This is a genomic window from Paenibacillus physcomitrellae, from assembly GCF_002240225.1.
GTDB classification, from domain to species: Bacteria; Bacillota; Bacilli; order Paenibacillales; family Paenibacillaceae; genus Fontibacillus; species Fontibacillus physcomitrellae.
The window spans coordinates 2,372,155-2,487,497 of the sequence record NZ_CP022584.1 but is presented as its reverse complement, the minus strand read 5'-3'; the positions used below and the strand labels follow the sequence as shown (position 1 = coordinate 2,487,497).

Genomic DNA, 115,343 nt, shown 5'->3' with positions numbered 1-115,343 from the left:
GCGGGAAGGAACTTATTCTGCACAATAGGTTCATTCGTTTAAACTAATAATTATAAGAGAGAGTGATTTGAAATGAAGGCCATGGTCATTGAGAAATACGGAAAAAATGTTCCGTTAAAGATGTCTGAACAGCCAATGCCTGATATCCGAGAACATGATGTTCTAGTGGAAATTCATGCGGCCAGTTTAAATCCCATTGATTTTAAGATTAAGGAAGGGAAAATGAAATTCCTGTTGAGTTACAAGTTTCCTCTAATCTTAGGAAATGATTTCTCCGGTGTTGTCGTCAAAGTTGGTGGTCGGGTGAATGCTTTTAAACCCGGAGATGAAGTGTACGGAAGACCCCGCAAAAACCGAATCGGAACATTAGCTGAATTTATTGCGGTTCATGAGGAAGACATTTGGCTGAAGCCGCAAAATCTAACCTTTGAAGAAGCAGCATCGATCCCGTTGATTGGACTTACGACTTACCAGGCTTTTGGTGAAATATTAAACCTTCAAAAAGGCCAAAAAATTTTGATTCACGCTGGTTCGGGGGGCGTAGGTACCTTCGCCATCCAGTTGGCCAAGCTGATGGGCGCTTTTGTCGCCACAACGGCAAGCGAAAAAGGCTATGAATTGGTCAAAGCGTTGGGGGCCGATCTAATTATTAATTATAAAAAAGAGAATTTTGAAGAAATCCTTACCGGATATGACGCTGTTTTTGATACTTTAGGTGGAGAAGCCTTGGAGAAATCATTCCACATCCTGAAACCGGGCGGAAAAATCGTCTCTATCTCTGGCATGCCAAACGGCAGATTTGGAAAAGAAGCGAAATTGGGTTGGATGAAAACAACAATTTTGTCCATCGCAAGCCGTAAGATCAAAGCTCAGGAGAAGAGGAGTCAAACGGAGTATCACTTTCTATTCATGAAACCAAGCGGGGAACAATTGAAGGTTTTAAAGGAATTTATTGAAGGGGGTCTCATCAAACCAATTATTGATAAGGTGTATCATTTGGAAGATGCAGGTCAAGCCTTTCATTACTTGGAAAGTGGAAGGGCTAAAGGAAAGGTAATCGTCAAAATAAAGTAATTTTAGATCGGTATCTGTGAATGATATCAGCGTAAGTCTACAACTTTATTTTTTTTAAATTTGGATCCGCCGCTGCCCTGTCAGGGCAGCGGAATTTTTTTATGAAGAAAGGAAAATGGCTAGTGTTAGGCAAATGTAATAATAGAAGACCTGAAAACCATAGGTAAACCGATAATTAATTAGATGCAAGTCGAATACTAGCCTATTAAAGAGGAGACGTTCATATGGGAGATCAGCTGAACTGGGCCGGGAATTATCGCTATAGCTCGATGGAACTGCTTGAGCCTGCAAATCTGGAGGAGGTCAAGGACCTGGTCGTTAGCCGCCCAAGCATACGCGTGCTTGGCTCACGTCATTCTTTTAACGGGATTGCCGACACCGGGGGCAGCCAGCTCTCGCTTCGAAAGATGAATCAGGTCATCGAGCTTGATCAAGCACAGAGAACCGTAACTGTTGAAGGTGGTATTCGTTATGGCGATCTGTGCAGCTACTTAAATGATCATGGTTTCGCGCTGCATAATTTGGCATCACTGCCGCACATAAGCGTAGCTGGCGCCGTTGCAACAGCCACACATGGTTCGGGCGATCTGAACGCCAGCCTGGCGTCTTCTGTTCGTGCTATTGAGTTAGTGAAATCGGATGGAGAAGTGACGGTACTCGCGCGCGGAGTAGACTCCGAGTTCGAAGGGGCAGTTGTCGGACTGGGCGGACTAGGGGTCGTTACAAAGCTTACCCTGGATTTGGTACCTTCGTTTCAGGTAAGTCAGACCGTCTATGAACGTCTTCCTTTTTCGGCGTTGGATAGCGAAGGCCTGGACGGAATTTTTTCTGCTGCTTACAGTGTCAGCTTGTTTACGGACTGGGCGGAGCCCGTATTCAATCAAGTGTGGGTAAAACGCAAGGTGGAAATCGACGGGGAGGATGAGGGATCGGCTGATTTCTTCGGGGCTTTGCCAGCTTCGGAAAAGCGGCATATGGTAGTTGGCCAACCTGTGGTGAACTGCAGCGAGCAGTTAGGAATTCCTGGACCCTGGTATGAACGGCTGCCTCATTTTCGCATGGAATTCACTCCTAGTGCGGGCAACGAGCTGCAAAGTGAATATTTTGTGCCAAGGCAGTATGCGGCCCAGGCGCTTCGCGCGTTAGGTAAACTGAGCGATCAAATTGCGCCTCTGCTCTTCATCTCCGAGATTCGAACCATTGCCGCGGAACCTCTCTGGATGAGTCCTTGCTACCGGCAGGACAGTGTAGCTTTGCATTTTACATGGAAGCCGGATTGGGAGCGTGTGCGCCAGTTACTTCCGCTTATGGAACGTGAACTGGAGCCGTTCGGAGCACGCCCGCATTGGGCGAAGCTGTTTACGATGGAGCCGGAACGGATACAAGCTCAGTATGAGCGGTTAACGGATTTCCGGGAGCTGCTGCTTCGATACGATCCAATAGGGAAGTTTCGGAATGCGTTCCTGGATAAATACATTATGAAATGATTCGGGGTGTTAATTACTTTTCGGAAAAATCAATCTTCAATTGAAGAACACAATAAGATTTTGTTTCTTAGAACCTCCACCTCTTGCAATAAGGGGTGGAGGTCTTTTGGTTGCACTACAGGCAGTACAACTCATGAAACCAGCAGCGGCCGCGGATAGCAATTTTTCATCCGCGGCCGCTGCTGTTTAGATCCATGCCTCACATGGCGTCGAAGGCCGGCTTTAGAACAGCTGTCGCCCACTGGCGGAAGCTGGTGGGAGAGGTGTTTTCCGGTGTACGCTGAAGTCCGTTATTAATCCCGGCCGCTCCGGCGATGTCCATGTCCACCATACTCTGGGCCATGGCTTCCGAATATCCGATATGAAGAAATAATTGTTTGTAGCTGTCGAGCGTCATCTGCTCAAAGCGGACTGGCGTGCCGAGCACCTCAGTCAGAATCTCTGCCATATCCTCGTAAGAGAGGTCTTCCGGTCCGAGCACAGCCAGATTCTCTTGCCCGCTCCACTCCCGGTCGAGTAGAAGCCGGGAGGCAGCAGCGGCAATATCAGAAGTGGCTACCGTAGGGCTCTTCTGGTTGCCCGGGAGCGTGAAGCGAATCAAGCCCTCATTCTTAATGAAGGGCAGCTGTCTTAGCATGTTATCCATGAAGGAAGGCATCGTTAACGCCCGGAAGTTGACGGCTGTGCTTCTAAACAGGTCCTCCATCGCCAGTGATGCCGAGATATTACCGGCGTAGCGATGCTGACCACGTCCAAGCGCGGAAATGGCCACGACTCGGCCAACACGATGACGGACAATCGCATCGGCAGCCGGGATACTGAACCGAACGTAAGCGTCATAGACGCTCTCCGCCTGCTTGTCGGCCGGCACGAGCCAGAACACGGCATCGGCTCCCTCGAACGCCCGGTTAACGACATCACGGTCGGCATGCGAGCCCTGAATGACTTCCACCCGCTGACGAATCGACTCCGGAATCCGCTGTGGGTCGCGGGCAATCACGCGAATGTCCTCGCCGCTGACAAGTATGCGTTCAAGTACCTGACGCCCAATTTTACTAGTGGGTGCAGTAATTACTATCATCTTCAATCATCCTCCCCTACTCCTAATTAACAGTGTTGCTTACACATCAGTATTGCGTATGCTACACTATATGGGGAATTTTATTGTAAACCTATGGTTTCAACAACCAATAAAAGGGTTTTATCGTTGCGTAGGCAACATTCCAGCTCATTTGTTGTTTAAGGGAGGGGGCGATCGATCATGCCGGTCAATCCGAATGATCCGCGCGTCAGCCGGACGCGTCAATTCATCATGCAGGCTTTCACGGAATTGGTGGAAGAGCAGAAGAATGTATACTCGATTTCGGTGCAGGATATAACGACCCGCGCTAACATTAACCGTGCTACCTTTTATGCTCATTTTGAGGACAAATATGCCTTTCTGGAGTGCTGGATAAGCAGGAAGTTCCAGATCATCTTGAAGGAAGCCTTACCAGAGGGAGGGATTACGGGAACGGGGAGCCTGCGCACCGTAGTCCAGACCGTATTCGATGTGCTGGCGCGATTCCGCGAGTACATGACGCATCCCGGCAACAGCCGGTTCGAGCCGTTGTTCGAAGTCGCGATGCAGAAGGAGCTCTATAACCTTCTGCTCGAATGGCTGAACAGAGAGACGACGAGTTCACCGGATAAGGTGGAGACGACAGCGCTCGTTGCCAGCTGGGGCATCTTCGGTGCCGCCGTGCAGTGGAGCAGAGATCCGCAGAACCTTACATCGGAGACGATGGTGAATCGTGTATTGGAGGTTGCAGCGGCGGCCTTGGCGCCCGTCTTGGGGGAATGACCCAATCCTTTCAACGCTTGGCACATGGATTTTTTTGTGAAAGTCCATAGCTCTCTAATCGACTCCGAATAAAACGTGCATTTTGCACGCAAATCGTGGTATAGTTAGTTACGTGCAAAACGCACATAACTCAAAAGCGAAGGATAGGTGTATGATTATGAGAGCAGCAATCGTGAAGCAAAAGGGAGAAATTCCGGTAATGGGTCATTTCGATTCCCCCGTTGCGACAGAGGGGCAAGTCATCATTAACGTTTCGGCAGCAGCCTTGAGCCGAGTCAGCAAGTTCCGGTCAATGGGTTTGCATTACTCTTCTGAAGCTCATTTTCCACTTGTAGCTGGTCTTGACGGTGTTGGAACTTTGGAGGATGGGACTCGGGTTTACTTCGCGCTGCCGACTTCACCGTTTGGCAGTTTGGCCGAGCAAACCATGGTGAGCGACAAGCTGATTGTCCGTTTGCCAGATGGTATTGATGATCTCACTGCTGCCGCTATCGCTAACCCGGCTATGTCGTCATGGGCTGCCTTGGCATTTCGGGCGGGCTTCAAAGCCGGCCAAACGGTGTTGATTAATGGTGCTACTGGCGCATCCGGCAGTTTAGCCGTTCAGATTGCCAAGGGACTTGGAGCCGGGAAGGTCATTGTAACGGGACGGAGTGAATCGAAACTGCGTGCACTTGAAGCGGACCTGGCGATTGCATTTGATATGACAGCGGGGGACGGACAAAGTACGTTTGAGAATGCCCTGCTGCCGGTTTTTGCTGAAGGGGTCGATGTGGTATTGGATTACCTCTGGGGAGATAGCGCACTAGCGATCATGTCAGCTCTTGCCAAGACGCATACGGATCGTGCAACCCGCTTTGTAAGCATTGGAACTTCTTCCGGACAAGAAAGCATTCAACTGCCTTCGTCTATTTTACGCTCATCAACCATTGAACTGGTAGGCAGTGGTGATAAAAGTGTTTCTAAAGCGGATATGTTATCGGCTGTAAAAGATATTTTTGAAATGGCCGCCGAGGGTAAGTTAACAATCGCCATTAAAGAGTACGCTCTAGAAGATATTGAGGAGGCTTGGAATGCGCCGCTGACGCCCCGGCCAGTTGTTAAGGTGCATTAAATATACATGGAAAATGAGATTTTCAGAGCACTAATTGATTTAGTTTCGATTATTAACCGGCCAGACCGTGATAAGAAAATGATCGCTAACGCCGGCGTAAATTTGGAGGAAGCAGCCTTTCGCGTCTTCGTAGGTATTGCTCATCTCCAACCGACGGGTGTTGGTTATTTGGCTGATATGCTGGGGAAAAACTATTCAAGCGTTAGCCGGCAAATTGATAAGCTGGAGGCCTCCGGATTGGTACGCACGTATCCATCAAGTTCAGATTCCCGGATTCGTGTGTCTGAATTGACCGAACAGGGGCAGGAGATCAATGCCATGATAAACCTCGCCCGTGAGCGCATTATGCGCGAAGCTTTGGCTGATTGGACGCTGGAGGAGAAAGCCGGCTTGTTGAATAACTTAAAGCGTTTATTTGAAACGATGCAAAAGTTCGATTAGTACGGCTGACGCGGCTTACAGGGAAAATGATTGAGGGCGGAGATTCAGGCGGCGGGGGTACCCCGTTGTTCGAATACTCCGCTCAATGCTTATAAGAGTACGACAGGTTCAGACGCTTGTTATAACTTTTAACTATAGCTAGGTATTGTTTTTAAGTGTTACATAGAAGGTTTTCCTCAATGCTACAATCAAAGCATTACAAAAGAGCGTGTGTCAGCTTGAGGAGGAATATTCATGTGCAATAGATTTCAAATCGTAGGCAGCTTGTTACGTCCGTCCAATTTATTGGAGTATAAACATGAGATCGAACATCGTGATGATATTAGTTATCCTTTTTACCAGGATTTCCAAGGGTACGAGCAGTGTGAAGCTGATGCGATCCAGGCTGTAGTCGACCAAGAGATTAAAAATGGTTTGTCCATTCTTACCGATGGGGAATATTCCAAATCGATGTGGCATCTGGACTTTGTCTGGGGATTCCAAGGGATCAGCCGCTATATAGCGGATCACGGATATTTTTTCAGAGATATTGATGGAACTTCAAAATACGAGACACGGAAAGACATTGGTCTGCGCATTACAGGTGAATTAGGCGGGAAGAACCATCATTTTATTGATGTATTCAAGAAGCTTCAGACCCTGGCTGGCGAACGGGAAACCAAGCTGTGTGTGCCTTCTCCGTCTCATATCTTCGGGGAGCTGTCCTGGTCGGATAACATTGGCGGCACAGAGGCCGTTTATAAGGACAAACAGGAGCTTAAAGCGGGTCTGATTAAGGCTTATAAGGAATTCGTAGAGGATTTTGCTGCTGCCGGTGGAAAAATTCTGCAATTTGACGATTGCTTATGGGAGCTGTTTGCGGATGATAACCCGAACTCTCCTTACACGGGCGAGCATATTAATCAAGCGGAAGTACAGGCATTGGCTGCGGAATTTATTGATATTAACAATACGATTATTGACTTTGGTCATCGTTTAGGGCTGAAAATGTGGACGCATAACTGCCGTGGGAATTATGATTCCCGTAATATGGGCGGAGGATCTTATGCTAAAATAGCGAATCTTTTCTTGAAGCAGCTGAAATATGACCGCTTTTTCCTGGAATGGGATGATGAACGCGCAGGTTCACTAGAGGCGCTGGCGGTGTTCAAGGATAGACCGGAGACAGAAATCGTACTGGGGCTGTTGTCCTCCAAAACCAATACGCTTGATGACGAAACCCGTGTAATCAGAATGCTTGACGAGGCCTCGAAAATTATTGATAAGGACCGCTTGCTGCTTTCCCACCAATGCGGATTTGCGTCCTGTGACGGTGGCAATGAGCTAACGGAAGAGGAACAGTGGGCCAAGATTAAACAAGGTCAGCGCATTGCGGAGCAATATTGGGGGAACTAATTGTTCAAACAGTAAAGAGGAAATTCAAAACCGGGCAAACCCAATAAACCAATTAAACCAATAAACTGAGCAACCGAGCGACTGAACAACCGAGTAAGCCGAGCAGTTCCAGGATGATTCTTTTCCTGGCAGCTGCTCAGCTTTTTTTATGGCGGCTTTTATGAGGTAGGGGAAAGCAGGACGCTTAACGAAGCAGATGGCATCCATCAATTATCAGATAACCCTAACACGAAACCAGGAAAATAAGGTATAATAAGGAAATTGTTTGTTGGGTAACTCATAACAGCTAAATAACGGGTCGATGGGAGGGAATGGGATGGATTATGCAAAATTTATAGCCTTCGCAATTGGTTTACTTCTTTTAGTGTACGTGGTAGTTAAAATAACAAATAAGTTATTGAAGATTGAAGAAGTGGAAAGCGTTTCAGATACACCTGGTGCAAGGATATACCGCTGGGGCAGAGTTATTATCTTTATAGGCTTCTTAGTCTCGTTGTGGTATATGACCGGAAATAACTCAAACCTTCTGCACATGTATTTTTGGATGATCTATACAACCTTATTGCTTGGATTTGGGGCCGTTATGGAATTTATCTATATAAAGGAATCCAAACAGTATATCAGCACAGTCATCGGACTTATCGTGGTTCTTATAGCGATCTATTGTGTATATAATAACCCTTTTTTGAATTAGTGTATCGTTTTGGGTAAGCTCATTTCAACCAGATTGGAGAGAGGTTAACCTTAAGTCACTCGTTATGTCGTTATGATTACCTTTCAGTACCTAGGGTACTTTAAAGTGCGTACTTCCTTTTTGTTTCGGCGGGATTCATAATAGGCTTTGCGTCAAAGAATAGCAGGTGTTTTTCAAGAAGTTGACATTTCGGAATGTGGCGATATAATAAGCACCATGAAACCACTAGAGATTTTTAAAGCATTGTCTAATGAGACGAGATTACAGATATTAGAATGGCTGAAAGAGCCCGAGAAGCATTTTACTTCTCAGGAAATGAGTAATTTTCAGGACGTGGGTGTGTGTGTCACCCAATTCCATGAGAAACTGAATATTACCCAATCCACGGCTTCTCAGCATCTTTCCATTCTGCATCGGGCTGGGCTTGTGACGACAAAACGTCATGGGAAATGGACCTATTATAAGAGGAATGAAGAAGCTTTCCATCAACTTAAAGAGATTATTGAACATGAAATATAGAGGGAACTGAGTTAACTCCTACAGCATGTTCAGTATTTCTCTTCATGAAGTAAGGATGACTTGTTTTTTCTTTTGCTGGAACGGCATTTTTTTTGAACAAACGAATCGTTAATTCACGAAATGACGATTTAAAAACGGTCCTTGATGTCTCCATGCTCAAAGTTTTAATGTCTCAATATCTCAATGTCTCCATGTTCTTAAAGCTCAATGACAGTGTAGTATACCTTTTTCAGAGCTCTCTTTTTTAGTGTTTCATATCGTCATTTCGCGTAATGACTTAATAAAATTCAACTTTGCCATATTCACCTGTTTGATGTTTCAAAGATAAGGGGGGGGGCAGTGTGACGGTGTAAATGCACTAATATGCATGACTACCAATCTATTTAAAGAGGAGCAATTCATATGAATATTAAAGACATACTAAAGGGTCAACTGGGTTTTGGTACTGCGCCGCTAGGGAATATGTACCGCAACATTTCGGAAGAAGAAGCAAGCGCAACGGTCGAGGCTGCCTGGGACAGCGGTATTCGCTACTTTGACTCAGCCCCTTTCTATGGAGCAGGCTTAGCCGAGATGCGGCTTGGTGAAGTTCTGTCCAGAAAAAATCGTGATGACTACGTTCTGAGTACAAAAGTCGGCAGAGTAATTTCGGATGAGCTTGAAGACCCGTCTGCACGGGACTTGGGAGAAAAGGGCGGATTATTTGAGTTCGGCCGTAAAAATAAAATCATCAACGATTATAGTGCAGATGCTACTCTTCGTTCTATCGAGCAAAGCCTGGATCGTTTAAAAACAGATCGTCTGGATTTTGTTTATATTCATGACATTGCCCAGGATTTCTATGGTGACGAGTGGATAGCCCAGTTTGAAGTTGCCCGTACAGGAGCGTTCCGGGTGCTTACACGCCTGCGGGAAGAAGGGGTTATTAAAGGCTGGGGACTTGGCGTGAACCGTGTCGAACCGATTGAGCTCATGCTGGATTTGGAAGAAGCGAAGCCGGATGTATCTTTGCTCGCTGGACGTTACACTTTGTTGGATCATGAACGGGCCTTGCAAAGAGTAATGCCTGCCGCATTGAAACATAACATGGCTGTTATTGTGGGCGGACCTTATAGTTCAGGTGTTCTTGCCGGCGGCACTCATTTCGAATATCAAAAAGCATCACCGGAAATTATGCATAAAGTAGAGAAAATCAAAAATATCGCCGATCGGCACCAAATCAGCATCAAGGCTGCCGCTCTGCAGTTCTCCTTGGCTAATCCAGCCGTTGCTGCTGTTATCCCCGGTGCTAGTCGTCCTGATCGAATTGCAGAAGATAAAGCTGCACTAGAGACGGTAATTCCAGCAGCATTTTGGGAAGAAATGCGTGAACAACAGCTGATTGCCCCTCATGCACCACTGCCCATTACAGTTAAATAAAAGGAGAGTAAATAAAAATGGCACACACAGCTGCATCTATTAAAATCGGTTCCACACCTGATCAAGTATGGAAATTAATTGGCGGTTTTGATTCGCTTCCTGACTGGTTGCCTTATATTCCTAGCAGTGAAACAAGCGAAGGCGGGCGCATACGTCATCTGGCTAATCCTGATGGCGATTCGATTGTAGAGCGTTTGGAAGCATTTAACGACAAGGAACGTTATTACTCTTATTCCATTATGAAAGCACCATTCCCGGTTACGAATTATCTATCTACCCTTCAGGTTAAAGAAGGGGCTGACGGTGAATCCTCGCTGGTAGAGTGGTTCGGCCATTTCACACCGGTAGGGGTTACCGATGAAGAGGCAATCGAGCTCTTTCATGGCATCTATGAAGAGGGTTTAACGGCCCTGCAGAAAGCATTTCTGGATTGAACCGTTAGACCGGTAAAGGGTTGTTAAGTAAAGAAGAGGGTCTCAAAGCTTCATGTTGAGACCCTCTTTTTTTCATGAATCACAGTCGGCCTAGGCAGTCTTTGAATCCATTTTCATAGCTAAGACTAACTCCTCATACATTAGTTGCTCTAACGAACTAACTATGATATAATTTACTCATTGAAACCGCTTTCTCTTTTTTCTTATGACAGCTAAGGAGGACTACCTATGGAATCAAGTTTGGAGAGAAACAATGGTAGGGGCTTTTACAAGTTATCCAGATTACAGCGTATAGGATTTGGCTCCGGGGACCTGGCGCAGAATCTCATTTATAATACGGTTTCTACGTATTTGTTATTTTTTTATACGAATGTATTTGGGCTTAACCCTGCAGCTGCGGCTGCGATGTTCTTGGTCGTACGCATTATTGATGCGATCTGGGATCCAGTTGTTGGTGCCCTTGTAGATAAGCACTCGACGCGCTTCGGGAAATATAGAGGTTACCTAGTGTTCGCCGGATTACCTTTATCGGTATTAGCCATTTTAGTATTCTGGAACGGTTATTCCGGCAGCCTTATTTATGCGTATGTCACTTATGTAGGATTGTCTATGCTTTATACGCTGCTGAACGTGCCTTACGGTGCGCTTAATGCATCCCTGACTCGGGATAATGATGAAATTACGAAATTAACTTCCACACGTATGTTTCTTGCTAATTTAGGTGGACTTGCCGTAGCTTACGGCGTGCCGGTGCTTGTTAAATTGTTCTCTGCCGACGGTACTTGGGATACGAAATTAAGCGCTTCCGGCTGGCTGATCACGATGGCGATCTATGCGGGCGTCGGCTTTCTGATTTTGCTGTTCTGCTTCAGTCAGACGAAAGAGAAAGTCGTCATGGACGATTCCAAGCAGGATGAAGTTAAAGTATCCGATCTTGTAACCGAATTCAAACGGAATAAACCGCTGCGGATTCTGGCTTTCTTCTTCATTACCGCTTTCGCGATGATGTCGATCGGGAATGCCGGCGGTTCCTATTATATGCAGTATGTGGTTCAGGCTTCTGATTATGTACAGTGGTTTAACGCGCTGGGCTCTATACCGGCCTTTATCTTCCTGCCGCTGGTTCCTAGAATCAAGAAGCTTATCGGGAAGAAAGCGATGTTCCTCGTCTTCCTGGGTCTAGCGATTATCGGAATGCTCTTCATCTATCTGATTCCGAATCCGCAGGATCATATTGCTTTGGTTCTGATTGCTCAGTTTATCAAATCGACAGGCGTGATTGTAGCAACCGGCTATATGTGGGCATTGGTGCCTGAGGTCATTTCCTACGGAGAGCTTCAATCGGGCCGGCGCATATCAGGAGTTGTTAACGCTTTAACGGGATTCTTTTTCAAATTTGGGATGGCGCTGGGCGGTGTTGTTCCGGGGTTTGTCCTCAGCTGGACGGGTTATGTGAACGACAGCGAAACACAGTCTGGCCTCGCACAGCAGGGCATCCTTTGGCTGGTATCGGTATTGCCTGCTCTCTTGCTCATCCTGGCTATGTTTATTATTTCGAAATACCACTTAACGGATGCGAAGGTTTATGAGATTAATAAAGAAATCGAGAGCCGCGATGCTAACTAAGGCGAGCGTACCTCTTTTTCAAATAGAAGATATTGACTTATCACCATATTTCATGTAATAGGAGGGTTTCACATGCAAATCGAAAATCCAGTGTTAAAAGGCTTCAATGCGGATCCATCTATCGTTAGGGTAGGCGACACCTACTACATTGCCAACTCTACCTTTGAATGGTTTCCCGGCGTGCAAATTCATGAATCCAAGGACCTGGTGAATTGGCGGTTGATTGCTCATCCGCTCTCCACAACAACGCTGCTGGACATGAAAGGGAATAAGGATTCAGGCGGCATCTGGGCCCCGGATTTATCTTATGCGGACGGCAAGTTCTGGCTTGTGTATACCGATGTTAAGGTAACGGAAGGCGCCTTCAAGGACATGACCAACTATTTGACGACTGCCGAGAGTATTGAAGGTCCATGGAGCGATCCGATCAAGCTGAATGGTGTAGGCTTCGACGCTTCTTTGTTCCATGATGACGACGGGAAAAAGTATCTGGTTCAGATGGAATGGGATCATCGGGAATATCATCATCCATTTAACGGCATTAAACTTACAGAATATTCGGTGGAAGAGCAGAGAATGCTTCCGGAGACCGGTAGGATCATCTACAAAGGCACCGATGTGAAGCTGGTAGAAGGCCCTCATATTTATAAATTATTTGGTCAATATTATTTGTTCTGCGCAGAAGGAGGGACCGTTTATTCCCACCAGGAGGTGGTGGCCCGGTCGAAGGAGCTGTTTGGTCCTTATGAAACCCAGCCTGGCGAGGCGTTCCTGACTGCATTTGATTCACCGGATAACTATCTGCAGAAGAACGGTCATGGTGCCTTGGTCGAAACGCCGGAAGGCGAATGGTATTTCGCCCATTTGACGGGCCGCCCATGGCACCGGGAGAACGAATCGATCCGCGATCCGCGTGGCTGGTGCACATTAGGCAGAGAAACGGCGATTCAGAAGGTAGAGTGGGATGAGGATAAATGGCCTCATATTGTAGGCGGCAAGCAGGGAAGACGTTTTGTTGAAGCGCCCAAAGGGGCCGTTGAAACGAAATATGAGCCTACTTATCCGGAGCAGGATCATTTTGATTCGGATAAGCTGAATATTAATTTCAATACTTTGCGTGTTCCTTTTGATCCGTCCATAGGTTCTCTTACCGAAAAGCCGGGGCATTTGCGCTTGTACGGCAAAGGTTCGTTAACCAATGAACATGAGCAGGCACTGGTTGCACGGCGCTGGCAGTCCTTTTATTTCGACGCCCAAACATCCGTTGCTTATTCGCCTTATACCTTCCAGCAGATGGCTGGACTTGTGAATTACTATAATACCGGTCATTGGTCTATGATTCATGTTACCTGGAACGAAATCAACGGACGGGTCATTGAAATTACGCAGAACGACCGGGGAGTCCTCACCAGCTTCCTGAAGGAAAAAGCGATTAAAGTGCCTGACGAAGCCACGTATGTACACTTCAAAGTGAAAGTGAGAAAAGAAACCTACACGTATGCCTATTCCTTTGACAATGAGCATTGGACCGATATTGAGGTCACGCTCGACGCGGCCATTTTGTCCGATGATTATGTCGTTCAATCCTACGGCGGTTTCTTTACGGGCGCGTTTGTAGGCATGGCTAATGTGGATTATTCCGGTTATGAGCTGCCGGCAGATTTCGACTATTTTATCTATAAAGAGCTTGAAAAAAACTAAATCAAATGTAATACTAAGAAACAGTTGAAAGAATGCGCTTTCAACTGTTTCTTGCTAAATAGACTCTACTTCTATGGTGGGATGAACAACATTTGAAAGGGACATAAACAGATGATTAAGAAAACTGATCAGGAAGTTATGAGAGAAAATAACACAAAATTAGTATTAAAAACTCTATTTGATACTGATCAGACATCCAGAAGTTTAATTGCGGATAAAATCAATCTCCAAAAGTCAACGGTTTCTTCTATTGTTCGTGAGCTGCATGAGCAGGGTTTGATTGAAGAATTGGGGATAGGAGAAGCGTCCAATATTGGCGGTCGAAGACCCAATTTAATTCGTTTTAACCGGAAATACGGGTTGGTCTTGGCGTTTGACATGGGCGTTAAGCATTTGAAATACTCTGTCAATTATATCAATGGGGAACTCATTCACCAGGATTCGATTAAGATCTATACGAACAAAGTGAAAGATATTTTCGCTTTGATGAAGGATATCATTTTAAATTTGAATCATCATAACACTCTGAATGGACTGATCGGGATCGCCATAGCGGTTCATGCCCCGGTGTCGAATAATCTGGTTCTGTACAGTCCGTTTCTGGACTTCGAAACCTTTGATTTAATCGAGGCGTTGAAGGAGCTTATAGATGTTCCTGTTGTGATCGAAAATGAGGCGAATCTCACCGCGATTTACATCCGGGATTTCTACCAGCATGCCCATCAGGTGCAGTTCGATAATATTCTGGCTATCAACATTCATAATGGAATAGGTGTAGGCACGATTATTGACAGGCGTTTATATAAAGGTTTAAATGGACTGTCCGGCGAAATCGGGCGTTCGATCATCATGACTGGAAATAAGGAATACCGCCGTCTTGAAGAGATTTATTCGGAGAAAGCCGTGCTGGACCGGATTGCTCAACTCAAAAATAAACCGAATTTCACTTTAGAGGACTTTGTTTCTTTGATGGAGAACAAGGATCCCGAAGTTACCTCGATTATGGAGCAATGGGTCACAGCCATCGCGCAAATTACTTATAACTCTATTCAATACAGCGCCCCGGATGCGGTGTTCCTTTCTTCCCGTTTTATTGCCCATTTCCCATCTTTATTGGACCGAATTAATGAAGAGTATGTGGCTCTGGAGCCGCTTGGACCTACTCAAATTATTTCGCTGGATGACCATATTCATGAATTAACGCTGTTAGGCGGGGTCTCTTTGGTGGCCAGACAAATTCTAGGATTGGAATCATATGATTTGTCTTTTACGAAGTGATGGGGGATGGGATTTGATTCAAAAACGTAAAGCATAATTTCTCAGAAAAATTTAGAGGCGGCCAATAGGCTGCCTTTTTTATGTTTAAAAATAATTTCATATACTCCAAGAAAGTATAAAATCCTCCCGGTACTAATTTCTTAGGCAATGTGGATTACGATTATGTGCACGATTACTAAGAGTAAAATATTAAAAAAGGAGAGGCAAATTACACGACTGATATATGCTCTATCACACAGCGGATAATTTCCGCAAAAGGATCGTCGTCTGCGTGCACATAAGCCGCCCGGATGGGCAAGGGAGGCACTAGGCCGTGCAGGCTCCGGGAGACGATTGCAGGTTCAAGGCTGCGGAAGCTCGGCGCATAAGTTGAAGCGGGGAGCATTGTATAAGCCAGGCCTTCGGCAACTAGCGCTGCCGCCACGTTTAGGTCGTCGACGACTCGAATACGGCTGATACCGAATCTCTGAAACATTGCCGTAGTGACATAGCGGTGTGACAACAGGACGGGATTGTCGAACAGAAGAAAAGGCAGTGTCAGATCCGGCAGCGCGTCTAACTGGGGGTCAATAGACCGTTCGACATCCGGTGCAGCGAGCAGCAGGGTGTCGTCCTCTGCCAGCGGAGCCGTGCGGAGAGCAGGGCGTGAGAGCTCATGGTAATGAATTCCAAGATGAATACTGCGGTATTCGATCAGGTCAAGGATAGTTTCAGTTGGCCGCGTGACGAACCGGACATTGACGCCGGGATAGGAATGGTGGAGTACGCGCAGAATGGGAGCCGTATATTTGGGAGCAAGCCAGGTATCCATGCCGATCAGCAGACGGTCCCCATGTCCGGTTACCTCCTCAAACTGAGGTTTTACCTCTTCGCCCCACGGATTGGTCAGCACGGAAGAAGCGTCCTCCAGGTCCTGGATAAGCCGGATGGCATAGGGCAGGAAGTAGTAGCCTTGAGGCGTAAGCCGGACGCCATTCCAATTGCGGGCGAGCAGCGGAAAGCCGAGCCCTTCCTCCATGCGGCGAATACGCAGGCTGAGCGCCGGCTGGCTCGTGTGCAGAGCCTGCGCCGCCTTGGAGATGCTTTTCTCTCTCGCTACCGCGACAAATGCCTGTAGTCCTTCAATATCCATGACAATCACCTCTATATGTATCATAGCCTGTTTTCTTTCCTGTCGTCCATACATACAAAAAAAAATTGAGGCAGTTTATCTGACACAATTGACCGGTGTTCATGGATCAAGGGCGTTTTTTTTCATAAACAGGCTATAAAAAAACAGTATATCTTACATGAATTCGCTCTGTGCTATAGTTTCATCCATAGGAACGAGTACATATGTTATGAAAATTAACATTTGGACTCGAATAGAAAATGGAAAGCGAGTGAAGCTTCATGAGTTCCCATACCCCATCTAATTTTAATCCTTCTGCTGCCCTGCCGTGGGCCTTTGATCCCGCAAGGGCCGTCTTGCTTGTTATTGATATGCAGAATGACTTTGTGCTCGAAGGAGCACCCATGGAAGTGCCCGAGGCCCGCCGCCGGATTCCCCGGATGCAAGAGCTGATAGAGGCTTGCCGTGTACAGCAGATTCCCGTTTTGTATACGAAACATGAGCTGTATGACCAATACGACGTATCGCCGCTAGAGACCGCCTATAATCCGCTGCTGAAGCAGGTCGGTATGCGCGCGGGCACGCCGGGTGTGGGAATCGTGGAGGAGCTTGCACCGCTGCCTAATGAACCGGTTATTACCAAACATCGGTATGATGCTTTTTACAATACCAATCTTGAAACAATTATACGGACCATCCGCGGGACAGGAATGGCAGATACCGTGATAATCACCGGCACCGTCACAAATGTATGCTGTGAATCAACCGCAAGAAGCGCTTTTATGCGGGATTTCAAGGTTGTTTTTGTCAGTGATGCCACAGGCGCGCTGAACGAGGCCGCACATCAGGCAACGCTTGATACCATTGGCAGTGTATTTGGCCGGGTGATGTCTACAGGGGAGGTCCTGTCGGGCATTCATAACAAGAGTGAAGAGGAGGTTCCGGTATGAGCAAACCAACGGTGAAAAACAGCAGCACCGCATACGAATGGAAGGTTGTCCTTCTGATGGCTATGGGTTTTGGTCTTGTCGGGCTCGACCGCTGGATCATTACGCCGATGTTTCCGGTGATGATGGGAGACCTGCACCTGGATTATCAGGATCTTGGCAATATTATCGCCGTGCTTGGCTTGTCCTGGGGTGTATTCTCCATTGTGATGGGAAGTCTATCCGATAAATTCGGCCGGCGAAAAGTGCTTATTCCTTCTATTATTTTGTTCTCGCTTTTGTCGATTCTGACCGGGCTCGCCGGAGGTTTGGCCAGTCTGCTGCTGATCCGTGCCGTCATGGGCGTGACGGAGGGCTCCTTCAGTCCTGCAAGCGTAGCCGTAACAGCCGAGGTATCCAAGGAAAAACGCCGCGGCTTCAACATGGGTCTACAACAGAGTACATTTGCGCTGTTTGGCCTCGGCTTCGGACCGATCATCGCCACGCAGCTGCTCAGATTTGTTCCATCCTGGCATTGGGTGTTTGCTATTGTCGCTGTACCGGGCTTCATCGTGGGCTTTTTCATATATAAAGTAGTGCGGGAACCCCAAGTATCCACTGTTAATTCTGGCTCTTCCGCTGTCGCAGCGCCAAAGTTGACCGCTTCACCAGCTGCTGCACAACCGGGCGGAAAACCCCGGTTTATCGAAATTTTCCGCCACCGCAACATTTTGCTTTGTATGTTTGCGCTGTGCGGGGCGATGACTTGTATCTTTGTACTCGGCTCGATGTTTCCTTCTTATCTGACGGATTATCTGAAGCTCAGCGTCACGCAGATGGGCTTCATAACTTCCGCAATCGGCTTCGGAGCTTTCTTTGGCCAGCTTGCCATTCCGGGTCTGTCCGACCGTTTCGGCCGCAAGACGGTTACGCTCTGCGCCATGCTGCTGACCCTCGTCATGCTCGGCATACTGATCGGTACGGGCGCAAGTCCGATGGCACTGTTCGCCCTGTTATTCATGACTGCCTTTGGCTGCAACGGATGCCTGCCGCTGCTGTCCGGCACCATCACGATCGAGTCGGTTCCGGCTCCGCTGATCTCCACGGCTGCTGGTGTCATTATCGGTGTCGGCGAAATTTTCGGCGGCGGCGTAGCCCCTTCGTTGGCCGGCTTTATTGCCAAAAACTACGGCATCGAAAATACGCTGCTGCTCGCGATCGGCGGCATCGTAGTCTGCCTGCTGCTGTGCCTGTTCCTTAAAGAAACGGCACCTTCCCGAATCCGGGCTGGACGCGAGCCGCAGGCTAGCGGGCACCCGCAGTCTGCTGCCATTGAAGCCGGTTAAACTAGCTTTGAGGGAGAAGCATGACTGAAATGACATCGCGAAACAAGGTCGCCATTTCGCAGATAAAACTAAAGTTCGGTTATGAGTTTGAGTAGGACGAGCCGGACTATTCTGAGATAAAGCTGGATTTTTGTACTTTAAAGAGGCAGCCTGAAGAAGGCGAAGCGTGGCAGATATTCCGGTAGTAATAAAAGAAAAACAAAACAGCGGCATTCAGGAGGATTTTGCTCCTGTCTGCCGTTGTTTTGTTTTTTCTCTGCAATCACTATCCAAATCACCACCCAAAAAAAGTGGAATTTTCCCCAATAGGGGTTCCTTATGCAGCAGGGACTTACGATCTATAATTATGAATGCGGTTACAAAAACAAAGCATCAAAAAAAGGGGAGGCAAAATATGAAACGCATGAAACGTGTTTTAGCCGGGGTCTCAACAATGCTTCTGATGACAACGGTCCTCGCAGCGTGTGGCGGAAATTCCAATTCAAATTCATCAAGCGCAAGCTCAAATGGTTCCAATGGTTCAAATGCTTCAACTTCATCCAACAGCACGGCTTCGACTTCAAGTGGTGAGAAGGTCACGATTAATCTTTGGAGCTTCACGGATGAGATTCCAAACATGACCACTAAATATTTGGAAACGCATCCAGATGCAAATGTAGAGTTCAAAACAACGGTAATCGCAACTACCGACGGCGCTTATCAGCCGGCTCTTGACCAGGCACTTGCTGCCGGCGGCAAAGATGCTCCTGATATTTACGCAGCGGAAGCAGCGTTCGTTCTCAAGTATACACAAGGCGATGCATCTACTTATGCCGCTAACTACTCCGATTTGGGTCTGGACGACCAAATGGTGAAGGACGCAGGTATCGCCCAATATTCAGTGGATATCGGCACCAGCACTGACGGCCAACTGAAAGGTCTCGGTTACCAAGCAACAGGCGGTGCTTTCATCTATCGCCGCTCGATTGCCAAAGATGTATTCGGAACAGATGATCCGGCTACAATCAAGGAAGCAATCGGACCTGGCTGGGATAAATTCTTCGACGCAGCAGCCAAGCTGAAAGCTAAAGGCTACGGCATTGTCTCCGGTGACGGCGACATCTGGCACCCGATCGAGAACAGCTCTGAGAAAGGCTGGATCGTAGACGGCAAGCTCCATATCGATCCTAAACGTGAAGAATTCCTGGATCTGTCCAAGAAGCTTAAAGATAACGGCTATCACAACGATACACAGGACTGGACAGAAGCTTGGTACGCAGACATGTCCGGTTCCGGCACTAAGCCAATCTTCGGTTTCTTTGGTCCAGCTTGGCTGATCAACTACACAATGAGCGGTCAAGTGAAAGATACAAACGGCGACTGGGCAGTTACAGAGCCGCCAACCGGCTTCTTCTGGGGAGGCACTTGGCTGCTGGCGAACAAGAACGTCGTTCAGGACGAAGCCAAGAAAAAGGCAGTTGCAGACTTCATCAAGTGGGTAACACTCGATACTTCCGAAACAGGCCTCCAATACTATTGGGCTAACGGCACAATCAAGGAAGGCGAGCAAGGCACAAAGGACAGCGTAGCTTCCTCCGTAGTCATGTCGAAGTCTAACGGTGAAGTTCCACTCCTCGGCGGACAAAACATGTTTGACGTGTTCGTACCGGCTAACGCTAACGCTTCCGGTAAGAACTTGACTCAATACGACGAAACGATTAACAAGCTCTGGCGCGATCAGGTTCGCGAATACACGTCGGGTAACAAGAGCCGTGACGATGCAATCGCAACCTTCAAGCAGCAAGTTAAAGACCAGCTTGGCATCGACAGCGAATAAGAAGGAGCAGAAGGGGCGGGAGTAATCCCCGCCCCTTCCTCCAATAAATGAGGTGAGAGCATGCGCCGCAAGGGTGTCAACTATTCGAAATATGGCTACATTTTTACCCTACCGTTTGTCCTGGCATTTCTGATTTTCTCACTTTATCCGATTTTATACACAGCAGTCATCGGATTTACGGATATGAAGGGCTTAATTCCAAAACCGATTCATATTCTGGATAACCCTTTTCAAAACTTCAAAGATCTGCTCTTTGATAACCCTTCATTCAGAAAGTCTCTAATCAATACAGCGCTGCTCTGGATTACGAACTTTATTCCACAGATCGTTCTTGCTCTCTTGCTTACGGCGTGGTTCACGAACAAACGTCTTAACATTAAGGGCCAAGGCGCGTTCAAGGTTTTGCTTTATATGCCGAATATTATCACTGCGAGTACAATTGCAGTGCTTTTCAGTTCTTTGTTCGCCTACCCTATGGGTCCGGTAAACAGCTTGTTTCAAATGCTGGGATGGACGGATGCCCCGGTCTTCTTCCTTCAGGATAAGACCACAGCACGGGGCATAGTTTCGTTTATCCAGTTCTGGATGTGGTACGGGAATACGATGATCGTCCTTGTCGCGGGCGTTATGGGCATCAACCCGGCTCTCTTCGAGTCGGCGGCGATTGACGGTGCCAACGGGTTCCAAACGTTCTTCAAGGTTACGCTGCCAAGCCTGCGTACCATCTTGCTGTATACGTTGATCACATCGATGATTGGCGGCTTGACAATGTTCGATATTCCGCAGCTGTTCCTGGCAGGCGGACCGGATGACTCTACGCTCACCACGTCCATGTTTATTTACGGGCAAGCGTTTAAGGGAAGTTATATGTATAACCGCGCAGCAGCGGCAAGTATGATTATGTTCGTCATTGCAGCTGTATTGGCCGGATTACTGTTCTACCTGATGCGTGACCGTGATGCGGCTAAACTCAGAAAAGCTCAAAAAAATATTAACAAAAGTGAAAAGGCTGCCAAAGCAGCTGCGCGGGAGGTGTAATCCATGGAAAAAGCTCCAAGAAGCGAAGTCGTCGGTAGAAGAATCAGCAAGACGATTATTTATATCGTCTGCATTTTCCTGGCGATTCTCAGCATCCTTCCGTTCTGGATTATGTTTGTCAACGCCACGCGTTCAACGCCGGAGATTCAAAGCGGTCTTTCACTGCTTCCATCCACTCACCTGATGACGAACCTTCATGTGCTGCTGGATAAAAGCTTTGATCCGATTCAAGGGTTTCTGAACTCGTTTATTATTTCAACCTCAGCAACAGTCTTTACCGTTTATTTCTCGTCTTTGACGGCTTACGGGCTTGTGGCCTACAACTGGAAAATGCGCCAGCCTTTCTTCACCTTCATCATGTGTGTAATGATGGTTCCTTATCAGGCCAGCGCCATCGGCTTCTATCAGTTCATGTATAAACTGCATTGGACGAATAGTTACTGGCCGCTCATTCTCCCGGCCATTGCGGCTCCGGCTGTCGTGTTCTTCATGCGTCAGTACCTGCTCGCAACGTTGTCGCTCGAGATTGTAGAAGCAGCCCGCGTAGACGGATCGGGTGAATTCTCCACCTTCAACCGGATCATTCTGCCTTTGATGATGCCGGCTGTAGCAACACAAGCGATCTTTGCTTTCGTTGGAAACTGGAACAACCTGTTCATGCCGCTGATCCTCCTGACTCAGAAGGATAAGTATACCATGCCGATCATGGTCAGCTTGCTTCGCGGCGATATTTACAAGACAGAGTTCGGTTCCATCTATTTAGGCCTGGCTCTGACGGCTTTACCGCTGTTCGTGGTGTACTTCCTGTTATCCCGTTATATTATCGCGGGTGTAGCTTTGGGCGGCGTGAAAGAATAACCTTTCAGGCGCAGCTAAGAACCATAAGTAAGAGATGGTTTTGGGGACCCATTGAACGGTTTAGCAAGGCTATCCAAATTCATTCGATTTTGTGAAAAATACACTATGGATGCGTTATCCGCATATCATAGTGTATTTTTTTCTTTAATAATATTAAGAAAGTATAGGATGAAGAGGGAAGGGGGGCTGCCTGGATGCCCTTAACTTTTAGCCGAAGGCTCTTAACCGTTAATGGGCAGGAAGGAAATGATCAAGCAGAACCCGGGCGGTTTCGCGAGCATGAAGGGCGGGCTCAGGATCCGTTTGCAGCATGGCAGTCGTAATGGCGCCTTCCACGAGCAGATACAAGCCGCCCGCTAACGCTTCGGAATTAGATGCAGGGGCTGGCTCGATCAGTGAAGCGATATATTTGCGAAGATAGGATTTATAACGATGGGCCGCCTCATAGTAAGGGTGGGCATGATCCAGAAATTCGGATGCAGTCTTAATAAATGTACAGCCATTGAATTCGGATTGCTTAAACCATTCTCCAAGCACATCAAATACAGCAAGCAGCTTCTCCTTTGGACTTGCTCCGCGCTGACTGACCTCGAACTCGAACCATTTCCTCCACTGCTCATCCTGTCTCATCATATAAGCCAACACCAAGTCATCTTTGGATGAAAAATGATTATATAACGTCATCTTGGCCACATTGGATTCCGAAACAACCTGATCTACGCCGGTTGCGCGAATTCCCTGTTTATTAAACAAGTCGGAAGCGACCTGCAGAATATGTTCTTTTTTACTTTTGTTAGCCACCTGATGTCCTCCATTCGAAAGAATCCATAACTATACAGATCGGTCTATATATTATAATTAGTTAGAAAACGAATGGCAAATAGAAATTCTGTGCTAAAAAAACCATTGAAACTATACAGACCTGTATGTATAATATGGACACCGGGTCACAACTGGTTGGGGATCCAAAATCAATCACGGAAAGGTGAGGGTTATGACGGTAAAATACAGATTTGCTAAAGTTAAAGGTTTGAATATCTTCTATCGGGAAGCGGGCAGCAGGGAGAATCCAACTCTTCTTTTATTACATGGATTTCCTTCATCTTCCCATATGTTCCGAAACCTTATCAGAGAACTGGAGAACGAATACCACCTCATTGCTCCCGACTATCCGGGTTTTGGGAACAGCGATCAGCCATCCATTTCGGAGTTTACTTATACGTTCGACAACCTTGCCGATCTGATCAACGATTTTGTGGAACAATTAAATCTGAATTCATACAGCCTTTATGTTCATGACTACGGCGCTCCGGTAGGTTTTCGTTTGGCGAGCAGGCATCCTGAGCGAATTCAGGCCATCATCTCGCAAAACGGGAATGCCTACGAAGAGGGACTTGAACCGGCTTGGGACCCGATTCGTGCATTTTGGATCCATCCAGAGGATCGTACAATCCGTGAGAAAGTCCTTCTATTACTGACGCCTGAGCTAACGAAATATCAATATGTGAACGGAACCCGCAATCCTGAAGAGATAAGCCCTGATACATGGAACATGGATCAAATGACTCTGGATCGGCCTGGGAACGCTGATATTCAGTTGGCGCTCTTTTATGATTATCAAAATAATTTGAAGCAATATCCGCTCTGGCATGATTACTTCAAGGCTTTTCAACCGCCGATGTTAGTTGCTTGGGGGAGAAATGACATCTTCTTTGGGCCGGCGGGGGCACTTGCCTATCAAAGGGATTTGCAAGATACAGAGGTTCATTTGCTGAATACGGGGCATTTTCCACTTGAAGAAGAATTGGAGCTGAGTGTCAGCCTTATTCAAAACTTTCTGGCTAAACGGTTAGTGAACTCCCTCTAGGGTACTCCCTTTAGTGTACAGACCTGTCTGTTCCCCTCGGTAGTTCGTATAACTTCAGCAAAGGCGGTCAAAATAACTTTGGCCGCTTCTATTTTTCCAAATAAATTGGACAATCAAAATGTAATCCCATTACATTTAAATAATTGCATACTTGACGGAACCAAATATTAAAAATATAATAACTTACATAAAGTAACTTAATGACAAATGGAAACAAGATGTTTGGTTTCAAAGTTCATTCCAGCCGTTTAAGGACGGGGGAAGGGCGTAGTCGTTTATAGAGGTGGTGGCGTAATGGGTTTCTGGAACAAACTATTCGGAACAAATTCCAAGGAGGAACAGGTCATGGCTAAATTGAATATCGGTATTATTTTGGGAAGCACACGTGAAGGCCGAGTCAGCCCGCAGGTCGGGGAATGGGTGAAAGGGATTGCCGACAAACGCGGAGACGCGAATTATGAAATTGTCGACATTTCGGATTTCAAACTGCCTTTCCTGGGTACAACGGACGGTTCTGAACCGGGCATTGCCGCCTGGAATCAGAAGCTCGCAAGCCTGGATGGATTTGTCTTCATCGTACAGGAATACAATCACAGCATTACAGGAGCTTTGAAGAATGCCCTGGATTTCGCACGCGAAGCTTGGAACAACAAGGCGGCAGGTATCGTAAGTTATGGTTCGACCGGCGGTGCGCGTGCAGCTGAACATTTAAGAGGGATTATGGGCGAACTGATGATTGCGGATGTACGTGTTCATCCTACACTTTCTTTGTTCACTGATTTCGAGAATGGTACGGTGTTCAAACCGCAAGAGCTGCATTCGGCCAACGTCAACCTCATGCTCGATCAGGTTATTGCCTGGAGCGGCGCTTTGAAAACCTTGCGCTAAGAAGCAGAGGAAACCGATCCTTGCAGCAAACAGTGAAATACCAGCGAACTAACAGTGCAGCAACAAGTCGAACTAACAGTGCAGCAACAAGTCGAACTAACAGTGCAGCAACAAGTGCAACAGCAGTGCAACAACAAGTGCAACAACAATTGAAACAACAGTAAAAAATCTATGGCATGAGGCCCTAAAAGCCTCATGCTTTGATATAACACCCTTTAGAGTGAATCGGCAGCCGGCAAGCCGCGGTAAGCATGTGCCTTTTCCTTCTAAAGGGTGTAGCTGCTTTTAGAGCCTCAAAACCATATCCACATGCGGGATGCCATCCTCCGGATAAACGTCCGAAACAGGCCGGAAGCCGAAGGAGCCGTAAAACTTCTCCAGATAATGCTGGGCCTGGATTTTCACCTCGCTTTCTCCCCACTCCCCGGTAAGGAAAGCGAGAGCCTGGGTCATCAGCTCCTGGGCCAGACCCCGTCCCCTGTAAGGAGGATTGACCAGCACCCGGCCAATCGAAGCCTGAGGATAAGAGATCCCGCGCGGCAGCAGCCGGCAGTAAGCGGCCAGCTTGCCATCTGCTTCCAGGAACAGGTGATGACTGGCCTGATCTTTATCATCCACTTCAGGGTAAAGGCAGTTCTGCTCCAACATAAACACATTCACACGTAATTGAAGAATGCGGTAGACCTCGGCTCCTGTTAATTGCTCGAAGCTCTTCAATGTCCATTCCAACAGGGTACACTTCCTTTATGACTAAGATAACGATTCTGTAAGCTGCAGCGAGCTTCGAAACCGGCGAATATCCCGGATCGGCGGCTGGCCGAAGAACCGCGCATATTCGCGGCTGAATTGAGTCGCGCTTTCGTAGCCGACCTGAAAGGCCGCTTCGGCGGCGTCCATCTGCGACGAGAGAAGAAGGCGTCGCGCTTCCTGCAATCTCAGCTGTTTCTGGTATTGGAGCGGGCTCATGGCCGTCACCTCTTTGAAATAAGCGAAGAAGGAAGAGGCGCTCATTCCCGCCGCCGCCGCCAGCTCATCCATACGCAGCGGCTGCGTGAAATCGGATTTCATCCGTTCGATGACCTGAGCGATACGCTGGGCGTGGCTGCTGATCAGGGTAAACTGCTGAATGCTGCTGCCGTGTTCGTTCTGAAGCAGCCGGTACAGAATCTCCCGAATGACATAAGGAGCGAGCACCGGAATGTCGATAGGGGAGTCCAGCAGCTTCACCAAACGCAGAACCGCTTCATAAAGAGCTTCGTTCATCCGGCTGACCGCAAGGCCCCGCTCCGGCTGTGTTTCCCGTTTGGGCTTAAGGGCCGGTCCGGAGGATTGGATAACATCCAGAATTTGCTCCGTATCAAAATTGAGCCGCAGGCTCAAAAAAGGGGCTTCGGGCGAAGCCTCCATCACTTGGCCGATAATCGGCAAATGGACAGACGTGGTTAAATAGCTGCTCGGATCGTACCGGTAGCTTTCCGCACCAAGCATCACGATTTTTGAGCCTTGGGCGATAATGCACAAAGAGGGCTCATAGACGGAATAGATCTTCTCCAATTCCTGGGAGTGGCAGATGAAGGTCAAGCCGGGAATGGCTGTGGAGATTATCCCATCCTCCGAGGTGAAACGGCCGATGCGCTCCGCGAGCTCTTTTCCATAAGTGAAGGATCTTGTATCCATAGGGTTTGCTCCTCTCATGGCGTGATCTTGTTTTCACTTTACGATTTTTCGGAGGATTAGGCAAGAGTTTAGGAAATGCGAAGTAATAGCAGGAGAACAGTAAATATTAGCGATGTAACGGCCTCAGCACATGACACTAAATGGCGCCTTGTCTCCCTGATATATTTCGACTCCATTAAAGCACGAAAAGAAAAACCTAAGGTTAAGAAGAATGTGAATAAGGGTTGTGGTTCGTTAAAATCCAAAATTCAGATAACAACAATAGCGGGAATGATAAAGCCAATCGAACCCAAAATATACCACTTATAACCGGTTGTATCTGACATTTGTTTTTCATTGGCAAAATTGAACTCACCTGCTGTTTTAAGCTATAGTTACATTAGAGGGTTACGACAGAAGCAGAAGGGATATTTGAAGATGAATGCTTTGACACAAATCGATCAATTAAAGAAATTCAGATATGAAATTACTCGTTTTATGCTGATTTACAAGTTTGCGCTGGATGAAATCGAGACGAAGATCGACATCCTGAAGGAAGAGTTCCAGGCGCTCCATGATCACAGCCCGATTGAGCATACGAAGTCCAGATTGAAGTCGCCCGAGAGCATTATGAATAAAATGCTGCGTAAGAATCACGATTTCTCCCTGTCCGGCATCCGTGACAATATCAAGGATATCGCCGGGCTGCGGATCACCTGCTCGTTTATTTCCGATATTTATGTCATCAGCGACATGCTGCAGAAGCAGGATGATTTGAAGGTGCTCGAAATCAAGGATTATATTCAGCACCCCAAAGGCAACGGCTACCGCAGCCTGCATCTGCTGGTTGAGGTTCCTGTTTTTATGTCCGATACCTGCGAGCATGTATGCGTCGAAATCCAAATTCGCACGATTGCGATGGATTTCTGGGCCAGCCTGGAGCATAAAATTTTCTACAAATACAGCAAATCTGTCCCAGAGAATCTGCTGAATGAGCTGAAAGCCGCGGCCGAATCGGCGAATGCGCTGGATCATCAGATGGAGCGGCTGCAGCGGGAAATTCAGGAAGTGAAGGATGCGAACAGTGAAGCGGAAGCCGAGGAATTGCAGAAGATCATGATTAACGACAAGCAGTTTATGCTGCCTGCAAACTTTATGAAGCTGCTGGGTGAGTAACGGACAGATTCGGAGGATAACGATAACATGCGGACAGAAGGAATTGAGCGTAAAGTTCAACAAATAGAGGCGATGGAGCTGCGTTTGAACCAGTTTAATGCCACCAGGGCTCTTGCGTTGTCCGACAAGAAACCAGAGCTTCTTGAGATAGGGAACTCTATACTGCTCATGGAGACGACGGAACCTGAATCCATGTATTATAACCGCGTGAAAGGTTTTGGCCCCTCGGATCTGGATAAGCTGGATCTGATTCTGCAGGCATATGAAAGCAGAAATCTCGTACCTTGTTTTGACATCTCGCCGGGGCGGATGACAGGGGAGATTGGCGGTGCCCTGTATCAAAAGGGTTTTGTATGCGCGGAGCAGCTCACCTTTCTCGAAGCGGATCCCGGCAGCATTCGGACTGCTCCGGCAGCTTCCGTAAAGATAAGGTTCGTTGATGAGGAGCTGGCCGACGATCTGTTGAACAGCATCAGCCGAATAATGGGCGGGGTGTCCCCGGAAATTCTTGAGCGGAAGAAACCGTATTTTGTACGGCCTCATTTTCGGAACTATTTGGCTTATATTAATGAAGAAATTGCAGGGATAGGTTCGTTATTTACACATGGGCAGGAAGGGTATTTGGCCAATGACTACACGTTCCCTGAATACCGGGGAAGGGGCTGTCAGAAGGCCTTGATTGCCCACCGTCTGGCTGAAGCAGCAAGGCTGGGCTTAGAATCGGTATATACCGATGTGGAGTTTGGCTCTGTCAGCCATGAGAATATGCGTTTGCTTGGCTTTGAGCAAGTGTTTATAACATCATTTTGGGTCAAAGCCTAGAGAAAAGAATCCTACGCAATTCTTCACAATCCTTTGCAATCCTGCGGCCTTCGGCTGTGGGATTGTTTTGATTTTTATGAGTGATGCATCGACTGGATGGGAATGGGTAAATAATAAGTAGCGTCGTAACTAGGATGAACAAGAGAAACTCCCCTGAAAGGAGAATCCAGGATGCCAGAATCTGGGCAGAAATCTGGGCAGCCGTTTGAAGCTAACGGGCAGGATGCCATGCGTGATCATTCCTATACAGAGCCGCAAGAGGGACGAAGCGAACATGATCCGGAAATCCAGACCCCGGGCAGCAAGATTAAAACGGACAAAGCCGTTGTTGAATCGCTGCTGAATGTCAAAGAAATTGAATATTGAAATCACTGTAATCTGTGAGACAGGCTGATCAGGCCGTTTGGTTCTATGCAGCAAAGGTGCTTCCTCCGCAAGGGGGGAAGCACCTTTATTGGTGTCGGGCTGTTCAAGTTCAAATTCAAGTTCAAGTTCAAGATGGGGCAGATCAGAATGCTCCCCTTATTTAGACAAACCCGGATACAGCGCAGCAACGCCCCCGGCAAGACCCTGCTGAACCTGCTTGCTCAGCTCATCGGCCAGAATTTCATAGAGATCCGCTTCCATGCCGTCGACCGCGATTTTGGCGATATCCGACGGGGCTAATTTAGGCGCAGTAATGCCGGCTGTCATGTCCGTATCCATGTAACCTACATGGAGTGCAGCAACTCTGATATTTTTGGGCACAAGGTTCAAGCGCAGGTCGTTCGTCAATCCCCATGCTGCCGATTTGGCTGATGAATACGCGCCTAAACTCCCTAAGCTCAGCCATGACAACACGGATAGGATATTCAGAATAGAGCCTCCGCCATTCTTCTCCATTACCGGTGCGAAAGCCCGAATCATAGACAGTGTGCCGAAGAAATGGGTATCGAATTCCAGATGGATATCCGCAAGGTCGCCTGTAAGGAGGGAGGCGCCCGTAGATACGCCGGCATTGTTGATCAGAAGCGTCACATCTCCCGCTGCTGCGGTTGCTTCAGCTACAGACTTAGGATCTGTAATATCCAGCTGCAGTGGGATGGCTCCCGGTATATCTACCGAAGCTGGATTTCTTGCTCCTGCATATACCTTAGCTCCCCTGGCCAGAAGCTCAAGCGCCAAATGCTTGCCTAATCCCCGGTTACTGCCTGTAACGAGAGCGGTTTGATTCGAAATGTCCATAATGATGATCTCCTTTTCTGGAACGATCGTTCTTAAATCGAGGAAAAAGAATCTGATGCTTAAGGGGCGCCCATAAGAATCAGAGATATAAGTTCGTCAATTAAAGAACAACCATTCTTAAATTAAATGAAGTTTAGCCTTAGCGGCCACGTAGATAGGATACTTCATTCAAGAACGATCGGTCAAGTATTTTATTTGTTCGGTTTCATGACCGCGAAGACCGCGACCTTGCTTGCATCCTCCAATAGGCTGCGGTCCGGCGACGTTTTGCCCAGCACCAATAATCCTTGTCTTGTACTCAGCAGAAACCGCGCCATTTCATCGATACTTAAGTTGTCATTGAGAGCACCGGATGGCTGGGAACGCTGGAGGAAATCCTTAAAGCGGGCCTCCATATCTTGAAAATAAATTCCGATACGTGAAGAGATCTGCGTATCTACAGACCCCAATTCCATGGAGGTATTGGTAATAAAGCAGCCTCTGCGCTGGTCATCGTTATTCATAGCCACACTGATCAGCTCATCAAAAAAATGTTCAAGAATTTCCCGAGGTTCTCCGGACTCCTTCAAAATCAGGAACAGATGATCCTTATACAGCGCGTGGAAACGTTCCAGGCACGCTGCGAACAGCTGATTTTTGTCGCCAAATGTATCGTAAAGGCTGCCGCGATGAACGCCGGTATGCTGCACTAAGTCCTGAATGGACGTTTTCTCGAATCCTTTGCTCCAGAACAGGTCCAGCGCTTTATCGAGCACCTGCTGCTGGTCAAATTCTCTTGGTCTCGCCATCGTTATCTCTTCCTTTTCATTCGTGCGTAATATGCTGAAGGGTTTGTACGAAAATTTGCTCAATATGCGTATCATCCAGGGAATAAAAGACGGTTTTCCCCAGTTTGCGCCGCTTTACGATTCGTAAATTTCTCAGATAACGCAGCTGATGAGAGACAGCGGATTGCCCCATTTCCAGCAGCACGGTCAAATCATGAACGCAAAGCTCTTTCTGCCGTAGGGCATCTACGATTCTGATCCGAGTCGGATCGCTGAATGCTTTAAACCAATCAGCCATCTGGACGGCAGAGTCTCCTTTCAGCATAGCGGATTTCACCGTCTGCAGGTTACCATCCGTTCCGTTGCAGGTAAGATCGCATTCCTCTGCCGTTATTTCTTCATATTTCATAATCTCACCTACCCATATTAAGAAATGCAGATTCTTCAAGCTTGATGATTTCTCATCAAATTATACCGATTCATTGACGCAAAAGAAAGGCAAGAATATAATAATAAAAGAACATATGAACAATTGTTCATATATTAGCGTTAGAAGCGAAGGAAGGTGCCGTAAAGATGCAGCAAGCCAAGGAAACCGTTAAACAGCAATACCTGCTGGTCGGTCTGGACTGTGCCAATTGCGCCAGAAAGGTTGAAGATGGGGTGAGTAGGCTTCCTGGGGTATCGAACTGTTCAGTCAACTATATGACCCAAACCCTCTCGTTAGAAACCGCACTGGGGGATACGGGGAGAATTCGGGAAGCTGCGGTTGAAGCCATTAAAAAGCTGGAGCCTCGAATTCAACTGCAGTTGAAGGAGGGGAATGGAAGCGGGGAACAAGCCGGCAGCTCCGGTCGATCCGAAGGGAAAAGCTCGTCTATTAGCCAAGTCATTGGCAAGATCCTGATCTTTCGTCTTGCAGCCGGTGCCTTGATTACAGCCACAGGTATGCTGGCGGATTTCTCGGGCTGGTTAGCGTTTCTTTGGTTTGCGGCAGCTTACCTGCTCATCGGCGGCGATGTTCTTCTGCAGGCGCTGAAGAATATGGGTCGAGGCCGGATTTTTGATGAATATTTCCTGATGTCCGTGGCGACCTTTGGAGCATTTGCTATTGGCCAATACCCGGAGGGAGTGGCCGTCATGCTCTTCTACCAGGTGGGGGAGCTGTTTCAACGGCTGGCCGTCAACCGCTCGCGCCAATCGATTACTTCGCTGATGAATATCCGGCCGGATTTTGCAAATTTGAAGGCCGGCAGCGAAATCAGACGTGTCCAGCCTGAAGAGGTAGGAGCAGGAAGCTATATCCTGGTGAAGCCCGGCGAGAAGGTACCGCTGGATGGAATCATCAGGGAGGGCAGCACGAGGGTGGATACCTCCGCGTTAACCGGTGAATCCGTGCCAAGAGAGGTCACTGCAGGACAGGAGGTGCTGGCCGGTTTCATCAACAAAAACGGGATGATCACGGTGGAGGTCACCCGAACATTCGGGGAATCCTCCGTGGCCAAAATTCTGGATTTGGTAGAACATGCGAGCAGCAAGAAGGCAAAGACCGAAAACTTTATCACCAGGTTCGCCCGGATATATACGCCTTTTGTTGTCGCTCTGGCCCTGCTGCTGGCCGTGGTTCCGCCGCTTGTGATGGACGGTGCCGAATTCTCGGATTGGCTGTACCGTGCCTTGGTATTTCTGGTTATTTCCTGTCCGTGTGCTTTGGTCATTTCGATTCCGCTGGGATTCTTCGGCGGGATTGGTGCAGCATCCAGGCAGGGGGTGCTGGTTAAAGGCGGCAATTACCTGGAGGCTTTAAATGCCGTGAAATATGTGGTTTTTGATAAAACCGGCACACTGACTCAAGGGACTTTCCAGGTCACGGCGATTGTTCCGGAAGAAGGGTGGGCCCAAGAGGAACTGCTCAAATATGCGGCTTATGCGGAGCTGCATTCCAATCACCCGATTGCCGAATCGATCCGAAACGCCTTTCAGGGAAGTTTGCAGGAGTGGGGCGTTAGCGAAGTGAACGAGATCTCCGGCTTTGGTGTTGAGGCAGCGGTTGAAGGGAACAAGGTGCTGGCGGGCAGCGCGAAGCTGATGAAGAGGGCAAAGATTTCGTTTGTCCAACCTGATATTACAGGTACGGCCGTACACATCGCTGTAGGAGGACAATATGCGGGTTATATAGTTATTGCGGACGAAATCAAAGCCGATGCGGCTTCAGCGATCCATTCGCTTAAACAGCTGGGCATCAAGAGAATGGTGATGCTGACGGGCGACTTGAAAGCCACGGCCGAAGCCGTGGCCGGTCAGCTGGCCATCGACGAGGTTCACAGCGAGCTTTTACCGGAAGAGAAAGTCGCCCAAATAGAACGGCTGATGGAGCGGAAGTCTGCTAAAGACAAGGTCATCTTTGTCGGGGACGGCATTAATGATACGCCGGTGCTGGCCCGGGCCGATATTGGCATCGCAATGGGCGGTCTGGGTTCGGATGCGGCGATTGAAGCTGCGGATATCGTTATTATGGACGATAAACCTTCCAGAATCGCCGATGCCATTCGGATTGCCAAGCGGTCGCGGCGGATTGTCTGGCAGAATATTATTTTTGCGTTCGGTGTAAAAGCGGTCTTTCTGCTGCTGGGCGCTTTCGGCTTTGCGACGATGTGGGAGGCCGTCTTCTCGGACGTCGGTGTCACGGTGTTTGCTGTGATGAATGCGATGCGTGTGCTGCATTCCGCTTAACTGCTGAGTGATAGGCCTGCCTGTTTATTGGATAAAAATGTAACCTTAGCTCAGGGCTTTCGTATAACTTTATATATTTATTTATATATTTATGATGGATATATGGAGGTGAGGCTGATGAACTTATATTTCCGCGATAATTTTTTTAATGCCGGCGAAACGGAAATTTTGAACGAACGGAATGAGCGGGTTGGTTATCTGAATTTGAAGAGCGCTTTTGGATCGTCGATTGAGGTTTACGGGAATGGCGTACAAGTATGCAGCGGGAGATTCCCCTTTTTCTCCGGCCGCTGGGAGGTTCAGGACGTCCACGGAAATACATTGGGCAAGCTGAGAAGCCGCTTTACCTTCTTCAGCAAGAAATACACCTACGAAACGAACGGGAGGGGGGAGTACGATATTTTATCCCCGGCTTTCTCCAAGGAATATGAGGTCGTCAATGATTACGGCGTCGTAGCCCGGTTCGCCAAGGTGAGCGGCTGGTTTTCGGCGAGCGCTTACGAACTCAGCAATTCCAGCGAGCTGTTGAATGATTATGAGCTGGTGGCGGTCATTATGGGCGTGCATGAGATTCAGAAGAGACACGACAATAACGCTGGGGCGAACGTTACTTAACCCGCTTCAGCAGGCTTTGACCCGAAACGATTAAGAGGAAAAAAAAGCAAGAGCCCCTGCGGATTTCGTTCCGCCAGCGGCTCTTTTCTGTTCCGGTTTCTAAGCTGGCCGATAGGAAAAGTTCGGATTTAACGGGGCAGGACAGAAAGGACATCCGGTTATTCTACCGCCCCGGAATTTCAACCGTAAGCTCCACGGGATAATGATCCGACGGGTAGAGGCCGTCTTCGTTCCAGCGGTTGATGACAATCGATTTCACAGGACCCGCGCCGCGCTGAAAAATCCAGTCGATATGTGGTCCGTCCGTATCGCCTGTGTAATTGCCGAAGGTGCAGGTACCAGCCAGATCCTGCCCCGACTGCGTCCAGGTATCGGTGAAATCGGAGCCCTGCAGAAGAAGGTAAGCTTCGCCTTGTTCCGTGGAATTGAAGTCTCCACCGATAAAGACTGGAAGTCCGGTTGAACCGGCAATCTGCCCGACCCGCTCCAGCATCAGTTTGGCGGCCTGAACCTGGGCGGCCTCTTTCAGTGCGAAATGGATATTAAAATAATAAATATCAGCGCTGCCGTCCTTGGCCTGCAAACGAACCCAAGTGCAGATGCGGGGATAGTCGGAGTCCAGAGAGCTGCGGCTGCCGGGGACATCCGGCGTTTCGCTAAGCCAGAACTGGCCCGCTTGAACGGCGTCGAACTTATCCGTCCGATATAGGATATTGACGTATTCATCGCTTGTATCTCCGAGTCTGGAGGTGCCGATAGACCGGTATGGCAGACGGGAGTGCTTCAGCAGATAATCGGTTTGAGCCTCGTAGGCTTCCTGCAGGCCGACGACGTCCGGCGCAAAAGCGTCGATCACCCGCACGGCCCGGTTTTTCCGGTTATCCCAGCAGTTAACCGTTCCATCATCCCCGTGCAGCGTGCGTATATTGAAAGACATGATTTTCAGTTCCGTGTTCATGCTTGCCCACTCTCCTTTATTGTTGTTGTCCGTTGTTTCCTTGAGCTTAAAAAAGTACCATGTAATCAACTTGCCCGGTGCTCCGTTTATTTTATCACGCAGGAGCTGGCCCAGGCTTACCGGCCTCCGGATAAATTTAAACATTTTCCAAATTATGCTTTCAACCCCCCTCTTGCCAACGTTCAAACGATATGTTATCTTAACTGTGTAACCGGTTCCATACGGTGTTTCCTAACAAGGAGAGAACAGCTATGGCAACGATTCGAGATGTAGCTAAACAGGCAGGCGTTTCGGTAGCGACGGTGTCGCGGATGATCAACGGAACAGGTTATGTCCATGAAGATACCCGCCGCAATATTGAAACCGCTATCAAAGAACTCCAATACACACCTAATGAGGTCGCGAGATCTCTTTATAAGAAAAAATCAAAGCTGACCGGCCTTTTGCTGCCGGATATCACGAACCCGTTTTTCCCTGAGCTGGCCCGCGGGGTGGAGGATGAAATGCAGGAGAACGATTACCGCATCATCTTCGGCAACAGTGACGAGGACCGGGATAAAGAGCAGGAATACATCCAGACCTTTGTGCAAAATAACGTGGTCGGCGTCATCGCTTCCACCAACTATCCGGACACGGATACCTACCGGAAGCTGGAGATCCCGGTGGTGTTTCTGGATCGGACGGTGGACGACAGCCCGTCGGTTTATTCCGACGGACGGGAAGGCGGCCGAATCGCCGCCCGCGAGCTTGTAGCCCGGGGCAGCCGCCGTGTAACGGTCATGCAGGGACCCAAACATATCCGTCCGGCACAGGACCGTTACAAAGGCGCCGTGGATATGCTGAAGGAGCAGGGGATTTCGTACAATGTCATCCAGACTTCTTCTTTTTCCTTTATGGAAGCGGGAACCTGGGCCGAGCAGTTGTTCAGCCAATATCCGGATACGGACGGGGTCATCGCCAGCAACGACATCGTGGCGGCAGCCGTGCTGCATGAGGCATTGCGGCTGGGCAAGCGAGTGCCGGAAGACGTGCAGATCATCGGGTATGACGATGTGCCGCTCAGCCGGATTTTGAACCCTTCGCTGACGACGGTCCGCCAGCCTGCTTACGATATGGGAAGGGCGGCTGCCAGACTGCTGATAGCATTTATGGAGAATAAACCTATTGATCAAACTACAATTCAAATGCCCGTAACGTTTACCGAACGGGATACGACGAGAAAGGCGGAAGAATAACATGGCAAATATCGTAGTGGTAGGCAGCTCTGCTGTAGATCTTGTAGTGACGGCATCCAAACGTCCGGGAGCCGGTGAAACGGTTCTCGGCGAAAGCTTCAAGACGGTTCCCGGAGGCAAGGGAGCCAACCAGGCCGTAGCGGCTGCGCGGCTTGGCGCAGAGGTAACGATGGTGGGCCGCGTGGGCGACGATCAGTTTGCCGATCAGATTCTGGAGAACTTCAAGAGCAACCGAGTTTCTGTAACGTATGTGGAACCGGTTACACATCGCGAAAGCGGAACCGCGCATATCATTCTGGCGGAAGGCGACAACAGCATCGTGGTTGTGAAAGGCGCCAATGATGAGGTAACGCCGGCTTATATCAGCTCCAGGGCAGTGGACGCGTTCAGCGGCGCGAATATGGTGCTGATCCAGCAGGAGATTCCCGAAGAGACAGTGGTTTACGTCAGCCGGCTGGCTAAACAGCTGGGCATCCCGCTGCTGCTGAACCCGGCTCCGGCAAGGCCGATCCCGCAGGAGGTCATCGACAATGCGGCGTACATCACGCCAAACGAACACGAAGCGAAGATTCTGTTCAAAGATCTCAGCATAGCCGAAGCCCTCCGGAAATATCCGAACAAGCTGTTTATTACCGAAGGCAGCAATGGTGTACGTTATTTCGACGGCGTGCAGGAAGTGCTGGTGCCTTCTTACAAGGTGGAAGTGGTGGATACGACGGGGGCGGGCGATACGTTTAACGCGGCGTTTGCGGTGGCGCTGGCCGAAGGCAAACCGGTTTATGACAGCGTGCGTTTTGCCAACCGTGCTGCCTCCTTGTCCGTGACCCGTTTCGGAGCACAGGGCGGAATGCCGCAGCGCCAAGAGGTAGAGGAGCAGATGTAAGATGAAGAAATTGGGAATATTAAATAGTCATATTGCCAAAGTGCTGGCCGATCTCGGCCATACCGATACCATTGTGATTGCCGATGTGGGATTACCCGTTCCGGACGGGGTCCCCAAAATCGACCTGGCGCTGACGCTAGGGTCGCCAAGCTTCGAAGACACCGTCAATGCGGTGGCCGAGGATATGGTTGTGGAGAAAGTAGTGCTGGCGGAGGAAATGGAAGCCGATAATCCGCAAGCGCTTCAATATATGAAACATAAATTTGCGGGAGCCGAGCTGGAGTACTGCCCGCATGAGCAGTTCAAGCAGCTGACCCGCAGGGCCAAAGCCGTGATCCGCACGGGTGAAGCCAAGCCGTATGCAAACGTGATTTTGCAGGCGGGCGTTAATTTCGGGAAATAAGGAGGAGCCGTTATGCGTATTGAAATGAAAGGCATTCATAAAGCATTTGGCAGTAACCAGGTTTTGTCCGGCGTGAATTTTGATCTGGAGCCGGGCGAGGTTCACGCGCTGATGGGCGAAAACGGGGCCGGGAAATCGACGATGATGAATATATTGACCGGCCTGTACGTGAAAGACGCCGGGACAATTACGATTGACGGCAAAGAAACGTACTTCTCGAATCCGAAGGAAGCGGAGAAAGCGGGCATTGCTTTTATCCATCAGGAACTGAACGTATGGCCGGATATGACCGTGCTGCAGAACCTGTTTATCGGGCGCGAGATGTCGTCGTCCTTCGGGCTTTTGAAAGAGAAGGAAATGAAGGCGCTTGCAGCCGAGCAGTTCCGCAAGTTGTCCGTGGACATTCCGCTCAACGCCGAAGCCGGAGAGTGTTCGGTGGGCCAGCAGCAGATGATCGAAATCGCCAAAGCGCTTCTGACGGAAACCAAGGTCATCATTATGGATGAACCAACGTCGGCGCTGACCGAACGGGAAATCCGCAAGCTGTTTGAGGTGATAGCCTCTCTGAAGAAAGAAGGCGTCTCCATCGTCTACATTTCCCATCGGATGGAGGAAATCTTCGAAATCTGCGACCGGATTACGGTGATGCGGGACGGCAGAACGGTCGATACCCAAGCGATTCCAGACACAAACTTCGACGAAGTGGTACGAAAAATGGTTGGCCGCGAGCTGACGGAACGTTATCCGGCGCGGACGCCGAATCCCGGCAAAGTGGCGCTTGAGGTGGCGCACGCTTCCCGCAAAGGGCTGTTCGAGGACATCAGCTTTAAGGTTCATGAGGGCGAGATTGTCGGTTTCTCCGGGCTGATGGGCTCGGGACGCACGGAAATCATGCGCGCCTTGTTTGGGCTCGATCCGCTCGACCGCGGCGAGGTGACGCTGTTCGGCAAGAAAGCCGCGATCCGCAAGCCGGACGACGCGGTGAAGCTTGGCATCGGTTTTATTACGGAGGACCGGAAGGATGAAGGGTTGATCCTGGATTTTTCCGTCCGTGAGAATATGGTGCTGCCAAGCCTGAAGAGCTTTACCTCCAAAGGGCTGATCTCGGCTCAGAAGGAGAAATCGTTCGTTGATATGCTGATCAAGCGGCTGCGCATCAAAACCCACACGTCCGAAACGGCGGCAGGCAACCTGTCCGGCGGCAATCAGCAGAAGGTGGTCATCGCCAAATGGGTTGGCATCGGTCCGAGAGTGCTCATTCTGGATGAACCGACCCGCGGGGTTGACGTTGGCGCCAAACGGGAAATCTACCAGCTGATGAACGAACTGACCGGACACGGCGTCGCTATCATCATGGTATCGTCGGAGCTGCCGGAGGTGCTCGGCATGAGCGACCGGATCGTGGTTGTGCACGAAGGCCGGATCACGGGCGAACTGAGCAGGGAAGAAGCTACGCAGGAGAAAATCATGACACTCGCTACGGGGGGACAATAACATGTCGACAATGAATGAAGCAAAAACAAGCAAAGGATTTCAGTTGTCTCAGGTGACGCAAAAGCTTGGACCGCTGCTGGGCCTGATCATATTGGTCATCATCGTTTCGGTATTGAATCCTAGCTTTTTGGAACCGCTTAACATACTCAATATGCTGCGTCAGGTTTCGATTAACGCGCTGATCGCATTTGGCATGACCTTCGTCATTCTGACAGGCGGCATCGACTTGTCGGTTGGATCGATACTCGCTTTATCCAGTGCTTTTATCGCTAATCTGATGGTTTCAGGTCTTGATCCTGTTCTCGCGATCATCGTCGGCTGTCTGGCCGGTGGGGTTATGGGAGCGGTCAACGGCCTCATGATCACCAAGGGTAAAATGGCTCCATTTATCGCTACTTTGGCAACCATGACCATCTTCAGAGGTTTGACGCTTGTCTACACAAACGGTAACCCGATTACGGGGCTTGGCGACAGCATGGCGTTCCAGCTGTTTGGCCGCGGTTATCAATTCGGCATTCCAGTACCGGCCGTTACGATGATTATTACTTTTGCCATCCTGTGGGTGGTTCTGCATAAAACGTCCTTCGGACGCAAAACGTACGCGATCGGCGGCAACGAAAAAGCGGCCCGCGTATCCGGCATCAAAGTATCCCGCGTCAAAATCATGATCTACGCGCTGGCTGGCCTGCTCTCCGCGCTTGCGGGCGCTATTCTGACGTCCCGTCTGAATTCGGCCCAGCCGACAGCCGGCACTTCTTACGAGCTTGACGCCATCGCGGCGGTTGTTCTCGGCGGCACCAGCTTGTCCGGCGGCCGCGGCCGCATCGTCGGCACCTTGATCGGCGTGCTGATCATCGGCATTCTGAACAACGGGCTGAACTTGCTCGGCGTCTCTTCCTTCTACCAGATGGTGGTCAAAGGGATCGTGATCCTGATCGCCGTACTCATCGACCGGAAGAAATCCGCATAAAGGGGAGATTAAACGATGAAAAAGTTAACGTTATTAATCGCAGCGCTGCTGCTTGTGCTAACGACCGGCTGCTCCATGCAGCCCCCTAGCTGGGCCAAACCGAAGACCGGCGGGGATTTGACGCAGATGAAGATTGGCCTGTCCATTTCAACGCAGGATAATCCGTTCTTCGTTTCTTTGAAAGACGGCGTAGTAGCCGAAGCCAAGAAGCAGGGCATCGAAACGATTGTGGTGGATGCGCAGAACGACTCGGCGAAACAGACCAACGACGTGGAGGATTTGATTCAAAAAGGCGTCAGCGCCCTGCTGATCAATCCGACCGATTCGGCGGCGATTTCGACGGAAGTCGAGAATGCCAACAACCTGGGCATTCCGGTTATTACGATCGACCGTTCGGCCGATAAAGGCGACGTTAAAGCCTTTGTCGCTTCCGATAACGTCAAAGGTGGTAAAATGGCTGCGGAATACCTGGCTCAGCTGGTGGGCAAAGGTGCCAAAGTTGTTGAGCTGCAAGGCGTAGCCGGCGCTTCCGCAACCCGTGAACGCGGTCAGGGCTTCCATGAGGTGGCCGATACCGAATTGAATGTTGTGGCTTCCCAGGCGGCCGATTTCGACCGCACCAAAGGCCTCAACGTGATGGAGAACCTGCTCCAGGCGCATCCGGACGTTCAGGCGGTGTTTGCCCAGAACGATGAAATGGCGCTTGGCGCGATCGAAGCGATTCGCAGCTCAGGCAAGGACATCCCGGTTATCGGCTTTGACGGCAGCGATGATGCCCTGAAAGCGATCAAGGACGGCAAGCTGACCGCAACGGTGGCTCAGCAGCCTGAACTGATCGGCCAAATGGCCGTCCAGGCGGCGCGCGACGTGCTGCAGGGCAAAACAGTCGAGAAATCCATTCCGGCACCGCTGAAGCTGGTGACGAAGGAATAAGGGAACCAGAAATAGGGCTGGCGATTAAAGGTAAAGATGAAGACAAAAGTTAAAAGGACGTTTCAACCGGGTTGGGTTATAGTCTATAGCCATAGCCCGATTGAGGCGTTTTTTTTGCATGCCGAGGTTCGGAGGGTTACTCTTTCCCGTGCTTCAGCCAAAAAGTAAGCAGGAGGGTCACCGGTGTAAGAAGAGCAAGGCTATTCATGATGATTAAATTCACCGGCGGAGAGAATAATTTAAAGACATTGATTAATGACATGAACCAAACGAGCGTAAAAATCAAAGTAACGACCCAAGCGGTTTTGGATGAGGTGTTGGGTGAAAATTGCAAGAATAAGAATAGGGACAAAAGGGTGAACCCGGCAAAGTACCCCAATTGAAGGCTGGTGATTTGGACGGGGATATCAGAGGATAATAAGAGCTCCGAGCCAAATTGGAGAGAATAAAAGGCAATTAGAAAAAGAGCATAAATTCGTTTTCCCATCATGGCTCCTCCTGGATTTAGCTTCCTGATTACAATACTTCTGAGAGGGTGCCTCCGCAATAGTTTTTCCAAAAAAAATATCTATTTTCCGGTTGAAGCGGATTAAAATCACTACTAAGTAAATTTCCAGAATAAAGCGCAAGATAAGGAATAGATGGTGGGAGCAACAAAGGGCACAACTTTTTTACGCCTGGGTTCGTCTAGTTACCGACAAGGGTGGGGCTCTTTTTTTAAAAAAAATCATACATATATTAGGTTTAAAGGGGCAATTAACATGATTAAAGTGCTAGTTGTAGACGATGAAATCAGCATTTCGAGCGCTGTCGCTTATGCTCTCGGGCGGGAAGGCTTTGAGGTGGAGACGGCCGGAGACGGTGAAGAAGCCCTCGAGAAGGTGGCCTCCTTTAATCCGGACGTCATGGTGCTTGATGTCATGATGCCCAAGCTAAGCGGATACGAGGTGTGCCGCAAGCTGGATGAGCGTAACCGGCCTGCCGTGCTGCTGCTGACCGTAAAGAATGATATTGTCGATAAAGTGCTGGGCCTGGAGCTTGGAGCGGATGATTTCATGACCAAGCCGTTTGATATCCGGGAGGTGGTAGCCCGGGTGAAGGCGTTGTCCAGGCGGCGGAAGTCAGAGCCTTCCGGCCGCAGTGGAACGGATGAGGAGTCTATCGTGCTCGGCGGGGTGTCCATTGAGCCGTTCAGCCGGATGGTGCGAATCGGCGGCGTGCCTATTGATCTGACTCCGAAGGAGTTTGATCTGCTGGTGTTGCTGGCTCGGCACCCGGAACGGGTCTATTCGCGGGAAGCGCTGCTCGAGCAGGTCTGGGAGATGGATTTTGCGGGCGGAACACGTACGGTGGATATTCATGTCCAGAGGCTGCGCAAGAAGCTGGGAGAATGGCAGAACCTGATTCAAACCGTATACGGGGTAGGCTATAAAAGCACGAGGGCTCTGACATGACCTCTGCGGCTGTTCCCCGCAGGAAGCTCCGGCTGGGGCTTAAAGGGAAAATCTCCTTGCTGCTGGCCCTGCTGCTCGCCTCGGTGCTCGTCCTGCTCAGCACGCTTGTGCTGGCCGGCATCCGGGAGGATCAGCGGGTTCGGCTGGAGCAGAATTTCGCTCATCAGGCGGATTCGGCCAATCTGCGGGTCCGGGAGGAGTATTTGACCGGCGAACACATACCTCCGGATGAATTCATGGACCGGAACGCCCAGCGGCTGGCCGTTGATCTGAGCGAGCAAAGCGGCATGCCTGTCACTCTGTACCATGCAGGCGGCGAGTTTGCCGCTACCTCGCTGCCGATCCAGCCTTTGACTGACGTTCAGGATGCGCTGGCTTATACCGTCAAGGGACAGTCGGCTTATATTACGGAAGGCGACCAGCTGCTGTATCTGGCTCCGCTTTATAATGCGGACGAATTACTGGGCACCGTACAGTTTCACAGCTCCTTACGGGAACAAAATGCTTTTTACCGGCGGATCCGCAGCCTGTTTATCGTGACCGGGGCCGCGGTGCTGGCGGCAGCTTTTGTAGTCGGCTATCTGTATGTCTGGCGCCAGATTTCCGTCTTGACCAGGCTGAATTTGGCCGCAAAGCAGATTGGTCAAGGGCATTATCTGGATGCGCCTCCGGTGCGGAGGCAAGATGAATTCGGCGAGTTGGCCGAAGGCATCTACGACATGAGCGGGAGCATTTCAGCTTATGTCAGTGAGCTGAATGAGGAGCAGCAGAAGCTGCTGGCGGCCATCGCCAGATTAAGGGAGCTCGAGCAGCAACAGAAGCAGTTCATCGGCAACATCAGCCATGAACTGAAGACGCCGCTGACGTCCATCATCGCTTATTCCGATTTGCTGGGCATGTACAGCGATGATCCGAAGCTGCTGGAGGAAGCCAGAACCCAAATCGCCAAAGAAGCGGAGCGGCTGTACGGGCTGGTGGAGAAGGCGCTGAAGCTTTCCTCCATGGATATTTACGACTTCCAGACTCATGCCGAGCGGGTATCGCTCCGGCCGCTGCTTCAGGAAGCGCTTGAGCGGCTTCGCCTCAAGTCCGAGAACCGGAAGATTGTGCTGGAAGCTCGGCTGACGGAGGGAACGGCATGGGCGGACCCGGAGAACGTGATGCATATGGTCACTAACCTGCTCGATAATGCGGTTAAGTATAATCGTCCCGGCGGCAAGGTGATTTTGTCGAGCAGGACCGAGCGAACGGCTGAGGGCAAACACATCGCCATTATTGAGGTGGCCGATAACGGCATCGGCGTTCCGGCTGAGCTGCAGAGCCGGATCTTTGACCCCTTCTTTACGGTCAGTACAGACCGCTCCAGGGAGACCGGCGGGACGGGTCTCGGACTGCCGCTGGTCAGAAGCCTGGCGGAGAAGCAGAACGGCTCCGTCAGGCTCGCCGAATCCGGGCCTGACGGCTCGCGGTTTATCCTTGAGCTTCCGGGCGATCCGCCAGGTTCCCTATGATTTCTTTGTTTTGTTTACAAGTCGGTTACAATCCGGAGACGGTTTGGAGATAGAGAAGATTTATACTGAGGCATCAAGGCGAAATTGGAGGAATGAAGGAAGGGAGGGAGCCTGCAGCATGAACAAGCTACAGAAGAGACGCGCCGCATTGCTGTTGTTCGTTACCGCTTTGGCGGCCGGTCTTTCGGCCTGCCAGCCGCCGCTGCAGCATCATCTGACGGGCAGCGGTTCAGGCGACAATTCCACGAAGCCGGGCGCGTCGGAGGGGCAGGGCCCCACAGGCAAACGCCAGCTGACGGTCGTGGAGGGTTCGGTCAAGCAGGAGCATCAGGCCGTTTCCGTCCAGCGGATTCACCGTCTGGAGGGGGCCAGCATCGAAACCTGGGTTTCGGATGATGCGCTCAAGATTATGACCACCAAGCCGTCCAAAGCGGGGACTGCGGCGAAGGAACCGGAATATGTTTATACGACATCGGTTGTTGATTTGGCGTCCGGAGACAAGCAGGAGGAATCCGCCCCCCTTCAACCGGGCGATTTGACCGTAACGAAAGAGCAGGTCTCGCCGGATGGGCGGTTCAGCTTGATCCAGGAATGGGCGGACAAATACACAGCCCGTAACTATATGAAGAATCGGGAGACCGGGATCGTTAACGAAATTAAGCTGCCAAACGTTATGGAGCTTGGCGGCTGGCTTGATCCGGATAGCTACATTCTGGCGGCCGGAGCTCAGACGGGCCGAGGGGACATCTGGCGGATCGGCACGGACGGAACGGTGGCCAAGCTGGAACTGGAAGACCCGGACGTTGAGCTGTTTACGGAATTCGGAGTTAGCCAAGGCTCGGTTTATTACCTGGATGATCAGGGACGGCTCAAGAAGTTCAAGCCAGGGCAGAGCCGGCCGGAAACGGTCAGCAAGCAGGTCGGACAGTTCGAGGTTTCGCCGGACGGCGCACATATTGCCGTACAGGCCTACGGTACGGACCGGAGTTCCAGCGAGCTTCGGCTGCTCGGTCCGGATGGACGGGCGGAAGGAGGGGCTTTGGCCAAAGGAAATCTGATTCCTTATCTGGCCTGGTCGCCCGATTCTTCCAAGCTGGCTTTGGCTGTCTATAACGAAGATCAAAACGGTTTGAACGGCGTTTACATTTTTGATTACGAATCGGGGCTGCTGTCGCTGGTCGGGCCAGGTTATTTCCCTCAATACCCGCTCAGCTGGAGTCCTTCCGGCAAACGGCTCGGCATTACGATCGCCGGTGAAGATTCGCTGCCGGTTACGCAGATTATGGATTTGAACCTTTAGATTTTTGGAAACTTGCCTCTTACGCATCTTTGACCCTGGCCTGGGCATGGAACGGAGCAGCCGGACCTACGAGTTTGGCTGTTTTTTTGTTGAACGGTATGCCGAGGAATGAATTTGCTACAGCCAGTTTTAAGCCTTGGGGAGAGCGGCGGCCAATGTTTACAACTCCGATACAACCCCGAAATGGTTTGGAGATAACGGACTTTTATACTTAGTGTCATAAGGGAGCGGCACTAACGAGGAATGAGCATGGCTGCCCTGAAATTTAAAACTCAAGGAGAGATTTCAGCATGAATAAACAAGTCAAAAGATCCGTCATGGCGTTGATGGTCGCCGGAATGACATTCTCGGGAGCCGCAGGCGTGTATGCCGGAACCCATCTGCAGAAGATCACCGCGTATCTGAACTCGAATATCAGCTTCAACCTTAACGGGACAACGTTTGTTCCGAAGGATGCAAACGGCAACAGGCTGCTTCCGGTTGTTTACCAGGATACAACTTATCTCCCGGTGCGTGCTCTTTCTGAAGCGCTGAATGCCCCGGTCTATTATGACAGCAAGACAGGTGTCATTACGATCGGCAGTCCTGCGGACGGTCCGGGCAACACACCGGTTTCGCCGGACGTGTGGGTAAAGATCGCATACACGGCTGCCCAGACCGAATCGATCAGCCAAGCCTTTGCAGCCTTTGAAGGGTACGAAACGGCTTATGCGCCTCAGCAGATGCTGAAAGGGGACCTGTTCAGAAAGGCCGTACAGACGGATGACGGAGTGAATCTGGTATTCGATCATATGAGCGTTAATGTATCTCCGCGGGATTATTCGGAAGGGTATATGGGGACAAACGTGACGTTGTCCAACGGACTGCAGGGGAAATGGTATACGCCGGGCGACCGGGCGATGCTGACCTTTAAGCTGGATGATCGTTATGTTACGGTAAGCTCGCCTGACGGGAAATTATCTCAGGCCCAATTGGAGCAGGCCGCTGCCAGCGTAACGAAGCTCAGTAAGACTCCGGCGGCCACCGGATTGACAGCCGTAGGTTACACGGCTTCGCAGATCCAAGCAATCAAGGCTGAATTTGCCAAATTTGACGGATTCACCACCGCTTACGCGCCTATGCTAATGGCGAAAGGTGATGGTTACCAGAGCGTGTCTGCCGGCGGGGATTCGGTTACATTCCGGTTTCACCACATGAGTGTTCAAATCTCGCCTCGCGACTATTCGACCGGATATGAAGCTGAGGAGGTCACACTTGCGGACGGCGTGAAGGGCAAATGGTATACCCCAAGCAATATTCCGATGCTGACCTTTAAAATCGACGGCCGTTACGTGACTTTAAGTTCGCCGGACAAAACATGGTCAAGCGCACTGCTGGAGCAGGCGGCGGCCGGAGTTACCAAGCTGAAATAAATCCTCCTGCGCCCAACCGGTCGGACCATAAAAGGAAAGCCGTGTTCATGACAGTTTAAGCTGCATGGTCACGGCCTTTTTTTTCGTGAATCGGCTATTCAAATCTGCGCTGCAGCAGGTCATTCAGATATCGTTCGATGACGGGACGTATAACGGAAGGTTTTTTACGCGACACAAAGGGGATCCAAATAAGCTTTCATTTGGCTTGACATAAAGTGATTCCACATCGGGTTCACAAACACATATTTATCGGCTGCGATAAACTGGTCGCTAAACCGGGCATGTGCACGGGCTGGTTGCTGTTCTTCCCGGGTTAATTCTTCGAGAGGGGTGCCTTTGCGCAGCTTGCCCAGGCGCTGAAAGCTGTTGCGTCAATGGGCGGGACCTCTGTTTCAAACAGATTCAGCTCCATGATTTCATCCTCAGGATGAGCCTTGTGGTAGGATTTCGGAAATATTTTTCCTGTACTTAAGGAACCGGATTCCTCATGGGTAAGCGGATGAGCGGCAACGTAAAGCCAGTTTAGACATCGTAAATCCACCTCAGTTGATATTATTGATTCCATGGAATCGATATATAGCCGGGAAGATAATTTGTCAAAGGTTTATCGCTTAAACTTGCAATCGGTTCAGATCAAGCGAAGGGGGTTCTTCTATGGCCTGCATGGAAGGAAGAGACACCTCGATGGTGGTGCCCTCGTGTTCTTTGCTGTGGACGGAAAGCGTGCCGTCGTGGTTTTCGATAATCTTTTTGCTGACCATAAAGCCAAGTCCGGTGCCTTTTTCTTTGGTCGTATAGAAAGGCTGCCCCAACCGGCTGAGGACCTCTTCGGGAATACCGGTGCCATTGTCGGTGAATCGGAGGATAAACCGGCCGTGTTCCTGCTGACTCAGTTGAATGCGGACGATGCCTCCGCCGGGCATGGCTTCGATTGCATTTTTAATGAAATTGATGCAGATCTGCTTGATCTGGTTCTCATCACACAGAATCCAAGCGGGACCGGTATCAAACGCCGTTATGATTTGGACGTTGTTCATGTTGGCCTGAGAATCCAGCAGCGTGACGACCTGGCTCACCACAAGGCGCACGTCGGCCGGTTTCAATTGTGCGGCCTGCGGTTTGGCCAGAATCAGCAGCTCATTTAAGATCATTTCGATTCGTTCAATTTCCGAAGACATAATATCATAATAGAGCTGCTTCTCCGCAATCCCCGAACTCATCAGCTGGATAAAGCCCTTGATCGCGGTGATCGGATTGCGGATTTCGTGGGCAATGCCTGCGGCCAGCTGCCCGGCGACGGAAAGCTTCTCCGAGTTGACCATCAGCTGCTCGGCCTGTTTGTAGGCGGTCATGTCCCGCAGGTTCAGCGCCCAGCCGGTGTGCGTGCCGGCTTCGTCCAGCAGCCGGAAGATCGAGATCAGGACGGGGATCAAGGTGCCGTCTTTCCTCAGCTTTATCATTTCTATAGTCTTGGATTCTATGTTCTCGAAAGACGGATCATGCCGGTACTGGGATTCGCCATGAACGCTTGGCAAATCAAACATAAGGGTTCCGATAATCTCGTCTGTGGACCAGCCGAAGGTAGATTCGAAGGCCGGATTGGCCCGGATCACGCGGTAATTCGTATCGAGAATCAGCACCGGATCACTGTTCTGCTCCACATAAGCTTTAAATTGTTCTTTGGAAGCTTTCAGCTTCCGTTCCGCACTCTTCTTCTCCCGGATGTCCTGCGTCGTGCCGGCCAGTCCAATAATGCTGCCGCGGCTGTCCCGGATCGGGAACAGGGTCGTGCTCACTTCAACAGGGGTGCCGTCTTTCCGCTGCCAGACAGACTCATGCCCAACGACAGAGCCGCCGGATAATACCTTGGCTTTCAGTTCGTCCATTTGTCTTTGATCCTGCTCCCGAATAACAGGGAGCTGTTTGCATAAAATTTCGGCTGAACTCCAGTCAAACAGCTTCTGGAAGGCGGCATTGATCTGCTGGACATAACCATCGCGGTCCATCATCCAGACGGCGTCCGCATGGTTGGATATGAACGACTCCAGCTTCTCTTTGGTCATGCGTAATTCGTCCTCAGCCAGCTTTCGTTCCGTGATATTCCTGCTGATGCATAGAACCTGCACAATTTCGCCCGCATCGTTCCTTACCGGCTGGAAGGCCGTTTCTATATGGACATAATGTCCGTCCTTATGGCGAAGGCGGCTGCAGGGGGTGCTGCTGGACCAGCTTCCGCTTAGCTCGCTGCTTTGCTTGGCCAAACGCTCGTCCGGATGCCAGTAATCAAAGATGTTGGTGCCGATAACCTCCTGCTCACTGTATCCCAGCAGCAGCGTAACAGCGGGAGATATAGATTGGATCAGTCCGCGGGGATCGGTGAAGGTAATGATCTCCCTGGCATTCTCCGCGATCATTCGATATTTCCTCTGCGATTCTTCCAATTGTTCAAGGGATTCTATACGTTCATTAATGTCCCGGGAGACGATGACGATTTCAGATAATTGGCCGGTTTCGGCCTCCGATATACCGAGCAGGGTGGACTCTACCCATAAATAACGTCCGTCCTTATGCCGGAACCGATAGGTCAAAATAAGCTTTTTACCCGTTTGAAGGAGGAGCTGGAATTGTTCCCGGGCGTAGTCCTTTTCCTCAGGATGAAGAAAGACGGAGGCAGGCAGGCCGATCATTTCCTGTTTGGTGTAACCAAGCACTTGACGGCACGAGGCCGACACTTCCCGGAATGTACCGTCAGGGCTGTGGCGGGTAATGAAATCAAAGCTGTTGTCGGCAATGGACTGGTACAGCAGCTCATTCTCTTGAAGCAGACGCTGCTGCTCGAACAGATGGGCTTCCGCAAGTTTCTTCTGGGTCAGATCCACGATTTGGGCAATCAGGTAGATCGGGGTGTTTGTTTCGTCCTTGACCGGGGTTACGGCCAGCATGGCCCATATTGCCCGTCCATTTTTGTGAATATACCGTTTCTCTATCTCGTATACATCCAGCTTACCCTCGAAAAACAGCTTGATAGGGCTCACGTTCTTTGGCAGATCTTCGGGGTGAGTGATGTCTTTAAACGTTTTGGTCTCCAGCTCGGATGCCGAATATCCCAGCAGCTGGCATAGGGCGGGGTTCACCTTCAATAATCTGCCGCTGGCAGACAGGATAGCCATCCCAATTGGTGTATAATGGAATGTTTGACTGAAAAAGGTTTCCCTGACAGGTTCATGTTCACTCGCCACGCTGCAACCCCCTCTTGTTCGGGACTTTAACTCGAAGGGAATTTCTAGCTTCCGGCTGTCTTTTCCTGCTTGTTTTCTTGATTTTTTGATTAAAAAATGCACTTTTATGGTTTTGATGTCAGATTTCCTGACGAATATCTGGGAATCTGTAAATTCAAGATAAGAATCTTTAAAAAGCCGCATTGTCTCTGCGGATAGCGTGTGCTAAACTCAAATCAGAAACTTATTAAATGTCTTTAAAAAGTGTGCCCAAGGAGGGCTTTATGAAAGAGCGGTTTGTTTCGCCGAAACAAATGAGCGGGCTTGTCGTCCGGCGGATCCGCATGGAGCTGCTGCGTCAGGGGAGCGCGACCAAAACGGAAATCGCCAGGATGGCGGACATCAGCTTTCCGACGGTCAGCAAGATCGTGGACCAGCTGGAAGGAGACGAAGAAATATTCCTAGTTGGCACCGACGAATCCAGCGGCGGCCGCAGAGCCCAGCGATACGGTCTTAACCCTGATTATAAGCTCGGGCTGGCTCTATATATTGAAAGAGAAGACGCCGTATTTACCGTCATTAATTATTTGGGCGAGGTGCTGGAGCAGGGGAAGACGACTATCCAGTGGGAGGAACGGCCGGACACTTTAACCGAGACCGTGCAATCCATTCTGGAGCGTTTTCCCAAAATCAGGGCCCTTAGCCTCGGAGTTCCCGGTGCGGTCAAGAACGGGATTACGTTTCATATTCCGAACTACCCGGCTTACCAGAACTTTGATTTGAAGACGTACTATGAATCCCAATTGCCAGTCCTTGTTGATGTGGAAAATGATATGAACGCCGCCGTTCTCGGCTATCATCAAAGATTCGCCAAGACAGACAATCCAACCTTGGTCTATCTGTTTCTTGGTACACTAGGTCCAGGGGCCGGAATATTGATCAACGGCGATGTTGTGCGGGGCAGCAGCTTTTTCTCAGGAGAAATCTCTTATATCCCGCAATATGATCGTCTGAACTTCATGCAAGCGATGAAGACGGGAAGAAACGGCTCAGGCTCCGCCTATGGATCGGGTTCAGCCTCAGCCTCCGGCCTGGACTCAGAGCAGCCCCCGCATGAGCCGCTGCTAATCGACAGCCTGGCCCGGTTTGTATCCACGCTGGTAGCGGTGATCAATCCGCATGCGGTTATTTTTTGCCGGGAGGATCTGGATGAGACGGCAGTGCGGGAGGTCGAGGCCGCCTGCCTCAATTATGTTCCGGCAGAGCATGTGCCGAAGCTGGTGCTGCGGGACCGGCAGCAGGATTATTTACAGGGACTGCAAAGAATTGCGCTTGAGCGCTTAATGGAGGGGTCATGATCAGGCGGCCTGGCGCGGTATGGAATTTGAGAGATGACGAAAGGGGAGAGGAACGAATGCTTACCAAAACAGAAAGGCTTATCTTAAGCAACCAGCTGCAAATCCTGAAGGCTTTGAATCTCGGAGACGGCGATTATTACGATGAGAAGATCAAAATTTTGCAGCGGGGTTATGCCCATTATTACGATCAGGTGCTTGACATGGTAAGTGATGATATTCCCGAACATATCAGCGATGAGGTATTTCTCATCTTGAACATGTTTCGTGCTCTGCAGCTCTCCTTTGGCGAAGAGAACGGTCCAGAGGAGACAAAGTCACCTTGGCAGACGGCCGGCAGCGATATGCTCTCAGTCATCCCGGGCCAGATTTATCCGGAAATTCTTGAATTCCGGGGTTTTAGCCGCCACTGGGAATTCCAGCATTTCTCCTTTGCCAGCTTTGTGATCAGCGAAGACGGGAAATACGAAGAATTCTACAAGCCCGAAGGTTATGACAGCGTAAGTCCGATGTTGCCCCAATATCGTTTCATGCTTCGGCAGTGGTCGTTGACCGGAAGGAAACAGGCGCTGAGCCTGGAAGAGATCAGATTCATTACGAGTTTGCCGAATGCGGCAGCAGCGCACCCGTTTTCCCAAAGCCGGGGGCAGAATGCGGCTAACTAACGCTATAAACAATCTGAATAAACAACTCTGAACCCTCATTTCAAATACTTAAAAATGCATCTTTTTGCCAAATACTCTTGTTAAGAGAGCGGCAAGGGAATAAGATGAAGTTAGTTTTGGCTTGCAGCCTAAAATTTCCCAATAGCAGGATAACAAGTTTCTAGCTTCATCACCACCTGGCTTTGCCGGTCCGCCGGGTTTTTCGAAAGATGCTGGGCAGCAGCGCACCGGAGAATTCGTCGAACCGGGCATTTCCCGGTCTTTTTGTACATAAAATGTTTAGAAAACAAAACATGTTATCCAATTGTGTTCAGAGCTGCTTGGGAATTCCGGCTGCCGGAAAGCGAGGGATTACATTGTGGATCTTGTTATTGAGCGTGATCGGGTGTCTGGCGGCGCTGGTGTTATTCCGCAGAAAAAGGCTTCCGTCCGCGGATACACCTTATCGCGGCGGAAGAGTGTCGGTCATCATTCCGGCTCGGAATGAAGCGCATAATCTGCCGTATTTACTAAGCTCCCTGAACAACCAGACCCGCCGTCCCGATGAGATCATCATTGTGGATGACGGATCGGAGGACCGGACCCGCGAAGTGGCCGAAAGCTACGGGGTCAAGGTGGTGCAGAACGAATCGCTCCCTGCCGGTTGGACAGGCAAAACCTGGGCGGTCTGGAACGGCTTCCTGAAGTCGACCGGCGATCTGCTCGTTTTCCTGGATGCCGACATCCGGCTTTCGCCTGATGCTTTAAATGCGCTGCTTCATGCCCGTTCACAGAATGGCGGCGTTGTCTCAGCCGTGCCGTTTCATCATACGGAGAAATTCTATGAGCGCCTTGCTTTGGTGCCGAATATTTTGGGCATGTTTGCTTTTATGTCGCCGTTTGAACGGCATAATCCTCAGCAGGGGCTTTACGGCTCCTGCATCGTAGCGACCCGGAAGGACTATGAGACGGTTAACGGGCATGACAGCATCCGCTTCGAAGTGCTGGACGACTTGAACCTCGGAGCCAAGTTCCGGGAAGCGGGAATTCCGGTGACAAATTATCTCGGAGGCCGGGACGTAGCCTTCCGCATGTACCCTGGAGGCTTGCGCAGTGAATTGGAGGGCTTCAGCAAAGGGGCTGTAACGAGCACCTCCAAATTAAGTCCTTTTACCGTCACTTTGATCGCCATATGGTTTATCACGCTGATTGCTGGCCAGTCTGCCTGGTTTCTATGGCCAACCGCATGGGCCTGGCCCGCCGCAGGGGCGTATCTGCTGTTCACCTTGCAAATCTTCCTGCTGACCCGGTATGCGGGACGATTCGGCTGGGTCATGCCGCTGCTGCATACATTATCCGTCCTGTTCTTTCTGGTGACCTTTATCTATTCGGCCTATCAGGTGGTCTTTCTTAAGAAGGTGGTCTGGAAAGGGCGAACGATTGAGGTGGGGGGCCGTAAACCTTCATGATGATTGCAGCGCTGGCTTGGGTTGAATTTGTCTTTGGTTCTTTAATGTTCTCTTATTGGCTGGGGCGTTTAGCTCGAAAAGATGTGCGCGCGGTAGGAGACGGCAACCCGGGCGCTTTTAATTTGTGGGCTGCCGCCGGCTGGAAGCTTGGCGCAGCCGGGGTCGTGCTGGATTTTCTCAAGGGGTATTTCCCGCTGGTTTGGCTCATCCGTGTGGAGAACATCAGCGGGTATGGATTGGTCCTGCTGGCAGCTGCACCTATTCTGGGGCATTTGTTCTCACCGTTTCTCAAATTCCGCGGCGGCAAAGGCATAGCTGTTACTTTTGGGGTATGGAGTGCCTTAACCGCTTTCGAAGTAGCTTTGGTTTATGCGATTTTGCTTGCTGCCTTGCTTGTTGCTTCAATCCTGCTTAAAGGCAGCCGGAGGATTTCGGACGAAGCAAACGGGTTCCAGGTTGTATTAGGCATGCTGCTGCTCTCCGCCTATTTGCTGATCGAAAGCTTTCCGGCGCCGATTCTCGTGTTCTGGCTGGTCAATCTGATTCTGCTGGCGTTTGCGAACCGGCATAAGCTGGCGGCCTTCAGCCGAAACGTGTTGTTTGCAAGAGATCGCAAACCGGGTTGGCCGGGCAGCGTTGAGGAGAGCGGTGCTGTGCCCGCTGATTCTGAATCCAAACCTTGATTCCCCAGAAGGGAATAAGCCGCTACACCTGGGGGAACATTTCTAAATGGGTGTAATTAAGTTGAAGAAGGGGGGTTCGCCCAAGAGGTCTGCTCCCCTTTAATCGTAGTCCAGCGCTCTTTCAAGCTAACCCCTGCGGCTAAAGTACACCGCATATTCTGAAATTTTCTGTGAAGGGGCTGCAGACCATGCACAAGAAATGGTGGAAAGAAGCAACGGCTTATCAAATTTATCCGCGGAGTTTCATGGACAGCAACGGAGATGGCATCGGCGATTTGCAGGGGATTATCTCCAAGCTGGATTATTTGACGGGCCTCGGCATCCATGTAATCTGGATTTGTCCGACCTATAAATCACCCAATGATGATAACGGGTATGATATTTCCGATTACCAGGACATCATGGATGAATTCGGGACGATGGCGGATTTCGATCAGCTGTTGGATGAAGTCCATGTACGCGGGATGAAGCTGATTCTGGATTTGGTCATCAACCATACGTCGGATGAACATCCCTGGTTTGTGGAATCGCGGTCCAGCAAAGACAGCCCCAAACGGGATTATTATATATGGCGTGACGGCAAGAGCGGCGCGGAGCCGAATAACTGGGAGAGCATCTTTGGCGGGTCTTCCTGGGAGTATGACGAGACTACCGGTCAGTATTTCCTGCACGTTTTCTCGAAGCGCCAGCCTGATCTCAATTGGGAGAATCCCCAGGTTCGCAAGGAGCTTTACAGCATGATAAACTGGTGGCTGGATAAAGGGATTGATGGCTTTCGGGTAGACGCTATATCCCATATTAAGAAAATCCCTGGCCTGCCGGATCTGCCGAATCCGGACCAGCTGGCCTATGTCCCCTCGTTTGAGGGTCATAGGAACCGTGAGGGCATTCATGAGCTGCTGCGGGAGATGAAAGAGGAAACGTTAGACCATTACGACGTAATGACGGTAGGGGAAGCGAGCGGAGTAACCGTGGAAGAAGCCGATCAGTGGGTTGGCGAGGAGAATGGCACGTTCAGTATGATCTTCCAGTTTGAGCATATGCGGCTTTGGGATAAACGTGTTGATGGCGAGCTTGATGTGGTGGAATTAAAGCAAACGCTAACCCGCTGGCAAAAAGGACTTGAAAACCGCGGCTGGAACGCGCTGTTTATTGAGAACCACGACAAGCCGCGTATCGTGTCCACCTGGGGAAATGACAAAACCTATTGGAAAGCCTCCGCTAAAGCGCTGGCGGCGATGTATTTCCTGATGCAGGGCACGCCTTTTATTTATCAGGGACAGGAAATCGGCATGACCAATGTGGAATTTGAGATCGAAGATTATCAAGATGTAGCGATCAGGAATCTTTACCGGCTCGAAACGGCAAACGGCAAAAGTCATGAAGAAATCATGCGGATCATCTGGAAAAACGGCCGAGACAACTCTAGGACGCCGATGCAGTGGAACGGCCGCGAAGCCAATGCCGGTTTCACCACCGGCAAGCCTTGGCTGAAGATCAATCCGAATTACACGGAAATCAATGTGGAGCAGGAGCAGCTTGATCCGGACTCCATCTATTACTTCTATAAACATCTGATCAAGCTGCGCAGTGAATACGAAGCGGCCGTCTACGGCACTTATGACCTGCTGCTGCCGGAACACGAGCAGGTATATGCTTACACCCGCACATTTGGCAATGAAAAGCTGCTGGTAATCAGCAACCTGACAGATAGGAAAGCGGCCATCGAGCTGCCTGAATCTCTGGAGTATACAGCTGCAGGATTGCTGCTCCATAACCTGTTCTCCGAGCAGGTGGCGCTTTCGGAACAAATGGAGCTTGAGCCGTTTGAGAGCCGGGTCTATCATCTCATTGCCCCGGCCGCGGAACCGCAAACTGGAAATATCCCCGCCGGGCACGGAGGGAGCTCTTTGCCTGAATCTTTATGAAGATGCAGATATAAAGGGGCGGACTTTTCTGGAAAACAGCAGCGCTTATTTGTTTGTTCCGCCAGAGGCCGCGCGGCGGTTCTTGCGTCCTTTGAGAAGCAGCAAGCAGATCAGGATCATGGGAACGACGACCTGGAAGACCACATCCACTTTCAGGCTGGGACCAAGCCCGATGGCAAAATGCTGGGCGTATCCCTGTTCAATAAAAGAAGCTCCGAAAATGACCACACCGGCCGGGATCGTCCAGAACCTGGCCGTTTTTTTTGTGATAAAGGCCATGGCCCTAGCAGCGCACAGGAAAAAGACGGTCATTTTCATATACAGTCCGACATACAGCAAAATGCTCAGCAAGATTTCAAGCCGCTCTACGAAACGGAGACTGGAAAGGGAATGCACCGCCTTGAGCATGGGAAACTCGCTGGCAGAAGCGATAGGGGCGCTTAAAACGGCCACAATTACGGAATTAACAAAGATCAGGAATAAGCTGACGATCAGGTAACCGATCAAGGTCTGTTTGACCGGGATGCCTTTATTCTCCCAAAAGGACCAGAACATCAGAAAAACCAGAGTCTGACCGAACGGGAAGGACACGAGATTGGGCACGGCTACCTGAACAATCGGCCAAAATCCGTTCTCCATAACAGGAGCGAGACGGTTAAAATCCATAACTTTCAAAAAAAAGAAAACTGCGATGACCATGGCATACAAAAACAAAACAATCGGAAGCAGCATTTCAGGCAGTCTGAAGACGACATGGATCCCTTTCCAAACTGCATAGCCGCCGGTCATAACAAAAATCAACATGGTCATAAACATGGGGGTAGCCGGTAATAAGATGAGCTTGGTTAATTCCCCCAAGTCGCGGACATTTCGCATGGATTGATAGGCAAAATAAAAGGAATAGGTACCGCCGAGAATGGAGCCTATATAAGGCCCAAATCCGCTGCGCAGCAGGCCTATCCAATCGCGATCGGCGGCCTTGCTTTGAATCCAGAAGAACAGGAAGAGAAGCGGTAATCCCGCAAGGGAACCAACCGCCGTAGCCATCCAAGCATCCTGCCCTGCATGCGAGCCAAGCAGAAATAATGGAGCGCTGCCAATCTCGAATAAGGTGACCATGAAAGTGATTTGCAGAGAAGTGATTTGCTCTTTTTGGGGCTTCATTAGCTTAACCTCCTAACCAATGGACGATGGCTTGACCCACAGGTTTATAAAAATAAAAGTATACGAAAGCAAGGCTCGGATACCACTTCCCGTTGCTCCCCAAAATCCATTCAACGGCGCTCCAAATAAAAAGGAAAGCGAGTACTATTTTTTTATAAACCTGCTTTTTTCCTTTTAATTGTCGGTAGCCTGCGATATATGCGGCCACATAGGCTATAATCAGCAAAATTTCATTGATCATGAAATTTCTGTCCTTCTCTTTATTCTTTTTCGATATTTTTGTAGGATTTACTGCCTAGTCCAAAACGTTCGATTTTTATGGAAACATGGGGCCGAATTTCAATCGCCCTGAACTCTTTATCCCAGCTTCCGGACGCTTTGATTTGTTTCCACCTGCGCGGATATTTCCGGTGGACAAGGGTAGCGAAGCCGGTGGCGTCGGCATTGATTTTTTGCAGGGCGTTCCAGGAGTCCTGAATATAGGAGAGCACCTGCTTATTGATGTTCTGCTCAAGCCGATTAATTTCTCCGGGCTTGTTTAAATCCACATCTCCTGACAACTGAAGCAGCATGCCGCCGCCGCGGATATGGACATCCATGACGAAATGATCGTTTTCCCATTTAGGTTTGACTTTCGTTTTGGAGTGCAGCAGGGAAAACGAGGAGTCTTTTACGTTTTCTTTATTTGGCTCGGAAGCGATAGAGATACTGGCCGTTTTAATCTGATCAGTAAGAAAGGTCAACCCGAAGGCTTCCCTGATCGATAACCAGCCGACCAGCTTGTCCTTTTTCAGCACGCCAAGTCTTCCCAGCTCAAGGCGGCTGGGGAGATCGGTAATTGCAGTTTCCTGCGTCGTATCCATGACTTCTTGACCGCTAAGCTTAATCTCCGGAATGGTTGCGCAGTGGGACTCAGAGGCCAGATTGACGGCTAGTTCAAACATTCTGATTCCCGGGTAGTAGGAGCTTAGGTTGGCTTCCTGCTGCATCATTAATTGTACGCCCGCCCCTTGGTTTTTGGATGATTGCATCAATTGGTCCAGAATATCTCTGCCTTTTCGCCGGCTTATAAAGACATTGACCGTTTCGCGGGCATCCGGTTTGCGCAGAAACAAATCCAGCACTTCCGTGATGCCTTTTCGAGCCATGTTTTCGCTGAAGACGGTCATCCGGGAATGGGCGAAAAAGAGTTGGCGGGTGCTGGTCATACTGCTGCGCGATATAGCTTCCATAATGGACGTTCCTTGTTCGGTGAAGGTCAGAAAAGGAGGCGTATTGGATTCGCCTCCGCTGCCCATCGTGCCTGATGAGGACAGGGGATTGATGACCTGATAAGTAATCGTCCAGCGGTTATCGATCCAATCAAAGGCGGTACCCGAGGAGATTCCGATTTCGTTCAGCTCCCTGTTATCCCAGCAGCCCCCTAAAAGGACTGCCGTCAAAGAAATGCATAGAGCCGTATGCCATTTTTTGGAGCCCAATAAATAAAGCTTATTCACGGCTGCTGAACCCCTTTCGACGAGTTTTCCACTGACGGATATTACTCATGGCATAAATAATTAGTGGAAATATGAAGTTAACCAACATGAATCCGGGAAATTGATTCTCCAAATTGTTTTTGTACAAATGATCCGGGGTGTCCCAGGTATAGTAGGACTCGAGCGAAATGATCAAAGCTAAAGCCAGCAAATAAAAGAGCTGGTTTTCTTTGATCCGTAAGGTTTGCTTAAAACATTCCAACGTCACAAACAGGAAAAAGGACAATTTTATGTAGCTGACAAGTAACCAGTAGGAAACAAACAAAATGTTCAGATTTTCGAAGGCATGTCCTAAGTGGACAAGCCTGGAATAGGTATATCCCGGATAATTTAATACTTTTATATATTCCGGGCCAAAGGCCAGCAGAGTAGGAACGTAAATAATCAATATGATGATACAGGTGAAAGATAAGCTCAGAAAGCCAATAGATCTGGAACGTTCCGGCGATTTGAGATACGGAGCGATATAGAGCAGAAATGACACTTCCGAAACCCAATTGGCGGGTCCTAAACTACCCAGAATAAAATCGTTTGGTGAATGCTCAAAGATCGGCAAAAGCCGGCTGAATTGATTGAAATCAGCGACGCCGGACATATAAATTGGAATAGGTAGGATGTACAGCAGTACCAGGATGGAACTCACGCGGGCCATGACTTCTATACCTTGGCTGGTTATATAAATGCTCACGATCATCATAACCAACAGAATAACGGCAAAAGGCGTTTTTAAAAGTACGTTTTCACTAATAAAGTTGATGCTTTGGCGCAGAACTATGGCGGTTTCCTCTATAAAATGCCCTAGAATCAAAGCCCCCATGAAAGTTGCAACAAACGGAGAGCTTACTTTGCTTATCCATTCTATGTAAGGAGTCCCGTTGCTCTTTTTGATTAAATCGGCGACAAGCAAAACTATGAGGATCCCCAAGCCGGCCGATATGACGATGCTGAAGGGTCCTTCCTGCTCCAGTCTGGTGCTGATAATCGAAGGCAAAACCACGATAGCTGTAGGCACAATGGCATTCACAATCAAGAAGGATGCCTGCAGGGTTCCTATTTTCTGTTTCATGGGGATTGGCCTCCTTTGTTGGATGAGTCATGCTCCAAATTTTCTTTAGACATCTGGGCTTGTCTGTAGGCTTCCTGCTTGGCCGCAAGTTTGGGGCGTATCTTAAGCAGGGAATGAGGAGCCCTGACGAATACATCTTTCAAATAACGGGGGGTCATAGGTGCAACCGGCGACAGATAAGGAACGCCGACCGAGCTAAGCCCCGCCATATGGATCATCAGAAACATCAGGAATGAAGTAATCCCGAATAATCCCAGGACGCTGGCCGCTATCATCATGACAAAACGGATAAGCCTTAGCGCATTGGAGATTACCTGGGAAGGAATCACAAAATTGCATATGGCCGTGAAGGATACGACGATAACCATGGCCGCCGATACCAGGCCGGCCTGTACGGCTGCTTGCCCCAGCACAAGCGCGCCTACGATGGAAACGGCCGGTCCTATGGCTCTAGGCATCCGGACGCCGGCTTCCCTCAGCACGTCAAACGTCAATTCCATGACCAGGGCTTCCACCAGAGCGGGAAAAGGAACCCCTTCCCTTTGCGCGGCGAGGCTCACCAGCAGGGGCGTCGGCACCATTTCCTGATGAAAGGTGGTGATGGCTATATATAAAGCCGGCAGCGTCATGGAAACAAAAAAGGAGACTACCCGGATAAGTCGTAAAAATGAAGCAACATCGTACCGCTGATAATAATCTTCGCTGGACTGAAAAAAACTGAAAAAGGTAGCCGGAGTTAGCAACGCAAAGGGTGTCCCGTCAATCAGGAGGGCGACTTGACCCTCGAGGATGCCTGCTGCTACGGCATCCGGACGTTCGGAGTTTTGTATGGTCGGAAACGGAGTCCATTTTCCGTCCTGGATAAATTCCTCGATATAATTGCTTTCAAGAATAGCGTCTGTTTGTATCCCGTTAAGCCGGCTCCGGACTTCTTTCAGGATCTGATCGTCGGTTATTCCCTTCATATAAACCAACGCGATATTCGTTTGGGTACGTGCCCCGATCTTGTATTCCTCAATCCACAGGTCGGGGGACTTGATTTTTCTGCGCAGCAAGGAAGTTCCGGTCCGGAGGTTTTCGGTAAACCCTTCCTTAGGGCCGCGTACAACCGCCTGTGAAGTGGGTTCGTTGATGCTGCGCATCTGCCAACCGGTGGTATCCATGGAGAGCGCTACTTTATTCCCGTCGATAAAAACGAGGGTATGGCCTTCGAAGAGCATGGAGAATGCGCTTTCGAAGGTTTTGCATTCCTGGAATTGGGTAATGGGAAGCAGCTTTGCCCTCAGGTGTTCGGCAGCGCTTTCCTTTGATTCCTTTCCCTTATATTGAAGGAGCGTATTCGTCAGAGGCTGAAGAATGGATTGGTTGATAATATCTACGTTTATAAGTCCGTCAATATAAACCAAAGCGATAGGAAGGACATCCTCAGAATCCAGCTTTCTCACAACAACGTCCGCGCTTTCTCCTAAACGGTCCAGAAGCTCATTCAGGTTATCTTCCAGAGAGTCTGTAAACGGACGTGAAGAGGGAACGCTATCAGGTCCGGAATTGTTCGATTGACTGGCGATTCCCGGTCTTGATGTACTCATCGTTAATCCTCCTTCATGGGATGTTGGTGTATTATTCCCCGGGCTTCAATTCCTTATTCTTCCTTACAAGGAGAAGGACTCCAAAGACCGCAAGAAAAAACCCACATCCGTTATGTAAGGCACGGATATGGGTTCAATGGTTTGAAGAAGTCTCTTTATTGACGGGTATCTTAGACCGAGCAAGATAGACTTGATTCCGGCCGCCATTTTTGGACCGGTAGAGGGCTTTGTCGGCCGCGCCGAGCATTTCCTCCAGCGTATCACCGTAATGATGGTCCGCGACGCCAAAGCTGGCGGTAATCTGAACCTGCTGCGAAGCTGCTACAAACGGACTGGCTGCGATGCATTCGCGAATCGCTTCGGCCACCTGTCCGGCCTGATCGAGATTTGTGCCGGGCAGACAAATCACAAATTCTTCCCCGCCATACCGCCCGAAGGGTTTCTCTTCGGTAACCAAAGAGCTGCAGATGGCAACGATGTGCCGGAGTGCTTCGTCGCCTGTATCATGACCGTAACGGTCGTTGATGCTCTTGAAATGATCAACATCCAGCAGGATGACGGCCAGCGGTTCGCCGGACTCCTTGCAGGAAGCTAATGCCTGGCGGGCCTTGTCCATCCAGTAACCTCGGTTGTAGATCTCCGTTAAACTGTCCTTGGTCGCCATAAGATGAAGTTTTCTCTGTAGCAGCGTTTGCTCCGTCACATCCGTCAGCTTGACGATTCTGCCGATAAAGCGGCCGCCGTTATTCCTAAGCGGGGTGCAGCGAAGCAGGTAGTGGTACGTTTTCTCTCCAACCTTCCACTCGACTTGATTTTCTGCAGTGGCAGACGCATCAGTGTTCAGAATAAAGTTCAAAGTTTCAGGGCTGCTCTTCTCAAGGAGGGGAGCCAGAGGTTTCCCTATACAGGAAGCGTTCAGCCCATGAATCAACTGTTCTGCTGCCGGATTGTAATCGACCAGCCGCTCAAACAAATCAAGCACCAGCACGCCGTCGCTTAAATGGCCGAATAGGCTTTCCCGGGCAATCGGAGCGGCGGTCAGCATGCCTCTCGACCAAATGGCGATGATATACAGCGTTGAGGTCACGCTCATAACGACGGGGACCGGATCCATGCCGTAAGGCGAAAGGCCGAATAGATACGCCAAAGAAGCAGCAGAAGGCAGGATAATGCCAACCAGCAGGGTCAACATCTGCCATTTGTAATTATGTTTCATGGAGTTCCATTTGGCCAAAATGATACATCCTCCGGCGCATAAGCAGCCAAACGTATAGCTGCCATGTACGATATACCAAGGGCCCATGACAATCTCGGCGGTTGGGAACGGGGCATCTGGATGCAGATACATCTCCCGATACAGCAAGTGATGATAATCGTTAGTTAAAGCCAGCAGGCAGGAAATCGCCGGAATGACGAAGAGCAGCGGCAGCGTTATGCGGTTAAGCAGCTTGTCCAATCCGACAAAATAAAGCACTAAAATGAGGTCAGCCGGGGAAATGAAGGGCAGCCCGATATATTCGATTTTGGTCCAGAAACGAATTTCCTCCAGAGAGCCGCTCGAAAGCTCGACGGCGTAACCAAAGATATAGATAGCTGACGTAATGGCTATAGCGACAAAAGCTTTGGTTCCCTGAAAGTCCGTACGTCTGAAATAGGCGAGGAATGCCAACAGCACGTTGAGGATTCCTGCAAGGGATACGATGACAATGTAATTAGAAATAAATGAGCCCATTTGCCGCTTTGTTCAGCTCCTTGAAAAAGGTAGGGGACAATTTTATACGTTTCTCAATAAATAGTATCACATTTAATTAAAGATGGAAGAAGGCTTCCCGGAAAATGAAAGCTTTGTCTGCTGATTAGTGAAGCTCTTAGGCAGGGCATCACAAGGCAAAGGGCTGCCTGTTGTTATTTTTTGAGCGGAAATGTAACTCAGATGCGGGCGTTTGCGTTATTTAATATAGAAGATACATTTTCTGGGAGTGGAGGGTGATTTATGTTCCAGCTTCGCTTGAAACGTTTCCGGTTAAGCCATGCAGGTTTAGGTTTGACTTATGCAGGTATCGGTTACATCGGCCTGTTTGCGGCTGGTTATTGTAATCATATTTATTGGACCCATCCTATGCTGCAGCACGCGGCGCTAACTTTATATATCGTATCGGTTCTCTTTCTCGCCTGGCGGATTTATGCGAAGGCAGACAAACGGGGAAATAACGCAGCTTTGCTGATGGTTGGACTGGAAGTGATTTCGATCCTGGGTTGTATCCGCTATCCGGTGCTGTTTATCCCTTGGATCGTGCTGGTTCCCTGGATCGCTGCGGGCAAAGCGCATACCAGCCTGAAGGTGATCGGGGGTCTGCTGCATTTGCCGGCTGCCCTGCTGCTGCTTGTCATTCTTATAGTTAGAGTCACAGTCGCTCAGCTTACTTTGGCTGAAGTGGATTCGCCTGATGGGAGGCATATTGCTTGGGTCAAAATGATTAATTTCGGCGCTGCAGGCGGCGGAACCGTTGGAGAGCTGGGGACACGTTATGGCCCATTTGTCCGCACAAAGCAGCTTTACACAGGGCCTTATAGAGAGGAAAGCAAGGTCGAGTGGGAAGGGGACCGTTATTTTACCATTGATGGATTTAAGGTGGATTCACAAAGCAGCAAGCTCGCAAAGGACCACTCATAAAGGAACGCTCGTAAAGGAGCAAAGGAGATAAAGATAAAGGCCAAAGGAGAGAAAGATGCAATGGGGTCTATAGGGACTGTCTAATCGGAGGCTGATTTTAAGGCTCTTTTGTAGTATTGTTAAGAAAAAGTATCGTTATCTAAAAATCCAAAAGGTGGTAGATCGTATGGTTAACAGACCTCTGCCGGAGGAATATCCCGCTTATTATGCCGGTTACATAGCTAAAGTCCCTGACGGGGAAATTACCGATTTGCTGGCGGGCAAGCTGAACGAAGTGGGGGACTGGATCGACGGGCTCCCGGAGGAACTGGGCGAAACCCGTTACGCGCCGGACAAGTGGACGTTTAAAGAAGTGCTGGGCCACATGATCGATACAGAGCGGGTGATGAGCTACCGTTTGCTTTGTGTGGCAAGAGGGGATCAAACGCCGCTGCCCGGCTTTGATGAGAACGAGTATGTGAAGAACGCGGCTGTGGTCAGCAGGACCTTCGAGGAGATCGCCAAGGAGTATACGGCCGTGCGGACCGCAACCTTGACGCTGCTCAGCGGCTTGTCCGAGGAGGCCTGGCCACGGGAAGGGATGGTTAACGGAAATCCTGCCACTGTTCGGGCGCTGGCTTACATCATTGCCGGACATGAACTGCATACGCTGGGGATTTTGAAGGAGCGGTATTTGAAAAAGTAGATTCGGGAATATCGGGCAATCGGAAGATGAATTGAGCGGCAGAGCGACTAGGCGCACGAATAGGTGCGTCTTTTCTTTTGGATATCAAATCCCAATAAAGAACCCCTATCCAGTGTGGATAGGGAATTCCGATTATTCGGTCCTGTTTGATTTGGACAAAGATGAAGGAAACAGGATTTATTTCAACAGCGCGGCATTGGCACCAGCATCAAAAAAGACCGTCTGCCCGTCCTGCAAAATAAAGGCGGATTTGGCTTTCAAATTCTGTCCCTGAACGGTAACATCGTGGTCCGAGAAATTCACAATCACCCTGATATCGTCTCCGTATTGCGCGCTTTGCACCAGCTTGTCGTCGGTCAGAATCTTGAAGCCGGTCATCTCTTGGGTTACGGCGGCCTGGTGCAAAGGAGACCACACCTTCAGGAAACCGGTGATGCTGGATTTCTCCGCATCCCAGGCTGTTTGGTCCAGATGGTACAGGGGAGGGGCGTTATAAAGGAGCTCATACAGCATCCGGTCGGCTTCTTCGCCTTGGATTTTGTAGCTGCCCCATTCCCAATGGTTGGTGGTGATGATGGAATCGTTATAAACCAGCTTGTAGAGCGGGAGGGAATAAGCTGGATCCGTATAAACCTTTGAATACAGTGGTTTGATCGGCACGGCTTTGCCGTAGCGCTCCGGAATGCCGGTCATCGCATAATAGCCGCCCACGTAATAAGGGCTGTCCTTGTTATCGCGCATATCGGGATCGCCCCAGGCAATAATCGGGCTTTCGATGCCCTCCGCAAAAGCGATCACGCCGCTGGCATAGTCGTTGCCGCCTTCGGAGCCAACAACCATCTTCTGATCATTGGCAAAATAGCTGAGCCGCTCCAGCCGCGCCTTCAAATCCTCGGCCTGCGTGGTCGGATGGTCGGCCGAGTAATCGTCGTAAATTTCTCCCGTCGCGTCGCAGTCCACGAACCAGGAGTTATAGCCGATTCCGTCCTGCAGGATGCCTTCGGCGCGTTCCTTGACGCTTGGCATCGCCAGCGTAGGATTCAGCTTGCGTCCCCGGCCGAGGAAGCCGGCCACCTTGGTCCCGTCCGCACGGGTGACGGTGGCTTTGTCATAAAGCGTCGGATCCGGAAACGATGCCGTATTCCAGGAAATATCCGCTTTCTCCTGGATGGAATGATAAGAATCGTAAGGGGCGATGAGATAGCCGTCCTTGACCGCTTCATCGACCATAGCCGGGTTCATCAAGCCGTCCGCCCAATTGGGCAGCCCGATCCAGGCTTTGTCGATGCCGGAGTCGTGCAGCTCCTGGATCAGCCCGGTGGAACCGGCTTGACCCCATTCGCTGATGTCGGACACGGCGTCTCCAAGACTATTTTTCAGAAGCAGCTTGTTTAGGTTGTAGAGCTTCTCCTCACTGAGGTTCTCTACCCCTTGCTGAATAAGGGTGGCGGCGTCCGCGCCGGGATTCGGGAACTGGTCCGCCGCATAGAAATCCCGCATTTTCAGCGCCTGGTTGATGGCGTTCAAAATGACCTTTTTTTGATAGTTGTCCACGTAATCCTGACCGGAAATATCGGTCAGCGTTTGGGACAGCTCGCTGCTGCCGTCGGCCGTTTCGCCCATCAAATGCACGAGCCATGGCCCCAGCCTGGACGCCAGCACGTTTCTGAGCTTGGGCCATTTGACGTCATCGGCCGTCAGCAGCTGTTCGCTCCAGAGATAAATTTGCGGGGCGCCGTACAGCTTGCGGATATTCGGGTTTTGAGCGGCTTTTTGCTCCAACGTGACGAAACCGCCGTTTTCCGCTACATAATTTTTGTAAGGCAACACGATCTGCTGCGGATCGCTGTTCGTCACGTACAGACGGAAGCCGTAGCTTTTGTCCGGATTAATCGCCGGGAAGTCGTGTGTGAACTGAAAATGCAGCGAAGGTGAAGCGGAGAAATGAACCTCGTCGTTATATTTGTTGGTGACTACGTAAACCATGGAGAAAGCTTTGTTGTTCAAGGCGAAAAAGTCCATGGAAAACGACTCGCTGAATGTATAAGTCTGGTCGTTCAGAAACGTCTGCCAATCTTTATCGTCCGCCGGAATTTGTTTCCCTTCGCCGAGCGGCAGCGTATAGCTGTCCGACTGAACCACCGGCCACTGGAATTTGGCGGCGCCGGCCGACTTCAGCTGAATATCCAGATAATTGCTTTGTTTGGTGATGCTGATATCCATCTGGCCGGGGTAAGTCCAGGAAACGGAATCCTCGGTTTTGACCAGATTCGTAACCTTGGTTTTGGGCAGGGGCAGGGAAGCCGGCTCCCGGACGCCGTCCTTGATGAGGGTCAGCGCAAAGGTTTCGGGGTCTACCTCGAAATCAAACGGTTCCCCTGCCGGAACTACGGCCGCTTTCGCCTGCTCGATATGGCCCGCAGCCAAGACCGCCGGCAAAGCCTGGCCGGCTTCGCCGCCGCTTGCGCATCCGGCCAGCATAACCGCCATAAGGGCCGCGGATGCCAGCCATGCAAATTTGTGTTTCATCGTTTATTCCTCCAATCCTGATTTTGAAAAACAGGGCCATTGTAAGGGCATAATGTTACAGCAATGTGCCAAACACGGAGGGAAAAGCCAAATCAGAAATGTCATACTGTTGTAACATACATCTTGTATATTGAAAAAGCGCTAAAACAATAGGCTGTATCTTAGCTGTATCTTAAGTAGAAATAAGGGCTGAAGGAAGCCATAAAGGTGGGGGAGGCATGAACCTGCTGCTGGCGGAAGACGAAGCGTTGATGCTGCAGATTTTGAAGAGTTATTTCATCAAAGAAGGTTTTAATGTATATACGGCTCGGGACGGAGAAGAGGCGTTGGAGCTTTTTTATAATCATCAGATAGATCTGGCCGTTTTGGACTGGATGATGCCAGGACTTAGCGGCGTAGAGGTATGCCGGGAAATCAAAAACACGAGCCGCACCAAGGTGCTGCTGCTTACGGCAAAAGGCGAGGCGGATGAAGAACTGTATGCTTTAAACGCCGGTGCTGACGAATATGTGCGCAAACCGTTTGATCCCCGAATTCTACTGGCCAGAGCCCGCAAGCTGCTGAATATGGACGCTCAGATCCGAATCGGAAAGCTTGTGGTGGATCTGGAGGGACAAAAAATTTTTCGGGAGGGCCGGGATCTGCAAGCCACGTCGAAGGAATTTCAGCTAATGAAATATTTGGCGCTCAATAAAGGGCAGATCGTGACCCGCAAAATGCTGCTGGACCAGGTATGGGGATTTGATTACTTTGGGGACGAGCGTACGGTGGATACGCATATCCGCAGACTGAGGGAGAAAATCGGAGAGCGCTGGATCAAAACTTACCGGGGCATGGGGTATTCCTTGGAGGACGGTCCAATCGGAGAGAAGCTGGATAACCCGCGGGGAGACAGCCCCGATGAGTAAGTTAACCCGGAAGCTTGTAACACGGATTACGCTGGCGCTGTGCGCTGTTTTTATCCTTACGTTTGCCGTGAATACTTATTTTCTGCCGAAATATTTCTTATATCAGAAGAAAGTGAAGCTGGCGGAGCTGACCAACGAGCTGGCGAGTCTGGCGGGGGCGCAACCGAATGCAGACGGATTGACCCTGGCGGATCGCATCCAGCAGGTAGAGGCGGACAACGAGGTGACTGTTGTTTATGCGCCTTTATCGGAAAGCCTGAATGACCTCAACAGCGACATTCTGCTTCAGCTAAACCGGAAAGGGATCGCTTTAAGCAAGTTTTGGCTGAGTGAGGAAAGTCTGGCACAGCTGCATGAAGGCCGGCAGGTCAACAAAATTTATGATCAGACCAAGCTGAAGTCCAGCTTTCTGGTTAATTTTGTACCGCTGGCTGGCAACGTCGTTGCGATAGGGGAGTCTATTTCTTATTCCTCGGAAACCATTGGTATCATCAATCGGTTTAATTGGTATATTTGGGCGGGTATGCTGCTGCTGTTGATTCTGCTGTCGGCTTTATATACGGCCCGAATCGTAAAGCCGTTGGCCAAGCTGAGCGAAACCGCCAAATCGATTGCCGATTTGACTTTTATTCATGCGGATGTCCGCACGGGAGACGAAATTGAATCCCTTGCGGACAGCATCAACCGGATGAGCGATAAATTGAAAAAGACGCAGCGTTCTCTGGAGGCCAGAAACGCCAATCTGCGAACATTCATTGCCGATGTCTCCCATGAATTAAAGACTCCGCTTGCCCTGATCCAGGCTTACGCTGCCGGGATACAGGATGGTTTGGACGATGGAACCTATCCGGAAGTCATCCGGCGCCAAACGGAGGAAATGGCGGGCATGATCGACAGGCTGCTTGAGCTGTCCAAGCTGCAGACAGAGTCGTATGAACTTCAACCGACTGAATTCCATTCGCTGCTGATCGAAACCCTGGAGAATTACCAAGTTGCTTTCCGGCAGCGGGGACTGGGTTTAATGGTGGAGGATGTCCTGCCTCCGGAGGTTTGGGTTATGGCGGACCAGCACAAGCTGGAATCGGTCCTGCACAATCTGCTGTCCAATGCGCTGAAATATTCGGAAGGCAATCGGGTGGAGGTTTTGGCGGAAGTGCGGTCGGAGCAGGTGCATTTCCGGATCGCCAACCGGGCAGATACGAGGGATGAAGCCAGATGGGAGCGGATTTGGGAGCCGTTTTTCGTTATGGAGGAATCCCGCAGCAAACATTTGAGCGGCACCGGGCTGGGATTGTCGATTACCGGTACGATCCTGCTGAAACATCAGGCGGCCTACGGGCATGAGGCCGGGAATGGCAGGGTGGAGTTTTATTTTTCACTGCCGGTTTTGCCCGGTTCTTGATAGAGGGATAAGAAAGAGGAGCAGTCCGTCAAGTGCGGGATCTGCTCCTCTTTCTTATGGTATACCTTTTATTATCTTAATGGACCCGGAAGGCTTGGAATACGGAAGGCCGCCGATTACTCCGTTTCATCCTCAGGTTTGGCCTTGGCCGCATGTAAAGCGACAGGGGCTCCGCCGTTCTCCACCAAATGCCGGAGCAAGGACAGTTTGTTATCCCAATACTGCTCGTAGAAGGATACCCATTCTTTGACTTCCATCAGTCCCCCGGCTTCCAGCTTGTAGCGGGATTCACGCCCGACCTTCTGCACGCTGACCAAATTCGCATCGGACAAAATCCGCAGATGTTTGGAAACTGCCGTTCGTGTCATAGGGAAGTGCTCGCAGATTTCGTTCACTGGCATTTCCTTACCGGCAAGAAGTTTAAGCAGCTTGCGTCTGCTAGGATCGGAGATGGCATGAAAAACGTCGTGTTTCGCAGCGGACGAAGTCATTACTGCTCCACCAACGACTGCAATTTGGCGACAAGTCCATTCCAGCCTTGGGCCATATTCGGCTGCACGACCGGATGCGGCTGGCCGAATTCGGTAACCTTGTCCGCGTCCCAGCCTTTATGGTACAGATGAAATTCGGTCTGCCCGCCTAGATCCTTCAATTCAAAAGTGACGCTCCAGTCCTTGCCCCAATTAAAGGTAAGAAGGGTCGGAGGGATAAGCTCCGTAACCTTGCATGGTGAGTCACCGTAAGGGCCGGCTTTCAGAACGAATTCATGACCCAGCACCGGTTCGAAGGTATTGGGCATAAACCAGGCGGCGATGCCTTCAGATGTGGCTACGGCCACCCATACTTTTTCGATAGGGGCTTTAAAGACAGCTGTTTTGTGGACTACGGGAGTGAAAGCTTGCTGATTCTCTGACATGGAATAACCTCCATTACTATTCAAAATACTAAACAAACTCATCAACAACGAAAATAGAAACCTAACGGTGTCCTATTGAGATCATAAGAAACCGATTGGTTTCATGTCAAGGGTGTCTTTCTTCATTTTCAGCTAGAAGGTTGGATGCAGCAACTAGAATGGGGCGACCCGGCATTAAAGGTTGACAAGAGACTTCTTTTGAATTAATCTTTAATTAAAGATAATTATTATAAAGATTTTTGAGATTGAGTTAATTTGAAATAACCCAATTTATTCTAAAGGAGAGATTTATCATGAGTATGAAGACGGCCGGTATCCACCACATTACAGCTTTTGCCGGAGACCCGCAGGGGAATGTTGATTTCTATGCTGGAGTTCTCGGACTTCGCCTAGTGAAGAAAACGATCAATTTTGACGCGCCGGAGATCTACCATTTGTATTTCGGCAATGAAGGCGGATCGCCCGGAACGATCATTACCTTCTTCCCGGCTCCCGGTTCCCGCAGAGGGCAGATCGGCGGCGGACAAGTGGGGATCACCACTTATGTTGTCCCTTCCGGTGCACTCCCATTCTGGGAGGAACGGCTCCGCAAGTTTGGTATTTCGGTGATGAAGGCTTCGCGTTTTGGCGAAGAATACCTGCAGTTTTCCGATAATGAAGGGTTGAAGCTGGAGCTTGTCGAACGGGAAGCAGGTCCGGCCAGCAACTGGACATTTGGCGGAGTTCCTGCCAATAAAGCGATTAAGGGATTTGGCGGGGTTGTGTTGTACAGCGGAAATTCCCAGGCTACAAGAAAAGTATTGACGGACGTGCTGGGCATGACGGAAATAGGTGAGGAGAACGGGTTCATCCGCTTCAAGGCTGAAGGAGAGCTGGGCAATCTCATCGATGTGCCGGCAGCCAACGTACCTTGGGGAGCAGGCGGGGCGGGTACCGTGCACCATATTGCCTGGAGAGCGCAAGACTATGAAGAACATCTGGAATGGAATCGTGAGGTATCGAAGCACGGCTTCCGGACAACGGGCATTGTGGAGCGCCAATACTTCAAAGCCCTGTATTTCCGGGAAGAAGGCGGCATCCTGTTTGAAATTGCCACAGATCCTCCGGGTTTCGCAACCGACGAGCCGGCTGATGAACTGGGCCTGGAGCTGAAGCTTCCTGACTGGTATGAACCTCACCGGGAGGCTATCGAGGCGAATTTGCTGCCTATCGAAGTCAGAGTATTGAAGGAGGATCAACAATGAAGCATGTATTTGTGAAAGGAAGCAATCCGGCTGCCCCTGCCTTTGTAATGTTCCATGGGACCGGAGGCAATGAACACGATCTGCTGCCGATTGCGGAAATGATTTCACCGGGCTCTTCTGTGCTCGGACTGCGCGGAAATGTGCTGGAGAACGGTATGCCGCGTTTCTTCAGACGGCTGGCAGAAGGTGTTTTTGATGAGCAGGATCTGATTGCCCGGACGGATGAGGTGATGGCTTATTTGGACGAAGCGGCGAAAGAGTACGAATTTGACCGCAGCAACCTTGTTGCGGTAGGATATTCCAACGGAGCGAATATCATTGCCAGTCTACTGTTTCAGTATGCTTCGGCCGTTAAAGGGGCGATACTCTTTCATCCGATGGTCCCGCGCAGAGGTATCGAGCTGCCGGCATCGCCGGGGCTGCCGGTCTTTATCGGGGCTGGAACTAACGATCCATTGGTCCGTACCGCAGAAACGGAAGAACTGACAGGACTGCTGGAAGGAACCGGAGCCGATGTGACCGTCCATTGGGGGAATCAGGGGCACCAGCTGTCCAGAGCTGAAGTAGAAGCAGCGCAAGCCTGGTATAACGAGCAATTTGTTAAATGACGCCATTTATTAAAAGAGAAGAGGATAAAGGAGCATCGCTATGATATCCATAGATCCGAACGGGCAGCAGGAACAGGACAACTATAAGCTGCTGATCGGCAGCATCATTCCAAGGCCGATTGCTTTTGTTACGACTATAGGGGAAGATGGAACCGTAAATGCCGCACCGTTCAGCTTCTTCTCGGTTGTTTCGAGTTCTCCGCCGCTGCTGTCGGTTTCCGTAGGGCGCAAGGGCGGAGTCATGAAAGACACGGCACGCAACACGGTTAACCGCGGGGAACTGGTCATTCATATTGTAGATGAGGACTTGGCTGTGGAGATGAACAAAACGGCAGCTCCGCTTCCTCCGGAGCAAAGCGAGCTGGACTTGACGGCCCTGACAACGGTGCCGAGCAAGAAAGTGTCGGTTCCCGGAATCCGGGAAGCCAAGATCCGGATGGAATGCGTGCTTGAGCAGCATATTCCGATTCGGAGAGGCAGCGCTGCTGGATTGGGCACCGACAAAGCCGAAGCAGAAGCTGAATTAGAGGACCTAACGTCCGAAGAAACGGTATGCGATCTGCTGCTTGTCCGGGTGGTTCAGTTCCATTTTGACGAAGAGATATACCGGGACGGCTATATCGAAGCTGCGGCTTTGAAGCCGGTCAGCCGATTGGCGGGCGATGATTACGCGGGGCTTGGCGATATTTTTACCTTGATTAGACAACGTTAGAGGTGAGGTTATGCCGGATTTTGAACAGGGGCAAAGAGCGGCGGAGCAGGATGGGGATTATCAGGATTCCCTGAAGCTGTTTATTGTGCTCTCCAAGGCTTACCGTTCCTTAATGGACCGGGCAGTCAAAGATATGAAGCAATACGGGCTTACGGCCTCGGAATTTACGATCCTGGAAGTGCTGTACCACAAAGGCAGCTATCCGCTGCAGCAGATCGGGGAGAAGGTGCTGATCACAAGCGGCAGCATGACTTACAACATCGACAAACTGGAGAAGCGGGGACTGCTGAAAAGAGTGCCCAGCGCGTCTGACCGCCGCGTCATTCTTGCCGAATTAACGGATGCGGGACGCGAGCTGTTCGACGATATTTTCCCGAGACATGCGGCATTTGTAGACTCTATGATGCCTGGCCTGACCCGGGAGGAGAAGCAGGCGTTAACCGAGCAGTTGAAGAAGCTGGGGAAAAACGCGGCGGGAACGCTGTAGTTTCTTTGTATTCCATTGCGGCCCCATCGCTTGGGCTTTGCGGCAGCAGGTGAAGCTGGTTAACATCATCGGATGTTAATCAGCTTTTTTTGTCTGTGTAAATATTTTGCACAATTCAGTTGACAACCATTTAATATTGTGTAAAATATAGTTGTGAGCAATCGAAGGGCGAAAGAATCTGAAACTCATCCAGCTTGTGGCGGCTCCCCAACCGGCTGCCTTAGCTAAGATGAAAGAGATGGAGTTCTTCAACCATATAAGTTGTGCGCAATATTATTTTGAAGAGCGGTTTTGTGCCGCCATCATTAAGGGAGGATTTTTTACATGAACAAGAAATTCAAAGCGAAGAAGCAGCTTCTTGCTGCAGGCCTGGCTGCTTTTATCCTGCTGTCCGGTTATGGAACTGATGCTTTTGCAGCCAATAAGATTGTCCTTGAGCCAGAAGCGCAGAAATTTGTGGAGGATACAGCCAACCCGCCGTATCTGTTTGATTTAGGACCAGAGGAAGGCCGCAAAGCGGTAGACGCCGTTCAGGACTCTTCGATCAGCAAACCTCCGGTGGATATTCAAACTTTGACGATTCCTGGCGGACCGACAGGTTCCGTTTCGATCGAAATCGTTCGGCCTAAATATAAACCGGCCCATCTGCCTGTTATTTTGTATACCCATGGCGCAGGCTGGGTGTTCGGCAATGCCCATACCCATGATCATCTGATTCGGGAATTGGCTGTGGGCTCCACTTCTACTGTAGTATTTGTTAATTACAGTCTTTCTCCGGAAGCCCGTTATCCGGTTGCGATTGAGCAGGTGTATACCGCTTTGCAATGGGTAGCTGATAAAGGCTGGGACTATGGTCTTGATCCAAGCCGCATCACGGCAGCCGGCGACAGCGTTGGCGGCAACATGACGGCTGCCCTTACGCTGATGGCGAAAGATCGCAAAGGTCCGGAAATTCAGAAACAAATGCTTTTCTATCCGGTAACGGATGCTTCCTTTGATACCGATTCCTACCACCAGTTCTCAACCGGCTATTTCCTTCGCCGTGACGGCATGCAGTGGTTCTGGGATCAATACACAACTGACCCGGCGCAAAGAGCCGAGAAATATGCTTCACCGCTGCGTGCCAGTGTGGATGAACTGAAAGGTCTGCCTGAAGCGTTGGTGATTACCGCTGAAGCTGACGTGTTGCGGGATGAAGGCGAAGCTTATGCCGCCAAACTTCGTGAAGCGGGTGTTCGCGTAACGGCGGTTCGGTTCGAAGGCATTACCCATGACTTTATGATGCTGAACGCTTTGGCTGATACAGCTTCTGCGCAAGGTGCGCTGCTGCTGGCGAACGCTTGGGTGCGTCAATAAGGAAAGCTGCCTCGATAGCCAGGCCGATAGCCGGGCCGATAAATAGGCAAATGCCCAGATTAAAGGTTTCAAATTCCGCCCAATTCCGGCTGTTCCCCACAATAGCCTAAGGAATGGGTGTTAATGGGAGCCCTCATCCGTCAGGATGGGGGTTCCTTTTTTTTGGAGGGAAGGAAGTGCCGAGGATATGGTGTAAAAAGAGTTTGACATTAGACTGAGCTGATTTTATACTTGTGTCAAAATCTTTTTACATATTTAACTGATGTGAAAGTCAAGGTGCCGAAGTTGAAGAATACAATTAGAACCTTACGCAAAGAGCTGAAGCTCTCTCAGGAAGAACTGGCCCGCCAATGCGGCGTTACCAGGCAGACCATTAATGCCATTGAGAATGAGAAATACGACCCAACGCTCGCTCTGGCGTTCAAGCTGTCGATTCAGCTTCAAACCAGGGTGGATGAGTTGTTTAGTTATGAGGAGGAGAAGAAATGAAATTACCTTTCTTGCGCCGAGCTGATGAAATGGAGCAGTATCAAAGCGATCAGTCCGCCAAATACGGGTTTATTTTCTATACCGTTGCCCTGCTGGTCTGGGCTTTGTATGACTGGATCTCAACAGGAGATTCCGGTTGGCAGTTCTCGATTTTACTCGTCGGCTGTGCGGTTTATTTCTGGTCAAGAGCCATTTATAACCGCAGGATGAGTAAGTAGGCAGGGCAGACTTCAGGCTCTGATTCAGGCGAATAGAAGGGAATATGTTTATGCGTTTGATCAAGATAGGCGTTCCGGTTGTTCTGATCCTTATGCTGGCTGCTTTCCTCTGGTATACCTGGCCAAAACAAATTGATATGACGTTAGAAGGAATTCAATATCAGCTGGGAGAGGAACATGCCGATTATGCCCGGCCTGTCCAGGTCCGGATTGAAGGGGAAATTCAGCGCAGATTAACAAAACCGCCTATATTTACGGGAAAAATGGACACGGGTGAGGTGAACGGGGTGAACCCTTTCCAGCAGGACATTCCACATCTGAAAGTCCGGTTGTCCCGTTCCGATCCGGATTGGCTGCAATCGATCCGATTGGACCAAGGCCAGATTCAGAGAAGAATGATCGGTTCGCTGTACAGTACGCCGACTATGAATCAGCTGACAATCACTCTGATGCATGACAATCAAGGGGAAGAGACCGGCTGGAGCAGCTCGGACGGATTTATGATTTCGGCTCCGGCACATACCCGGGAGGAAGCACTAGAGATCAGCAAGGCATTAATGAAGGACACGCTGGACGGGTATGAATTGAAGTAGAGGGCTTTTCAATCTTGTTCGTTTATAGAGAAATAATAGGGAAAGAGGGGGCTGATTGCATATGTCCGGACAGCAGGACTGGTTTGACCCCGATTATCCTTCCTTCACACTAACCCGAAAAACTGTCTCCCACATCCCTCGGATTAAGGCCAATTTCCTTTGTGAAGCTTGGCCGGTTGAAGTATTCGGTCAGCCCATTCCTGTCCGCAGGCAAAATGCCTACAGGCACATGCAGATCGAAGCCAGGCTGCTGTTCCTGTTTGGAAGGACATTTCGCGAACAGGTGATAGAGCTTAAAAGACAAGGTTTAAAGAAGGAGCCCGCTTTTTCCAGGCTGCTGTGGCTGGACCTGATGCACGGGATTGATCCTTATCAGGCTCTGTTAGAACTCGAGGGATGGAGCGACGAAAGTTTAATCGCGCTGAACGACAAAAATCACTGAGCGTTGGCATTGGCCCATAATTCCGGACACGGATCATGCAGGTTTTTATGTATTGTTATTAGGTGCTGGGTTATTCTGATCTGTTGCTGATAGAGTCTAAGGTTGTCCTTCAAGCGGAGCCCATTTTCGCGGCCCATTTGCTCATTTTCTCCCCCAATAGCCGGGTCAGTTCTCCGTCTTGGTCACTCAGTTTATGGAACATGGCGAGCGCGACGAGGATAACATCCACGCATTCCTCTTTCACATCTTCTAAACCTAACTGCTTATAGCCGCTTCCGCTGGCATTTAAAGCAGACAAGACAGCTTGGGAGGTTTCCCCGGCTTCTTCGGAAAGTTTAAGGGCCATTTGCTCCAGCGTTTTGGGTTCCTTCCGGCTGAGCTGTTTGATTTCATTGAACAGCTGCTCAAGCTGCGGGGTTTGTTCTAGTTTCTCCATCGGTATCAAGTCCTTTCCTGATAGTATTAAATGTATTTTACTCGAAACGAAGCAGATGGTGAACTGTTTTCTGGTCGCGGGAAAGAGCTTGGCCCGGTGATCGAGCGAATGGGACTTCCGCTGTGATTTTAGCCATAAATCTCCTAAAACCTAGGACTATAGTACAAAGTTGAATAGATTTACATAAACATGCACCTCTCCTAATTTTTCCGTGATAGGATAATAGACGATAAAGTGGACGACCTTTGTCCGCCGATCCATTTTCTTAAGGAGGAAACGTATGAGGGAGAAGCATTCAAGTTGGAAAAAGAAGCTGGTAAACAGCGTATTTGCAGCGGCACTGGCTTTGCCGCTCCAGCTGTTCGTATTGGGAGCAGGGCAGACAGCTTTGGCCGAAGGACCGGCCGATCCTGCACCGTTCATTAACGCAAAGGTTGTAAACGAACATGCAGGGCAAAAGATTTTGTTCGACAACACCCATGAGCAAACCGCGGGAGCGGCTGACTGGGTTATTGACGGCGCTTTTTCCGACTTCGGCAATGCGCTCGCGCAGGAAGGCTACTATGTGCAGGAGCTTCGCAAGACAACTCCAATCACGTTAAGTGATCTCAGCGGCTACGATGTATTTGTTGTAGCAGAATCCAATGTACCTTATAAGGTAAGCGAACAACAGGCTATGGCTGAATATGTGGAGAACGGAGGCAGCATCTTTTTTATCGCCGACCACTATAATGCGGACCGAAATAAAAACCGCTGGGACGGCTCCGAGGTATTCAACGGCTACCGCCGCGGCGCTTGGGAGAATCCGGCCAAAGGCATGAGTGCGGAAGAAGCTAATTCGGAAGCGATGCAGGGCGTTGAGAGCTCCGACTGGCTGGCGAACGAGTTTGGCGTCCGGTTCCGGTACAACGCTTTGGCCGACATCAACGCGACTAATATCGTAGCTCCGGATCAAGCCTTCGGTATTACGGAAGGCGTTTCCGCTGTAGCGATGCATGCTGGTTCTACGCTGGCTATTCTTGACCCGGCAAAAGCCAAGGGCATCGTGTATATGCCGCAAACCAATGAATCATGGGCCAATGCGGTGGATCAGGGCGTATATGAAGGCGGCGGCGTGGCGGAAGGCCCTTTTGTAGCTGTAGCGAAAAAAGGCGCCGGCAAAGCCGCTTTTATCGGCGATTCTTCGCCGGTAGAGGATGCGACTCCTAAATATTTGCGCGAAGATACAGGAGGCAGAAAAACCACTTATGACGGCTTCAAAGAAGTAAACGACGGTACTCTGCTGGTGAATACCGTCAACTGGCTGGCTAATCAGGAGGATTATACGGACTTCACTCAGGTGGACGGCCTGACGCTCGATCAGCCGACTACGCTGCTGCCGTTCGAAGAGCCTTCCCAGACCACGGAGCCGCAGTCTGAACCTTGGGCTGCACCGGACCCAGGCTATAAATGGTATGATCGTTCTACATTTAGAGCGGGTTCTTTTGGCGGACCGGCTGCAACAGCAAGTGCGGTGTACGGCTTCAACCATCAGGCGGTTCTGCCCAATGCGGAGGATTTCCAAATCCGCGTAACGGCGGATAATCTGCCTGCCGGCACGACGGTATCCGGCTTCCAGCTCGGCATCTATCAGGTCAGCGGCGGTGCCCAGATCGCTATGGTGCAGAACGCAGACGGTACCTGGCCGACCAGCTATGGATACAGCGCAAACTTCAGCTTGACGGCAGACTTGAAAGGACATGCTTATAAGGATTTGACGGTCCGCATCAAGCCGGGTACAACGGCAGCGTCTAATCTGCGTCTTCGCCTTAACGGAAGCAATCTGAAGACGGAATCAGTGACGCTGGGCAATGTGCCTGCCGAACAGCTCCCTCCGGAAGAAAGTCCGATTCCAGCAGCGGTTTCCATTGGCGAAGCCCGCGCTAAAGCGGCCGGATCTCTGGTGACTGTGGAAGGCGTTGTGACGACGGAGCCGGGTATTTTCGGCGGACAAGCTTTCTATTTGCAGGATGAAACAGGCGGCATTTATGTATTCCAAAGCCTAAGCGGCTTCCATGCCGGCGACACGGTGAAGGTAACGGCTCCGACTGCTTTGTACAACACAGAGCTGGAACTGTCCGACGTTGTCCAAATCGAGAAGACCGGAACGGCGGAGCTGCCGCAGCCTGTCGTTACCACTGCGGTAACGGATGCAAACCAAGGCCAGCTCTTGGAGCTGGACGGGGTGACGGTGACTAACATCATCAGCGCTACGCCTGCGGGTTCCTTTGAATTTGATGCCGTAGCGGCAGACGGCACAAGCAACCATATCCGTGTGGATACCCGTACAGGCATTACGCTGGACAGTTTTCCTTACAGTGAAGGGCAAAAGCTGAATATTAAAGGCGTTGCCGCCATTTTTAAAGGTGTATTCCAGCTCAAGCCAAGAGGTTTGGCTGACTTCTCCCCGGTTCAGGAAGAAACGGCTCCGGTTACTACAGCTTCCTTGTCCGCTGAACCCAACGCAGCTGGCTGGCTGAACGGCCCTGTAACTGCAGCGCTGGAGGTTGAGCAGGGCGGAGCGGACACGACTGTATACTATACTTTGGATGGCGGAGCACAGCAGGTTTACAGCGCGCCGATCACCGTTAGCGGAGACGGCAATCATACGTTAACTTATTATGCGAAGACGGCTTCAGGTTTAGAGGAAGAGGCTAAAGAACTGCAAGTTAAGATCGACGCGACTGTGCCAACAGCTGAGCTGACCGAGTCCGGCCATGCAGTAAGCGATGTAAGTGAGCAGGACCAGCTTGCTTTTGAACTGACCAGCAGCGATGCCATGTCAGGCGTTACTTCCGAGCAGCTGCTGCTGGACGGACAGCCCATCGTTAGTAGTCAAAACATCAGCGCGGCGGGCCTTGGTATCGGCTCCCACACGGTCAAATATATCGTTACGGATGCGGCTGGCAACACGGCTGAACAGAGCTACACTTTTCAGGTAAGCGGGAAAACGCTGGCCACAGGCGCTCCAGCCAAGCCGGTATTGTCTTCCAACAGCGGTTATAAGAACGGGCTGAGCGACGGCAGCTACACCGTTACGATGAACCTGTGGTGGGGCAATAACGGCACCACTTACAAGCTTTATGAGAACGGAATGCTGATCGATACCCAAACGTTAAGCGATGTTTCTCCATCGGCTCAAACGGTAAGTACGGATGTACAAGGCAAACCAAACGGCACGTATGTGTATACTGCTGAATTGACTAATAAATTCGGCACAACTAAAAGCGATCCATTGACGGTGACAATCCGTGACGCTTCTCCGGGCAAATCGGTGCTGTCCCAGGACAACTGGGATGGCGACGGCTCTTACAAGGTAACGATGAACTTGTGGTGGGGCACAAATGCAACGGAGTACCGTTTGTACGAGAACGGTCAACTGATCGATACCCAAGCCCTTAGCGCCAAAACCCCGGCAGCTCAGTCTGCGGTCACTTCCATCAGCGGACATGCACCCGGCGTTTATGAATACCGGGCCGAGCTGGTGAACGCTGCGGGCGTTACTGCAAGTGACACGATTACGGTGAAAGTAAGCAAATAACAAGATAAGGAACGGCAGGCCGAGCGGCCAAGCCGGTCACATAAGGAATGATGAGGACAGCCGATCAAACGGTTGTCCTCTTTCTTTTTTATTGAAGAAACCCGGTAAAACAAAAATCCGCCCGTAGCCATAAACCGGGACTTGTCTTATGGTAATAGTAGGCAACCGATTTATGAAGGAGGACAGCCTATGCCGACTATTAAAGACATCGCTAGGCTGGCTGGCGTATCCATTGCGACTTGTGGCGGGTGCTGAATCATCATCCCTACGTGCAGGAGGATAAGCGGCGCAGGGTCGAAGCCATTATTGAGGAACTGAATTACCAGCAAAACATGAATGCCGTACATCTTGTTAAAGGAAAAACGCGGACTGTAGGGGTTCTGCTTCCTTACATCGATCACCCCTCTTTTCAGCTTATGGCCGGGGGCATTCTCGAAGCGGCTTTTCAGCTTCAGCATTCGGTGTTGTTCTGTCCAACCAACTATATCGAGCAGGAAGAGCTGAATTATTTGCAAATGCTGAAAAGCAAACAGATTGACGGCTTAATTGTATGCTCACCAATTAATCTTACAGGATCTGTGTGGATTCGGGGCAGGCCGGTTCAGCACTTATGATTATTATGACATTGCAGAAGTGCAGGTGGACAACAATCTCCTTCAGTACCGCGGCGGAGGCAGCCTCCGTTTGCTTTGGTTAAGGGACAGCGAAGACCGGCATTTGATGAATACGATCCGGCTGAAAGCCAGGGAGGCACAGATGGGCTTTTTCGCACGTCCGGATGAAGGCCTGACGCATCTGGATAGAGAATAAGATAAATGAAATAAGAACATTGGAATATAAGAAATTGGAGCAGAGAGGGTGGATGTTGTGGAAATCAGGCAGCTCAAAGCCGAAGAATTTGATCGAAGCACGGAATTGGCCGAATATGCATTTGGTTATAAGCTTTCTAAGGAGGAAAAGGAGCGGCGCCGCAGCCGGTTTAAGCCGGAGCAGTTGTGGGGCGCCTGGGAAGGAGAAGAATTGCAGGCTCGTCTGATCCTGCTGCCGCTGGAGATTTACGTGCAGGGCGCAGCGGTTTCAATGGGCGGTATTGCCGGGGTCTGCACCTGGCCGGAGCATCGCCGCAAGGGTCTGGTTAACCAGCTGCTGCGGCAGGCATTAACGCTCATGAAGGAACAGGGGCAAAGCTTATCCTGCCTGCATCCATTCCTGATTCCTTTTTACCGCCGGTTTGGCTGGGAAGTCTACACTGAATACAAGAAATACACGATCCCGGTTCCGGTCCTCGGAGCCAGCGGCAAATTTCGGGCACCCGGCATTGTAAAAAGAGGAATCAGAGACCTCGCCGTCCTTGCTCCTCTTTATGAAACGTTTGCCAAGCGCTATAACGGCACGCTCGTTCGAAGCCCGGAATGGTGGGAGAATTCCGTGTTTGATAATGAACTGTACACGGCCGTTTATTATTCCGAAGCCGGAACGGCCGAAGGGTACCTGCTGTACAAGACCAGCGGCCAGGACTTAACGGTGTATGAGTTTGTCTATTTAAACGAGACGGCTCGCCGGGGGCTGTGGGAGTTTCTGTCCAATCACGATTCCAAGGTTACGCAGGTTATTGTCGACCATGTCCCGTCGGATGATATGCTGCCTTATCTGCTGAACGATCCGCGCTGCAAGCAGGAGGTCCGGCCGTATTTCATGGCCCGGATCGTGGATGTGCGGGCGTTTGTCGGGCAGTATAAGTTTGAAGCTTCTTCCGCCACCGATGGTGAAACCGTCGTTACGCTGCGTCTTCAAGACGAATTTGCGGCCTGGAACGATGGGGAGTGGGAGCTTCGGGTCGGCCGTGAAGGGAAGGGAAAGCTGAACCGGATGCCCGCCGGAAACGCCGTGCCTTCAGAGGCAGGAGAATCCGCTGCGAAGCCGGACCTTGCAGCCGGCGGCCTGGCTACAGCCGCCGATTCCGCTGTAGGCGGCAGCCTGGCCGCAGAGGCCGTTTCCGCAGCTGCTGCTGAAGGTGCCGCCGCTGATTCTGCCGCAGGCGGGCCTGCAGTTGTTGTCAGCTGCGACATTCAATCCCTGGCAGCCATGCTGCTCGGGTATAAACGCCCGCAGGAGCTCTATCTGGCCGAACGGATCGGCGGCAGCCAGGCAGGGATTGCCGCGCTTGAGCAGGTAATCCCTCGGCGCGGAACGGCGCTGCTGGACTTTTTTTAACACAGCGTTAATCTTTTTAATCATTCCTTCCATTGACGAGCGGACAGTTGTCAGCTATGATAATCCTCATAGACGGACAATTGTCCGCGTATAGATAAAAGGAGAGTGGAAGTTTTGGATATGGGAGCTGGAGCATCATCCTCAGCTAACTTAGATCTAAGCAAAATCAAGAGAGGACCTATTGTTGCTGCACTCATTATCGGTGCGTTTGTATCGATTCTGAACGAAACCTTGCTGAACATCGCATTTCCCGATTTGATGAGTAATTTCGGGATCGACGAACCGACGGTTCAATGGCTGGCAACGGCATACATGCTTGTTGTAGGTATCTTGGTGCCGGTGACGGCCTTGCTGCAGCAGTGGTTTACAACTAGACAGATGTTTATCGGGGCGATGACCCTGTTCCTGATTGGTACGATTATTTGCGGCGTGTCGCCTACTTTTGGCGTGCTGCTGGTCGGCCGGATTGTTCAGGCACTCGGAACCGGTTTGATGCTTCCCGTGCTGATGAACACGATTTTGGCCATTTTCCCTCCGCAGAACCGCGGTGCGGCGATGGGGATGATCGGTCTTGTTATTATGACGGCGCCAGCGATCGGCCCGACTTTGTCCGGTTTGATCGTGGAATCGCTGACCTGGAGATGGCTGTTCTTCATCATCATTCCTTTGGCAGCTTTTTCGATTATTTTTGCAGCGGTATTCTTGAAAAATGTAACCGAACTTACGAAACCTAAAGTCGATTTTCTTTCGATTATCTTGTCTACCCTCGGGTTTGGCGGCGTGGTTTACGGCTTCAGCCGCGCGGGCGAGCACAGCTGGTCCGACACTACCGTGATTTGGACGATCGCAGGCGGAGCCGTGTGTCTGGCCTTGTTCATCTGGCGTCAGCTGGTGGTCAAAGAGCCAATGCTGGATCTGAGAGCGTTCAGATATCCGATGTTCTCTATTGTTACTATCTTGATGCTGATCATGATGATGAGCTTGTTCTCCACGATGATCATGCTGCCGCTGTTCCTGCAGAACGTGCTTGGTATGACGGCGCTGGCCGCTGGTCTTGTTCTGATGCCTGGCGGTATTGTGAACGGTCTGATGGCCCCGATCGCAGGGAAGCTGTTCGATAAATTTGGCCCGCGGGCTCTGGTTGTTCCAGGTCTTGCATTAATGGTCATTTCAATCATCCTGTTCGCGCAGGTGGATTCTTCCTGGTCGAAGCTGCATGTGATTCTGGTGCATGTGCTGATGATGATCGGTATTTCCATGGTCATGATGCCTGCACAGACAACGGCGCTGAACCAGCTGCCTAAACGTCTGTATCCGCACGGCACCGCGATCATGAACACCCTTCAGCAGGTGGCTGGCGCGATCGGTACAGCTTTATTTATCAGTATCATGACTTCCGGTACTAAACGTTATATTGAAAATAACGGCGCTCAGAATCCGATCGAGGCTATGGTTTCCGGTTTGCACAACTCATTTATGACAGGAGTTTACTTCGCAGCGGTCGCCTTTATCATTGGCTTGTTCGTCAAACGGACATTCTCCAAAGAGGAAGCGGACCTGAAAGAAGTGAAACCTGTTGCCGAACAGTAAAGAATTTGATGAGGTGTCCCTGAAGATTCAGGAGACGGCTCAGACCTTATTTGATGAATTGGGTATAGAGGAAGTTTCCATGCACAGAATCGCCCAGGAGACGGGAATCGGCCAAGGAACGTTGTACCGCCGGTATCCAAGCAAAAGCAAGCTTTGTTTCTCCCTGATGGAGAACAAGTTCAACCGCATGACCTGCGAAATTGAGGCTTATTTGATGGAAGCGCAGGATCAGCCGGTCTCCGTGCGGCTGTCCTCGATCATGAAGAAATTGCTCATGAATCTGGACGATGATCTGCAGAGTCTTAAGGCGCTGTTCAACTCCAGCCGGCTGGAGGAAGCTAAAGCGAATTTATATGAGCTTCCGCCCTTTATCTTCGTCCGCAGCAAGGTGCATGAGCTGCTGGCAGAAGCTGAGCGGAACGAGGAGCTGGTCTCCGTTGATCTGGTGTTTACCTCGAGCATGATTGCCGCTTCCCTCAAACCGGAGCTGATTTTTTATCTTCATGATTTGGGATATACTTCTGAACAGATTGTGGAAAAATATTGCGAATGCGCGATTAAACCGCTGTTCGTAGCACACTGACCCTGCTGAGAGCGGGCAAAAACGTCTCTGCTAACCTTACGTTGGCTGAGGCGTTTTTTTGTGCAACTTGAAGTTTGTTGGGGTTAGAGAGCCTTGCGTAAAGCAGCCGGCGGGTTTCGGTAGCCTGCAAAATAACTGGCTGATGCATTATTTTGCGTGCTTGATCCGCCCGTATATCCGGGTTGGAATTGGGTAATGTATTACAGAAAGCGACCCAAGAAATGGATAGGAGCGAGCAAGCGATGGCAAAAATGATCGAGACCGACATGATGAAGCAAAACGGAATGACGCCCGGAACGACGGTACAGACAACGCTCGGGACATATCTGTTCGATTGCCTGAAGCAAGAGGGGTTAACCGACATTTTTGGCATACCGGGCGACTATAATTTTACGCTGCTGGATGAACTGGAGCGATATGCAGGGCTTCGCTTTATCAATGGCCGCAATGAGCTGAATGCAGGTTATGCTGCGGATGCTTATGCCCGTCTGAAAGGAATGTCCGCGCTCATTACGACTTTTGGTGTAGGTGAAATGAGCGCCTGTAATGCCATTGCCGGCGCAACCAGTGAACATATTCCGATCATCCATATTGTAGGGGCACCGCCATCGATGGCCCAGCAGGAGCATAAGCTGATGCACCATACTCTGATGGACGGCAATTATGATGTGTTCCGGAAAGTATATGAACCGATCACGGCTTATACAGCAGTCCTGACGCCGGAGAATGCACAGATGGAAATTCCGGCGGCCATTGCGATGGCGAAGCAGAAGAGAAAGCCCGTTTACCTGGTCGTGGCGACCGATCTAGTGATGAAGCCGGTTACGCTGCGCAGCGTGCCTATGGCACCGCAGCCGTCAACCGCGCAGCCAGCGCTGCAAGCTGCGATGGAACACACGATGCAGCTGCTCGGCAAAGCACAGAGAGCAGTTCTGCTGGTCGACGTCAAGACCAGCCGGTACCATCTGCAGGAGCCTGTCCGCAAGCTGGCGGAAGCGCTGAATCTGCCGGTGGCCGCAACGGTGTTCGGGAAAGGGGCCTTTGATGAAGGCCACAAGCAGTTCATCGGCATTTATGCCGGAGCATTCGGGAGCCCGTCCATACGCAGCATCGTGGAAAATGCGGATTGCGTCATTGCCGTAGGCCTGGTCTGGGCGGACAGCAACACGGCTAATTTCACCGCCAAGCTGAATCCGGCGAACACGATAGAAATTCAGCCGGACCAGGTGAAGATCGGTGAGGCGGAATATCCTAAAGTCATGGCGGAGGATCTGCTGATGGCGCTGCAAAATTCCGGTTACCGCCAGCAGGCCGATGTTGTGCCGGGACCTTTCCCGTACGATCAGGCCAAAGGCAGTCCAGATGAGCCGCTGAAAGCGGAGGCGTATTATCCGCGCTTTCAGCAAATGCTGAAAGAGGATGATATTATCGTAGCGGAAACGGGAACCTTCTTTTATGGGTTGTCCCAGATCCGGCTGCCGCGCGGCGCGGCTTATATCGCCCAAGGCGGATGGCAGTCCATCGGCTATGCGACGCCGGCCGCGTTCGGCGCCTCGGTCGCGGAGCCTGCCCGGCGGGTGCTGCTGTTCACGGGTGACGGATCGCTGCAGCTTACCGCGCAGGAGATCAGCTCGATGATGAGCCACGGCTGCAAGCCGATTATTTTTGTGCTGAATAATTACGGCTACACGATTGAGAAATATTTGAATGTCAAAACGGAACACCAGAAATACAACCAGGTGCCGAACTGGTCTTATACGAAGCTGGCTGAAGCTTTTGGCGGTGAAGCCTTCACCGCGTTTGTCAGAAGTAATGCCCAGCTGGACGAGGCCATCCGCCAGGCGGAGAGCGAATGTCGGAACAAGCTGTGCATCATCGAAATGAGCGCCGCCGATCCGATGGATGCGCCGGAGTATATGCGGAACATGCGAAATTATATGGAGCAGCAAGAGAAACAGCAGGGGATGCAGCAGAAGCAGCAGCAATCCTGAACGGGAAGCCTTGTGCTATACAGGAGATCTTTCCCTTCGATTCTCTTCTCTGATCCCCAACAACGAAAGCCCCGATTCTTCCATGTGGATGGAGGAACCGGGGCTTTTTGCCGTCTGGCGGGTTTAACGGTTAATAACGTTAATAACGTTAACTATGCAGGCCAGGTTAGCGGGTTAGATCGGCAGCAGCGCCACCGCTTGTGTCTGCTTCAAACCAGCGACCATATCCAGCCACTCGCGCGGCTTCTGATCCAGTACGCTGTAGTAACGCTCCAGGAATTTCACGATCAGCTCGGCAGGCAGCTCGTCCTGCTCGTAATCAGCCGGCATAAAGCACAAATCCAGCCCGCTTACCGCCTCGCCGTCGTTGTTCCAAGACGGATGTACATAAGGGAAATCCAGACGTTTGTAGCCCAGATGCGACAGCACTTCACGGCGCACAAACGGGTCCATCGGTTTGACGCCGCCAAACTGATGATCCAGATCGCGATAAGGATCGTAAATCTCGGCGAACATGCCGTAAAGCTCCTTGCCGTTAGCCGCGGCCAAAGCCTGCAGGTCATCCTGTCTTTGCTTCCACAAATAACGGCCGATGCCCAGTCCCGGCTGTCCGATGATCGTGAAGTCGGTCATCGCCACATTAAAATCCTCGTAATAGCGGTATTCCGTCGTCCCGACTACTTTGCCGTCCAGCACGGCGACGAAGACGCGAATGCCCGGATCTTCAAGCGGTTCCTTCCAGAGATCGAATTCCAGCACTTCCTCCGGCGGAAATACCTCCTGCATCAGACGGTGCATATCCGCGAACAGCGGATCAGTAATGCTGGTAATCCGGTGGTACTGCATGTTTGGCTTCGTCAACTCAGATCCATCTCCTTGATTTAAAAATTACTCAGCAATCCTTTCGAAATCTCTCATCTCGTTCCCTAGAAAATCTTTTCGTTCCTTGAAAATCATTTCATGACACCTTTAAAAGGGTTGCGCCATTCCATCAGCGTGCCGTAGTTTAAGGATTCTTCGTCCTCCAGATAACCGGCGACCACTTTGACCGGCGTTCTTCCGCAGCGCAGCAGGAACGTCAGCACAGGGTCTTTCAGTTCCCCCTGGATGACAGCCTGAACATACTGTTCGGCGCTCAGGGAAGCAGCGTGGTGATGATAGCCCGGCATCCGTCCTCCGCCCAAGAGGCGTTCCAGTCCAAGCTGGATCACCACCTCGTACATGGAGAACATGAGCCATTTGCCCAGTCCCAGCTTACGGTAGGAAGGGGCTACTGAAATATCTACCACATAAAGCGTATTGCCTTCCGGCTTATGATTGCGGATATAGCCTTCATCCGTGACCTCTGCCCACGTATGATCCGGATGCTCCGGATCGAAATCAACCATCAGTCCGGTCATCGAACCGGCCAGCTGGCCTTCAATCTCCACGCATAACGCCCCTTCAGAGAACAGGGCGACATGGTTCTGCAGCTGCTCCCGGTTCCACCACAGCTCCGAAGGGAAAGGAGGAGGGAAGCAGGCCTGCTGAATCGCAATCATGCCGTCAAAGTCCTCTTCCCGGTAATTCCGGATAACGGCCGGGACGGGCCGGCCGTCCTGCCCGTAGATATAAAATTCTTTGCGGTACATGCTGCGGCCACCGGTCAACTCACCCGCCATCTTGCGGGCCATGTTACCAACCCTCTTACCAACCCTCTCACCAGCTATCTCACCGGCCATCTTAAAGGCTGCTTTCTCCGTCTGTTTATCCGGTTCCATTCTCAAGCCTTCCAATCCGGATAAAGATCAGTCCGGCGGTCACGCCAGGTGCTGACGGAACCTTTCTTGCGCACCTGCTCAAGCAGGTCCAGATCCAGGTCGGCTGTCACAATCATATCCTGGTTGATTTCGCCTTCGGCCAGGATGCCGCGCGGCGGGAAAGGAATATCGTTCGGTGTAATCACCGCCGCCTGCCCGAAATTGGCACGCATGAAATCTACGGTTTGGAGCGCGCCGACCGTTCCGGTAGATACGACGTAAACCTCGTTCTCCACAGCCCGGGCATGGCTGGTATAGCGGACCCGGTAGAAGCCGTGACGGTCATCCGTGCAGGACGGACTGAAGATCACATTAGCCCCTTTGGCACGGGCCATGCGGACAATCTCGGGGAACTCGATGTCATAGCAGGTGAGCATGGCAATTTTGCCCTTCTCCGTCTCGAAAATCTCCAGTCCTTCTCCCGGAGTTATGTTCCACTCGTCTACCTCGGTTGGTGTGATATGCAGCTTGGCCTGCTCGGCGACGCGGCCATCGGGATAGAAGAGGTGGGCCGTATTGTACAGCTTGCCATTCCTGCGGATCACATGGGTACCGGCAATGATATGCATGTTCTCGCGGGCAGCCAGCCTGATGAACAGCTCACGGTATTGCTCGGAGAAATCCGGCAGGTCGCCGATTTCCAGCGCTTTCCCTTGTCCATCACCAATGGACAGCAATTGAGTCGTCAGGAATTCGGGGAACAAGATAAATTCGGTTCCGAATTCTGCAGCGGTTTTTATATAGTGTTCAGCCTGGTCGGCGAATTCATCAAAAGTATGGATTGTGTGTAAATGGTACTGAACAGCAGAAACTCTTAGTTTCATATAGACCTCCTTAGAGCCGGCAGAAAGGGTCGCATAATCCTGCGGCTGGCATAATACCGTCATTATGAGGGGAAAGGGCCCCTATTTCAAGTACTGACCTGCGGGTAACCAGGTATTCAAAAGGTACTAAACGGCCCGCGGAAATAAGCGCAAGATTCGCCATCTCTTTAAGTTTGTCCTGGAATACGAGATATAATAGAACAAAAATGACGATAAAGCGTTTACAAGAATTCCAACACAGAAAGCGGGATTGCAAGCTATGAATAATACTTTGAATACGTATTGCAAAGTGCTGATTGTAGACGATGAAATGCTGGTCCGGCAGGGCATCAAACATCTGTTTGACTGGGAGAGTGAAGGATTTACGATTGTCGGGGAGGCTTCCAACGGGAAGGAGGCGCTGGAGCAAATCTCACTGCTTCGGCCCCATATTATTCTCATGGATATCGTGATGCCAGTCATGGACGGCGAAGAGCTGGCCCGCATCATTCAGATCAGGTATCCGGACGTCAAAATCGTGGTGCTCAGCAGCTTCAGCGAATTTGAATTTGTGCGTTCGACCTTTCAGAGCGGAGCATCGGATTATATTCTTAAACCCAAGCTGGATGCAGTGGAGCTTCTCGGAATTTTGAAAAAAGCATCCGGCACCCTTCCCGGACTCCAGAATGCCGATCAGCCAGACCGGAGCGGCCGCTGGCTTGCAGCCGCGCTGGATAAGCTGGTCTCCGGTTACCCGTTCGACAACGAATCCATTCGCGGGCGGGTGCTTAGCTCCTTTGTCCGGCCCTCCTTTGCTTTACTGAGCATGGAACGGTTAGGCGGCCAAGGCCAAGCCGAACGTTCGTCCGAGGAACTTCAGCACACGGCCGAAGCGGTGCTTGAATCAATGATCCGGAGCGGGAATCTGCCTTTGGAGTTTCGTCCGTTAAGTCAGGAGGCTGGCCGAAGCCGGTGGTTATGGAATGCCGATGAGCGTTTCTTTGGCTCGGCGGGTCTGGCAGCGGATGTGCTGCAGCAGCTGGTGGAGGGCTGCGAGCTGGAGGGGCTGCCTGCAGCTGCTGCGCTCAGTGCCCCTTTTCACGATCTGGAAGCTCTTCACGAGGCTGCCGAGCAAATCCCGGCTTTGCTGGAGAAACGGTTCTTCCTGCCGGACGAACGTGTATTTATGGCCGGAGAGCGGACGGCTAAGCCGCTGGCTTCTCCGGCCTTCGATGGCGAAGCGTTTAATCAGGAGCTGAACGGGCAGGAATTCCAGGCCGCGTTCGCCCGGCTGCGAGATTATCTGGCAGCGGTGCCCGGCAGGCTGGACATCGGTATGTATGAATTTAAATCCTTGATGGGCCACTGCGTCTTCAACATTATTCTGGCACTGCTCCGTTTCCAGTATGAGGCCCGCAGGCTGGAGGACCGGAAATATGAATATTTTCGCAGCATTCATGAGTCGCTTGATATTCGGGAAGCGTCCGGGTGGATCGAAGCTTTCCTGGGTGAAGCAGAGGATTGTGTCCTGCAGCGGACCCGCTCGGCGGGCAATCAGGCTGTTCAGCGGATTCTCGAATTTATCCAGGAGCATTACGCCGAACCGCTGACGCTGACGGAAATTGCCCATCATTTTCATTTTAATCCGTCTTATTTATCCAATTATTTCGCCACCCATAACAGCGAAGGCTTCAGCGAATACCTGAACAAGGTCCGGATCGAGCAGGCCTGCAGGCTGTTAAGACAGGGGGATATGCCGATCTCCGACATCAGCAGCCAGGTCGGTTATTCGGAGCACAGCTATTTCACCAAAGTATTCCGCAAGCAGAAAGGCTTGTCCCCAAGCCAATACCGTAAGCAACTTATGGAGGGACAGCTTTGATGATGCAGCGGACATGGATGCGTTTCTCCCAGCAGACCTTATTCGGGAAAATTTTTATCGTGATGGTCGTCAGTACGATCTCCGTCGCCCTTGTTACTTCTCTTATCATGGTTCAGGTGGCTCAAAATTTGTTCATGAACACGTTCAGCATTACCAACTCCAAGGTGATCACCCAGATCAAGAACAGCTTTGAAGATTTCAACTATGGCATCGTTACCGTTTCTAATGAAGTAGCGCAGAGCTTTACTGTCAAAACCTTCCTGACGGAAGGGGATCAGGATTCATTAACCGATGCGCAGTCTGTATACCGGATGACCGAGCAGATGAAGCATATTCAGACCAGCTTGGACCTCAAGGAAGTTGCTGTGGCGGTGCTTGGCATAAACGGTAGAAGCTACTTTAACAACCGTGCTTATTGGACAGGCACAACCGAGGAACTCCGGGACAGCGTACTGTACGAGGAGACGATCCAGCATCCGGAGAAGCTGTCCTACCATTATTTCAAAGGCAGCGAGGAGACCGACGGTCAGCCGCTGATTATAGCTTCGAAGGCGCTCAGAACTCCCTCTACGAAAGAGATTTACGGGGTTTTATTTATGATGATTCGCGAGCCGGATTTCCGGCAGTTCTATGCGAATTTCACAAGCGTGGGCAATGATGTCGTTATTGTGGATCAACAAGGCCTGATCGTCTCCAGCAATTTGGAGGACCGGATCGGGGAAAGGTCGGAAGAGCTGCTGCGCAGCGCGGCGGCTATTCAGGAGAGTGATCTCGACTATACGACGGTGAACAGCAGGGGGGTTAACGGTATCGTATTGGCCGATAATCTGCCTACTTATGATTTCTATATCGTTAACCTGATCGATAAGAAAATGGCGCTGGCAAAGCTGTTCCCCGTTAAACAAATCGTTGTAACCGGAGCGGCTATTGTAGCAGCTTCCCTGCTGATTCTGTTTATTATCATCCGCCGCGTGACCCGTTCGCTGCGCCTCTTGGTCAGACAAATGTCCAGGGTGACCAAACGGAATTTTCATAACTACATTACGATAGGCGGAAGCTACGAAACCAAGGAGCTGGGAACGGCTTTTAACTATATGCTCGACGAATTAAACGATTATATCAGCAAGCTTGTCCAGACGCAGAAGGAGCAGCGCAATGCAGAGCTGGCCGCTTTGCAGCGGCAGATCAATCCGCATTTTCTCTATAATACGCTGGCTTCGGTCAATATTCTGGTGCAGCGCGGCAACAAGGAGAAAGCGACGGAGACGATCCACGCGCTGATCTCCCTGCTTCAGAATACGATCAGCAACGTAGCTGAAACGATCACAGTAGAAGAAGAACTTGTCAATCTGAAGCATTATGTGTTCATTAACCAGGTTCGTTATGGAACCGGCATCCAGGTCGATTTCTTTGTTTCGCCGGATTGCATGAAGGCCAAGCTGCCGAAGCTGATCCTTCAGCCGTTTGTGGAGAACTCCTTCTTCCACGGCTTTAAGGACCGGAATACCGGCTATATCTACGTCATGATTGCGAGAGAAGGCGGGATACTGCTCTGTGAAGTGGTCGATAACGGGGACGGCATGGATCTGGAGCCGGGGCCGAACAAGCTGCCAAACTCCAGCAACAGACGGCAGATGTTCAACGGCATCGGTGTAAGGAATGTGCATGAACGCATTCTGCTGCTGTATGGCGAGAATTATGGCGTGTCGATCGAAAGCAAGCCGGGAGAAGGGACTAAGATCAGGCTACGAATCCCCTGGGAGGTTCACGATGAACATGCTGAAACACGATCATACACGATGTAACGCGATCAAACACGCTGAAACACGATCTTGACGATGTCACGGCGGACAGCTAAACATCCCCCGATAATCAAAAAAGGCCCAAAAACCAAAAAAAATGCCAGTACCCAAAAAAAGTGCAAAACCGCCAAAATGAATACGCTTGCAGGACCCAATAATATCGCAAATCCCGGTAGATAAATTCCTAACGAATCTTTTCAGCAGGGTGCTAAGATAAATTCACAAACAGCAAGCGCTTTCAATACGGAAGGCGCAGTCATCCATGAATGGAGTTTCGTTAGGAATGAAATTCCATCAGTAATGGAGCTTCACAGGCAATGAACTTTCATAAACAAGGGGGATTTCAAAGTGAAAAAAGCATTTGTTCTTCTGCTCGCCACCTTTCTGCTGCTGACTGCATGCTCCAGCAAATCGGACAACTCGGCTTCCGGAGGCAGCAACGGCGATTCCGGCAAAGCGATTTCGGTCTGGGCCTGGGACCCGAACTTTAATATTGCTGCCATGAAGCTGGCCGTTGAAGCCTATAAGAAGACGGACCCGGATCAACAAGTTGATGTAGTGGAATACGCGCAGGATGATATTATCCAGAAGCTGAATACCGGCCTTAACTCCGGTACGACCAACGGTCTTCCGAACATCGTGCTGATTGAGGATTACCGGGCGCAAAGCTTCCTGAAGGCTTATCCTGACGCCTTCTACGATCTGTCCAGCTTGATTAAGCCGGAGGACTACGCCGATTACAAAATCGCCTCCAGCAGTCTGGACGGCAAACAATACGGCGTCCCATTCGACTCCGGCGTAGCGGGACTTTATGTCCGCACGGATTATCTGAAGGACGCTGGATATACGACAGCCGATTTGACGAATATCGACTGGGGCCGCTATACCGAAATCGCCAAGGACGTCAAAGCCAAAACCGGCCATGACATGCTGACCCAGGACCCGAACGACCTCGGGCTGATCCGCATGATGATTCAGTCCGCCGGTTCCTGGTACACGAAGGAAGACGGCAGCACCCCGGATTTGAAAGACAACGCCGCTTTGAAGGATGCCTTCCAAACCTACAAGGCTCTGATGGAATCCGACACGGTTAAGATTACTTCTGACTGGAGCCAGTTCCTGGCCGGCTTCAACAGCGGCGATGTGGCTACCGTTCCAACCGGCAACTGGATTACGCCATCGGTGAAAGCGGAGGCTTCTCAGTCCGGTAAATGGGAGATCGTGCCAATGCCTAAGCTGAAGAATACATCCAGCTCTGTCAACGCAACGAACATTGGCGGCAGCTCCTGGTATGTATTAAATATTCCGGGCAAAGAGAAGGCGGCGGAATTCCTGCAGAAGACGATGGGCTCTGATGTAGCGCTGTACCAAGACATGCTGAAAAATGTAGGCGTCATCGGCACCCTCAAAGCAGCCGGTGAAGGCGAAGCTTATAAAGAGGGAGACGACTTCTTCGGCGGTCAGAAGACGGTTGATGATTTCACCAAATGGACGCAGCAGATCCCGAGAGTCAATTATGGCATGAACACTTACGCGATCGAAGATATTCTGGTCAGCGAAATGCAGAACTACCTGAACGGCCAGGATCTGGATAAAGTGCTTGCCGATGCGCAGGCCCAGGCTGAAAGCCAATTGCATTAAACCGTTGCACAAAGCTAATCCTTGAAATCCTTGAAACCCCGCATACCGTCCTCCAGCAGGGCGGTATGCTGCTTATTAAGCCCACTGAACCCGCAACCAAGCGGGAAGGGGACATTCCTGGCACACTGTTAAGTACTGTTAAGGAAGAGAAAGGAGCCTGCATCATGAGAAGCGAATCCGCAGTTCGCCGCCGCTCTAATGGCGCTTTGACCGGCTGGATGTTTGTCATCGTCGCGGTCGTTTTAATCTGTGCGTTTTATTTCTATCCGATGATCCAGGCGCTGTTATTGTCGTTCAAGACGGGAACGGGCGCCCATATCCATTTCAACGGGGTAGACAACTATAAACGGCTGTTCACCGACAAGGTTTTTATCACCGCCTTAAAGAATACTTGCATCTTCCTGGTCATCCAGGTGCCGATCATGATTTTGTTGTCCATTTTTATTTCTGTCCTGCTGAACGACAGCAAGCTGAAATTCAAGGGATTTTTCCGTACCGCGATCTTTCTGCCGAGTGTAACCTCTCTGGTTGCTTATTCGGTCGTGTTCAAATACATGTTTGGCACCGACGGGCTGGTGAATCTGGCATTGACCAAAATGCATCTGATTTCGGCGCCGATTCAGTGGATCACTGACCCATTCTGGGCCAAGATCACCATCATTATTGCGATTACCTGGCGCTGGACCGGCTATAACATGATCTTCTATCTTTCGGGCCTGCAAAATATCGACAGCTCCATTTACGAAGCCGCCCGGATTGACGGGGCATCCGCCTTCCGCCAGTTCCGTTCAATCACGATTCCGCTGCTTAAACCGATCATCCTGTTTACTTCCATCACGTCAACCATCGGTACGCTGCAGCTGTTCGACGAGGTTATGAATATTACGAAGGGCGGTCCTGGCAACGCGACCATGTCCATTTCGCAGTATATTTACAATTTGTCGTTTAAATACACACCGGACTTTGGATATGCGGCCACCGTGTCCTATACGATCGTGATCCTGATCGTGCTGCTCTCCATCATCCAGTTTAAAGTGGCAGGTGACAGAAAATGACCAAATTCAAACGTTTCTGGATGTACGTGTTTCTGATCCTGGCTGCTGCTGTTTCGATTTTTCCGTTCCTCTGGATTCTCGTCAGTTCGACGAATCTGTCCAAAGATGTATCCAACGGCCGCCTGCTGCCGGGCGCGCAGCTGATTCAGAATTTCCAGCATTTAACCGAGCAGATCAATCTGGGTCAGGCGCTTTGGAATTCGGGCCGGATTGCCGTTATCACAACGGTGCTGGCGCTGCTGGTGGCCTCGCTGGCCGGATATGGCTTTGAGATTTACCGGAGCAGAGCGAAAGACATCGTATTCAACATTCTGCTCCTGTCCATGATGATTCCATTTGCTTCCCTGATGGTGCCTTTGTACCGGATGTTCGCGCAGTTCTCCGGAACGCTTCCTTTTATCGGCGTCGATACGGTAGCTTCGGTTATTCTGCCGACGTTCACGACGGCGTTCCTGATCTTTTTCTTCCGCCAAAGCACCAAAATGTTCCCAAGAGAGCTGCTGGAGGCGGGTCGGATTGACGGACTGAGCGAGCTTGGCTTGTTCTTCCGCGTATATCTGCCGACGATGAAGACGACTTATGCCGCCGGTGCGATCATTACGTTCATGTCGAGCTGGAACAACTATTTATGGCCGCTCGTCGTCCTGCAGTCGCCGGAGAAACGCACGATTCCGCTGCTTATCTCCAATCTTGGCTCGAGTTATTCGCCGGACTATGGGATGATCATGGTAGCGATCGTCATCTCGACCTTGCCGACGGCGCTGGTATTTTTCCTGATGCAGAAGCATTTTGTCGCCGGTATGACGGGCTCTGTGAAGTGATTGTTCTGTGAAATGACTGTTCTGTATAATATTCATCATAAAATAACCATCTATAAACGCCCGTCCATAAAACAACCGTCCGTAAAACGTCCACAAGGAGTGTTAATCCATGTCAGAACAACAACCCAAGCTTAGCTGGCTCAGCGACCCGGCTGTCTACAAGGTCAACCGTATGGATGCCCATTCGGATCACCGCTATTACCGGACGATGGAAGAAGCGGAGGCAGGAGGGACTATGACCATGCGCCACAGCCTGAACGGCGCCTGGAAGTTTAACTATGCGGTGAATGCGGCGGCGAGGCCCGAGCTGTTCTACCGCAGCGATTTCAGCACGGAAGGCTGGCGCGACATTCAGGTTCCGGGCCATATTCAGCTGCAGGGCTTCGGCAGCCCGCAGTATGTGAACACGATGTATCCCTGGGATGGACTGGACGGCGTAAGGCCGCCGGACATTCCGCAGGAGCAGAATCCGGTCGGCAGCTACGTGAGAACGTTTGAGCTGCCGGACGGGTTTAAGCAGCAGCTGGTGTATATTTCTTTTCAAGGTGTGGAATCCGCCTTCTATGTATGGCTTAACGGCCAGTTCGTCGGCTACAGCGAAGACAGCTTTACGCCTTCCGAATTCGAGCTGACGCCGTATCTGCGGGAAGGAAGCAACAAGCTGGCCGTGGAGGTGTTCCAGCGCAGCACCGGAAGCTGGCTTGAGGACCAGGATTTCTGGCGGTTCTCCGGTATTTTTCGTGAGGTCTATCTCTACACGGTTCCGGAGCTTCATGTGCAGGATTTAGGGGTGCGGACGGAGCTGGATGATACTTATACGGAGGGAACTTTGCATGCCGAGTTGAGATTGAAGGCGGCCGTTTCAGCTATGGGGGGAACCTCATTGAACGCCACTTCGCTCTCCGGGAACCATGTTCCGGCAATTAACAACAGCATTCCAGCAACCAATAACAGAGTTCCGACATCCAATAACAAAGTTCAGGCATACGGCGGCCAGGTTTCAGCCCGACTGCAGCTGAAAGATGCGGAAGGGAATATTATTTTGACAGAAACCGCGGCTTTTGCGGATGGCCAGCTGGCGGTGTCGCTTGCGGCAGGTCAGGTCCAGCTATGGAGCGCCGAACGCCCGTATTTGTATAAGCTGTGCATCTCCGTGCTGAATGAAGCTGGAGAAACGGTGGAAGCGATTGTACAGAAGATCGGCTTCCGGCGGTTCGAAATGAAGGATAAGCTCATGACCCTGAACGGCAAAAGGATCGTATTCAAGGGCGTGAACCGTCATGAATTCAACTGCCGCCGCGGTCGGAGTATTACCCGGGAAGATATGCTCTGGGACATCAAGATCATGAAACAGAACAACATCAACGCCGTGCGCACATCGCATTATCCGAACCAGACGCTCTGGTATGAGCTGTGCGACGAATATGGACTGTATGTGATCGACGAAATGAATCTGGAGAGCCATGGCTCCTGGCAGAAGCTTGGTGCGGTTGAGCCTTCGTGGAACATCCCTGGCAACCGTCCGGAGTGGCAGGACATCGTGATGGACCGCGCTGTTTCGATGCTGGAACGGGATAAAAACCATCCGTCCATCCTCATCTGGTCCTGCGGCAATGAGTCTTACGCCGGTGAGGTCATTTTGAACGTATCGAATTATTTCCGGGCCAAAGACCCCGGACGTCTTGTCCACTACGAAGGCGTGTTCCATAACCGCGATTATGACGCAGCCAGCGACATGGAGAGCCGGATGTATGCCAAACCGGCCGATATTGAAGCTTATTTGAACAGCAATCCGTCCAAGCCGTACATCAGCTGCGAATATATGCATGCTATGGGCAATTCCATAGGAGGGATGCACAAATATACGGAGCTGGAGCAGAAATATGAGATGTATCAGGGCGGTTTTATCTGGGATTACATCGACCAGGCTCTGGTGAAAAAGAACCGCTACGGACAGGATTTTCTCGCTTATGGCGGCGATTTTGGGGACCGTCCTACTGATTATAGCTTCTGCGGAAATGGTATTGTCTTTGCCGACCGGACCTTGACCCCGAAGATGCAGGAGGTGAAATTTCTGTATCAGAATATCAAGCTAGTACCGTCTCCGGAAGGCATCCGGGTCATTAACGGGCAGCTGTTTGAAAATACGGATGCTTACGTGCTGCGCTGGAGCCTGCAGAGCGAAGGGGAGGAAATCGCCGGCGGTCAGCAGGAGATCCGGGTTGATCCCGGGCAGGAGGTCGTCGTGACGCCCGACCGGGGAGATGGGCGGAAGACGGAGCAGCTTGCCTCCGGCGAATACTGCATTCAGGCGTCGCTTCATTTAAAGGAAGCGACGTTATGGGCGGGGGCCGGATTTGAGATCGGCTTTGGCCAGCATATTTTTACCGTGGAACAGCAGAGAGAAGCTGCCGGAGCCCAGGCCGGGCGTGTACAGAATCCAATCCAGGTCCCGGTCAAAGGCAAAGTGCAAGTCGTCGAAGGCGACGTAAACATCGGCGTTAGTGGCGACGGGTTCACCGCTTTGTTCTCCAAAGGCGCGGGTTCACTTGTGTCGCTGCGTTATGAGGGGCGGGAAATGATCGAAACGCCGCCGGCTCCGCTGTTTTGGCGGGCAGCCACGGACAATGACAAAGGGACCGCACTCGGGTATCATGCCGGAGCTTGGTTTGCGGCCAGTCTGGCCCGCAAATGTTTGTCCGTAGCTTTATCCCATGAGGACAAGAGCAGCGCTACCGTAACGTTTGAATACGGCTTCAGTATTCATCCGGACCTCCGCTTCATTACGGCCTATACCGTATTCGGTGACGGAAGCATCCGCGTAAAAGCTTCATATCTGGGCGCCGAAGGCCTGCCGAATCTGCCGATTGTGGCCTGGTCGTTCAAAATGAACGCCGACTACAGTCAAACGGAGTGGTTTGCCCAGGGCCCAGAGGAGAACTACGCCGATCGCAGCTTTGGCGCGCGGCTGGGCTGGTTCAGAAGGCCGATTGCTGAACTTGTGACGCCTTACCTGGTGCCGCAGGAATCCGGCAATCGCACAGGGGTCCGCATTCTCCGCGTGACGGATGAAGCAGGTTTCGGTCTGCAGGTTCAAGCAGATCCTAAGGCTCCGCTTGAGGCCATGGTCTCGCCGTATACCGCCTTTGAACTGGAGCAGGCGGCCCACGCTTATGAGCTTCCGCCCGTTCACTATACGGTGGTCACGATTGCCGGCCGGCAAATGGGCGTTGGCGGCGATGACAGCTGGGGAGCGCCTGTGCATCCGGAATACCGAATTCCTTCCGGTCAGAATCTGGAATTCGCGTTTACGCTTGGATTTTTCCGTTCATAATGGATCATCTGCATGATTATAAGCCATATAGTATAGTAGACAACACCCTATGTTATAGGGTGTTTTTTCATGATTGGAGGGGAACGAACCCCCGCCCGTCCATTGGATGAAGGAAACCTATATTTTGAAAATAAAGGATAGTTCATCCTATAAATAGAAATAGAGGATAAATAGTTTATGGGATAAAGCTCCGGAATGATCCGGACGGACGGAAGCCGGGGGAGCAGCGGAAGGGGAGGTAAAACACAATGAATACCCAAAGCCTAAAGCAGCCAAGGACCTACGTAATCACGCATTTTTGGGGCGTGAAACCCGTCTTTTCCAGCTTGATATTGATGGTTATACTGGGATTCTCCATGTATCAGCAGATTCAAGCTCATTTGAGGCATCCTGGAAGACAGAGTTACTTCATTTTCATCGGATTATTTGCGGTCTGCTTCACCGCCGCTCTCATTCAGTTAGTCGTTTCGATCCTTCGTTATTTCAAGCGGGGACAGCTGACGATCGGGGATGAATACCTCGTTGTGGACGGGTTAAAGCTGTACCCTGAACAAATTCATTGTATAATGGTAGACGAGTATTTTCTGCCAAGTATCGCCGTGAAACCGCGGGGGAAGCGGATCACGCCGGGCAGGCTGGTTTTTCGATTTACGGAAGCCCATGTGCAGTCCTTGGTTGAACTGGACGATTGGGCGAAGAACCAGGGGATACGCATAATTAATAAAAGATTTTTCCGGTGGATGTAAACGTCGGGGGATGTAGACAGATGGGGGCGAATATGGCAGAGTCAGGGGAATCCTACAAAATAAAAACAGCTACCGGTACCGAGTCGCTGATCGTGATGGTGCTCGCGGTAATCGTGGTTGCTGATTTGGTGAGACGGGCTTATGTGACGGACGAAGGGCTGTTGTTCTATGCGGCCGTTCTGGTCTTGATTTATTGTGTGGTTCTGACGGTATTGGCGTTGATCAGAGTCTTTAAGAAACCGGGCGAGCTGCTCATCACCAGAAAGGCGTTGTCCTTGTACGGGCGCACGCTTGAGGCTTCGCAAATTGATGAAATCATGGTGAACGGATTCTCCAGAAAGCTGATCGGCATTAAACCTAAAGGCCGCAGGCTGGTTCCGCTGGCTTTGGGATTCCGTTTTGTAGAGGACGCGAACGAGGCCTTCAAGGATTTGGAGCACTGGGCGGCAGCTAATCAAGTCCAGATGACCGAGAAGAAATTCTTTAAATGGATTTGATTTTACAAAAATCACATTTTCGGTTGATCTTCTTCTAATGATAGGGGAGTAAATTGGTTACAAACCCGAATCCGGAAGTGGGCTCATCTTGGGAGCCGCCGACAACCGAAAAATGAGTCAGATGGCTTTGCTCCGTCTGGCTTGTTTTTTTATGAGTTGTAATCTTTTATGACTTCTATTCTTCTGAAGGAAAAGTTTCAAACGATCAACCGATTAACCGATCAATCGATCGTAAACAGGGGGCTTTAGAGTGATCAAATATAATATTTGTTTGATGAGGAAAGGGCCGGAGGTGCTTCTGCTCAACCGTGAGCGTTCGAGCTGGATGGGCTGCTGGAACGGAATCGGAGGCAAGCTGGAATCCGGAGAGACGCCGCGCGACTCCATGATCCGGGAAATTTTTGAAGAGACGGGTATACCGGAATATGAGCTGCATTTTAAAGGCCTGATCACCTGGAACAGCGGAGGTTCAGGATATGGCGGAATGTACACCTACATAGCTGACGTGCCGGAAGATTATGAGCTGGCAACCCCGATCAGGACGGATGAAGGCATTCTCGACTGGAAAAAGGTCGATTGGATTCTTGACCCCGAGAATCGGGGCATCGCCTCCAATATCGTAAAGACGCTGGATACGCTGCTTAACGACGGCAGAATTTATGATCATCATTGCACTTATGAGGAGGAGCAAATCACCGGCTATGAGAAGATGGAGATCGCTCCGGAGCTGGAGACGGATGCCGAGCTGCGTGAGGCGTATTTTCAGCATTATGCGGCCCGGCGGGCAGGCGGAATGACTTCTATATAGGGAAGGCAGGGGACAAGGGGATGGCCGTTACATTTTTACATACAGAAAGGCTGGATCTGCAAAGTTTAACTGGGCAGGATGCGGCTGAGGTTTTGGCTTATATCAACAGAAATCGTAAGTTCCTCGAGCCATGGGAGATCCGCCGTGATGCTTCCTATTATACGCTTGAGGCGCAAAGGCGGCTGCTCACTGAAGAAGCGGAGAACATGGAGTACGGGCAGCTATTCAAGCTGTGGTTTCGCACACGGGGCGACCACGGCCGGATTATCGGTTCCGCCGCGCTGAGCAATATCGTCAGGGGCTCTTTTCTGTCCTGTCATTTGGGCTACAAGCTGGATGAGGAGGAGCGGAACAAGGGGTATATGACCGAAGCGCTCCAGGCGATGATCGACTACGGCTTCCGTGAGCTTGGACTGCACCGGATCGAAGCCAACATTATGCCGCGGAACGCGGCATCCCTGGCGGTAGTACATAAGCTTGGTTTCTACCACGAAGGTGTAGCTTTCAAATATTTGAAGGTAGGCGGCGTTTGGGAGGATCATATTCATATGGTGCTGCGGAATGAAGCAATGGAGCAGGAGCTGCCGAATCCGTCTATTTTCCTATAGTCAAAACCTAGTAAGCAAGCTATAATACAAGAACAAACTAATTACCCAATATTATCCATGGTGAAGAACACCTCCGGCACAGGCATCGAACTGCCCGGGGTGTTCTTTTTGCGTTTGGGCAGATTTTTTCTTGAAATTACATAGGAAACAGTAAGCTGGGATGAAAAGCGAAGGAAGGGGCTGACGATCCGAAAAGTAGAAGATTAGGAGAATAGAAGATTAAAAGAACAGAAGAGCAGAAGAATCAAGTAGAGGGAAAGGGAGCTTGTATCGGTTTCATGTCTTGAGTTCTAAAGAAGAAGGAATGATTAAGCATTAATAGACAAAAAGGAGATTAGCTTGATGAAAAAGACGGTTTTAACGGTATTAGTAATTGGAGCATTAGCCGCCGGGAGTTTAGGGAGTTATGGCAAAACCTCAGCAGCGGGCAGCACAGATTTTAGAGATGTACCTTCGAGTCATTGGGCGGCTTCTGCCATACAGTCTGCTGTGACGGCAGGTTATTTTAAAGGTTATGCCGACGGAACCTTCAAGCCGGGAGCAGCGGTCAGCAAAGCGGAAATGGCAGCAATTTTGGGCCGGTTAAGTGATCAGCCGGTGGACTCCTCTGTCAGCAGCCGGTTTACCGATGTTCCAGCATGGGCTGAAGAAGGCGTGAAAGCAGCTGTGCAAAAAGGGTTTATTGACCCGGCTGCCTACAGCAGCGGGAAGCTGAACGCCAATGCCCCGTTATCCCGCGGGGAGCTGGCGGTTTGGTTAACAAACGGGCTGGCGAAGGTCGATGCCGATTACGGGACTGCGCTGAAGGACGTGACTAACACCGTTGTACCAGCCAAAGAGTATTTTACCGGCAAGCTGCCTGCAACACAGAAAAATGCCGTAGCGGTGGCTATGGGCACGGGGCTAATGAGCGTCGGGGAGGATAAGCAGTTTGGAATTGACCGGACCACGACTCGCGCAGAGGTGGCCGTGCTGCTAGCACGTTATGAAGCAGCCGCCCATAAGCAGCCTGCTGATTTCCAGGGCTTGCAGGAGCTCCGGGAAGTGGGACTGACGGGGACGAATTTGAAGGTGATTGCTCCGAAGTATGTGAAAATTCCGGAGGAACGTTTGACTTCTAATCATGGAGTAATAACAGATGATTTCTCTGAAATTCGAGGAAAACAATTAAAAACGGTAACCAATTATGCTGATGTCAAAATTGATAATTGGATTATTGTAAATCCGTACTCTAATGAAGATAAACGTAGTATCTATTACCCTGTATTTTTAGACAAAAGTGAAAATAATGATCTTATGCTGGGAGCTTATTATTCTTTTGTTGAATTTGACATGGTTATTAAAGGAACAATGACACAATTGCAGGCAGGGAGCTTATTTAATTCACCTACTATAAATGCAATGCTTTCTCCAACATCAAGGTCATCTTCTTTATATCATGTTCCTAAAGTCGATGATTTTGCTAAGGGGAATAGATCAATCTTTACCGAAAAATATCCAACTTATTGGGGAACTGGCTTTCTACATTTTGATAGATCTGTACAGCCAGAGGTTCGCTTAACAACAGAAGATAATCTCAACTATAGAGTCGTTCCTAAAGAAACGTAATAAAGGTGATCAGATAATTGAAAAAAACAATTGTATTTATTAAAAAGATTTCGATCTTTATGTTTTTGTCGGTGTTCTGTTTATCTGATTCATATCAAATTGTGCTTGCTGGCGGCGGACCAGGAAGCAAGCCCAACCTTGAAATTAGTTATCTTGTGCCTAATACACCGGCTAAGTTACAAAAGAAAGTGACACCTATTCAAAGTAGCGGAAAAACAAACTTAGGAGTGTATATATATCAACTGGATAATTTGAGTTGGAGTGTAGATGGAGAATGTAATGGTAAAACGGTAGCCAATATTGCAGAAACTAATAAACCTGTTTCATCAACTGTTTGTGTAGATCTTGATCTAAGTTCGCCAAGCTATGTTCCTGCATTAGCCACATATAAAGATAGTTATAATAAGGACGTTAGTGCAAATGAAATTGTAACCACTTCTCTTCTTCCGTTTTACATGGATGATTTAGCTTACTATATTGAAGGTAGAGTAGTTAGACTTGTAAGTGTAGATTCATTCACTGGAAAAAAGGTGAAATTCACGGCTACTATTGGAGGTATAATCCCCACTACTCATTGGGAGTTATACACAGAGCCGGGGAGATCACCAAAATATAAAGCTGATTATTTTTTTAATACTGATTTATGGTGGCGTGGCAGGACGGAAGTGACAAAGGAAATAAATGTTACCAATGGTGGCCTATTGAGACTTGGCCAAACCAAACAACTCAATGCCACTGTCAAGACCAAGTCAGGGAACGAAGGCAACTTTGGCCCTGAAACCAACGTCAACACGGGAAGCGGCGGCCAGACGACCTGGACGTCGTCCAACCCGGCGGTTGCTGCGGTGAGTCCCTCCGGGATGGTGAGCGCAGCAGGCAAAGGAACAACGACGATCACGGTCTTATGGGTGAAAGACGGATTTCAGCTGACCACCAGCACTACCGTCACGGTTGGAGAGGATCCCGGAAACGGGGGGAATCCCCCCGGCGGGGGCGAGCCTATCGGCAGCTGTACGTATACCGTAAGCAGTCCTGCAAGGGGGATGGTTTCCTCGGGGTCTGCACTGGAGCCTAACGCAAGTGGAGTGCTGAAGGCCGACAGCCGAGGGACCGAGCAATTCGACGTCCTGAGAGGGATTCCAACCTCCGAAAGCCTCTACGCCAACGTGCTCGGCAAAAGTTATCTTTTCCAAAACAAATGGGTTAACATGACGGGAACCGTCACCTATACCGTTCCCGTAAGCAAAACGTACCATAAAACATGGACCATCCCCGGCGAACCGGGGAAGGAACCGGATGATCCCGGCAAACCGCCGGAGCCTCAGGAATCGACAGAACAGGTCGAGCAGACGGTCATCATCAAACGGGATTACAGCTATTGGATCATCGATCATCTGGAGGTTTACAAATTGGCCGATGCGTCAGTAGCCAATTATGCGCTTGGCGGTTACGGAGGATCGGTCACGTTAAGTCCGTCTGGTTATACCGCCCCGGCGGTAACCACACAACATGATTCCAGCGTGGACGCTCATGTCCATCCAGCTTCCTGCAGTGCGATTGATCTGGGAACCGAGGAGGTATCCGGTGGGGAGAGTGAGCCGCCTACTCCGCAAGAAGGCGCGTTGTTCCAATCTCAAGCCGAATCGAGCATCCAGCAGATTGAAGTTAATAATGATCAGGTTGTTTTTAACGGCGCAACGATTATGAACAATGCCCGGACGAGCCAATCAGCTCCCACCCCAGGCGCTATTCCCCAGCCGGGGCAAATCAGCCAGAATGTGCTGTATCGATCGGGCTTGACGGTCAGTAAGAGCTTGACCAACCGATCCGGTAACCCAACCACCGGCACCCTGCGCTACAGCCTTCTCCCCGGAAACATCAATGGAGGATCGGACAAAACCTTCCCCATCACCGGGATGAACAGCGTTACGGTTCACACACCCGTAGTGATGTATCCAGGGATTTCGGATGACCAGGCGCACAACCAGCGGATTACGCCAAATGCCTCCCGTGCGGCGCTGATTCTAGACCGGCCGTTTACGGTGAAGTTGCCGACGATCGGCCAGCATCAGCAAGCTCCCGGCTATGGCAACCGGGATTACGGCAAATATACGGCGAACAAGCAGGTACTGTTTCCGTTCGACGTTTGGAACTCAGGCAGGAGCCAGTATATCCAGGCCCATACATGGATCGATATTCCGGTCGGGCAAGAGCAGGTCACCTTTCAAATGCCAACCTGGGTCGATGAAGGCAACTATACGGTTTGGTTCCGGTCTATAGCCGAAAATGCACCCTCCGGCTTCAGCGGACAGACAGCCGCCAATTTAGATTTGACCCACCATGCGGCCATGAACAGCCTGGACGTTGAGGTTATTGGCCGGCTATACGATTTCCGGGTCACAGATATTACCGATTACAACTGGGAAAAAGTCTTCCGCACCGAAATCGACAAGCTGATGTCCTCCGGCGCGGCCTATTGGGTGGGTCTAAGAGGGATTGACGGTGAACCGCGCGGCAATATTTCCCCGTTCAAGCTGCCGGTTCATCCGGGCAGTCACCCGGATTCAGCCTACCGCAATGTAGCGGTTAAAACGGGATATACCTTCCGGTTTGATTGAAAACGAAAGGCAATATGTTCTCTGCTCAGGACAGCATCCGGATTACGCCGTCCTTTGATTACGTGAGCACTGACGGCAGCGTACGGTTTCCGGTGGATCTTTATTACCACAGCGGGGATCAGTATTTCATCCGGATTGGTTCAAAGGAAGACGAGGTCAGCCGGGGCGTTGTTTTAAACGAGCCGATGAGGAATGTGCCGGATACAGAACTCGTCGATACGGCTTTATACCATTATGACCACGATTATACGTTCGGCCAAATCTCCGGACTGAGCAGGGAGGCTTTTGTCACGCGGTTTATCGGCGTGTTCGCCAAACGTCCTGTTAGCGAAGGAACATATCATGGGCTTGAGTTAACGGAAGGACTGCGTACGTTGGCAGGTCCTAAGAGCGCTGTTCCTTCTTCGGTTGCTCCGCAGCGGGCGCTAGCGGCTGTACAGAAGTGGTACGGCGAGTACAGCCTTCCGGCCGGGGTTTATGTCGCCAAGCAAGGGACCAATCTGGCGGAGTACGGAAGAACTCACGCCGGGATTTCGGAGCATGCGGATATTTTTCTGAACAACGGCTACATCATCGTCCATTTCGATATTCAGAGCCTCGCGGCAGGGCAGCCCCGATTAAAATATCTGCAGACCCCGCTCATGAACCAATGGCGGCTTGAAGGCTTTGAAGAGCAAGCTTTGGATGCGGAGGGGCATATCTTTAAGCTGAAGGATGGGGACGTGATCTTCTACGATGCCCGTCTGTCCAGCCGGGATGATTTCCAGTCCACCGTAACTCATTAACGGATTTGTGATTCAAGCCTTGAACCAGATGATGGTGCAGAAGAAGGCACCAAAATCATAGGGCAACAGCAAGGGCAAAAGCAAAAGCAGCAGCAAAAGCAAGAGCAGGAGTAGCAGTAGCAGTAGTAGTAGCAGTAGGAGTAGCAGTAACAACGGTAGCACCAGTAGCAAGAGTAGCAGTAACATAAATGGCAAACAGAAACAGCAACAGTAACAATCGACGCCACATAGTACAACAACAACTAACAACAGCACCCCCACAGCACCACAACAGGACCACAACGGCATCACAACAGCAGCACCACACAGAGACACAGCACAACAACAGCAAGACAAACAACAAACAGCCCTCATCCTTTCCAGGAATGAGGGCTGTTTGCCGAAGCCCTGGCAGGTAACCGCCTGCCAGAGCCGTCCTTCTACCGCGCCGTCAGCCCGTCACCTGTTTATCCAACGTACGGATCAGGTCCGGGAACCAGTCAGCAATTTTGGTGAAGGTATATCCGGCTTGCTCCGCTGTGGTGGTATCAAGCCCATAATCGTCTTCAATCGCATAAGGCGACAGTCGCTGTTTGTCGGGTTCGCTGGACGCCTGAATCACTTCAATGTCTGCGTTTGCGCCCGTGACCTCCCGAACCGTCCGCATAATGTCCGTCAAAGACAAGGTTCCGGACGAAGCCGCGTTGACGGGGCCTTGCAAGGTACTGCGGCCGAGCCAGAACAGAAACTGTGCCGTTTCCTCGGAAGAGATAAAGGAGATGCGTGCGTCCGGATTGTAGGCCTGGACAGCGGCTCCCTCGCGGGCTTGTCTGACATGAAAAAGCATCCGCTCCGTGTAGTCGTCCTCCCCGATCACAAAAGGAATCCGCACCGCCGCGGCAGAGAACCGCGCTTGTTGAAACAGTACGGCTTCGGCCTGACGTTTGCCTTCGGCGTAGCTGAAATCCCGGCTTCTTCCCGGAGTCACCGGGTGATGCAGGGTATCGACATCTTCTTCCTTCCAGGCTTCACGGCCTTGGTCGTAAACGGACAGGGTGGAGGTTAAGATGTATCTTTCGGTAAGGCCGCTAAAGGTTTCGACCGCATCACTGGCGTCTGTCGAAGCGAAGCAGATGTTGTCGTAAATCAGATCCCAAGGCCCGTGAGCAGCCAGGGCTTCGAGCGAGGCCTTCTCCTGACGGTCGGTTTGAACCCGTTTTACCTGATCTCCAAACGTGTCAGCCGCCAATCCCCGGGTCGCTATCGTAACCTCGTCTCCGGCTTCGATCAGCTTCTCCACCAATCTTTTGCCAAAGAAACGTGTACCGCCCAAAATTAATATTTTCATATATGTAATCCTCCTTTATGATGCAGATATGTTCTTATTATAATAACGGAATAGAAGGCGAAATGAATACGAAAGGGAGATGAAGATGATGGAGATGGATGTACGGTATCCAATCGGCAAGTTTGAATGGGAAGGCGAAATTTCAGCGGAGCAGCGGGAGCGCTGGATTCAGGAGATCGAAGAGCTTCCGGGCCGGCTTAGAGAAGCGGTTGCCGGGCTTACGCCGGAGCAGCTCAGGCTGCCTTACCGCGACGGAGGCTGGACCATCACTCAGGTTGTGCATCATTTGGCGGACAGCCACATGAACAGTCTGATTCGCTTCAAACTGGCGCTTACCGAAGACACACCGACGATCAGACCTTATTACGAGGATCGCTGGGCGGAGCTGGCTGATGGTGTAAGCGGGCAGCTTGAACTCTCCTTGACGCTGCTAGAGGCACTGCACCAGAAATGGGTCATTTTGCTGCGTTCTATGCATGAAGAGGATTTTGCGCGCTCATTTCTCCATCCTGAATCGGGGTCGCTTATCCGATTAGACTATGGATTGGGCAATTATGTTTGGCACGGCAACCATCATCTGGCACACATCACCGGAGTAAGACGCCGCTTGCCGTTATAAGACAGAGAACGGTTAACGAAAATGATTTCTGAAAAGGTTGTTCTTATTCCTATTAAAATCATAGGATTAAGGTTGATTTTCAGTTATAATCTTGATAGGAAATCCTGAGATGGGGTATACTTGTCTCGCCAAAAAACATGTATGGAAGAGGAGAGTCAAAATGGGAAAAGTATTGGTCTTTGGTCATAAGAACCCGGACACGGACACGATTTGCTCGGCAATTGCTTATGCTTACCTGAAACAACAGCTGGGAGTGGACGCGGAAGCGGTCCGCCTGGGCACGGTAAACGGCGAAACCCAGTTTGCGCTGGATCGTTTTGGAGCGGAGGCGCCTCGCCTGGTTGAGGCGGTAGCCGGTGAAGCCCAAGAGGTTATTTTGGTGGATCATAACGAACGCCAGCAAAGCGCATCTGATATTGATAAAGTACGAGTGATCGAGGTCATCGACCATCACCGGATCGCGAATTTTGAAACGAGCGGCCCGCTGTATTACCGCGCTGAGCCTGTAGGCTGCACGGCAACGATTCTGAAGAAGCTGTACAAGGAGAACGGAGTGGAAATTCCGGCTAACATTGCAGGTTTGATGTTGTCCGCGATCATTTCGGACTCCCTCCTGTTCAAATCCCCAACCTGCACGGACGAAGATGTAGCCGCTGCGCGCGAACTGGCTAAAATCGCCGGCGTAGAGGCTGAGGTTTACGGCCTGGACATGCTGAAGGCTGGTGCGGATCTGAGCCAGAAGACCATTGCGGATCTGGTATCCCTGGATGCCAAAGAATTCCAAATGGGCGGTTCCAAAGTAGAAATCGCACAGGTCAACGCTGTAGACGTGAACGATGTGCTGAGCCGTCAGGCTGAACTGGAATCTGCTTTGTCCGGCATTATCGAAGAGAAGGGTCTTGACCTGTTCTTGTTCGTCGTAACGGACATTCTGAACAACGACTCTGTCGGCATTGCCTTGGGCAATAAAGCTGCTGCTGTGGAGAAGGCGTACAACGTGACGCTTGAAAATAACAAAGCCGTGCTTAAAGGTGTTGTGTCCCGCAAATCCCAAATTGTCCCTGTATTGACCGATACATTTAATAGTCTGTAATTGGATTAATCATGTGCAGAAAGATCAAGGAAGAGGAAACCTCCCGCTGCTGGAAGGTTTTCTCTTTCTTTATTGACTAATCTTTTAATGTCTGTTAGATATGTAAACATAGGAGCTAGGATTTTATGACAAATTTTATATAAAACAGACAGACAGGAGCTGCAACGGGAATGAACCAACCGACATGGCCAGCTGAAGTGATCGCGCATATACCGGATGTAGTGTTTGGCTTGACCCGGGAAGGAATTTGTTTGTTGGTTTCTCCTTCCGCCGAAAAGGTGCTTGGATTCTCACCTGAACAGATCAGCGGGCAAAGTTTTTTTGACTTTTGCCATCCGGATGATCAGCAGAGGATGCGGGTGCTGATTGCGGCGGGGGAAGGAGCAGGAGTTTGTCAGGGAAAAACTAGCAGCGGTGCGTATGTCCCTTTGGGGTTTATAGTGAAACCCATGATACTGGAGGGACAGCAGGCTGTTATAGCCGTTGCCAGAGATATTTCGGAACGGATGCGTAAGGAACGAACCCTTGAGCAGGCAATGGACATCACGTCTATCGGCGTTTGGGAATGGGACTTTGCGGCAGGCGTAGTTACGTTGTCTGAATCTGTGTGCCGTATGTGCGGACTTGGTGAGGAAGGCAGGGTGGCTTCGCCCTCTGAGCTTGTACAGGAGATCCATCCCGATGACCGTTCAGAGCTGGTACAAGCGGTTAAATCCGCTAAGGAAGGCGGAACTTTAAACGGGATTTTTCGTACTTCAAACGGACTTCAGTATTTGCATTTCCGGGCTACCATAACGAAAGATACAAACGGCGATCCGGTGTTGATGAATGGAACCATTCAGGATGTAACGGAACGTAAGAAGGTGGAGCGGCAGCTTCAGGAAACGGTGGAGCGCTACACCTCTCTGAAGAAATATAATTATGATGCCGTGTTCTCTCTGGATCTGCAGGGACGAATTATTAACGGAAATAAAGTAGCAGAGCATATGACCGGCTATATGGCTTCCGAAATGTCGGGACAGCCTTTCGTCAGGTTTGTGGGAGAGGACAAGCTCCCGCCCATATTTGAAGGTCAGATTAATGAGAATCTGATCAAACAAATCATTCATCGCGACGGGACGGCCACCGAGGTGCTTTCTACGTTTGCGCCAATCATTATTAACGGGGAGCAGGTCGGCCTCTACGTGATCGCGAAGGATATCTCCGAGCAGAAGAAGCTGCTGGTCGCCAAAGAAGCTGCGGAACGGACGAATAAGGCCAAAAGCCAGTTTCTGGCCATGATGAGCCATGAAATCCGCACGCCGATGAATGGCGTTATTGGCATGACCGACTTGCTGCTGGAATCTGAAGGGCTGAATGAAACCCAGGTTGAATATGTCCATATGATCCGGAAGAGCGGTGAACTGCTGCTCAGCATCATCAACGATATTCTGGACTTCTCCAAACTGGAGTCGGGCAGAACGCCTTTGCTAAGCAGCACCTTTTCTTTGCGGGAATGCTTGCAGGAAACGATTCAGCTCCTGTCTACCCAGGCTTTGGAGAAGCATCTTTCCCTGAATTACGAGGTGCAGGCGGATGTACCCGATCAGCTGACCGGGGATGTCGGAAAGCTGAAGCAGGTGCTTGTTAATCTGATCGGGAATGCGATCAAATTTACATTTGAAGGTTCGGTGCTTGTCACCGTATCCCGACCTGCCTCCGAAGATGGGAAGCAGAAGCTTCAGTTCACGGTACGGGACACCGGCATCGGAATTCCGGAGCAGCAGCGGGAGCATTTGTTTGAGCCTTTTTACCAGTTAGATTACTACAGAAATCGAACAAGTGAAGGCACAGGTCTGGGATTGGCCATATCGAAACAGCTCGTCGAGATGATGGGCGGCGAGATCTGGGTGGATGAATCCCAGCCGATGGAAGGGAGCACGTTCAGCTTTACGGTGTCGGCCCATTTCCCTGCTTCTCAGCCGGAGGAAGGGTCAGCTGGTGGTGCTTGGCAGACAGCGATGAACATGGAGAAACGTTCGCTTTCGATTTTGGTGGCCGAGGATAATGAAATCAACCAGAAGGTCATCAGGAAGATGCTGGAGAAACAGGGGCACTCCGTTGAGGTGGTAGACAACGGTCATAAGGTGATAACTGCTGTTAAGCAGCGTGCTTTCGATATGATCTTCATGGACGTGCTGATGCCGGAGATGGACGGTCTTGAAGCGGCACGGATCCTGAACCGGGACTATCCGAAGGAACAAAGACCGGTCATTATTGCGGTAACAGCGAACGCGCTTCCTGATGATCGGGAGAAATGCCTGGCAGCCGGTATGGATGACTATATGAGCAAACCTTTAAAAAGTCAGGCGATCGCGGATATGATCAAGAAGTATTTCCACCTGTAGCCAACAGCCGGCAAGCAGAAATAGAGCAGAGAAATGAGCAGGAATATAACAGGAATATAGCAGGAGCCCAGCAGGCGGACGAGGAGTCCGCCTGTTTTTGTGGCTGAATATCGGTTGACAAGACCAGGCCTCTAAATATATAGTTGTTAAGACAACTATTTGAATGGGAGGGTTTCATTTGAACAAGGGACTGGACGAGTCGCTTGGTTTTTTGCTTGGTGTGGCTTATCGGAAGGTTGCGCAGCTGTTTCAGCATCAGCTCAATGATCACAATCTCACGCCTGAACAGTGGGCGGTCCTATATCGGATCAGTGAAGAGGAAGGGCTCATTCAAAGGGAAATCGGCAAACGGGCGGAAAAAGATAAACCGACAACTACCCGGATTTTGGTTGCTTTGGAACAGAAGGGCCTGATCCGCAAGATAGAAGGGGCGGAAGACCGCCGTTCTTTCCGCGTGTACAGTACGCCGGAGGGGAAAGCAAAGGTGCGCGAGATCGAGCCTCTGGAACGAGCCGCGATGAAAGAGGCCAGCGCAGATCTTTCCGAAGAGGAATACACGCTGCTGATCGGTCTGCTCCGGAGAGTGATCCGCAATTCGGAAGACCGGCTTTCAGCCGAGTAAATAAAGACCATATAGAATTATAAGGAATTAGATCAGATAGGAGTGTTTATCATCAACAGTCAGACATCTGCCAAGTTGGGGCAGTCAGAGAAGCTTTGGAGCAAATCTTTTATTGTACTTACAGCGAGTTACCTGCTTTTATTTCTAAGTCTGCAAATGCTGCTTTCGCCTTTCCCGGCTTATGTGAAAGACCGGTTTCATCCCGGCGATTTCACAGTCAGCCTCGTTACCAGCCTGTTTGCTTTAGCTGCGATCGGCACCCGGCTGGCGATCGTTCCAGTATTAAGAAGAGTCCATCGCAACGTTGTGTTATTTGTTGGCCTTCTGATCGCGGCGGTGGCCACGATCCTCTACGGATTAGCTGGTTCCATAGGCGCGGTATTGGCGCTTCGCGTCTTGTTCGGTATTGGATTCGGGATGGCCAGCACGGTGATGCCCACGCTGGTTTCCCAGATCATTCCCAAACTTCGTCTTGGTGAAGGCATCGGCTATTTTGGTTTGTCCACGAGTATGGCTATGTCCTTCGGCCCGATGATCGGTTTGTCGGTGATGGACGGATTAGGCTTTAAGCCGCTGACGGTACTTGGTACCTTATCGGTGGTTCTTATTGTGCCGCTGCTGCTGCTAACCCGGAGTGTGCCTCCTCAGCCTGCCAAAACCCCGGTTCATCATCTGGAGCATACGGGAGAGCCTGTCAAGCCGCCTCGTTATATCAATCGAAAAATCGCCCTGCCAGCGCTGCTGAACACGCTTCTGTCCTTAACCTACGGCAGCTTGCTCGGCTTTCTCGCTTTGTATGGCAAAGAAATTCATTTGGGCCAGATCGGCTTGTTTTTCCTGTTTAACGCCATAACGGTTCTAATCATCCGTCCTATATCCGGCCGGTTATTTGACAGCAAAGGGCCTGTGGCAGTTCTCATTCCTTCGGGCGTGGCTGTTTTTGGCAGCCTATTGCTGCTGTCTTATGTGCACAGTCTGCCGCTGCTGGTTGTCTCGGCTTTGCTATACGGCCTTGGCTTTGGTGCTATTCAGCCGGCTACGCAGGCCTGGATGCTTCGGGAAAGTCCCTCCACCAGCCACGGGGCCGTTAATAGTTTGTACTATAACTCCATCGACTTGGGTGTTGCAGCAGGCTCGATGCTGCTCGGAATTGTAGCCTCCCATACCGGATATGCCGTTATGTACCGCTGGGCATCCTGTATTATGCTGTTGTTCCTCGTTGTGTTTCTGGTTGGTCGAATGCTGTCTGCAGGCCGACAATCCGCGAAATAATGCCGATCTTTTCTTAAAAGATAGAAAAATGCCGGAATGAAGGTATAATAAGCTTTAAAGTCTTTTACTTAATACCAACATCGGGACGGATCCCGGATTGGAGGGATATATGAGCAGTTTGGATTTGTTCCGGCAGCCCAAGCAGCGTAAACTTCTGTTCAGCGCGGGTTTTAGTTGGCTTTTTGATGCGATGGATGTAGGTTTGCTCTCATTTGTGGTAACGGATCTGGCTAAAAAATGGTCGCTCACCTCTTCGCAAATCGGTGTGCTCACAAGTATAAATGCGGTCGGCATGGTCTTTGGCGCCGCGCTGGCGGGCATCTTTGCCGACCGTTTCGGACGGAAAACGATTTTGCTGTGGACGCTGTTGATCTTCTCTGTTGCCAGCGGCCTGTCGGCACTAGCCGCCAGTTTTGCCGTGCTGTGCCTGCTGCGCTTCATCGTCGGCGTCGGCCTTGGAGGGGAGCTGCCGGTAGCCTCTACA

General features: G+C 50.5%; 106 protein-coding genes and 1 pseudogene (1 of these 107 running past the window's edge). 79 read left to right on the top strand and 28 right to left on the bottom strand.

Annotated features, from left to right (window positions below; translation table 11 throughout):
- The first annotated feature begins 72 nt into the window (after positions 1–72).
- Together CBE73_RS11315 and CBE73_RS11310 are read left to right on the top strand one after the other, a co-directional pair.
- Positions 73–1,074 carry an NADP-dependent oxidoreductase gene (locus CBE73_RS11315; protein ID WP_094094315.1) on the top strand — a complete coding sequence of 334 codons (1,002 nt, stop codon included), beginning with the start codon at positions 73–75 and terminating at the stop codon, positions 1,072–1,074.
- A gap of 224 nt (positions 1,075–1,298) precedes the next feature.
- Entirely contained in the window at positions 1,299–2,561 is a 1,263-nt protein-coding gene (locus CBE73_RS11310) for an FAD-binding protein (RefSeq protein ID WP_094094314.1), read from the top strand.
- A 199-nt stretch (positions 2,562–2,760) separates the two neighbouring features.
- On the opposite strand, the gene CBE73_RS11305 is transcribed toward CBE73_RS11310, so the two are convergent.
- Positions 2,761–3,642: an NmrA family NAD(P)-binding protein gene (locus CBE73_RS11305; protein WP_094094313.1), complete on the bottom strand. Its 882-nt coding sequence runs from the start codon at positions 3,640–3,642 to the stop codon at positions 2,761–2,763.
- Positions 3,643–3,822: 180 nt separating this feature from the next.
- On the opposite strand from CBE73_RS11305, the gene CBE73_RS11300 reads away from it, so the two are divergent.
- The 11 genes from CBE73_RS11300 to CBE73_RS11250 all read left to right on the top strand — a co-directional run bounded on the left by CBE73_RS11300 (position 3,823) and on the right by CBE73_RS11250 (position 15,025).
- Positions 3,823–4,404, top strand: coding sequence for a TetR/AcrR family transcriptional regulator (locus CBE73_RS11300; RefSeq protein WP_094094312.1), 582 nt, complete (start codon positions 3,823–3,825; stop codon positions 4,402–4,404).
- A gap of 157 nt (positions 4,405–4,561) precedes the next feature.
- On the top strand, positions 4,562–5,518 hold the full coding sequence (locus CBE73_RS11295; RefSeq protein WP_094096267.1) for a quinone oxidoreductase family protein: 957 nt from the start codon (positions 4,562–4,564) through the stop codon (positions 5,516–5,518).
- Positions 5,519–5,524: 6 nt separating this feature from the next.
- The gene (locus CBE73_RS11290) at positions 5,525–5,959 is read left to right on the top strand and encodes a MarR family winged helix-turn-helix transcriptional regulator (RefSeq protein ID WP_094094311.1); all 435 of its coding nucleotides are present in this window, start codon (positions 5,525–5,527) and stop codon (positions 5,957–5,959) included.
- 234 nt (positions 5,960–6,193) lie between these two features.
- Entirely contained in the window at positions 6,194–7,354 is a 1,161-nt protein-coding gene (locus CBE73_RS11285; RefSeq protein WP_094094310.1) for a cobalamin-independent methionine synthase II family protein, read from the top strand.
- Positions 7,355–7,670: 316 nt separating this feature from the next.
- Positions 7,671–8,048, top strand: a complete 378-nt coding sequence (locus CBE73_RS11280) for a DUF4181 domain-containing protein (RefSeq protein WP_157739525.1) — start codon at positions 7,671–7,673, stop codon at positions 8,046–8,048.
- 216 nt (positions 8,049–8,264) lie between these two features.
- A complete protein-coding gene (locus CBE73_RS11275; protein ID WP_094096266.1) occupies positions 8,265–8,567 on the top strand; it encodes an ArsR/SmtB family transcription factor in 303 nt (100 codons plus the stop codon).
- A gap of 402 nt (positions 8,568–8,969) precedes the next feature.
- Positions 8,970–9,986 carry an aldo/keto reductase gene (locus CBE73_RS11270; RefSeq protein WP_373286393.1) on the top strand — a complete coding sequence of 339 codons (1,017 nt, stop codon included), beginning with the start codon at positions 8,970–8,972 and terminating at the stop codon, positions 9,984–9,986.
- A gap of 17 nt (positions 9,987–10,003) precedes the next feature.
- Positions 10,004–10,420: an SRPBCC family protein gene (locus tag CBE73_RS11265; protein ID WP_157739523.1), complete on the top strand. Its 417-nt coding sequence runs from the start codon at positions 10,004–10,006 to the stop codon at positions 10,418–10,420.
- A 228-nt stretch (positions 10,421–10,648) separates the two neighbouring features.
- Positions 10,649–12,046 (top strand): MFS transporter, encoded by a 1,398-nt coding sequence (locus CBE73_RS11260; protein ID WP_094094307.1) that lies wholly within the window; start codon positions 10,649–10,651, stop codon positions 12,044–12,046.
- Positions 12,047–12,118: 72 nt separating this feature from the next.
- On the top strand, positions 12,119–13,747 hold the full coding sequence (locus tag CBE73_RS11255; RefSeq protein ID WP_094094306.1) for a glycoside hydrolase family 43 protein: 1,629 nt from the start codon (positions 12,119–12,121) through the stop codon (positions 13,745–13,747).
- A 111-nt stretch (positions 13,748–13,858) separates the two neighbouring features.
- On the top strand, positions 13,859–15,025 hold the full coding sequence (locus CBE73_RS11250; protein WP_094094305.1) for an ROK family transcriptional regulator: 1,167 nt from the start codon (positions 13,859–13,861) through the stop codon (positions 15,023–15,025).
- Positions 15,026–15,233: 208 nt separating this feature from the next.
- Here the strand turns inward: CBE73_RS11250 and CBE73_RS11245 are convergent, their stop codons facing one another.
- Positions 15,234–16,157, bottom strand: a complete 924-nt coding sequence (locus tag CBE73_RS11245) for a LysR family transcriptional regulator (RefSeq protein WP_174704712.1) — start codon at positions 16,155–16,157, stop codon at positions 15,234–15,236.
- A gap of 260 nt (positions 16,158–16,417) precedes the next feature.
- Between CBE73_RS11245 and CBE73_RS11240 the strand changes: the two genes are divergently transcribed.
- The 5 genes from CBE73_RS11240 (at position 16,418) to CBE73_RS11220 (ending at position 22,120) form a co-directional block, all read left to right on the top strand.
- The gene (locus CBE73_RS11240) at positions 16,418–17,086 is read left to right on the top strand and encodes an isochorismatase family protein (protein ID WP_094094303.1); all 669 of its coding nucleotides are present in this window, start codon (positions 16,418–16,420) and stop codon (positions 17,084–17,086) included.
- Positions 17,083–18,408, top strand: a complete 1,326-nt coding sequence (locus CBE73_RS11235; protein ID WP_174704711.1) for an MFS transporter — start codon at positions 17,083–17,085, stop codon at positions 18,406–18,408. Before CBE73_RS11240 ends, CBE73_RS11235 begins: the two co-directional genes overlap by 4 nt.
- 394 nt (positions 18,409–18,802) lie before the next feature.
- Positions 18,803–20,224, top strand: a complete 1,422-nt coding sequence (locus CBE73_RS11230; protein WP_094094302.1) for an ABC transporter substrate-binding protein — start codon at positions 18,803–18,805, stop codon at positions 20,222–20,224.
- Between the two features lie 60 nt (positions 20,225–20,284).
- On the top strand, positions 20,285–21,262 hold the full coding sequence (locus tag CBE73_RS11225; RefSeq protein ID WP_094094301.1) for a carbohydrate ABC transporter permease: 978 nt from the start codon (positions 20,285–20,287) through the stop codon (positions 21,260–21,262).
- 3 nt (positions 21,263–21,265) lie between these two features.
- Positions 21,266–22,120: a carbohydrate ABC transporter permease gene (locus tag CBE73_RS11220; protein WP_094094300.1), complete on the top strand. Its 855-nt coding sequence runs from the start codon at positions 21,266–21,268 to the stop codon at positions 22,118–22,120.
- Between the two features lie 228 nt (positions 22,121–22,348).
- Here the strand turns inward: CBE73_RS11220 and CBE73_RS11215 are convergent, their stop codons facing one another.
- On the bottom strand, positions 22,349–22,921 hold the full coding sequence (locus CBE73_RS11215) for a TetR/AcrR family transcriptional regulator (protein WP_094094299.1): 573 nt from the start codon (positions 22,919–22,921) through the stop codon (positions 22,349–22,351).
- 193 nt (positions 22,922–23,114) lie between these two features.
- On the opposite strand from CBE73_RS11215, the gene CBE73_RS11210 reads away from it, so the two are divergent.
- Complete coding sequence (locus tag CBE73_RS11210) at positions 23,115–23,987, top strand: alpha/beta fold hydrolase (RefSeq protein ID WP_094094298.1); 873 nt, start codon at positions 23,115–23,117, stop codon at positions 23,985–23,987.
- 294 nt (positions 23,988–24,281) lie between these two features.
- Positions 24,282–24,875, top strand: coding sequence for an NADPH-dependent FMN reductase (locus tag CBE73_RS11205; protein WP_094094297.1), 594 nt, complete (start codon positions 24,282–24,284; stop codon positions 24,873–24,875).
- A gap of 285 nt (positions 24,876–25,160) precedes the next feature.
- Here the strand turns inward: CBE73_RS11205 and CBE73_RS11200 are convergent, their stop codons facing one another.
- The 3 genes from CBE73_RS11200 to CBE73_RS22670 all read right to left on the bottom strand — a co-directional run bounded on the left by CBE73_RS11200 (position 25,161) and on the right by CBE73_RS22670 (position 26,797).
- Entirely contained in the window at positions 25,161–25,604 is a 444-nt protein-coding gene (locus CBE73_RS11200) for a GNAT family N-acetyltransferase (protein ID WP_094094296.1), read from the bottom strand.
- A gap of 21 nt (positions 25,605–25,625) precedes the next feature.
- Positions 25,626–26,552 carry an AraC family transcriptional regulator gene (locus CBE73_RS11195; RefSeq protein WP_094094295.1) on the bottom strand — a complete coding sequence of 309 codons (927 nt, stop codon included), beginning with the start codon at positions 26,550–26,552 and terminating at the stop codon, positions 25,626–25,628.
- Between the two features lie 68 nt (positions 26,553–26,620).
- A complete protein-coding gene (locus CBE73_RS22670; protein WP_157739521.1) occupies positions 26,621–26,797 on the bottom strand; it encodes a DUF4181 domain-containing protein in 177 nt (58 codons plus the stop codon).
- 172 nt (positions 26,798–26,969) lie between these two features.
- On the opposite strand from CBE73_RS22670, the gene CBE73_RS11185 reads away from it, so the two are divergent.
- The 3 genes from CBE73_RS11185 (at position 26,970) to CBE73_RS11175 (ending at position 28,895) form a co-directional block, all read left to right on the top strand.
- Positions 26,970–27,707: a GTP pyrophosphokinase gene (locus tag CBE73_RS11185; protein ID WP_094094293.1), complete on the top strand. Its 738-nt coding sequence runs from the start codon at positions 26,970–26,972 to the stop codon at positions 27,705–27,707.
- A gap of 27 nt (positions 27,708–27,734) precedes the next feature.
- Entirely contained in the window at positions 27,735–28,529 is a 795-nt protein-coding gene (locus tag CBE73_RS11180) for a GNAT family N-acetyltransferase (RefSeq protein WP_094094292.1), read from the top strand.
- A gap of 171 nt (positions 28,530–28,700) precedes the next feature.
- A complete protein-coding gene (locus CBE73_RS11175; RefSeq protein WP_094094291.1) occupies positions 28,701–28,895 on the top strand; it encodes a hypothetical protein in 195 nt (64 codons plus the stop codon).
- 156 nt (positions 28,896–29,051) lie between these two features.
- Here CBE73_RS11175 and CBE73_RS11170 read toward each other — a convergent pair whose 3' ends face one another.
- The 3 genes from CBE73_RS11170 to CBE73_RS11160 form a co-directional block, all read right to left on the bottom strand.
- Positions 29,052–29,753 carry an SDR family oxidoreductase gene (locus CBE73_RS11170; RefSeq protein ID WP_094094290.1) on the bottom strand — a complete coding sequence of 234 codons (702 nt, stop codon included), beginning with the start codon at positions 29,751–29,753 and terminating at the stop codon, positions 29,052–29,054.
- Between the two features lie 191 nt (positions 29,754–29,944).
- Positions 29,945–30,541: a TetR/AcrR family transcriptional regulator gene (locus CBE73_RS11165; RefSeq protein WP_174704710.1), complete on the bottom strand. Its 597-nt coding sequence runs from the start codon at positions 30,539–30,541 to the stop codon at positions 29,945–29,947.
- Between the two features lie 16 nt (positions 30,542–30,557).
- Entirely contained in the window at positions 30,558–30,929 is a 372-nt protein-coding gene (locus tag CBE73_RS11160; protein WP_094094288.1) for an ArsR/SmtB family transcription factor, read from the bottom strand.
- Between the two features lie 167 nt (positions 30,930–31,096).
- Between CBE73_RS11160 and CBE73_RS11155 the strand changes: the two genes are divergently transcribed.
- On the top strand, positions 31,097–33,253 hold the full coding sequence (locus CBE73_RS11155) for a heavy metal translocating P-type ATPase (protein ID WP_094094287.1): 2,157 nt from the start codon (positions 31,097–31,099) through the stop codon (positions 33,251–33,253).
- 117 nt (positions 33,254–33,370) lie between these two features.
- On the top strand, positions 33,371–33,868 hold the full coding sequence (locus CBE73_RS11150) for a hypothetical protein (RefSeq protein WP_094094286.1): 498 nt from the start codon (positions 33,371–33,373) through the stop codon (positions 33,866–33,868).
- A gap of 163 nt (positions 33,869–34,031) precedes the next feature.
- On the opposite strand, the gene CBE73_RS11145 is transcribed toward CBE73_RS11150, so the two are convergent.
- The gene (locus tag CBE73_RS11145) at positions 34,032–34,970 is read right to left on the bottom strand and encodes an endonuclease/exonuclease/phosphatase family protein (RefSeq protein ID WP_094094285.1); all 939 of its coding nucleotides are present in this window, start codon (positions 34,968–34,970) and stop codon (positions 34,032–34,034) included.
- Positions 34,971–35,077: 107 nt separating this feature from the next.
- On the opposite strand from CBE73_RS11145, the gene CBE73_RS11140 reads away from it, so the two are divergent.
- Genes CBE73_RS11140 through rbsB form a run of 6 tightly spaced genes read left to right on the top strand, consistent with a single transcriptional unit; the run spans position 35,078 to position 40,744 of the window.
- The gene (locus CBE73_RS11140; RefSeq protein WP_094094284.1) at positions 35,078–36,061 is read left to right on the top strand and encodes a LacI family DNA-binding transcriptional regulator; all 984 of its coding nucleotides are present in this window, start codon (positions 35,078–35,080) and stop codon (positions 36,059–36,061) included.
- Between the two features lies 1 nt (position 36,062).
- Positions 36,063–36,944 carry a ribokinase gene (gene rbsK, locus CBE73_RS11135; RefSeq protein WP_094094283.1) on the top strand — a complete coding sequence of 294 codons (882 nt, stop codon included), beginning with the start codon at positions 36,063–36,065 and terminating at the stop codon, positions 36,942–36,944.
- 1 nt (position 36,945) lies between these two features.
- Positions 36,946–37,347, top strand: a complete 402-nt coding sequence (gene rbsD / locus CBE73_RS11130) for a D-ribose pyranase (RefSeq protein ID WP_094094282.1) — start codon at positions 36,946–36,948, stop codon at positions 37,345–37,347.
- Positions 37,348–37,359: 12 nt separating this feature from the next.
- Complete coding sequence (locus tag CBE73_RS11125) at positions 37,360–38,841, top strand: sugar ABC transporter ATP-binding protein (RefSeq protein ID WP_094094281.1); 1,482 nt, start codon at positions 37,360–37,362, stop codon at positions 38,839–38,841.
- A gap of 1 nt (position 38,842) precedes the next feature.
- Positions 38,843–39,811 (top strand): ribose ABC transporter permease RbsC, encoded by a 969-nt coding sequence (gene rbsC, locus CBE73_RS11120; protein WP_094094280.1) that lies wholly within the window; start codon positions 38,843–38,845, stop codon positions 39,809–39,811.
- A gap of 15 nt (positions 39,812–39,826) precedes the next feature.
- A complete protein-coding gene (rbsB, locus tag CBE73_RS11115) occupies positions 39,827–40,744 on the top strand; it encodes a ribose ABC transporter substrate-binding protein RbsB (protein WP_094094279.1) in 918 nt (305 codons plus the stop codon).
- Between the two features lie 136 nt (positions 40,745–40,880).
- On the opposite strand, the gene CBE73_RS11110 is transcribed toward rbsB, so the two are convergent.
- Positions 40,881–41,234, bottom strand: coding sequence for a hypothetical protein (locus CBE73_RS11110; protein WP_174704709.1), 354 nt, complete (start codon positions 41,232–41,234; stop codon positions 40,881–40,883).
- A 271-nt stretch (positions 41,235–41,505) separates the two neighbouring features.
- Between CBE73_RS11110 and CBE73_RS11105 the strand changes: the two genes are divergently transcribed.
- From CBE73_RS11105 to CBE73_RS11090, 4 genes are all read left to right on the top strand, one after another.
- Positions 41,506–42,198, top strand: a complete 693-nt coding sequence (locus CBE73_RS11105; RefSeq protein ID WP_094094277.1) for a response regulator transcription factor — start codon at positions 41,506–41,508, stop codon at positions 42,196–42,198.
- Positions 42,195–43,709, top strand: coding sequence for a sensor histidine kinase (locus CBE73_RS11100; protein ID WP_094094276.1), 1,515 nt, complete (start codon positions 42,195–42,197; stop codon positions 43,707–43,709). The genes CBE73_RS11105 and CBE73_RS11100 overlap by 4 nt, the downstream gene beginning before the upstream one ends.
- A gap of 118 nt (positions 43,710–43,827) precedes the next feature.
- Positions 43,828–45,009, top strand: a complete 1,182-nt coding sequence (locus CBE73_RS11095; RefSeq protein WP_094094275.1) for a TolB family protein — start codon at positions 43,828–43,830, stop codon at positions 45,007–45,009.
- Between the two features lie 290 nt (positions 45,010–45,299).
- Entirely contained in the window at positions 45,300–46,421 is a 1,122-nt protein-coding gene (locus CBE73_RS11090) for a stalk domain-containing protein (RefSeq protein ID WP_094094274.1), read from the top strand.
- Positions 46,422–46,585: 164 nt separating this feature from the next.
- Here the strand turns inward: CBE73_RS11090 and CBE73_RS22665 are convergent, their stop codons facing one another.
- Positions 46,586–46,765 carry an NAD(P)H-dependent oxidoreductase gene (locus CBE73_RS22665; RefSeq protein ID WP_425320417.1) on the bottom strand — a complete coding sequence of 60 codons (180 nt, stop codon included), beginning with the start codon at positions 46,763–46,765 and terminating at the stop codon, positions 46,586–46,588.
- Between the two features lie 267 nt (positions 46,766–47,032).
- Complete coding sequence (locus CBE73_RS11080) at positions 47,033–49,660, bottom strand: PAS domain S-box protein (protein ID WP_174704708.1); 2,628 nt, start codon at positions 49,658–49,660, stop codon at positions 47,033–47,035.
- Between the two features lie 263 nt (positions 49,661–49,923).
- On the opposite strand from CBE73_RS11080, the gene CBE73_RS11075 reads away from it, so the two are divergent.
- From CBE73_RS11075 to CBE73_RS11055, 5 genes are all read left to right on the top strand, one after another.
- Complete coding sequence (locus CBE73_RS11075) at positions 49,924–50,997, top strand: ROK family transcriptional regulator (protein WP_157739517.1); 1,074 nt, start codon at positions 49,924–49,926, stop codon at positions 50,995–50,997.
- Between the two features lie 56 nt (positions 50,998–51,053).
- Positions 51,054–51,659: a YfbU family protein gene (locus tag CBE73_RS11070; RefSeq protein WP_157739515.1), complete on the top strand. Its 606-nt coding sequence runs from the start codon at positions 51,054–51,056 to the stop codon at positions 51,657–51,659.
- 362 nt (positions 51,660–52,021) lie between these two features.
- Positions 52,022–53,107, top strand: coding sequence for a glycosyltransferase (locus CBE73_RS11065; RefSeq protein WP_244905547.1), 1,086 nt, complete (start codon positions 52,022–52,024; stop codon positions 53,105–53,107).
- Positions 53,104–53,790 (top strand): glycerol-3-phosphate acyltransferase, encoded by a 687-nt coding sequence (locus CBE73_RS11060; RefSeq protein WP_229752776.1) that lies wholly within the window; start codon positions 53,104–53,106, stop codon positions 53,788–53,790. The genes CBE73_RS11065 and CBE73_RS11060 overlap by 4 nt, the downstream gene beginning before the upstream one ends.
- A gap of 188 nt (positions 53,791–53,978) precedes the next feature.
- Positions 53,979–55,718: a glycoside hydrolase family 13 protein gene (locus tag CBE73_RS11055; RefSeq protein WP_094094270.1), complete on the top strand. Its 1,740-nt coding sequence runs from the start codon at positions 53,979–53,981 to the stop codon at positions 55,716–55,718.
- Between the two features lie 45 nt (positions 55,719–55,763).
- Here the strand turns inward: CBE73_RS11055 and CBE73_RS11050 are convergent, their stop codons facing one another.
- From CBE73_RS11050 to CBE73_RS11025, 6 genes are all read right to left on the bottom strand, one after another.
- Positions 55,764–56,882, bottom strand: a complete 1,119-nt coding sequence (locus tag CBE73_RS11050) for a GerAB/ArcD/ProY family transporter (RefSeq protein ID WP_094094269.1) — start codon at positions 56,880–56,882, stop codon at positions 55,764–55,766.
- 4 nt (positions 56,883–56,886) lie between these two features.
- Positions 56,887–57,123: a hypothetical protein gene (locus tag CBE73_RS11045; RefSeq protein ID WP_094094268.1), complete on the bottom strand. Its 237-nt coding sequence runs from the start codon at positions 57,121–57,123 to the stop codon at positions 56,887–56,889.
- A gap of 19 nt (positions 57,124–57,142) precedes the next feature.
- Positions 57,143–58,381 (bottom strand): Ger(x)C family spore germination protein, encoded by a 1,239-nt coding sequence (locus CBE73_RS11040; protein WP_094094267.1) that lies wholly within the window; start codon positions 58,379–58,381, stop codon positions 57,143–57,145.
- A complete protein-coding gene (locus CBE73_RS11035) occupies positions 58,374–59,486 on the bottom strand; it encodes a GerAB/ArcD/ProY family transporter (RefSeq protein ID WP_094094266.1) in 1,113 nt (370 codons plus the stop codon). Before CBE73_RS11035 ends, CBE73_RS11040 begins: the two co-directional genes overlap by 8 nt.
- Positions 59,483–61,075 (bottom strand): spore germination protein, encoded by a 1,593-nt coding sequence (locus tag CBE73_RS11030; protein ID WP_094094265.1) that lies wholly within the window; start codon positions 61,073–61,075, stop codon positions 59,483–59,485. Before CBE73_RS11030 ends, CBE73_RS11035 begins: the two co-directional genes overlap by 4 nt.
- 133 nt (positions 61,076–61,208) lie before the next feature.
- Positions 61,209–62,807: a histidine kinase N-terminal 7TM domain-containing protein gene (locus CBE73_RS11025; protein WP_094094264.1), complete on the bottom strand. Its 1,599-nt coding sequence runs from the start codon at positions 62,805–62,807 to the stop codon at positions 61,209–61,211.
- Between the two features lie 261 nt (positions 62,808–63,068).
- On the opposite strand from CBE73_RS11025, the gene CBE73_RS11020 reads away from it, so the two are divergent.
- Together CBE73_RS11020 and CBE73_RS11015 are read left to right on the top strand one after the other, a co-directional pair.
- The gene (locus tag CBE73_RS11020; protein WP_094094263.1) at positions 63,069–63,749 is read left to right on the top strand and encodes a hypothetical protein; all 681 of its coding nucleotides are present in this window, start codon (positions 63,069–63,071) and stop codon (positions 63,747–63,749) included.
- Positions 63,750–63,915: 166 nt separating this feature from the next.
- Positions 63,916–64,434: a DinB family protein gene (locus tag CBE73_RS11015; RefSeq protein WP_094094262.1), complete on the top strand. Its 519-nt coding sequence runs from the start codon at positions 63,916–63,918 to the stop codon at positions 64,432–64,434.
- A 177-nt stretch (positions 64,435–64,611) separates the two neighbouring features.
- Here CBE73_RS11015 and CBE73_RS11010 read toward each other — a convergent pair whose 3' ends face one another.
- On the bottom strand, positions 64,612–66,963 hold the full coding sequence (locus CBE73_RS11010) for a glycoside hydrolase (RefSeq protein ID WP_094094261.1): 2,352 nt from the start codon (positions 66,961–66,963) through the stop codon (positions 64,612–64,614).
- Positions 66,964–67,181: 218 nt separating this feature from the next.
- Here CBE73_RS11010 and CBE73_RS11005 point away from each other — a divergent pair, with 218 nt between their 5' ends.
- Both CBE73_RS11005 and CBE73_RS11000 read left to right on the top strand, forming a co-directional pair.
- A complete protein-coding gene (locus CBE73_RS11005; protein ID WP_094094260.1) occupies positions 67,182–67,871 on the top strand; it encodes a response regulator transcription factor in 690 nt (229 codons plus the stop codon).
- Positions 67,864–69,273 (top strand): sensor histidine kinase, encoded by a 1,410-nt coding sequence (locus CBE73_RS11000; RefSeq protein WP_094094259.1) that lies wholly within the window; start codon positions 67,864–67,866, stop codon positions 69,271–69,273. The genes CBE73_RS11005 and CBE73_RS11000 overlap by 8 nt, the downstream gene beginning before the upstream one ends.
- A 116-nt stretch (positions 69,274–69,389) precedes the next feature.
- Here CBE73_RS11000 and CBE73_RS10995 read toward each other — a convergent pair whose 3' ends face one another.
- Entirely contained in the window at positions 69,390–69,764 is a 375-nt protein-coding gene (locus CBE73_RS10995; RefSeq protein ID WP_094094258.1) for an ArsR/SmtB family transcription factor, read from the bottom strand.
- Positions 69,764–70,189 (bottom strand): SRPBCC family protein, encoded by a 426-nt coding sequence (locus CBE73_RS10990; RefSeq protein WP_094094257.1) that lies wholly within the window; start codon positions 70,187–70,189, stop codon positions 69,764–69,766. The genes CBE73_RS10995 and CBE73_RS10990 overlap by 1 nt, the downstream gene beginning before the upstream one ends.
- A 293-nt stretch (positions 70,190–70,482) precedes the next feature.
- Here CBE73_RS10990 and CBE73_RS10985 point away from each other — a divergent pair, with 293 nt between their 5' ends.
- From CBE73_RS10985 to CBE73_RS10945, 9 genes are all read left to right on the top strand, one after another.
- Positions 70,483–71,433: a ring-cleaving dioxygenase gene (locus CBE73_RS10985; RefSeq protein ID WP_094094256.1), complete on the top strand. Its 951-nt coding sequence runs from the start codon at positions 70,483–70,485 to the stop codon at positions 71,431–71,433.
- Positions 71,430–72,041 carry an alpha/beta hydrolase gene (locus CBE73_RS10980; RefSeq protein WP_094094255.1) on the top strand — a complete coding sequence of 204 codons (612 nt, stop codon included), beginning with the start codon at positions 71,430–71,432 and terminating at the stop codon, positions 72,039–72,041. The genes CBE73_RS10985 and CBE73_RS10980 overlap by 4 nt, the downstream gene beginning before the upstream one ends.
- A 40-nt stretch (positions 72,042–72,081) precedes the next feature.
- Positions 72,082–72,753: a flavin reductase family protein gene (locus tag CBE73_RS10975; RefSeq protein ID WP_094094254.1), complete on the top strand. Its 672-nt coding sequence runs from the start codon at positions 72,082–72,084 to the stop codon at positions 72,751–72,753.
- A gap of 10 nt (positions 72,754–72,763) precedes the next feature.
- Entirely contained in the window at positions 72,764–73,240 is a 477-nt protein-coding gene (locus CBE73_RS10970; protein ID WP_094094253.1) for a MarR family winged helix-turn-helix transcriptional regulator, read from the top strand.
- 324 nt (positions 73,241–73,564) lie between these two features.
- Positions 73,565–74,596, top strand: a complete 1,032-nt coding sequence (locus CBE73_RS10965; RefSeq protein ID WP_094094252.1) for an alpha/beta hydrolase — start codon at positions 73,565–73,567, stop codon at positions 74,594–74,596.
- 285 nt (positions 74,597–74,881) lie between these two features.
- Positions 74,882–75,085, top strand: coding sequence for a helix-turn-helix transcriptional regulator (locus CBE73_RS10960; protein WP_174704808.1), 204 nt, complete (start codon positions 74,882–74,884; stop codon positions 75,083–75,085).
- On the top strand, positions 75,082–75,303 hold the full coding sequence (locus CBE73_RS10955; protein ID WP_174704706.1) for a hypothetical protein: 222 nt from the start codon (positions 75,082–75,084) through the stop codon (positions 75,301–75,303). Before CBE73_RS10960 ends, CBE73_RS10955 begins: the two co-directional genes overlap by 4 nt.
- Before the next feature lie 50 nt (positions 75,304–75,353).
- The gene (locus tag CBE73_RS10950; protein WP_094094251.1) at positions 75,354–75,896 is read left to right on the top strand and encodes a hypothetical protein; all 543 of its coding nucleotides are present in this window, start codon (positions 75,354–75,356) and stop codon (positions 75,894–75,896) included.
- A 61-nt stretch (positions 75,897–75,957) separates the two neighbouring features.
- Positions 75,958–76,338, top strand: coding sequence for a DUF4269 domain-containing protein (locus CBE73_RS10945; RefSeq protein WP_094094250.1), 381 nt, complete (start codon positions 75,958–75,960; stop codon positions 76,336–76,338).
- Positions 76,339–76,447: 109 nt separating this feature from the next.
- Here CBE73_RS10945 and CBE73_RS10940 read toward each other — a convergent pair whose 3' ends face one another.
- Complete coding sequence (locus tag CBE73_RS10940; protein WP_094094249.1) at positions 76,448–76,774, bottom strand: MazG-like family protein; 327 nt, start codon at positions 76,772–76,774, stop codon at positions 76,448–76,450.
- A 280-nt stretch (positions 76,775–77,054) separates the two neighbouring features.
- On the opposite strand from CBE73_RS10940, the gene CBE73_RS10935 reads away from it, so the two are divergent.
- The 7 genes and pseudogenes from CBE73_RS10935 to CBE73_RS10910 all read left to right on the top strand — a co-directional run bounded on the left by CBE73_RS10935 (position 77,055) and on the right by CBE73_RS10910 (position 86,732).
- Complete coding sequence (locus CBE73_RS10935) at positions 77,055–80,354, top strand: chitinase N-terminal domain-containing protein (protein ID WP_094094248.1); 3,300 nt, start codon at positions 77,055–77,057, stop codon at positions 80,352–80,354.
- Between the two features lie 189 nt (positions 80,355–80,543).
- Positions 80,544–80,920, top strand: a pseudogene (locus CBE73_RS10930) (LacI family DNA-binding transcriptional regulator); the annotation flags it as partial.
- A gap of 73 nt (positions 80,921–80,993) precedes the next feature.
- Positions 80,994–81,164: a hypothetical protein gene (locus CBE73_RS21920; RefSeq protein WP_157739513.1), complete on the top strand. Its 171-nt coding sequence runs from the start codon at positions 80,994–80,996 to the stop codon at positions 81,162–81,164.
- A gap of 48 nt (positions 81,165–81,212) precedes the next feature.
- Positions 81,213–82,568, top strand: coding sequence for a GNAT family N-acetyltransferase (locus CBE73_RS10925; RefSeq protein ID WP_174704705.1), 1,356 nt, complete (start codon positions 81,213–81,215; stop codon positions 82,566–82,568).
- A gap of 120 nt (positions 82,569–82,688) precedes the next feature.
- Entirely contained in the window at positions 82,689–84,158 is a 1,470-nt protein-coding gene (locus CBE73_RS10920) for a DHA2 family efflux MFS transporter permease subunit (protein WP_373286394.1), read from the top strand.
- Positions 84,145–84,741, top strand: coding sequence for a TetR/AcrR family transcriptional regulator (locus tag CBE73_RS10915; protein ID WP_157739511.1), 597 nt, complete (start codon positions 84,145–84,147; stop codon positions 84,739–84,741). Before CBE73_RS10920 ends, CBE73_RS10915 begins: the two co-directional genes overlap by 14 nt.
- 251 nt (positions 84,742–84,992) lie before the next feature.
- Positions 84,993–86,732 (top strand): alpha-keto acid decarboxylase family protein, encoded by a 1,740-nt coding sequence (locus CBE73_RS10910; protein ID WP_229752783.1) that lies wholly within the window; start codon positions 84,993–84,995, stop codon positions 86,730–86,732.
- Between the two features lie 174 nt (positions 86,733–86,906).
- On the opposite strand, the gene CBE73_RS10905 is transcribed toward CBE73_RS10910, so the two are convergent.
- The 3 genes from CBE73_RS10905 to CBE73_RS10895 all read right to left on the bottom strand — a co-directional run bounded on the left by CBE73_RS10905 (position 86,907) and on the right by CBE73_RS10895 (position 89,355).
- On the bottom strand, positions 86,907–87,578 hold the full coding sequence (locus CBE73_RS10905; RefSeq protein WP_094096257.1) for a GNAT family protein: 672 nt from the start codon (positions 87,576–87,578) through the stop codon (positions 86,907–86,909).
- A gap of 107 nt (positions 87,579–87,685) precedes the next feature.
- On the bottom strand, positions 87,686–88,363 hold the full coding sequence (locus tag CBE73_RS10900; RefSeq protein ID WP_094096256.1) for a GNAT family N-acetyltransferase: 678 nt from the start codon (positions 88,361–88,363) through the stop codon (positions 87,686–87,688).
- A gap of 131 nt (positions 88,364–88,494) precedes the next feature.
- The gene (locus CBE73_RS10895; protein WP_094094244.1) at positions 88,495–89,355 is read right to left on the bottom strand and encodes a carbon-nitrogen hydrolase family protein; all 861 of its coding nucleotides are present in this window, start codon (positions 89,353–89,355) and stop codon (positions 88,495–88,497) included.
- A gap of 259 nt (positions 89,356–89,614) precedes the next feature.
- Here CBE73_RS10895 and CBE73_RS10890 point away from each other — a divergent pair, with 259 nt between their 5' ends.
- The 13 genes from CBE73_RS10890 to CBE73_RS22415 all read left to right on the top strand — a co-directional run bounded on the left by CBE73_RS10890 (position 89,615) and on the right by CBE73_RS22415 (position 107,539).
- Complete coding sequence (locus CBE73_RS10890) at positions 89,615–91,216, top strand: response regulator transcription factor (protein WP_094094243.1); 1,602 nt, start codon at positions 89,615–89,617, stop codon at positions 91,214–91,216.
- Between the two features lie 2 nt (positions 91,217–91,218).
- Positions 91,219–93,021 carry a cache domain-containing sensor histidine kinase gene (locus tag CBE73_RS10885; RefSeq protein WP_094096255.1) on the top strand — a complete coding sequence of 601 codons (1,803 nt, stop codon included), beginning with the start codon at positions 91,219–91,221 and terminating at the stop codon, positions 93,019–93,021.
- 345 nt (positions 93,022–93,366) lie between these two features.
- The gene (locus CBE73_RS10880; RefSeq protein WP_094094242.1) at positions 93,367–94,659 is read left to right on the top strand and encodes an extracellular solute-binding protein; all 1,293 of its coding nucleotides are present in this window, start codon (positions 93,367–93,369) and stop codon (positions 94,657–94,659) included.
- Between the two features lie 164 nt (positions 94,660–94,823).
- A complete protein-coding gene (locus CBE73_RS10875; protein WP_094096254.1) occupies positions 94,824–95,714 on the top strand; it encodes a carbohydrate ABC transporter permease in 891 nt (296 codons plus the stop codon).
- Complete coding sequence (locus CBE73_RS10870) at positions 95,711–96,535, top strand: carbohydrate ABC transporter permease (protein ID WP_094094241.1); 825 nt, start codon at positions 95,711–95,713, stop codon at positions 96,533–96,535. Before CBE73_RS10875 ends, CBE73_RS10870 begins: the two co-directional genes overlap by 4 nt.
- Before the next feature lie 109 nt (positions 96,536–96,644).
- Positions 96,645–99,869 carry a beta-galactosidase, LacZ type gene (gene lacZ / locus CBE73_RS10865; protein WP_094094240.1) on the top strand — a complete coding sequence of 1,075 codons (3,225 nt, stop codon included), beginning with the start codon at positions 96,645–96,647 and terminating at the stop codon, positions 99,867–99,869.
- A 248-nt stretch (positions 99,870–100,117) separates the two neighbouring features.
- Positions 100,118–100,615, top strand: a complete 498-nt coding sequence (locus tag CBE73_RS10860) for a hypothetical protein (protein ID WP_094094239.1) — start codon at positions 100,118–100,120, stop codon at positions 100,613–100,615.
- A gap of 32 nt (positions 100,616–100,647) precedes the next feature.
- On the top strand, positions 100,648–101,112 hold the full coding sequence (locus CBE73_RS10855) for a hypothetical protein (protein ID WP_157739509.1): 465 nt from the start codon (positions 100,648–100,650) through the stop codon (positions 101,110–101,112).
- A 250-nt stretch (positions 101,113–101,362) separates the two neighbouring features.
- Entirely contained in the window at positions 101,363–101,920 is a 558-nt protein-coding gene (locus CBE73_RS10850; protein WP_094094237.1) for an NUDIX hydrolase, read from the top strand.
- A 20-nt stretch (positions 101,921–101,940) separates the two neighbouring features.
- Positions 101,941–102,528, top strand: coding sequence for a GNAT family N-acetyltransferase (locus CBE73_RS10845; RefSeq protein WP_094094236.1), 588 nt, complete (start codon positions 101,941–101,943; stop codon positions 102,526–102,528).
- 342 nt (positions 102,529–102,870) lie between these two features.
- Entirely contained in the window at positions 102,871–104,136 is a 1,266-nt protein-coding gene (locus CBE73_RS10840) for an S-layer homology domain-containing protein (protein ID WP_094094235.1), read from the top strand.
- A 701-nt stretch (positions 104,137–104,837) separates the two neighbouring features.
- Positions 104,838–106,754, top strand: coding sequence for a DUF5704 domain-containing protein (locus tag CBE73_RS10835; protein WP_244905544.1), 1,917 nt, complete (start codon positions 104,838–104,840; stop codon positions 106,752–106,754).
- On the top strand, positions 106,751–107,539 hold the full coding sequence (locus CBE73_RS22415; protein ID WP_244905543.1) for a hypothetical protein: 789 nt from the start codon (positions 106,751–106,753) through the stop codon (positions 107,537–107,539). Before CBE73_RS10835 ends, CBE73_RS22415 begins: the two co-directional genes overlap by 4 nt.
- 55 nt (positions 107,540–107,594) lie before the next feature.
- On the opposite strand, the gene CBE73_RS22140 is transcribed toward CBE73_RS22415, so the two are convergent.
- Together CBE73_RS22140 and CBE73_RS10830 are read right to left on the bottom strand one after the other, a co-directional pair.
- Positions 107,595–107,768, bottom strand: coding sequence for a hypothetical protein (locus CBE73_RS22140; RefSeq protein ID WP_174704704.1), 174 nt, complete (start codon positions 107,766–107,768; stop codon positions 107,595–107,597).
- Positions 107,769–107,969: 201 nt separating this feature from the next.
- Complete coding sequence (locus tag CBE73_RS10830; protein WP_094094234.1) at positions 107,970–108,866, bottom strand: NAD-dependent epimerase/dehydratase family protein; 897 nt, start codon at positions 108,864–108,866, stop codon at positions 107,970–107,972.
- Positions 108,867–108,954: 88 nt separating this feature from the next.
- Here CBE73_RS10830 and CBE73_RS10825 point away from each other — a divergent pair, with 88 nt between their 5' ends.
- From CBE73_RS10825 to CBE73_RS10800, 6 genes are all read left to right on the top strand, one after another.
- On the top strand, positions 108,955–109,485 hold the full coding sequence (locus CBE73_RS10825) for a YfiT family bacillithiol transferase (protein WP_094094233.1): 531 nt from the start codon (positions 108,955–108,957) through the stop codon (positions 109,483–109,485).
- A gap of 160 nt (positions 109,486–109,645) precedes the next feature.
- Entirely contained in the window at positions 109,646–110,578 is a 933-nt protein-coding gene (locus tag CBE73_RS10820; protein WP_094094232.1) for a manganese-dependent inorganic pyrophosphatase, read from the top strand.
- 170 nt (positions 110,579–110,748) lie between these two features.
- Positions 110,749–112,965: a PAS domain S-box protein gene (locus CBE73_RS10815; RefSeq protein ID WP_094094231.1), complete on the top strand. Its 2,217-nt coding sequence runs from the start codon at positions 110,749–110,751 to the stop codon at positions 112,963–112,965.
- 178 nt (positions 112,966–113,143) lie between these two features.
- Entirely contained in the window at positions 113,144–113,587 is a 444-nt protein-coding gene (locus CBE73_RS10810) for a MarR family winged helix-turn-helix transcriptional regulator (RefSeq protein WP_229752853.1), read from the top strand.
- Between the two features lie 75 nt (positions 113,588–113,662).
- Positions 113,663–114,859 carry an MFS transporter gene (locus CBE73_RS10805; RefSeq protein ID WP_244905542.1) on the top strand — a complete coding sequence of 399 codons (1,197 nt, stop codon included), beginning with the start codon at positions 113,663–113,665 and terminating at the stop codon, positions 114,857–114,859.
- A gap of 109 nt (positions 114,860–114,968) precedes the next feature.
- Positions 114,969–115,343, top strand: partial view of an MFS transporter gene (locus CBE73_RS10800; RefSeq protein WP_094094229.1) — the start only. Its footprint extends 843 nt past the window's final position; 375 of the gene's 1,218 nt are visible here — the first part of the coding sequence; its start codon is at positions 114,969–114,971; its stop codon lies beyond the right edge, outside the window.

Excerpts from the sequence above, each read along its gene's own strand:
- CBE73_RS11315 (WP_094094315.1), top strand. The coding sequence starts at position 73 with ATGAAGGCCATGGTCATTGAGAAATACGGAAAAAATGTTCCGTTAAAG.
- CBE73_RS11310 (WP_094094314.1), top strand. The coding sequence starts at position 1,299 with ATGGGAGATCAGCTGAACTGGGCCGGGAATTATCGCTATAGCTCGATG.
- CBE73_RS11305 (WP_094094313.1), bottom strand. The coding sequence starts at position 3,642 with ATGATAGTAATTACTGCACCCACTAGTAAAATTGGGCGTCAGGTACTT.
- CBE73_RS11300 (WP_094094312.1), top strand. The coding sequence starts at position 3,823 with ATGCCGGTCAATCCGAATGATCCGCGCGTCAGCCGGACGCGTCAATTC.
- CBE73_RS11295 (WP_094096267.1), top strand. The coding sequence starts at position 4,562 with ATGAGAGCAGCAATCGTGAAGCAAAAGGGAGAAATTCCGGTAATGGGT.
- CBE73_RS11290 (WP_094094311.1), top strand. The coding sequence starts at position 5,525 with ATGGAAAATGAGATTTTCAGAGCACTAATTGATTTAGTTTCGATTATT.
- CBE73_RS11285 (WP_094094310.1), top strand. The coding sequence starts at position 6,194 with ATGTGCAATAGATTTCAAATCGTAGGCAGCTTGTTACGTCCGTCCAAT.
- CBE73_RS11280 (WP_157739525.1), top strand. The coding sequence starts at position 7,671 with ATGGATTATGCAAAATTTATAGCCTTCGCAATTGGTTTACTTCTTTTA.
- CBE73_RS11275 (WP_094096266.1), top strand. The coding sequence starts at position 8,265 with ATGAAACCACTAGAGATTTTTAAAGCATTGTCTAATGAGACGAGATTA.
- CBE73_RS11270 (WP_373286393.1), top strand. The coding sequence starts at position 8,970 with ATGAATATTAAAGACATACTAAAGGGTCAACTGGGTTTTGGTACTGCG.
- CBE73_RS11265 (WP_157739523.1), top strand. The coding sequence starts at position 10,004 with ATGGCACACACAGCTGCATCTATTAAAATCGGTTCCACACCTGATCAA.
- CBE73_RS11260 (WP_094094307.1), top strand. The coding sequence starts at position 10,649 with ATGGAATCAAGTTTGGAGAGAAACAATGGTAGGGGCTTTTACAAGTTA.
- CBE73_RS11255 (WP_094094306.1), top strand. The coding sequence starts at position 12,119 with ATGCAAATCGAAAATCCAGTGTTAAAAGGCTTCAATGCGGATCCATCT.
- CBE73_RS11250 (WP_094094305.1), top strand. The coding sequence starts at position 13,859 with ATGATTAAGAAAACTGATCAGGAAGTTATGAGAGAAAATAACACAAAA.
- CBE73_RS11245 (WP_174704712.1), bottom strand. The coding sequence starts at position 16,157 with ATGGATATTGAAGGACTACAGGCATTTGTCGCGGTAGCGAGAGAGAAA.
- CBE73_RS11240 (WP_094094303.1), top strand. The coding sequence starts at position 16,418 with ATGAGTTCCCATACCCCATCTAATTTTAATCCTTCTGCTGCCCTGCCG.
- CBE73_RS11235 (WP_174704711.1), top strand. The coding sequence starts at position 17,083 with ATGAGCAAACCAACGGTGAAAAACAGCAGCACCGCATACGAATGGAAG.
- CBE73_RS11230 (WP_094094302.1), top strand. The coding sequence starts at position 18,803 with ATGAAACGCATGAAACGTGTTTTAGCCGGGGTCTCAACAATGCTTCTG.
- CBE73_RS11225 (WP_094094301.1), top strand. The coding sequence starts at position 20,285 with ATGCGCCGCAAGGGTGTCAACTATTCGAAATATGGCTACATTTTTACC.
- CBE73_RS11220 (WP_094094300.1), top strand. The coding sequence starts at position 21,266 with ATGGAAAAAGCTCCAAGAAGCGAAGTCGTCGGTAGAAGAATCAGCAAG.
- CBE73_RS11210 (WP_094094298.1), top strand. The coding sequence starts at position 23,115 with ATGACGGTAAAATACAGATTTGCTAAAGTTAAAGGTTTGAATATCTTC.
- CBE73_RS11205 (WP_094094297.1), top strand. The coding sequence starts at position 24,282 with ATGGGTTTCTGGAACAAACTATTCGGAACAAATTCCAAGGAGGAACAG.
- CBE73_RS11195 (WP_094094295.1), bottom strand. The coding sequence starts at position 26,552 with ATGGATACAAGATCCTTCACTTATGGAAAAGAGCTCGCGGAGCGCATC.
- CBE73_RS11185 (WP_094094293.1), top strand. The coding sequence starts at position 26,970 with ATGAATGCTTTGACACAAATCGATCAATTAAAGAAATTCAGATATGAA.
- CBE73_RS11180 (WP_094094292.1), top strand. The coding sequence starts at position 27,735 with ATGCGGACAGAAGGAATTGAGCGTAAAGTTCAACAAATAGAGGCGATG.
- CBE73_RS11175 (WP_094094291.1), top strand. The coding sequence starts at position 28,701 with ATGCCAGAATCTGGGCAGAAATCTGGGCAGCCGTTTGAAGCTAACGGG.
- CBE73_RS11170 (WP_094094290.1), bottom strand. The coding sequence starts at position 29,753 with ATGGACATTTCGAATCAAACCGCTCTCGTTACAGGCAGTAACCGGGGA.
- CBE73_RS11165 (WP_174704710.1), bottom strand. The coding sequence starts at position 30,541 with ATGGCGAGACCAAGAGAATTTGACCAGCAGCAGGTGCTCGATAAAGCG.
- CBE73_RS11160 (WP_094094288.1), bottom strand. The coding sequence starts at position 30,929 with ATGAAATATGAAGAAATAACGGCAGAGGAATGCGATCTTACCTGCAAC.
- CBE73_RS11155 (WP_094094287.1), top strand. The coding sequence starts at position 31,097 with ATGCAGCAAGCCAAGGAAACCGTTAAACAGCAATACCTGCTGGTCGGT.
- CBE73_RS11150 (WP_094094286.1), top strand. The coding sequence starts at position 33,371 with ATGAACTTATATTTCCGCGATAATTTTTTTAATGCCGGCGAAACGGAA.
- CBE73_RS11145 (WP_094094285.1), bottom strand. The coding sequence starts at position 34,970 with ATGTTTAAATTTATCCGGAGGCCGGTAAGCCTGGGCCAGCTCCTGCGT.
- CBE73_RS11140 (WP_094094284.1), top strand. The coding sequence starts at position 35,078 with ATGGCAACGATTCGAGATGTAGCTAAACAGGCAGGCGTTTCGGTAGCG.
- rbsK (WP_094094283.1), top strand. The coding sequence starts at position 36,063 with ATGGCAAATATCGTAGTGGTAGGCAGCTCTGCTGTAGATCTTGTAGTG.
- rbsD (WP_094094282.1), top strand. The coding sequence starts at position 36,946 with ATGAAGAAATTGGGAATATTAAATAGTCATATTGCCAAAGTGCTGGCC.
- CBE73_RS11125 (WP_094094281.1), top strand. The coding sequence starts at position 37,360 with ATGCGTATTGAAATGAAAGGCATTCATAAAGCATTTGGCAGTAACCAG.
- rbsC (WP_094094280.1), top strand. The coding sequence starts at position 38,843 with ATGTCGACAATGAATGAAGCAAAAACAAGCAAAGGATTTCAGTTGTCT.
- rbsB (WP_094094279.1), top strand. The coding sequence starts at position 39,827 with ATGAAAAAGTTAACGTTATTAATCGCAGCGCTGCTGCTTGTGCTAACG.
- CBE73_RS11110 (WP_174704709.1), bottom strand. The coding sequence starts at position 41,234 with ATGATGGGAAAACGAATTTATGCTCTTTTTCTAATTGCCTTTTATTCT.
- CBE73_RS11105 (WP_094094277.1), top strand. The coding sequence starts at position 41,506 with ATGATTAAAGTGCTAGTTGTAGACGATGAAATCAGCATTTCGAGCGCT.
- CBE73_RS11100 (WP_094094276.1), top strand. The coding sequence starts at position 42,195 with ATGACCTCTGCGGCTGTTCCCCGCAGGAAGCTCCGGCTGGGGCTTAAA.
- CBE73_RS11095 (WP_094094275.1), top strand. The coding sequence starts at position 43,828 with ATGAACAAGCTACAGAAGAGACGCGCCGCATTGCTGTTGTTCGTTACC.
- CBE73_RS11090 (WP_094094274.1), top strand. The coding sequence starts at position 45,300 with ATGAATAAACAAGTCAAAAGATCCGTCATGGCGTTGATGGTCGCCGGA.
- CBE73_RS11075 (WP_157739517.1), top strand. The coding sequence starts at position 49,924 with ATGAAAGAGCGGTTTGTTTCGCCGAAACAAATGAGCGGGCTTGTCGTC.
- CBE73_RS11070 (WP_157739515.1), top strand. The coding sequence starts at position 51,054 with ATGCTTACCAAAACAGAAAGGCTTATCTTAAGCAACCAGCTGCAAATC.
- CBE73_RS11060 (WP_229752776.1), top strand. The coding sequence starts at position 53,104 with ATGATGATTGCAGCGCTGGCTTGGGTTGAATTTGTCTTTGGTTCTTTA.
- CBE73_RS11055 (WP_094094270.1), top strand. The coding sequence starts at position 53,979 with ATGCACAAGAAATGGTGGAAAGAAGCAACGGCTTATCAAATTTATCCG.
- CBE73_RS11050 (WP_094094269.1), bottom strand. The coding sequence starts at position 56,882 with ATGAAGCCCCAAAAAGAGCAAATCACTTCTCTGCAAATCACTTTCATG.
- CBE73_RS11045 (WP_094094268.1), bottom strand. The coding sequence starts at position 57,123 with ATGATCAATGAAATTTTGCTGATTATAGCCTATGTGGCCGCATATATC.
- CBE73_RS11035 (WP_094094266.1), bottom strand. The coding sequence starts at position 59,486 with ATGAAACAGAAAATAGGAACCCTGCAGGCATCCTTCTTGATTGTGAAT.
- CBE73_RS11030 (WP_094094265.1), bottom strand. The coding sequence starts at position 61,075 with ATGAGTACATCAAGACCGGGAATCGCCAGTCAATCGAACAATTCCGGA.
- CBE73_RS11025 (WP_094094264.1), bottom strand. The coding sequence starts at position 62,807 with ATGGGCTCATTTATTTCTAATTACATTGTCATCGTATCCCTTGCAGGA.
- CBE73_RS11020 (WP_094094263.1), top strand. The coding sequence starts at position 63,069 with ATGTTCCAGCTTCGCTTGAAACGTTTCCGGTTAAGCCATGCAGGTTTA.
- CBE73_RS11015 (WP_094094262.1), top strand. The coding sequence starts at position 63,916 with ATGGTTAACAGACCTCTGCCGGAGGAATATCCCGCTTATTATGCCGGT.
- CBE73_RS11010 (WP_094094261.1), bottom strand. The coding sequence starts at position 66,963 with ATGAAACACAAATTTGCATGGCTGGCATCCGCGGCCCTTATGGCGGTT.
- CBE73_RS11005 (WP_094094260.1), top strand. The coding sequence starts at position 67,182 with ATGAACCTGCTGCTGGCGGAAGACGAAGCGTTGATGCTGCAGATTTTG.
- CBE73_RS11000 (WP_094094259.1), top strand. The coding sequence starts at position 67,864 with ATGAGTAAGTTAACCCGGAAGCTTGTAACACGGATTACGCTGGCGCTG.
- CBE73_RS10995 (WP_094094258.1), bottom strand. The coding sequence starts at position 69,764 with ATGACTTCGTCCGCTGCGAAACACGACGTTTTTCATGCCATCTCCGAT.
- CBE73_RS10990 (WP_094094257.1), bottom strand. The coding sequence starts at position 70,189 with ATGTCAGAGAATCAGCAAGCTTTCACTCCCGTAGTCCACAAAACAGCT.
- CBE73_RS10985 (WP_094094256.1), top strand. The coding sequence starts at position 70,483 with ATGAGTATGAAGACGGCCGGTATCCACCACATTACAGCTTTTGCCGGA.
- CBE73_RS10980 (WP_094094255.1), top strand. The coding sequence starts at position 71,430 with ATGAAGCATGTATTTGTGAAAGGAAGCAATCCGGCTGCCCCTGCCTTT.
- CBE73_RS10975 (WP_094094254.1), top strand. The coding sequence starts at position 72,082 with ATGATATCCATAGATCCGAACGGGCAGCAGGAACAGGACAACTATAAG.
- CBE73_RS10970 (WP_094094253.1), top strand. The coding sequence starts at position 72,764 with ATGCCGGATTTTGAACAGGGGCAAAGAGCGGCGGAGCAGGATGGGGAT.
- CBE73_RS10965 (WP_094094252.1), top strand. The coding sequence starts at position 73,565 with ATGAACAAGAAATTCAAAGCGAAGAAGCAGCTTCTTGCTGCAGGCCTG.
- CBE73_RS10955 (WP_174704706.1), top strand. The coding sequence starts at position 75,082 with ATGAAATTACCTTTCTTGCGCCGAGCTGATGAAATGGAGCAGTATCAA.
- CBE73_RS10950 (WP_094094251.1), top strand. The coding sequence starts at position 75,354 with ATGCGTTTGATCAAGATAGGCGTTCCGGTTGTTCTGATCCTTATGCTG.
- CBE73_RS10945 (WP_094094250.1), top strand. The coding sequence starts at position 75,958 with ATGTCCGGACAGCAGGACTGGTTTGACCCCGATTATCCTTCCTTCACA.
- CBE73_RS10940 (WP_094094249.1), bottom strand. The coding sequence starts at position 76,774 with ATGGAGAAACTAGAACAAACCCCGCAGCTTGAGCAGCTGTTCAATGAA.
- CBE73_RS10935 (WP_094094248.1), top strand. The coding sequence starts at position 77,055 with ATGAGGGAGAAGCATTCAAGTTGGAAAAAGAAGCTGGTAAACAGCGTA.
- CBE73_RS10920 (WP_373286394.1), top strand. The coding sequence starts at position 82,689 with ATGGGAGCTGGAGCATCATCCTCAGCTAACTTAGATCTAAGCAAAATC.
- CBE73_RS10910 (WP_229752783.1), top strand. The coding sequence starts at position 84,993 with ATGATCGAGACCGACATGATGAAGCAAAACGGAATGACGCCCGGAACG.
- CBE73_RS10905 (WP_094096257.1), bottom strand. The coding sequence starts at position 87,578 with ATGCAGTACCACCGGATTACCAGCATTACTGATCCGCTGTTCGCGGAT.
- CBE73_RS10900 (WP_094096256.1), bottom strand. The coding sequence starts at position 88,363 with ATGTACCGCAAAGAATTTTATATCTACGGGCAGGACGGCCGGCCCGTC.
- CBE73_RS10895 (WP_094094244.1), bottom strand. The coding sequence starts at position 89,355 with ATGAAACTAAGAGTTTCTGCTGTTCAGTACCATTTACACACAATCCAT.
- CBE73_RS10890 (WP_094094243.1), top strand. The coding sequence starts at position 89,615 with ATGAATAATACTTTGAATACGTATTGCAAAGTGCTGATTGTAGACGAT.
- CBE73_RS10885 (WP_094096255.1), top strand. The coding sequence starts at position 91,219 with ATGCAGCGGACATGGATGCGTTTCTCCCAGCAGACCTTATTCGGGAAA.
- CBE73_RS10875 (WP_094096254.1), top strand. The coding sequence starts at position 94,824 with ATGAGAAGCGAATCCGCAGTTCGCCGCCGCTCTAATGGCGCTTTGACC.
- CBE73_RS10870 (WP_094094241.1), top strand. The coding sequence starts at position 95,711 with ATGACCAAATTCAAACGTTTCTGGATGTACGTGTTTCTGATCCTGGCT.
- lacZ (WP_094094240.1), top strand. The coding sequence starts at position 96,645 with ATGTCAGAACAACAACCCAAGCTTAGCTGGCTCAGCGACCCGGCTGTC.
- CBE73_RS10860 (WP_094094239.1), top strand. The coding sequence starts at position 100,118 with ATGAATACCCAAAGCCTAAAGCAGCCAAGGACCTACGTAATCACGCAT.
- CBE73_RS10855 (WP_157739509.1), top strand. The coding sequence starts at position 100,648 with ATGGCAGAGTCAGGGGAATCCTACAAAATAAAAACAGCTACCGGTACC.
- CBE73_RS10845 (WP_094094236.1), top strand. The coding sequence starts at position 101,941 with ATGGCCGTTACATTTTTACATACAGAAAGGCTGGATCTGCAAAGTTTA.
- CBE73_RS10840 (WP_094094235.1), top strand. The coding sequence starts at position 102,871 with ATGAAAAAGACGGTTTTAACGGTATTAGTAATTGGAGCATTAGCCGCC.
- CBE73_RS22140 (WP_174704704.1), bottom strand. The coding sequence starts at position 107,768 with ATGTGGCGTCGATTGTTACTGTTGCTGTTTCTGTTTGCCATTTATGTT.
- CBE73_RS10830 (WP_094094234.1), bottom strand. The coding sequence starts at position 108,866 with ATGAAAATATTAATTTTGGGCGGTACACGTTTCTTTGGCAAAAGATTG.
- CBE73_RS10825 (WP_094094233.1), top strand. The coding sequence starts at position 108,955 with ATGGAGATGGATGTACGGTATCCAATCGGCAAGTTTGAATGGGAAGGC.
- CBE73_RS10820 (WP_094094232.1), top strand. The coding sequence starts at position 109,646 with ATGGGAAAAGTATTGGTCTTTGGTCATAAGAACCCGGACACGGACACG.
- CBE73_RS10815 (WP_094094231.1), top strand. The coding sequence starts at position 110,749 with ATGAACCAACCGACATGGCCAGCTGAAGTGATCGCGCATATACCGGAT.